This window comes from Paraburkholderia sp. JPY465 (genome assembly GCF_050436725.1).
Taxonomy (GTDB): Bacteria; Pseudomonadota; Gammaproteobacteria; order Burkholderiales; family Burkholderiaceae; genus Paraburkholderia; species Paraburkholderia youngii.
This window is the reverse complement of record NZ_JBNDMT010000002.1, coordinates 115,344-228,619: the sequence shown is the minus strand read 5'-3', so window position 1 is coordinate 228,619 and position 113,276 is coordinate 115,344. Positions and strand designations below refer to the sequence as shown.

105 protein-coding genes and 4 pseudogenes (2 of these 109 cut by a window edge) are annotated in these 113,276 nt (G+C 65.1%); 72 read left to right on the top strand and 37 right to left on the bottom strand.

Annotated elements, in window-relative coordinates; all coding sequences use genetic code 11:
* The 9 genes and pseudogenes from QFZ94_RS03115 to QFZ94_RS03075 all read left to right on the top strand — a co-directional run.
* On the top strand, positions 1-231 hold the 3' portion of the coding sequence (locus QFZ94_RS03115) for an Lrp/AsnC family transcriptional regulator (protein WP_429455548.1). 282 nt of this gene lie to the left of the window's left edge; the window shows 231 of its 513 coding nt (coding positions 283-513); its start codon lies beyond the left edge, outside the window; its stop codon occupies positions 229-231.
* 154 nt (positions 232-385) lie between these two features.
* Positions 386-1,144, top strand: a complete 759-nt coding sequence (gene msrA, locus QFZ94_RS03110; protein ID WP_368583788.1) for a peptide-methionine (S)-S-oxide reductase MsrA — start codon at positions 386-388, stop codon at positions 1,142-1,144.
* A 307-nt stretch (positions 1,145-1,451) separates the two neighbouring features.
* The gene (locus QFZ94_RS03105; RefSeq protein WP_429455547.1) at positions 1,452-2,351 is read left to right on the top strand and encodes a MipA/OmpV family protein; all 900 of its coding nucleotides are present in this window, start codon (positions 1,452-1,454) and stop codon (positions 2,349-2,351) included.
* Between the two features lie 104 nt (positions 2,352-2,455).
* Positions 2,456-4,591, top strand: a pseudogene (gene katE, locus QFZ94_RS03100) (catalase HPII); the annotation flags it as partial.
* Between the two features lie 321 nt (positions 4,592-4,912).
* Positions 4,913-8,470 carry a response regulator gene (locus QFZ94_RS03095; RefSeq protein ID WP_429455546.1) on the top strand — a complete coding sequence of 1,186 codons (3,558 nt, stop codon included), beginning with the start codon at positions 4,913-4,915 and terminating at the stop codon, positions 8,468-8,470.
* A 34-nt stretch (positions 8,471-8,504) separates the two neighbouring features.
* A complete protein-coding gene (locus QFZ94_RS03090; protein WP_410849307.1) occupies positions 8,505-9,350 on the top strand; it encodes a CheR family methyltransferase in 846 nt (281 codons plus the stop codon).
* A gap of 37 nt (positions 9,351-9,387) precedes the next feature.
* A complete protein-coding gene (locus QFZ94_RS03085; RefSeq protein WP_429455545.1) occupies positions 9,388-10,005 on the top strand; it encodes a chemotaxis protein CheB in 618 nt (205 codons plus the stop codon).
* A gap of 9 nt (positions 10,006-10,014) precedes the next feature.
* Positions 10,015-11,142 carry a hybrid sensor histidine kinase/response regulator gene (locus QFZ94_RS03080; protein WP_429455544.1) on the top strand — a complete coding sequence of 376 codons (1,128 nt, stop codon included), beginning with the start codon at positions 10,015-10,017 and terminating at the stop codon, positions 11,140-11,142.
* Positions 11,143-11,245: 103 nt separating this feature from the next.
* Positions 11,246-12,070 carry a helix-turn-helix transcriptional regulator gene (locus QFZ94_RS03075; RefSeq protein ID WP_429455543.1) on the top strand — a complete coding sequence of 275 codons (825 nt, stop codon included), beginning with the start codon at positions 11,246-11,248 and terminating at the stop codon, positions 12,068-12,070.
* A 24-nt stretch (positions 12,071-12,094) separates the two neighbouring features.
* On the opposite strand, the gene QFZ94_RS03070 is transcribed toward QFZ94_RS03075, so the two are convergent.
* On the bottom strand, positions 12,095-13,036 hold the full coding sequence (locus tag QFZ94_RS03070; protein WP_368583795.1) for a LysR family transcriptional regulator: 942 nt from the start codon (positions 13,034-13,036) through the stop codon (positions 12,095-12,097).
* 192 nt (positions 13,037-13,228) lie between these two features.
* On the opposite strand from QFZ94_RS03070, the gene QFZ94_RS03065 reads away from it, so the two are divergent.
* The 5 genes from QFZ94_RS03065 to QFZ94_RS03045 all read left to right on the top strand — a co-directional run bounded on the left by QFZ94_RS03065 (position 13,229) and on the right by QFZ94_RS03045 (position 17,139).
* Positions 13,229-14,428: an aromatic amino acid transaminase gene (locus tag QFZ94_RS03065; protein ID WP_368583796.1), complete on the top strand. Its 1,200-nt coding sequence runs from the start codon at positions 13,229-13,231 to the stop codon at positions 14,426-14,428.
* Between the two features lie 97 nt (positions 14,429-14,525).
* Entirely contained in the window at positions 14,526-15,320 is a 795-nt protein-coding gene (locus QFZ94_RS03060) for a class II aldolase/adducin family protein (protein WP_410849301.1), read from the top strand.
* Between the two features lie 71 nt (positions 15,321-15,391).
* On the top strand, positions 15,392-16,375 hold the full coding sequence (locus tag QFZ94_RS03055; RefSeq protein ID WP_429455542.1) for a 2-dehydropantoate 2-reductase: 984 nt from the start codon (positions 15,392-15,394) through the stop codon (positions 16,373-16,375).
* Positions 16,376-16,576: 201 nt separating this feature from the next.
* Positions 16,577-16,858, top strand: a complete 282-nt coding sequence (locus tag QFZ94_RS03050) for a hypothetical protein (RefSeq protein ID WP_429455541.1) — start codon at positions 16,577-16,579, stop codon at positions 16,856-16,858.
* Positions 16,855-17,139 carry a hypothetical protein gene (locus QFZ94_RS03045; RefSeq protein ID WP_429455540.1) on the top strand — a complete coding sequence of 95 codons (285 nt, stop codon included), beginning with the start codon at positions 16,855-16,857 and terminating at the stop codon, positions 17,137-17,139. Before QFZ94_RS03050 ends, QFZ94_RS03045 begins: the two co-directional genes overlap by 4 nt.
* 44 nt (positions 17,140-17,183) lie before the next feature.
* Here QFZ94_RS03045 and QFZ94_RS03040 read toward each other — a convergent pair whose 3' ends face one another.
* The 3 genes from QFZ94_RS03040 to QFZ94_RS03030 form a co-directional block, all read right to left on the bottom strand.
* Positions 17,184-17,369, bottom strand: coding sequence for a hypothetical protein (locus QFZ94_RS03040; RefSeq protein ID WP_368583801.1), 186 nt, complete (start codon positions 17,367-17,369; stop codon positions 17,184-17,186).
* Positions 17,370-17,390: 21 nt separating this feature from the next.
* On the bottom strand, positions 17,391-19,127 hold the full coding sequence (locus QFZ94_RS03035; protein ID WP_429455539.1) for an FAD-dependent oxidoreductase: 1,737 nt from the start codon (positions 19,125-19,127) through the stop codon (positions 17,391-17,393).
* 125 nt (positions 19,128-19,252) lie between these two features.
* Entirely contained in the window at positions 19,253-20,779 is a 1,527-nt protein-coding gene (locus QFZ94_RS03030) for a PLP-dependent aminotransferase family protein (RefSeq protein ID WP_429455538.1), read from the bottom strand.
* Between the two features lie 190 nt (positions 20,780-20,969).
* Between QFZ94_RS03030 and QFZ94_RS03025 the strand changes: the two genes are divergently transcribed.
* Positions 20,970-21,722 (top strand): SDR family oxidoreductase, encoded by a 753-nt coding sequence (locus QFZ94_RS03025; protein WP_429455537.1) that lies wholly within the window; start codon positions 20,970-20,972, stop codon positions 21,720-21,722.
* A gap of 21 nt (positions 21,723-21,743) precedes the next feature.
* Positions 21,744-22,115: pseudogene (locus tag QFZ94_RS03020) on the top strand (SDR family NAD(P)-dependent oxidoreductase); the annotation flags it as partial.
* Between the two features lie 85 nt (positions 22,116-22,200).
* On the opposite strand, the gene QFZ94_RS03015 reads toward QFZ94_RS03020, so the two are convergent.
* The gene (locus tag QFZ94_RS03015; RefSeq protein WP_410842466.1) at positions 22,201-22,902 is read right to left on the bottom strand and encodes a GntR family transcriptional regulator; all 702 of its coding nucleotides are present in this window, start codon (positions 22,900-22,902) and stop codon (positions 22,201-22,203) included.
* A 230-nt stretch (positions 22,903-23,132) separates the two neighbouring features.
* Between QFZ94_RS03015 and QFZ94_RS03010 the strand changes: the two genes are divergently transcribed.
* The 4 genes from QFZ94_RS03010 to QFZ94_RS02995 are packed head-to-tail and all read left to right on the top strand — an operon-like array spanning position 23,133 to position 27,392.
* Entirely contained in the window at positions 23,133-24,428 is a 1,296-nt protein-coding gene (locus tag QFZ94_RS03010) for an MFS transporter (RefSeq protein WP_429455536.1), read from the top strand.
* 43 nt (positions 24,429-24,471) lie between these two features.
* Positions 24,472-25,200: a maleate cis-trans isomerase family protein gene (locus QFZ94_RS03005; RefSeq protein ID WP_429455535.1), complete on the top strand. Its 729-nt coding sequence runs from the start codon at positions 24,472-24,474 to the stop codon at positions 25,198-25,200.
* A 10-nt stretch (positions 25,201-25,210) separates the two neighbouring features.
* The gene (gene hydA / locus QFZ94_RS03000; protein ID WP_429455534.1) at positions 25,211-26,626 is read left to right on the top strand and encodes a dihydropyrimidinase; all 1,416 of its coding nucleotides are present in this window, start codon (positions 25,211-25,213) and stop codon (positions 26,624-26,626) included.
* Between the two features lie 13 nt (positions 26,627-26,639).
* Complete coding sequence (locus QFZ94_RS02995; protein WP_429455533.1) at positions 26,640-27,392, top strand: aspartate/glutamate racemase family protein; 753 nt, start codon at positions 26,640-26,642, stop codon at positions 27,390-27,392.
* Between the two features lie 12 nt (positions 27,393-27,404).
* On the opposite strand, the gene QFZ94_RS02990 is transcribed toward QFZ94_RS02995, so the two are convergent.
* Both QFZ94_RS02990 and QFZ94_RS02985 read right to left on the bottom strand, forming a co-directional pair.
* Positions 27,405-29,378, bottom strand: a complete 1,974-nt coding sequence (locus tag QFZ94_RS02990; RefSeq protein ID WP_429455532.1) for an AI-2E family transporter — start codon at positions 29,376-29,378, stop codon at positions 27,405-27,407.
* 143 nt (positions 29,379-29,521) lie between these two features.
* Complete coding sequence (locus tag QFZ94_RS02985) at positions 29,522-30,802, bottom strand: DUF445 domain-containing protein (protein ID WP_429455531.1); 1,281 nt, start codon at positions 30,800-30,802, stop codon at positions 29,522-29,524.
* Positions 30,803-31,012: 210 nt separating this feature from the next.
* Between QFZ94_RS02985 and QFZ94_RS02980 the strand changes: the two genes are divergently transcribed.
* The gene (locus tag QFZ94_RS02980) at positions 31,013-32,215 is read left to right on the top strand and encodes a metallophosphoesterase family protein (protein ID WP_368624037.1); all 1,203 of its coding nucleotides are present in this window, start codon (positions 31,013-31,015) and stop codon (positions 32,213-32,215) included.
* Positions 32,212-34,833: an AAA family ATPase gene (locus tag QFZ94_RS02975; protein WP_429455530.1), complete on the top strand. Its 2,622-nt coding sequence runs from the start codon at positions 32,212-32,214 to the stop codon at positions 34,831-34,833. Before QFZ94_RS02980 ends, QFZ94_RS02975 begins: the two co-directional genes overlap by 4 nt.
* Positions 34,834-34,867: 34 nt before the next feature.
* On the opposite strand, the gene cobJ is transcribed toward QFZ94_RS02975, so the two are convergent.
* The 4 genes from cobJ to cobG are packed head-to-tail and all read right to left on the bottom strand — an operon-like array spanning position 34,868 to position 39,454.
* Positions 34,868-36,622, bottom strand: a complete 1,755-nt coding sequence (gene cobJ / locus QFZ94_RS02970; RefSeq protein WP_429457689.1) for a precorrin-3B C(17)-methyltransferase — start codon at positions 36,620-36,622, stop codon at positions 34,868-34,870.
* Complete coding sequence (locus tag QFZ94_RS02965; RefSeq protein ID WP_368583669.1) at positions 36,619-37,362, bottom strand: precorrin-2 C(20)-methyltransferase; 744 nt, start codon at positions 37,360-37,362, stop codon at positions 36,619-36,621. The genes cobJ and QFZ94_RS02965 overlap by 4 nt, the downstream gene beginning before the upstream one ends.
* Positions 37,363-37,989, bottom strand: a complete 627-nt coding sequence (locus QFZ94_RS02960) for a precorrin-8X methylmutase (protein ID WP_429455529.1) — start codon at positions 37,987-37,989, stop codon at positions 37,363-37,365.
* Positions 37,982-39,454 carry a precorrin-3B synthase gene (gene cobG / locus QFZ94_RS02955; RefSeq protein ID WP_429457687.1) on the bottom strand — a complete coding sequence of 491 codons (1,473 nt, stop codon included), beginning with the start codon at positions 39,452-39,454 and terminating at the stop codon, positions 37,982-37,984. The genes QFZ94_RS02960 and cobG overlap by 8 nt, the downstream gene beginning before the upstream one ends.
* A 311-nt stretch (positions 39,455-39,765) precedes the next feature.
* On the opposite strand from cobG, the gene cbiE reads away from it, so the two are divergent.
* From cbiE to QFZ94_RS02925, 6 genes are all read left to right on the top strand, one after another.
* A complete protein-coding gene (gene cbiE / locus QFZ94_RS02950) occupies positions 39,766-40,989 on the top strand; it encodes a precorrin-6y C5,15-methyltransferase (decarboxylating) subunit CbiE (RefSeq protein WP_429455528.1) in 1,224 nt (407 codons plus the stop codon).
* On the top strand, positions 40,989-42,089 hold the full coding sequence (locus QFZ94_RS02945) for a cobalt-precorrin-5B (C(1))-methyltransferase (protein ID WP_429455527.1): 1,101 nt from the start codon (positions 40,989-40,991) through the stop codon (positions 42,087-42,089). Before cbiE ends, QFZ94_RS02945 begins: the two co-directional genes overlap by 1 nt.
* A complete protein-coding gene (locus QFZ94_RS02940) occupies positions 42,086-42,826 on the top strand; it encodes a cobalt-precorrin-6A reductase (RefSeq protein WP_429455526.1) in 741 nt (246 codons plus the stop codon). The genes QFZ94_RS02945 and QFZ94_RS02940 overlap by 4 nt, the downstream gene beginning before the upstream one ends.
* 20 nt (positions 42,827-42,846) lie before the next feature.
* Positions 42,847-43,575, top strand: a complete 729-nt coding sequence (gene cobM, locus QFZ94_RS02935) for a precorrin-4 C(11)-methyltransferase (protein ID WP_429455525.1) — start codon at positions 42,847-42,849, stop codon at positions 43,573-43,575.
* Between the two features lie 169 nt (positions 43,576-43,744).
* Positions 43,745-44,752, top strand: coding sequence for an AraC family transcriptional regulator (locus QFZ94_RS02930; RefSeq protein ID WP_410842465.1), 1,008 nt, complete (start codon positions 43,745-43,747; stop codon positions 44,750-44,752).
* 2 nt (positions 44,753-44,754) lie between these two features.
* Complete coding sequence (locus QFZ94_RS02925) at positions 44,755-45,930, top strand: alpha/beta hydrolase family protein (RefSeq protein ID WP_429455524.1); 1,176 nt, start codon at positions 44,755-44,757, stop codon at positions 45,928-45,930.
* Positions 45,931-45,967: 37 nt separating this feature from the next.
* On the opposite strand, the gene QFZ94_RS02920 is transcribed toward QFZ94_RS02925, so the two are convergent.
* Positions 45,968-47,461, bottom strand: coding sequence for an MDR family MFS transporter (locus tag QFZ94_RS02920; protein WP_429455523.1), 1,494 nt, complete (start codon positions 47,459-47,461; stop codon positions 45,968-45,970).
* 205 nt (positions 47,462-47,666) lie between these two features.
* Here QFZ94_RS02920 and QFZ94_RS02915 point away from each other — a divergent pair, with 205 nt between their 5' ends.
* Complete coding sequence (locus QFZ94_RS02915) at positions 47,667-47,942, top strand: DUF1488 domain-containing protein (protein ID WP_013091756.1); 276 nt, start codon at positions 47,667-47,669, stop codon at positions 47,940-47,942.
* A gap of 320 nt (positions 47,943-48,262) precedes the next feature.
* Positions 48,263-48,898 carry a carbonic anhydrase gene (locus QFZ94_RS02910; protein WP_429455522.1) on the top strand — a complete coding sequence of 212 codons (636 nt, stop codon included), beginning with the start codon at positions 48,263-48,265 and terminating at the stop codon, positions 48,896-48,898.
* 177 nt (positions 48,899-49,075) lie between these two features.
* On the opposite strand, the gene QFZ94_RS02905 is transcribed toward QFZ94_RS02910, so the two are convergent.
* Positions 49,076-51,361 (bottom strand): PA14 domain-containing protein, encoded by a 2,286-nt coding sequence (locus QFZ94_RS02905; protein WP_429455521.1) that lies wholly within the window; start codon positions 51,359-51,361, stop codon positions 49,076-49,078.
* A 246-nt stretch (positions 51,362-51,607) separates the two neighbouring features.
* Between QFZ94_RS02905 and QFZ94_RS02900 the strand changes: the two genes are divergently transcribed.
* Positions 51,608-52,507, top strand: coding sequence for a DMT family transporter (locus tag QFZ94_RS02900; protein WP_429457685.1), 900 nt, complete (start codon positions 51,608-51,610; stop codon positions 52,505-52,507).
* Positions 52,508-52,688: 181 nt separating this feature from the next.
* The gene (locus QFZ94_RS02895; RefSeq protein WP_368583657.1) at positions 52,689-53,450 is read left to right on the top strand and encodes a DUF4148 domain-containing protein; all 762 of its coding nucleotides are present in this window, start codon (positions 52,689-52,691) and stop codon (positions 53,448-53,450) included.
* 32 nt (positions 53,451-53,482) lie between these two features.
* Here QFZ94_RS02895 and surE read toward each other — a convergent pair whose 3' ends face one another.
* Entirely contained in the window at positions 53,483-54,259 is a 777-nt protein-coding gene (gene surE / locus QFZ94_RS02890) for a 5'/3'-nucleotidase SurE (protein WP_429455520.1), read from the bottom strand.
* A 116-nt stretch (positions 54,260-54,375) separates the two neighbouring features.
* On the opposite strand from surE, the gene QFZ94_RS02885 reads away from it, so the two are divergent.
* The 5 genes from QFZ94_RS02885 to QFZ94_RS02865 all read left to right on the top strand — a co-directional run bounded on the left by QFZ94_RS02885 (position 54,376) and on the right by QFZ94_RS02865 (position 58,793).
* Complete coding sequence (locus QFZ94_RS02885; protein WP_429455519.1) at positions 54,376-55,551, top strand: epoxide hydrolase family protein; 1,176 nt, start codon at positions 54,376-54,378, stop codon at positions 55,549-55,551.
* Between the two features lie 66 nt (positions 55,552-55,617).
* Positions 55,618-56,232, top strand: coding sequence for an HAD family hydrolase (locus QFZ94_RS02880; RefSeq protein ID WP_429455518.1), 615 nt, complete (start codon positions 55,618-55,620; stop codon positions 56,230-56,232).
* A gap of 48 nt (positions 56,233-56,280) precedes the next feature.
* A complete protein-coding gene (locus QFZ94_RS02875) occupies positions 56,281-57,240 on the top strand; it encodes an aldo/keto reductase (RefSeq protein ID WP_429455517.1) in 960 nt (319 codons plus the stop codon).
* Positions 57,241-57,410: 170 nt separating this feature from the next.
* Positions 57,411-58,355, top strand: coding sequence for a metallophosphoesterase family protein (locus tag QFZ94_RS02870; protein WP_368583652.1), 945 nt, complete (start codon positions 57,411-57,413; stop codon positions 58,353-58,355).
* Positions 58,356-58,391: 36 nt separating this feature from the next.
* On the top strand, positions 58,392-58,793 hold the full coding sequence (locus QFZ94_RS02865; RefSeq protein ID WP_429455516.1) for a cupredoxin domain-containing protein: 402 nt from the start codon (positions 58,392-58,394) through the stop codon (positions 58,791-58,793).
* Positions 58,794-58,819: 26 nt separating this feature from the next.
* Here the strand turns inward: QFZ94_RS02865 and QFZ94_RS02860 are convergent, their stop codons facing one another.
* Complete coding sequence (locus QFZ94_RS02860) at positions 58,820-59,887, bottom strand: aromatic acid exporter family protein (protein WP_429455515.1); 1,068 nt, start codon at positions 59,885-59,887, stop codon at positions 58,820-58,822.
* Positions 59,888-60,466: 579 nt separating this feature from the next.
* Here QFZ94_RS02860 and QFZ94_RS02855 point away from each other — a divergent pair.
* On the top strand, positions 60,467-61,222 hold the full coding sequence (locus QFZ94_RS02855) for a hypothetical protein (protein ID WP_368583649.1): 756 nt from the start codon (positions 60,467-60,469) through the stop codon (positions 61,220-61,222).
* Complete coding sequence (locus QFZ94_RS02850) at positions 61,179-62,375, top strand: diguanylate cyclase domain-containing protein (protein WP_368583648.1); 1,197 nt, start codon at positions 61,179-61,181, stop codon at positions 62,373-62,375. Before QFZ94_RS02855 ends, QFZ94_RS02850 begins: the two co-directional genes overlap by 44 nt.
* Positions 62,376-62,387: 12 nt before the next feature.
* Here QFZ94_RS02850 and QFZ94_RS02845 read toward each other — a convergent pair whose 3' ends face one another.
* From QFZ94_RS02845 to QFZ94_RS02835, 3 genes are all read right to left on the bottom strand, one after another.
* The gene (locus QFZ94_RS02845; RefSeq protein ID WP_429455514.1) at positions 62,388-63,038 is read right to left on the bottom strand and encodes a glutathione S-transferase family protein; all 651 of its coding nucleotides are present in this window, start codon (positions 63,036-63,038) and stop codon (positions 62,388-62,390) included.
* 109 nt (positions 63,039-63,147) lie between these two features.
* A complete protein-coding gene (locus QFZ94_RS02840) occupies positions 63,148-64,623 on the bottom strand; it encodes a sodium:solute symporter family protein (RefSeq protein WP_368583646.1) in 1,476 nt (491 codons plus the stop codon).
* Positions 64,620-64,835: a DUF3311 domain-containing protein gene (locus tag QFZ94_RS02835; RefSeq protein WP_013091742.1), complete on the bottom strand. Its 216-nt coding sequence runs from the start codon at positions 64,833-64,835 to the stop codon at positions 64,620-64,622. Before QFZ94_RS02835 ends, QFZ94_RS02840 begins: the two co-directional genes overlap by 4 nt.
* A 351-nt stretch (positions 64,836-65,186) precedes the next feature.
* Here QFZ94_RS02835 and QFZ94_RS02830 point away from each other — a divergent pair, with 351 nt between their 5' ends.
* Entirely contained in the window at positions 65,187-65,861 is a 675-nt protein-coding gene (locus QFZ94_RS02830) for a MarC family protein (protein ID WP_368583645.1), read from the top strand.
* 108 nt (positions 65,862-65,969) lie between these two features.
* Here QFZ94_RS02830 and QFZ94_RS02825 read toward each other — a convergent pair whose 3' ends face one another.
* A complete protein-coding gene (locus QFZ94_RS02825) occupies positions 65,970-66,269 on the bottom strand; it encodes a hypothetical protein (RefSeq protein ID WP_368583644.1) in 300 nt (99 codons plus the stop codon).
* A 172-nt stretch (positions 66,270-66,441) separates the two neighbouring features.
* Between QFZ94_RS02825 and QFZ94_RS02820 the strand changes: the two genes are divergently transcribed.
* On the top strand, positions 66,442-66,687 hold the full coding sequence (locus tag QFZ94_RS02820) for a DUF6723 family protein (RefSeq protein WP_368583643.1): 246 nt from the start codon (positions 66,442-66,444) through the stop codon (positions 66,685-66,687).
* A gap of 48 nt (positions 66,688-66,735) precedes the next feature.
* Here the strand turns inward: QFZ94_RS02820 and QFZ94_RS02815 are convergent, their stop codons facing one another.
* On the bottom strand, positions 66,736-66,972 hold the full coding sequence (locus tag QFZ94_RS02815) for a hypothetical protein (RefSeq protein ID WP_368583642.1): 237 nt from the start codon (positions 66,970-66,972) through the stop codon (positions 66,736-66,738).
* A 195-nt stretch (positions 66,973-67,167) separates the two neighbouring features.
* On the opposite strand from QFZ94_RS02815, the gene QFZ94_RS02810 reads away from it, so the two are divergent.
* The 5 genes from QFZ94_RS02810 to QFZ94_RS02790 all read left to right on the top strand — a co-directional run bounded on the left by QFZ94_RS02810 (position 67,168) and on the right by QFZ94_RS02790 (position 71,195).
* Positions 67,168-67,494 carry a hypothetical protein gene (locus QFZ94_RS02810; protein ID WP_410849266.1) on the top strand — a complete coding sequence of 109 codons (327 nt, stop codon included), beginning with the start codon at positions 67,168-67,170 and terminating at the stop codon, positions 67,492-67,494.
* Between the two features lie 68 nt (positions 67,495-67,562).
* Positions 67,563-67,739: a hypothetical protein gene (locus QFZ94_RS02805; protein ID WP_176123809.1), complete on the top strand. Its 177-nt coding sequence runs from the start codon at positions 67,563-67,565 to the stop codon at positions 67,737-67,739.
* A gap of 52 nt (positions 67,740-67,791) precedes the next feature.
* Positions 67,792-68,337, top strand: a complete 546-nt coding sequence (locus QFZ94_RS02800; RefSeq protein WP_410849265.1) for a cupin — start codon at positions 67,792-67,794, stop codon at positions 68,335-68,337.
* Positions 68,338-68,603: 266 nt separating this feature from the next.
* Positions 68,604-70,685 (top strand): transketolase, encoded by a 2,082-nt coding sequence (gene tkt / locus QFZ94_RS02795; RefSeq protein ID WP_429455513.1) that lies wholly within the window; start codon positions 68,604-68,606, stop codon positions 70,683-70,685.
* A gap of 36 nt (positions 70,686-70,721) precedes the next feature.
* Positions 70,722-71,195: a ferritin-like domain-containing protein gene (locus QFZ94_RS02790; RefSeq protein ID WP_368583638.1), complete on the top strand. Its 474-nt coding sequence runs from the start codon at positions 70,722-70,724 to the stop codon at positions 71,193-71,195.
* 46 nt (positions 71,196-71,241) lie between these two features.
* Here QFZ94_RS02790 and QFZ94_RS02785 read toward each other — a convergent pair whose 3' ends face one another.
* Complete coding sequence (locus QFZ94_RS02785) at positions 71,242-72,162, bottom strand: hypothetical protein (protein ID WP_429455512.1); 921 nt, start codon at positions 72,160-72,162, stop codon at positions 71,242-71,244.
* 523 nt (positions 72,163-72,685) lie between these two features.
* Here QFZ94_RS02785 and QFZ94_RS02780 point away from each other — a divergent pair.
* Complete coding sequence (locus tag QFZ94_RS02780; protein WP_368583636.1) at positions 72,686-73,648, top strand: universal stress protein; 963 nt, start codon at positions 72,686-72,688, stop codon at positions 73,646-73,648.
* A 25-nt stretch (positions 73,649-73,673) separates the two neighbouring features.
* On the opposite strand, the gene QFZ94_RS02775 is transcribed toward QFZ94_RS02780, so the two are convergent.
* Complete coding sequence (locus tag QFZ94_RS02775; RefSeq protein ID WP_368583635.1) at positions 73,674-74,636, bottom strand: LysR family transcriptional regulator; 963 nt, start codon at positions 74,634-74,636, stop codon at positions 73,674-73,676.
* Positions 74,637-74,724: 88 nt separating this feature from the next.
* Here QFZ94_RS02775 and QFZ94_RS02770 point away from each other — a divergent pair, with 88 nt between their 5' ends.
* The 9 genes from QFZ94_RS02770 to QFZ94_RS02730 all read left to right on the top strand — a co-directional run bounded on the left by QFZ94_RS02770 (position 74,725) and on the right by QFZ94_RS02730 (position 85,354).
* Entirely contained in the window at positions 74,725-76,440 is a 1,716-nt protein-coding gene (locus QFZ94_RS02770) for a dihydroxy-acid dehydratase (RefSeq protein ID WP_429455511.1), read from the top strand.
* Between the two features lies 1 nt (position 76,441).
* Positions 76,442-77,824 carry an MFS transporter gene (locus QFZ94_RS02765; RefSeq protein ID WP_429455510.1) on the top strand — a complete coding sequence of 461 codons (1,383 nt, stop codon included), beginning with the start codon at positions 76,442-76,444 and terminating at the stop codon, positions 77,822-77,824.
* The gene (locus QFZ94_RS02760) at positions 77,814-78,731 is read left to right on the top strand and encodes a TauD/TfdA dioxygenase family protein (RefSeq protein WP_429455509.1); all 918 of its coding nucleotides are present in this window, start codon (positions 77,814-77,816) and stop codon (positions 78,729-78,731) included. Before QFZ94_RS02765 ends, QFZ94_RS02760 begins: the two co-directional genes overlap by 11 nt.
* Positions 78,732-80,018, top strand: a complete 1,287-nt coding sequence (locus QFZ94_RS02755; RefSeq protein ID WP_429455508.1) for an aconitase X — start codon at positions 78,732-78,734, stop codon at positions 80,016-80,018.
* 2 nt (positions 80,019-80,020) lie between these two features.
* The gene (locus QFZ94_RS02750; protein WP_429457683.1) at positions 80,021-80,506 is read left to right on the top strand and encodes an aconitase X swivel domain-containing protein; all 486 of its coding nucleotides are present in this window, start codon (positions 80,021-80,023) and stop codon (positions 80,504-80,506) included.
* 20 nt (positions 80,507-80,526) lie between these two features.
* Positions 80,527-81,852 (top strand): FAD-dependent oxidoreductase, encoded by a 1,326-nt coding sequence (locus QFZ94_RS02745; RefSeq protein WP_429455507.1) that lies wholly within the window; start codon positions 80,527-80,529, stop codon positions 81,850-81,852.
* A 166-nt stretch (positions 81,853-82,018) separates the two neighbouring features.
* The gene (locus QFZ94_RS02740) at positions 82,019-83,425 is read left to right on the top strand and encodes an MFS transporter (RefSeq protein ID WP_429455506.1); all 1,407 of its coding nucleotides are present in this window, start codon (positions 82,019-82,021) and stop codon (positions 83,423-83,425) included.
* A gap of 108 nt (positions 83,426-83,533) precedes the next feature.
* Positions 83,534-84,724, top strand: coding sequence for a porin (locus QFZ94_RS02735; protein ID WP_368583628.1), 1,191 nt, complete (start codon positions 83,534-83,536; stop codon positions 84,722-84,724).
* A 75-nt stretch (positions 84,725-84,799) separates the two neighbouring features.
* Positions 84,800-85,354 (top strand): hypothetical protein, encoded by a 555-nt coding sequence (locus tag QFZ94_RS02730; protein ID WP_410849255.1) that lies wholly within the window; start codon positions 84,800-84,802, stop codon positions 85,352-85,354.
* 85 nt (positions 85,355-85,439) lie between these two features.
* On the opposite strand, the gene QFZ94_RS02725 is transcribed toward QFZ94_RS02730, so the two are convergent.
* On the bottom strand, positions 85,440-85,817 hold the full coding sequence (locus tag QFZ94_RS02725; RefSeq protein WP_429455505.1) for a winged helix-turn-helix transcriptional regulator: 378 nt from the start codon (positions 85,815-85,817) through the stop codon (positions 85,440-85,442).
* Positions 85,818-85,982: 165 nt separating this feature from the next.
* Between QFZ94_RS02725 and QFZ94_RS02720 the strand changes: the two genes are divergently transcribed.
* Positions 85,983-86,867 carry an alpha/beta fold hydrolase gene (locus QFZ94_RS02720; protein WP_429455504.1) on the top strand — a complete coding sequence of 295 codons (885 nt, stop codon included), beginning with the start codon at positions 85,983-85,985 and terminating at the stop codon, positions 86,865-86,867.
* Between the two features lie 127 nt (positions 86,868-86,994).
* On the opposite strand, the gene QFZ94_RS02715 is transcribed toward QFZ94_RS02720, so the two are convergent.
* Entirely contained in the window at positions 86,995-88,056 is a 1,062-nt protein-coding gene (locus QFZ94_RS02715) for a DMT family transporter (protein ID WP_429457681.1), read from the bottom strand.
* A 128-nt stretch (positions 88,057-88,184) separates the two neighbouring features.
* Here QFZ94_RS02715 and QFZ94_RS02710 point away from each other — a divergent pair, with 128 nt between their 5' ends.
* From QFZ94_RS02710 to QFZ94_RS02680, 7 genes and pseudogenes are all read left to right on the top strand, one after another.
* Positions 88,185-89,165, top strand: a complete 981-nt coding sequence (locus QFZ94_RS02710; RefSeq protein ID WP_429455503.1) for a chromate resistance protein ChrB domain-containing protein — start codon at positions 88,185-88,187, stop codon at positions 89,163-89,165.
* Positions 89,162-90,343 (top strand): chromate transporter, encoded by a 1,182-nt coding sequence (locus QFZ94_RS02705; RefSeq protein WP_429455502.1) that lies wholly within the window; start codon positions 89,162-89,164, stop codon positions 90,341-90,343. The genes QFZ94_RS02710 and QFZ94_RS02705 overlap by 4 nt, the downstream gene beginning before the upstream one ends.
* Positions 90,344-90,512: 169 nt before the next feature.
* Complete coding sequence (locus tag QFZ94_RS02700) at positions 90,513-90,944, top strand: chromate resistance protein ChrB domain-containing protein (protein ID WP_429455501.1); 432 nt, start codon at positions 90,513-90,515, stop codon at positions 90,942-90,944.
* The gene (locus tag QFZ94_RS02695; protein ID WP_429455500.1) at positions 90,931-92,187 is read left to right on the top strand and encodes an MFS transporter; all 1,257 of its coding nucleotides are present in this window, start codon (positions 90,931-90,933) and stop codon (positions 92,185-92,187) included. The genes QFZ94_RS02700 and QFZ94_RS02695 overlap by 14 nt, the downstream gene beginning before the upstream one ends.
* Positions 92,188-92,398: 211 nt before the next feature.
* Complete coding sequence (locus tag QFZ94_RS02690; protein WP_429457679.1) at positions 92,399-93,229, top strand: DUF1259 domain-containing protein; 831 nt, start codon at positions 92,399-92,401, stop codon at positions 93,227-93,229.
* Between the two features lie 82 nt (positions 93,230-93,311).
* On the top strand, positions 93,312-94,355 hold the full coding sequence (locus tag QFZ94_RS02685) for a hypothetical protein (protein ID WP_429455499.1): 1,044 nt from the start codon (positions 93,312-93,314) through the stop codon (positions 94,353-94,355).
* A gap of 148 nt (positions 94,356-94,503) precedes the next feature.
* Positions 94,504-94,815: pseudogene (locus tag QFZ94_RS02680) on the top strand (ATP-binding cassette domain-containing protein); the annotation flags it as partial.
* 28 nt (positions 94,816-94,843) lie between these two features.
* Here the strand turns inward: QFZ94_RS02680 and QFZ94_RS02675 are convergent.
* The 3 genes from QFZ94_RS02675 to QFZ94_RS02665 all read right to left on the bottom strand — a co-directional run bounded on the left by QFZ94_RS02675 (position 94,844) and on the right by QFZ94_RS02665 (position 96,375).
* The gene (locus tag QFZ94_RS02675; RefSeq protein WP_410849248.1) at positions 94,844-95,482 is read right to left on the bottom strand and encodes an alkyl hydroperoxide reductase; all 639 of its coding nucleotides are present in this window, start codon (positions 95,480-95,482) and stop codon (positions 94,844-94,846) included.
* A 273-nt stretch (positions 95,483-95,755) separates the two neighbouring features.
* Complete coding sequence (locus QFZ94_RS02670) at positions 95,756-96,127, bottom strand: cupin domain-containing protein (RefSeq protein ID WP_429455498.1); 372 nt, start codon at positions 96,125-96,127, stop codon at positions 95,756-95,758.
* Positions 96,124-96,375: a hypothetical protein gene (locus tag QFZ94_RS02665; RefSeq protein WP_429455497.1), complete on the bottom strand. Its 252-nt coding sequence runs from the start codon at positions 96,373-96,375 to the stop codon at positions 96,124-96,126. The genes QFZ94_RS02670 and QFZ94_RS02665 overlap by 4 nt, the downstream gene beginning before the upstream one ends.
* A gap of 105 nt (positions 96,376-96,480) precedes the next feature.
* On the opposite strand from QFZ94_RS02665, the gene QFZ94_RS02660 reads away from it, so the two are divergent.
* Complete coding sequence (locus tag QFZ94_RS02660) at positions 96,481-96,828, top strand: GNAT family N-acetyltransferase (RefSeq protein WP_429455496.1); 348 nt, start codon at positions 96,481-96,483, stop codon at positions 96,826-96,828.
* A gap of 1 nt (position 96,829) precedes the next feature.
* On the opposite strand, the gene QFZ94_RS02655 is transcribed toward QFZ94_RS02660, so the two are convergent.
* The 3 genes and pseudogenes from QFZ94_RS02655 to QFZ94_RS02645 all read right to left on the bottom strand — a co-directional run bounded on the left by QFZ94_RS02655 (position 96,830) and on the right by QFZ94_RS02645 (position 99,270).
* Positions 96,830-97,483: a cysteine hydrolase family protein gene (locus QFZ94_RS02655; RefSeq protein WP_368583615.1), complete on the bottom strand. Its 654-nt coding sequence runs from the start codon at positions 97,481-97,483 to the stop codon at positions 96,830-96,832.
* Positions 97,484-97,764: 281 nt separating this feature from the next.
* Positions 97,765-98,190: pseudogene (locus QFZ94_RS02650) on the bottom strand (alpha/beta fold hydrolase); the annotation flags it as partial.
* Between the two features lie 246 nt (positions 98,191-98,436).
* Positions 98,437-99,270: an oxidoreductase gene (locus tag QFZ94_RS02645; protein WP_429455495.1), complete on the bottom strand. Its 834-nt coding sequence runs from the start codon at positions 99,268-99,270 to the stop codon at positions 98,437-98,439.
* 94 nt (positions 99,271-99,364) lie between these two features.
* Here QFZ94_RS02645 and QFZ94_RS02640 point away from each other — a divergent pair, with 94 nt between their 5' ends.
* Positions 99,365-100,336, top strand: a complete 972-nt coding sequence (locus QFZ94_RS02640) for an AraC family transcriptional regulator (RefSeq protein ID WP_429455494.1) — start codon at positions 99,365-99,367, stop codon at positions 100,334-100,336.
* 40 nt (positions 100,337-100,376) lie between these two features.
* Here the strand turns inward: QFZ94_RS02640 and QFZ94_RS02635 are convergent, their stop codons facing one another.
* The 7 genes from QFZ94_RS02635 to QFZ94_RS02605 form a co-directional block, all read right to left on the bottom strand.
* The gene (locus QFZ94_RS02635; RefSeq protein WP_368583611.1) at positions 100,377-100,850 is read right to left on the bottom strand and encodes a YbhB/YbcL family Raf kinase inhibitor-like protein; all 474 of its coding nucleotides are present in this window, start codon (positions 100,848-100,850) and stop codon (positions 100,377-100,379) included.
* 159 nt (positions 100,851-101,009) lie between these two features.
* Positions 101,010-101,306 carry a hypothetical protein gene (locus QFZ94_RS02630; protein WP_368583610.1) on the bottom strand — a complete coding sequence of 99 codons (297 nt, stop codon included), beginning with the start codon at positions 101,304-101,306 and terminating at the stop codon, positions 101,010-101,012.
* A gap of 201 nt (positions 101,307-101,507) precedes the next feature.
* The gene (locus tag QFZ94_RS02625) at positions 101,508-101,936 is read right to left on the bottom strand and encodes a VOC family protein (RefSeq protein WP_368583609.1); all 429 of its coding nucleotides are present in this window, start codon (positions 101,934-101,936) and stop codon (positions 101,508-101,510) included.
* Between the two features lie 68 nt (positions 101,937-102,004).
* Complete coding sequence (locus QFZ94_RS02620) at positions 102,005-103,111, bottom strand: hypothetical protein (protein ID WP_410849240.1); 1,107 nt, start codon at positions 103,109-103,111, stop codon at positions 102,005-102,007.
* 224 nt (positions 103,112-103,335) lie between these two features.
* Positions 103,336-104,436 carry a cell division protein ZapE gene (gene zapE / locus QFZ94_RS02615; RefSeq protein ID WP_429455493.1) on the bottom strand — a complete coding sequence of 367 codons (1,101 nt, stop codon included), beginning with the start codon at positions 104,434-104,436 and terminating at the stop codon, positions 103,336-103,338.
* A 230-nt stretch (positions 104,437-104,666) separates the two neighbouring features.
* Complete coding sequence (locus QFZ94_RS02610) at positions 104,667-106,502, bottom strand: thiamine pyrophosphate-requiring protein (protein ID WP_368583606.1); 1,836 nt, start codon at positions 106,500-106,502, stop codon at positions 104,667-104,669.
* Between the two features lie 99 nt (positions 106,503-106,601).
* Positions 106,602-107,504, bottom strand: a complete 903-nt coding sequence (locus tag QFZ94_RS02605; protein WP_410849238.1) for a YihY/virulence factor BrkB family protein — start codon at positions 107,502-107,504, stop codon at positions 106,602-106,604.
* A gap of 159 nt (positions 107,505-107,663) precedes the next feature.
* On the opposite strand from QFZ94_RS02605, the gene QFZ94_RS02600 reads away from it, so the two are divergent.
* The 6 genes from QFZ94_RS02600 to QFZ94_RS02575 all read left to right on the top strand — a co-directional run.
* Positions 107,664-108,746, top strand: a complete 1,083-nt coding sequence (locus QFZ94_RS02600) for a ligase-associated DNA damage response exonuclease (RefSeq protein ID WP_429455492.1) — start codon at positions 107,664-107,666, stop codon at positions 108,744-108,746.
* A gap of 10 nt (positions 108,747-108,756) precedes the next feature.
* Positions 108,757-110,430, top strand: coding sequence for an ATP-dependent DNA ligase (locus QFZ94_RS02595; protein WP_368583603.1), 1,674 nt, complete (start codon positions 108,757-108,759; stop codon positions 110,428-110,430).
* A gap of 443 nt (positions 110,431-110,873) precedes the next feature.
* Positions 110,874-111,350, top strand: coding sequence for a response regulator (locus QFZ94_RS02590; RefSeq protein WP_410849236.1), 477 nt, complete (start codon positions 110,874-110,876; stop codon positions 111,348-111,350).
* A 226-nt stretch (positions 111,351-111,576) separates the two neighbouring features.
* Complete coding sequence (locus tag QFZ94_RS02585) at positions 111,577-112,443, top strand: glucose 1-dehydrogenase (protein ID WP_429455491.1); 867 nt, start codon at positions 111,577-111,579, stop codon at positions 112,441-112,443.
* 86 nt (positions 112,444-112,529) lie between these two features.
* The gene (locus tag QFZ94_RS02580; RefSeq protein WP_368583600.1) at positions 112,530-112,844 is read left to right on the top strand and encodes a hypothetical protein; all 315 of its coding nucleotides are present in this window, start codon (positions 112,530-112,532) and stop codon (positions 112,842-112,844) included.
* 155 nt (positions 112,845-112,999) lie between these two features.
* Positions 113,000-113,276, top strand: partial view of a (2Fe-2S)-binding protein gene (locus QFZ94_RS02575; protein WP_429455490.1) — the 5' portion only. Its footprint extends 284 nt past the window's final position; 277 of the gene's 561 nt are visible here — the first part of the coding sequence; its start codon is at positions 113,000-113,002; its stop codon lies beyond the right edge, outside the window.

The following is a 113,276-nucleotide window of genomic DNA, read 5'->3' as shown; positions in this document are numbered from 1 at the left end:
ACGCCAGAGTCGTTCGCCGAATTCGAAAAGGCCGCGCAGAAGGTGGCCGGCTGCATGGAGTGCCACGTGGTGACCGGCGAGTTCGACTATTTCATGGTGATCCGCACGCACGACAGCGACAGCTTCAATCGCCTGCACGCGGAGCAGTTGCTGTATCTGCCCGGCGTGCGGCAGATCCGCTCGTTCATGGTGCCGAAGGAAATCCTCTCGACCACGAAATTTCCGCTGTAATCCGCTCGGTCACCACGCCGCGCAGCCGGCCGCAAAAACGCGCATGCTGTCATAAACGCCGCGCCCGCGCGACCAAGCTTCGGCGCACCCGCGTGCGGCCTGGCAGCACGGTGGCAAGGCGGGCGCGCGTCGGCACTTTTTCGGAGCGACCACCATGACTGGCAACAGACCGCAATCCCTTACATCGCTCGGCGGCAACTCGAAACGCTCACGTGCGGCCGCGTTGTCGTTGCTGCTCGGCGCCGCCGCCTTTGCGTCGCCGCTCGCGCAGCGCGTCGCGTTCCCGGCCGAGAACGCCGTCGTGATCGCACCGCCCGCGCTCGACGAACCGCTCCCGGCCAGCACCGCGCACGAGGAAACCGCGGTGCTCGCGGGTGGCTGCTTCTGGGGCGTCCAGGGCGTGTTCCAGCACGTGCGTGGTGTGACGAGGGCGGTGTCCGGCTACTCGGGCGGCTCACGCGACACCGCGCAGTACGAGACCGTCAGCGGCGGCGACACCGGGCACGCCGAATCGGTGCAGGTCACCTTCGACCCCGGCAAGGTCACCTACGGCCAGTTGCTGCAGGTGTATTTCTCGGTGGTTCAGGACCCGACCGAGCTGAATCGTCAGGGGCCCGACAGCGGCACGCAATACCGCTCCGCGATCTTTCCGCTGAACGATGCGCAGCGGCGCGTCGCGCAAAGCTACATCGCGCAGCTCGACAAGTCGCACGTGTTCCCCGCGCCGATCGTCACGAAGACGGAGCCGTACAAAGGCTTCTATCCGGCCGAGTCGTATCACCAGAACTATCTGACCTTGCATCCCGATTCGGCCTATATCGTGTTCAATGACATGCCGAAAATCGCCAACCTGAAGCGCCTGTTCCCCAGCCTGTATCGCGACAAGCCGGTGCTCGTTCAAGCAGGGCAATGACCCGGCCGAACGGTTGCGCCGCGCTCGTCATCAATCTTCCACAGACTTGGCGCATATCTTGCGAAGCCATGTTCCGTGGGCCATTGTCCGGGTCAGCGCGGCGCGCAAGGATCATGCGCAGTGGCCACACGACCGCGTGGGTCACGCGGGCTCGCCACGCCTCGTGCGCATCGCGCCGCCCGCGTCATCGATTGGAAAAATTACACGCCGTAAGTAGCGGTGCGGCGGTCGTCCGTGCTTTTTGGGTCCGCGCTGGACCCCGGGCGAAAACCTAACCTCATCGCGACGAGCGGATCGGAGGCTTCCGGTGGTGAACAGCCGCAGAAAGAAGCGGGGCGCCTCGCCCCGCCATAAACAAACCGGCATCGCGGCGAGCTTCTTCGTCGCCGCGACCTTGAGTGCGATGGCCTGCGGGCCGGGTGTGGCCTTCGCGCAGACGCCGTCGCCGCTCGGCGAATGGCAATACTCGGTGGGCGTTCCGCTGCAGAAGATGTGGCAGCCGAACATTCCCGACTGGCAACTGCGCTTCGGCGTGGCTACGTCGTTCCAGCCGCGCTTCGAGGGATCGGACCGCTATCACCTGGTGGCCGGTCCGAGCATCGACGTGCGTTACAAGGATCTGCTCTTTCTGTCGAGCGGCGAAGGCTTCGGCGTGAATTTCGCGCAGGGCGAGAACTGGCGCATGAGTCTCGCCGCAGTCTACGATCTCGGCCGGCGCGCCCAGGACGATCCGCAGGAACTCAACGGGCTCGGCAACATCAACCCGGCGGTGGGTCTGAAGCTCTCGGGCGAGTACGTCATTTCGAAGGATTTTCCGCTCGTGCTGCGCGCCGATATCCGCCGCTATTTCGGCGGATCGAACGGCTGGATCGGCGATCTCGGTGCCTATATGCCGATGCCCGGCAGCACCAGGCAGTTCTTCTGGTTCGCCGGCCCGAACGTGGTGCTCGCGGACTCCAAGTACATGAACAGCTGGTTCGGCGTCAATCAGGAGCAGGCCGCTCACTCGCAGTATCCGCAGTATCACGCGAGCGCGGGCTTCAAGTCGGTGGGTTTCGGTGTCAGCGCGATCTGGCTGTTCAGCAAGCACTGGTTCGCGACCGCCGACGGCGCGTTCGAGCAGCTCGTCGGCAGCGCGGGCAACAGTCCGATCACGCGCAGCCGCGCGACGGGCGTCGCCGACGTATCGATCAACTACCGGTTCTGATCTTGCGCCGCCGCGCCGCCATTGCGCTGCGACTTCGTAGGTATGGCCCTTGCTGACTCCGTAATCGCGCGCCGCGACGCCTTCGTCGCCGCGCGCCCGAACACAAGGAGTCGATTCCCATGGCAGGTAAAGCGAATACCCAGAAGCCCGCGGCCCACGCAAACGGGGCGGCGCAGTCGAACGACGCGAAATCGAACGATCTCGAACGCAATCGCGTGAAGCCGCAAGGCGAGGCGCTGCGAACCAATCAGGGCGTCAAGATCGCCGACAACCAGAACACGTTGCGCGCGGGGCCACGCGGTCCGTCGCTGCTTGAAGACTTCATCATGCGCGAGAAGATCACGCATTTCGATCACGAGCGCATTCCAGAGCGGATCGTACACGCGCGCGGCTCGGCCGCGCATGGCGTCTTCAAGGTCTACGAATCGATGCGCGAGTACACCAAGGCCGCGTTTCTGCAGGACCCGGCCGCCGAAACGCCGGTCTATGTGCGTTTCTCGACCGTGCAAGGACCGCGCGGCTCGGCCGACACGGTGCGCGACGTGCGCGGCTTCGCGACGAAGTTCTACACGCAGGAAGGCAATTTCGATCTGGTCGGCAACAACATGCCGGTGTTCTTCATCCAGGACGCGATCAAGTTTCCCGATTTCGTGCACGCGGTGAAGCCGGAAGCACCGAACGAAATGCCGACCGGCGGCTCCGCGCACGACACCTTCTGGGACTTCGTTTCGCTCGTGCCCGAATCGGCGCACATGGTGCTGTGGACGATGTCGGACCGCGCGATCCCGCGCAGCTTGAGGACGATGGAAGGCTTTGGCGTCCACACGTTCCGCTTCGTCAATGCAGAGGGCAAGGCGCGCTTCGTCAAGTTCCACTGGCGTCCGGTATTAGGCTCGTATTCGCTGCTGTGGGACGAAGCGCAGAAGCTCGCCGGCAAGGACCCGGACTTTCACCGGCGCGACCTGTGGGAAGCGATCGAGCGCGGCGATTATCCCGAGTACGAACTGGGCGTGCAGATCGTCGAGGAAGCCGACGAGCACAAGTTCGATTTCGATCTGCTCGACCCGACCAAGCTGATTCCTGAAGAGCTGGTGCCGGTGCAGATCATCGGCAAGATGACGCTCAATCGCAATCCGGACAACTTCTTCGCGGAGACCGAACAGGCCGCGTTCCATCCGGGGCATATCGTGCCGGGCATCGATTTCACCAACGACCCGCTGCTGCAAGGACGTCTGTTCTCCTACACGGACACGCAGATCAGCCGTCTCGGCGGCCCGAACTTTCACGAGATTCCGATCAACCGGCCGGTCTGTCCGTCCGTCAACAATCAGCGCGATGCGATGCATCGGCAGGCGATTCACGTCGGCCAGGCGTCGTACGAGCCGAACTCGCTGAACGACGGCTGGCCGAAGGAAACCGATCCGGCCGCCGAAGATGGCGGCTTCGACAGCTATCAGGAACGCGTCGAGAGCACGAAGATTCGCGTGCGCAGCGAGTCGTTCGCCGATCATTTCTCGCAGGCCGCGCTGTTCTACAACAGCATGTCGCAGCCGGAGAAAGACCATATCGCGGCGGCCTATCAGTTCGAACTCGGTAAGGTGACGAAGCCCGAGATTCGCGCGCGCCAGGTCAACGAGATCCTCGCGAACTTCGACGCCGGTCTCGCCGCGAAGGTGGCCGAAGGACTCGGTCTGCCGGCGCCGAAGCAGGGCACGGCGAAGCCGGTGGGGCCGAAGGCGTCGCCGGCGTTGAGTCTGCTCAATCGCGTGAAGCCGGGCATCAAGACCCGCAAGATCGCGCTGCTCGCTGCGCCCGGCTCAGATGGGGCTGCGATCAAACAGATGCAGCAGGCGCTCAAGAGTGAAGGCGCGACGCCGATGCTGATCGCGCCGACGCTCGCCGGGATCGATGGCCTCACACCCGACGCGACGATCGCCGGGCTTCCGTCGGTGATGTTCGACGCGGTGATCGTCGTCGGCGGCGAGAAGGGGGCGAAGGCGCTGTCGCAGTCGGGCGATGCGCGGCACTTCGTGCTCGAAGCGTTCAAGCATCTGAAGGCGATCGCGGCGCTCGGCGCGGGCCGCGATCTGCTCACGGCCGCGCAGTTGCCCGCGCAGTCGGACGGCGTCGCGACCGGTGAGGATTCGCAATCGGCCGATGTGTTGAAGGCGTTCATCAAGGCTGCCGGGCAGCATCGCGTCTGGTCGCGCGCGGCGCAGGCGGAATTGGTGCCGGCCTGAGCGGGCCGGGGAGGTTGCGCTGCCGCGTGAGCCGCTAAAGACGCTGGGCGTAGCCGCAATGCGGCGTGTCGATGACGTGTGTTCGATGCAGGGACCTGGCCGGTGCGAGCCGGCCAGGTTTCTTTTTGCATTGCTCGCCGCACGCGACCGACCGCGCGAGCGAACCGCGTCCTGCCAGCAAGGCTCGACCTGCCGCCTTCCGATACAGGATGAGTGTCGTCCTTGTATGATGACGGCGGTCGTTTCGCGGTACTCACCACCGTGCACAGACCCGCAAAATATTCCGCATCGACCCGATTCGCCATGCCACCTACAGAAAAAATGACCGCATCGCAGGCCGTCGATCAACTCCGTTTCCGCCGCATCCTTCGCCGCAATATCGCGCTGCCTTTGGGCGTCGGCCTCGTCACGATGGCGCTGTTCGTCGGCCTGATCGTTTATCTCGTGTCGACGATGAGTTGGGCCGAGCACTCCGAGCGCGTGATCGGCGACGCCAACGAAATGCTGCGGCTCGCGGTCGATCGCGAATCGTCGATGCGCGGCTTTCTGATCACCGGTGACGAGAGCTTCCTCACGCCGTATGAAAACGGCGGCCCGAAATTCAAGGCGCAGCTCGAAAGCTTGCAAAAGCAGCTCGCCGACAACCCGCTGCAGATCGCGCGGCTCAAGCAGATCGAGGCGTTGCAGCAGCGTTGGACGCGCTTCGCCGAAGAGACCATCGACGCGCGCCGCCGCAACCTGGACTATGAGAGCGCGATCGCAGCGGGGCGCGGCAAGGTCGAATTCGACGAAATACGCCGCGAATTCGGCGATTTTCTCGATGTCGAATTGCGCCTGCGCCAGCAGCGCGCCGAAGCGACGCGCAATGTGACGGGGACGCTGGTCGGCCTGTTCCTGCTGTTCAGCCTCGTCGTCAGCGGCCTGCTCGCATGGCGGGGGCGTCGTGAACTGCTGGACCTGTCGGAGACCTACGACAACGTGCTGCGTCAGCAGGCCGAGCAGACCACGCTGCTCGAGCAGCAGGTCTGGTTGCGCTCGGGCCAGCGCCTGCTCGCGGACAAGGTGGTCGGTCAGACCAGCGCGCCGCTCGTCGGCCGCGCAATGCTCGAGTTTCTCGCCCAATATCTCGATGCGGTCGTCGCCGCGCTCTACGTGCGCGACCGGCAAAGCGGCACGCTGCGCCGCATCGCCGCGTATGGATACAGCCGCGACAGCGAACAGACCGCCGCACCGAGTTTCGAGGAAGGCGAAACGCTGGTTGGCCAGGCCGCGCGCTCGCACCGCACACTGGTTTTGCGCGACGTGCCCGCCGATTATGTGCGGGTCATGTCGGCGACGGGCAGCGGCGCGCCGCGCAATCTGCTGATCCTGCCGATCGACAACGACGGCCAGGTCAACGGCGTCATCGAAATGGGCTTCCTGCGCGAAGTGAGGCCGCGCGACGAAGAGTTCATGGAGCTGATCCGCCACAGCATGGGCGATTTTCTCGAAGCGGCGCTGTATCGCGAGCGCCTGCAGGATGCGCTCGCCGAGACGCAGCAGCTGAACGAGGAGTTGCAGGTCCAGCAGGAGGAGTTGCGGGTCTCCAACGAAGGTCTCGAGGAACGCGGCCGCGCGCTGATGGACTCGCAACGGCGCCTCGAAGCGCAGCAGTCCGAACTCGAACAGACCAACGTGCAACTCGAGGAATATGCGCAGCGGCTGGAGCGCCAGAAATCGGATCTGCTGCGCGCGCAGAACGATCTGGCGGCCAACGCGGAGCGCCTCGAACAGTCGAGCCGCTACAAGTCCGAATTCCTCGCGAATATGTCGCACGAATTGCGCACGCCGCTGAACAGCTCGCTGATTCTCGCGAAGCTGCTGCAGCAAAATCGCAGCGGCAATCTGACCGAAGAGCAGGTGCGCTACGCGGAGACGATCCACGCGTCGAACAGCGATCTGCTCGTGCTGATCAACGATATTCTCGACCTGTCGAAGGTCGAGGCGGGGCAGTTGACGGTCGAACCCGAAACGGTGTCGATCGACGCGACGCTGCAATCGCTCGACGAAATGTTCCGGCCGATCGCGGCGACCAAGCACTTGCGGGTCGCCTTCGACAAATTGCCGGGTACCCCGGATACGTTCGTCACCGACGGTCAGCGGCTCACGCAGATTCTGCGCAACCTGCTGTCGAACGCGGTTAAGTTCACCGAGCGCGGCGAGGTCACGCTCGATGTCGCCAAGGTCGAGGACAACGTGCTGCGCTTCGACGTGCGCGATTCGGGCATCGGCATTCCGGCCGACAAGCTCGACATGATCTTCGAGGCATTCCAGCAGGCCGATGGTTCGACGAGCCGTCAATACGGCGGCAGCGGCCTCGGGCTGTCGATTTCGCGTGAATTCTCGCGGCTGCTGGGCGGGCGCATCACGGTCGCGAGCGAAGTGGGCAAGGGCAGCGTGTTTTCGCTGTGGCTGCCGCTCGATGCGCGCGAGGCCGCGGGCAGCGCGATCAACGCCGGCACGGGCATTGGCGCGCAGGCGACGGCGGAAGCGCCGTTGCTGCATACGCCGCTCGACGCCGCGCCCGCCGCGGTGATCTCGCCGGCGAATGGCCTAGCAAACCGGGCGTCGCCGATCGCGTTGCGCGACGCGTTGCTGCCCGGCACGGCCGCGCCCGCCGCCGCCGCGCCGATCGCGGACGATCGCGACAACCGCACGCGCGCCGGCCGTCTGATCGTCGCGGTCGAAGACGATCCGCCGTTCGCGGCGATTTTGCGCGATCGCGTGCACGAACTCGACTTCGACTTCGTGCACGCGAGCGACGCCGCCAGCGGTCTCGCGCTGGTGCGCGACATGCGGCCGGCGGCGGTGCTGCTCGACGTGGGTCTGCCGGACCGCTCGGGCCTCACGGTGCTCGAATGGCTGAAAAACGATCCGCTGACGCGCCACATTCCGATTCATATCGTGTCGGCTACCGATCACGCCGATAAGGCTCTGCACCTCGGCGCGATCGGCTACACGCTGAAGCCGACTGCGCGCTCGACGATGGAGGCTGCGATCCGCCGCCTCGAAGCGCGGCTGCAACAGCGCCTGAAGCGCGTGCTGGTGATCGAGGACGACGCGCCGATGCGCGAAAGCATCCGCGCGCTGCTGCAAAGTGAGAACACCGAGATCGTCGCGGTCGCGACACTCGCCGAGGCGTTCGAGCAATTGGGGGCGCTGGCGTTCGACTGCGTCGTCACCGATCTCGCGCTGCCCGACGGCACCGGCTACGATCTGCTCGAACGCCTCGCCGCCAACACCGCACACCCATCGCTGCCGGTGATCGTCTACACGGGCCGCATGCTGTCCGACGAAGAGGAACACCGGCTGCGCCGCTATTCGAAGTCGATCATCATCAAGGGCGCGAAATCGCCGGAGCGTCTGCTCGACGAAGTCACGCTGTTCCTGCACAGCGTCGAGTCGTCGCTCGCGCCGGAGCAGCAGCGCATGCTGCGCACCGTGCGGCAACGTGACAATGCGTTCGAGGGCCGCACGATCCTGCTCGCCGAAGACGACGTGCGCAACATCTTTGCGCTGTCGCACGTGCTCGAACCGCTCGGCGCGAAGCTGCTGATCGCGCGCAATGGCCGCGAGGCGCTCGACGAACTGGAGAACGGACCGGAAGTGCATCTGGTGCTGATGGACGTCATGATGCCCGAGATGGACGGCCTGACCGCGATGGGCGAGATTCGCCGCAATCCGCGCTTCGCGCATCTGCCGATTATCGCGCTGACCGCCAAGGCGATGGCGAACGATCGCACGCGCTGCCTCGAAGCCGGCGCCGACGACTACGTGTCGAAACCGATCGACGTCGACAAGCTCGTCGCGCTGTGCCGCGTGTGGCTGCGGCAGCGCTGAGAGCGCGAGCGCAAGCACGCAAACGAGAAACGCGATGAAACCGTCCGCATCTGACGTACCGCAGCGTCTCAGCGATTTCGACATCGAGCTGAAGCTGCTGCTCGAGGCGATCTATCTGAAGTATCAGCACGACTTTCGCCACTACGCGATGTCGTCGCTGCGCCGCCGCCTCGCGCAGGCGCTCGATGAATTCAACGTGGAGACGCTGTCGCAGCTGCAGGACCGCATCATGCGCGACGGCAACGAGTTTTCGCGGCTGTTCCGGTACCTGACCGTGCAGGTCAGCGACATGTTTCGCGATCCGTCGTATTTCCTCGCGCTGCGCCAACATGTGCTGCCGCGTCTGCGCACCTATCCGTCGGTCAAGGTGTGGGTCGCGGGATGCAGCACCGGCGAGGAGCTGTGGTCGCTGAAGATCCTGTTCGACGAGGAAGGCCTCACCGAGCGCACGCTGTTCTATGCGACCGACATCAACCCCGACGCGCTCGCGCGCGCGGAGGCGGGCATCTATGCGCTCGAACGCATCCAGGGCTTCACGCAGAACTATCTGGCGGCGGGCGGCACGCGTTCGCTGTCGGACTACTATCATGCAGCGTATGGCGGCGCGCGCTTTGCCGGCTCGCTGAAAGAGCGGGTCGTGTTCGCCGATCACAGCCTGTCCACCGACGAAGTGTTCCTCGAAGCGCATCTGGTGTCGTGCCGCAACGTGCTGATCTATTTTGATCGCGGCCTGCAGGATCGCGCGTTGGGGCTGTTCGAGAACGCGCTGGTGCGGCGCGGCTTTCTCGGCCTGGGCAGCAAGGAAAGCCTGCGGTTTTCGCGTCACTATCCGGCGTTCGACGAGTTCCGCGCGGCCGAGCGCATTTATCAGAAGCGTTAGCGAGGTCGCGATGCCATCTTCGAACGTGGAACCTGCCATGACTCATACCGCCGATGCTGGTGGCGCCGCGCGCGCGCGCGAGCCGCGCGGTTACGAGCTTGTCGTGATCGGCGGGTCGGCGGGCGGCATCGAGGTGCTCAACGTGCTGCTCGCCGCGTTGCCCGCGCGCTTCGCGGCGGCCGTGATGGTCGTCATGCATCTGCCGCCCGATTCGCCGAGCTATCTGGTGCCGGCGCTCGCGCATCGCTGCGCGCTGCCGGTGCTCGAACCCGATGCCGGCGAGCTGATCCTGCCGGGCCGCGTGCACGTCGCGCCGCCCGGTTACCACATGCTCGTCGAAGTGGACCGCACGGTCGCGCTGTCGACCGATGCGGCGGTGCGCTTCTCGCGGCCGTCGATCGACGTGCTGTTCGAATCGGCCGCCGCGGTGTACGGCGAGCGGCTGCTCGCGATCCTGCTGTCCGGCGCCAACGACGACGGCGCGCTCGGCCTCGAACGCGTGCGCGCGCTCGACGGCACCGCATGGGTGCAGGACCCCGCCAGCGCCGGTTCGGCGGAAATGCCGCGCGCGGCGATCGCGCGTGGCGCCGCCGATGCGATTTTCAATCCCGAAACCCTGGCCAGGCGCCTTGCCGCGCTGCCGACTTCCCTTTGATCCGATGCCATGACGAACTCACCTGTGAACATCCTGATCGTCGACGACATCGCCCACAACATCACCGCGCTCGAAGCATTGCTCGCGCGGCCCGACGTCGCGGTGCTGGTCGCCGACTCCGGCACCGCCGCGCTCGATCTGCTGCTCAAGCACGAAGTCGCGCTGGCGATTCTCGACGTCAACATGCCCGGCATGAACGGCTTCGAGCTGGCCGCGCTGATGCGCGGCAGCCCGCGCACCTCGCACGTTCCGATCATCTTTCTGACCGCGACCGCGCAGGACGCGTCGCGCACGTTCCGCGGCTACGAGGCGGGCGCGGTCGACTTCCTGTACAAGCCGTTCGATCCGCGCATCCTGCAGTCGAAGGTCGACGTGTTCGTGCAGCTGGAGCAGCAGAAGCGCCAGCTCGCCGCGCAACTGGTGACGACGCGCCAGATGCTCGAAGCGAACGAAATGCTGATGGCGGTGCTCAGTCACGATCTGCGCACGCCGCTCGGCGCGGTGCTCGCGTCCGCGGAATACCTGATGCGCACGGCCGCCGACGAGCAGGCCGCGACCGTCGCCGCGCGCGTGAAGAACAGCTCGCTGCGCATGGCGCGGATGGTCGATCAGCTGCTGAACCTCGCGCGCCTGCAAGGCGGACGTCTGCCGTTGCAGCCGCGCTCGATCGAACTGGCGACGCTGTGCCGCGCGGTGATCGACGAATTCGCGTCGCAGGACAGCGGCAAGCAGATCGTGTTCACCTGCACCGGCAATACGGCCGGCGCGTGGGATACCGATCTCGTGTGGCAGGCGGTGTCGAATCTCGTCAGCAATGCGCTGCATCATGGCGCGCCGGAGGGGGATATCGGCGTCGAGGTCGATGGCGACGCCGAGGATTGCGTGCGGCTGAAGGTGTCCAATCGCGGCACGATTCCGGCCGAGGTGTTTCCGCATCTGTTCAAGGCGTTCGGGTCGAACGGCAACGGCGCGCGCTCGCGCGAAGGGCTCGGGCTCGGTCTGCACATCGTGCAGGAGATCGCGCGGATGCATGGCGGCGACGTCAGCGTCGTATCCAGCGACGAGGCCGGCACGACCTTTACGATTGAATTGCCGAGGGTGGTGGCGTTGCAGCGGGGGTCGTTTACCGGGCGATAAGGCATCGCTGACGACTGGATCACGCCGGCGGACCTGCGCCGCGCACCGGCTGTGCTACGCTTGCCGCAACCCAATCCACGCAGCGCAAGCACCAATCCCCATCATGCGTTCCTGGCGCCTCGCATCACCGCAGCGCAGCGGTCAGATCAGCACCGCGCGCGCCACCGACCTCGTCATCGCGATCTCCCACCCGGATGCCGACGCGCTCGCCGCGAGCATTCTGCAGACGGTTGGGGAATCGTTGTCGCTGTCCGTCTCGCAGTGCACGATCTTCGCGTATGAGTTCGATGCGCGGCCGCGTACGGTGTCGGCGGCCGATCATCGCGGCGGGCATTTTCTGCGCGACGTCGCCGAACGCTACGCCGCGCATTTTTATGCGCTCGACGGCAATCGCGCGATCATCGGCCAGACCCATGACAGGCGGCGCAGTGCTTCACGGGATGGGCTGGTGCTGCATCAGCAGCGCGGCGACGAAATCGAAAACGAAGCGTATCGCGCGGCCTGCTACGCGCAGCCGAACGTATCGGACCGGCTGTCGTTGTTGGTTCAGCCCGCGGATAGCGTATGGCTGTCGATCAACCTGTATCGCGACCGCGCGTACGGCGTGTTCACGCCGGGCGATCTGGAGCGGGTCGAAAGCGTCGCGCCGCTGTTCGCGCATGCGGCGAAGGGCCATTACGCGCTGAACGGGCAGCATCAGCAGGGCACCGGAGCGGCGATGCTCGCGCGCGTGCGGCGCGCATGTCCGACGCTGACGCCGCGCGAGCTCGACGCGTTGCGTGGCACGCTCGAAGGCGCGAGCGCCGCCGAGATTGCCGGCAAGATGGGTGTGAAGCCGGCGAGCGTCGTCACGTATCAGAAGCGCGCGTATGCGCGGCTGGGGATTTCGAATCAGCGGCAACTGTTCGCGCTGTGTATGCAGCCCTAGATGCGCGACGCGTCGCATCGCGCATCAACTCCGCTTACCCCGCGCCTCGGCCTGCGTCTCCCGATCCCAGCGTTTCAACCACGGCATCACGAAATCCGCGAAACCATCGGCCGATGGCGACAGCGCCCGTTCGGTCGAGCGATACACGCACACCTCGCGAATCGTTTCCGGATCGACGATGCGCTTCATCACGAGCCCGAACGTGCGCGCGAGCGGCGCCACATAGGCCGGCGCGAGCGTGACCGCCAGCCCTTGCGCGGCGAGGCCGAACGCGGTAGTCACGTTATCGACGACATCGACCGGAATGATGCGCGCCTCGACCGGCAGATTGGCGCGCATCTGATCGACCGCGCGCTCATGGTCGCGGCCGGTCGCGACGATCGGCACGTCGCGCAGATGCTGCCACTGCACGCGGCGGCGAGCGGCGAGCGGATGCGCGGCCGCGCACCACATGACCCACGGACTCGCGAACGCGGCCTCGGCGCGCACGCGCGGCCCGCTTTGCCGGTCGGGGCCGATCGCGAGATCGATATCGCCGCTCTCCACCCGCTCCACCAGTTGCTCAACCACGGTATCGCAGACCCGCACGACCACCTTCGGCTTGTCGCGCGCGTACTCGGCGATCGCCGCGGGCAGCGCCGTCGATGCGATCACGAGCGGCGCGCCGACCCGCACGATGCCGGCCGCGCGATTGCGGATGTCGTCGGCGGACTGGGCGGCCGCGCGCACGTGGCGCAGCACCGATTCGGCCGACGCCAGAAAGTCCTGCCCCGCGCTGGACAGCGTGACACGCCGCGTGGTGCGATCGAACAGCCGGAAGCCGAGCTCCGTTTCGAGCTCGGCAAGCAATTGGCTGACCGCCGACGAAGTCAGCCCGAGCCGCTCTGCCGCCGCGCCGATGCTGTGCAGATCGACGATGGCGAGGAACGCTTCGAATTGGCGGATCGTGACGCGGGTAAGAGGCATACGATCGATTCTAAAGAAAAACTTACGAATCGTGAAAAAACGATTGATTGTGCGCGGCGCGCCGGCGACCGACACTCGTGCGGGTCGACTTAGCCCGGCAAACCCGCTTAGACTTAAGGTTTGCCCTGTCATCGCGCGGCGCGCGGACGACCGCTACAACAGGCCTGCACAGGCCGCCTTCAAGGACCCGTCATGTTCGACCATATTCCCGCCTATCCGGGCGACCCGATTCTGAGCCTGAACGAAGACTTTCAGCTGGACCCCCGGCCGAACAAGGTCAACCTCAGCATCGGCATCTACTTCGACGACGCCGGCAAGCTGCCGGTGATCGACGCGGTGCGCCGCGCCGAAACCGCGCTGCTCGACGCGATCGGCCCGCGCTCGTATCTGCCGATGGCGGGTCTGCCGCTCTATCGCGACACCGCGCAGGCGCTGGTGTTCGGCACCGACAGCGCGGCGCGCGCCGAAGGCCGGATCGCGACGCTGCAAACGCTCGGCGGCTCGGGCGCGCTGAAGGTAGGCGCCGATTTCCTGAAGCGCTATTTCGCCGGCTCGCAGGTGTGGATCAGCGACCCGAGCTGGGAAAACCATCGCGTGATATTCGAAGGCGCGGGCCTGACGGTCAACACCTACCCGTACTACGACCCGCAAACGGGTGGCCTGCGTTTCGCCGAGATGCTCGCCGCGATCGACGCATTGCCGGAAAAGAGCGTCGTGCTGCTGCACGCGTGCTGCCATAACCCGACCGGCGTGGATCTGAGCCCGGCGCAATGGGCGGAACTGGCGCCGGTTTTGCAGCGCCGCAAGCTGATCGCGTTCGTCGACATGGCCTACCAGGGTTTCGGCGCGGGCCTCGAAGAAGACGCCGCACCCGTGCGCCTGCTAGCCGACGCGAACGTGCCGCTGATCGTCGCGAACTCGTTCTCGAAGAATTTCTCGCTGTACGGCGAGCGTGTCGGCGCGTTGAGCGTGGTCTGCAAGAGCGCCGACGAAGCGGCGCGCGTGGCGGGCCAACTGATGTCGGCGGTGCGCGCGAACTACAGCAATCCGCCGACGCACGGCGCGCGCCTCGTCGCCAACGTGCTCGCCGATGCGACGCTGCGCGCGTCGTGGGAAGCCGAGCTCGGCACGATGCGCGAGCGCATTCTGGCGATGCGCAACGTGATCCACGCGGGGCTCGACGGACGCGTCGACGAAGTGATGCGCGCGCGCTATGTCGCGCAGCGCGGCATGTTCACGTACACGGGCCTGTCCGAAAGCCAGGTCGAGCGTCTGCGCAACGAATACGCGGTGTACGTGCTGCGCTCGGGCCGCATGTGCGTCGCCGGGCTGAACGCGCGTAACGCGGACTATGTCGCGTCGTCGATCGCGGCGGTGGTGTCGGGCGCCTGAAGCCGTCCGGCGGTTCAGCCGCCGTTGCAGCACGAGTGAATAGGGTGGCGGCGCGCATGGCCGCGCCGTCACAACCGCAATCATGGAGACACTGACGATGGCCACGACCCTCGAAGCGCAACCGGCGAGCTCGTCCAGACCCGCCGCGATGCATCCGGACGAATGGCAGGCGCGCGTGCAGCTCGCCGCGTGCTACCGGATCTTCGATCTGCTCGGCTGGACCGAGATGATCTACAACCACATCACGCTGCGCGTGCCCGAAACCGTCAGCGGCGCCGAGCGCCACTTCCTGATCAACCCGTTCGGGCTCCACTACAGCGAAGTCACCGCGAGCAATCTGGTGAAGATCGATGCACACGGGCGGGTGCTCGACGGCTCGCCGTATCCGGTGAATCCGGCCGGCTTCGTCGTGCATGCGGCGATTCACGAGGGCTTGCCCGACGCGCACTGCGTGATGCACACGCACACCACAGCGGGCGTCGCGGTGGCCTGTCTCGAAGAGGGCCTGCAGCAAACCAACTTCTATAGCGCGCAGTTGCACGACCGGATCGCGTATCACGACTTCGAAGGCATCACGATTCATGCGGAAGAGGGCCCGCGGCTGCTCGCGCATATCGGCGACAAACAGGCGGTGATCCTGCGCAACCACGGTCTGCTATCGTGGGGCCGGACGTTGCCGCAGACCTTCGCGATTCTGTGGACGCTGAATCGCGCGTGCGAAATCCAGATGGCGACGTTTTCGATGGGCCGCGCGCGGCCGGTGCCGGAGGAGGTCGCGATGCGCTGTTCGCGCGACGCGCTGCAGTTCGACCCGCGCCACGGCGCCGGGCAAGACGTGTTCGATGCGCTGGTGCGGCGGGTCGACCGGATCGATGCGAGCTACCGGCAATGATTGAAGCCACCCGTAAAAGAGCGCGACAATCAACGCTGCGATAAACACAGTAACAGGCAAGGATTCAGGCGATGAAAGTAGCGATCTACGGCGCCGGCGCGATCGGCGGCTGGATGGGAGTGAAGCTCGCGCAGGCGGGGCATCAGGTCAGCGTGGTCGCGCGCGGCGCGACGCTCGACGCGGTGCGCCAGCACGGTCTGCGGCTGATCGAAGGCGGCGTGATCTACGCCGAGCAGGTGAAGGCGAGCGACAAGCCGGCCGACCTCGGCGTGCAGGAGCTCGTCGTGATCGCGGTCAAGGGCCCGGCGATGGCGGCGGTGGCCGCGCATATCAAACCGCTGCTCGGCCCCGAGACGATCGTGCTGACGGCGATGAACGGCGTGCCGTGGTGGTTCTGCGACGGCCTCGGCGGCGAGCTCGCCGGCCAGCGCCTGAAGACGATCGACCCCGACGGCGCGATCGCCGCCGCGATCCCGACCGCGCAGACGGTCGGCTGTGTCGTGCATGCCAGTTGCCTGATCGACGCACCCGGCGTGATCCGGCATCACCAGGGCAATGGGCTGATCGTTGGCGAGGCGTCGGGCAAGCCGAGCGAGCGTATCGAACTGCTCGCCGCGCTGTTGCAGGCGGCGGGCTTCCATGCCACGGCCTCCGCGCAGATCCAGCGCGACGTCTGGTTCAAGCTATGGGGCAACATGACGATGAACCCGGTCAGCGCGATCACCGGCGCAACGACCGACCGGATTCTCGGCGACGAACTCGTGCGCGGCTTCGTCACACACATCATGCTGGAGGCGAAGGAAATCGGCGCGCGCTTCGGCATCCCGATCGACCAGGCGCCCGATGACCGTCACGCGGACACGCTTAAGCTCGGCGCGATGAAGACGTCGATGCTGCAGGACGTGCAGGCCGGCAAGGCGGTCGAACTCGATGCGCTGGTCGGCGCGGTGCGCGAGCTTGGGCAGCTGACGCACGTGCCGACGCCTTATACGGACGCGTTGCTCGGGATCGCGCGGCTGCATGCGAGTACGTTGGGCTTGTATCCGAAGCAGTGAGGTTGTCGTCGTAGCGCCTTCGGGTCTGGGAAGGAAGAAAAGCCGCGCGTTGATCGCGCGGTTTTTTTTGGCACTCGCGGAATACCGGACTTCGTTCAAAACGCATCCAACGTTGCCGTCCTCTAGTCAGCGGTGTAACGACCGCCACGGGCACACGGGCAATTACGCGTCGCTGTGGCCGTTTGCAACTGGGAGACAGCGATGGGTATCAATGTGAATGGCCAATTGGTCGGCAGCGGAGTCGATCTGAATGCGGGCGACTCCGCGTTCTGGTGGGTGGGTCCGATGAACTACGGCGAAATCCTGTGGGCGGCAGCCATCCCCCTGTCGGGACTGCCGTGGGACAAGAACATCGAAGTCCGCAGCCTTTCCAACGATTGCGATGCCGAGGGCAATCGTGTCGTGCTGCTGGAGGTGCATAACACGAGCGCAACCGACTTTGCTTCCTACGGACTCTTCATTGCATGGACCGACGCAATTTGAACCTGGCCGCTGTGCATTCGCTCAATTCCATCGAACATGACGAGGAGTCCCCCATGAAGGTCCATATCGAATACGATCAGCAAGGCAATATCAAAGCAGTCGCCGTGCTGGCCAGCGGCGGCCAAAAGCGTGGGATGCTCAAGGCGAGCGCTGGCCACAGCATCGCCGAAGTCGATTTTCCCGACGGCAAGCATCCCGGCGATCTCGATCATTTGAAGGAGATTCGCCAGCGCTATCGCATTGAGCCGCATGGCGGCAGTCATCGGCTCGCGGAAAAATAATCGGCTCGCCACCGCCTCCGGGGAGGCGGTTTCTTTTTCCGACGCTAGGCCGCGGCGGCGGCCGGCAGTTTCGCCGCTTCGATCAACGACAACGCCCGCCGCGGGTCGTCGAGTTCGGTCAGGCACAACAGCGCGAGGCGCGCCAGATACAGCGACGCCTGCGCTTCGCCTTCGTGCGTCAGCGTGTTGCACAGCGTCGTATAGACGAGGTCGAGATCGGAATCGGTCATGGTGTCGAAGGTCCTTGCGCGTTAGTTCTGCAGCGTCAGCGTGGCATCGAGCGCGTGCCGCACGGCGGCCGGGCTGCCGTTGCGCCAGCGCGCCAGCACGTGGCCGTCGGGGCGGATCAGATAGACAGTGCCGGGCTGTGCGCCGAGCATGTCGTGCAGGCGGCCGGTCGGGTCGATCGCTCGAGGATCGTTCGTCGATCGCGCTTCGGCGGTGACGATGTCGATCAGGTTGAACGGAATGCCCTGGCTGGCGAGCGTGCTTTGCAGTTGCTGCCACGACTCAGCGTCGTTCGCGTGGTCTGCGTCGAAGCGCAGCGCGGTGAAGCACGGCCCGAGCAGGTCGGTTAGATGAATGCCGATCCGTGCGCCATCCTGCGATTGTTTGACCAGCCTGCACTCGGGCAGCACGGTGCCGGGCGCGGGACCGCGATCGAATGCATCGGCCTTGTCGCCCACGAAGTTCAGCGGCGATTGCCGGTACGCGATCGCATGCGTCTGGCGCGGATTGATCAGCGGCCGCACCGCCGCATGATGCTCGGCGAGTCCGAGCACGGCCGTGCGCAGCAGATCGAACGCGAAGGTCGGCGGCGCCATGAATTCGGTGCTTTTCATGCCGTAGCTAAGATTCTCGCGCGCCGCGTACACACGTTCGTCGCTATAGCTATCGAGCAGCGCTGGCGACGCGTTCCCATTGATCACGCAGCCGAGCTTCCAGCCGAGATTGTCGGCGTCGTCGATGCCGGAGTTCGCGCCGCGCACGCCGAAGATCGGCACCAGATGCGCGGCGTCGCCCGCGAACAGCACGCTGCCGTGCCGGTAGCGTTCGAGCGTTAGCGCATTGGCCTTGTAGATCGTGATCCAGATCGGCGACCACGCGCCGGTTTCGCCCATCGAATCGAGCAGGTTTTGCACGCGCGGCATCACGTTCTCGGGCAGCACGGCGGCGTCGGGGTCTTCGTCGTCGCGCAACTGATAGTCGATGCGCCACACGTTGTCGGGCTGCTTGTGCACCAGCACCGTCGAGCCCGGATTCGACGGCGGATCGAAATAAGTGAGACGTTCGGTCGCGCGCGTGCTGTCGAGTTCGATATCGACGATCACGTAGCGGCCTTCGTAGGTCGTGCCGGTGAGCTTCAGCCCGAGCAGGTCGCGGATCGTGCTGCGTCCGCCGTCGCAGGCGACGACCCACGCGGCGTCCATCTGCCAGCTCGTGCCTTTCGAATCGGCAGATTCGGCGCTGCGCAGCGTCAACGTCGCGCCGCCTTGCGGCCGTTGCACGAGGCCCGTCACACGCGTTTGCCAACGCACGTCGATCAGATCGCCGTGCCGTTCGATCTGGTCGAGCAGCAGCTGTTCGATCTGATACTGCGCGATATTGATCATCGGCGGCAGCGACTGCTCGTCGTCCTGATGCATCGCGAAGCGGAACACCTCGGTGTCGCGATAGAAGCTGCGCCCGCCGGTCCACGCCAGCCCCTTTTGCAGAAACCCATCGACGACGCCGAGCCGCTTGAAGATTTCGAGGCTGCGTCGCGAGATGCAGATCGCGCGGCTGCCGGTGCAGACGCTGTCGTCGGCCTCGATCAGCACCGAGCGCACGCCCTGGCGCGCGAGCGCAAGCGCGAGCGTCATGCCGACGGGACCACCGCCGACGATCGCGACGGCGCGCGTTTGTGGATCGCGTCCGTCGACGAGCGGCGGCAGCGCGGCCGGATAACGGCGCGGCGCGAACGGATAGGGCTTGAACGGACGGGTCATGCGTGTCTCCAGTTTGCTTGCGTTATCGGTGCAGTATGCGGCAGCGTGCGTGCGCGGCTGTCCTCATTTTGGGTACGACGGCGCGACGTGTGACGACTGATAAAGACCCGAACCTTCGCCCGTCGTCAGCGGTCCAGACACGCGCGCAAGGTCCGCGCGAGGCGGCCCGCTTCGGCTGCATTGGCGATGTTTGCGAAGCCCATCACCAGGCCACGCGGCGTGCGAGGTGTGCGGCCATTCGCGTACCAAATCGAAAGCGGCAGTACGGCCAAGCCGGCTTCGCGGGCGCGCGCCGCAAACGCGACGTCGTCGACCGGGCCATCAGGGCCCTCGGCGAACTGTGCGGCGAACTGGATTCCCCCTGGCGGCAATTCGACGATCAGCCTTTCGCCGAACGCCTGCTCCAGCGCGCGCACGATCAACACGCGCCGCTCCGCGTATAGCGCACGCATGCGCTTCAGATGTCGCGCAAAATGCCCCCGTTCGAGAAAGTCGGCCAAAGCGGCCTGCAACAGGGTTGGCGATCCGGCGTTCATGCTGCGCGCGACCCGCCCGACACGCTCGACGGCCCGCTCCGGCACCACCGCATACGCGAGCCGCAGGCCGGGAAACATCACCTTGCTGAAGGTGCCGCAATAGATCACGTGATCGTGACGGTCGAGGCTCTTCAATGCCGGCAACGGCCGGCCCAGATAGCGGAACTCGCTGTCGTAATCGTCTTCGACGATCCAGCTGGACGCTTGCTCTGCCCAGTCCAGCAACGCGATGCGCCGGGAGAGCGATAACGTGTGCCCGAGCGGGCTCTGATGCGACGGCGTGACCAGCGCGAAGCGCGCCTGCGCATCCAGCCGTGTGCCGTGTTCCACGTCGATCCCTTCATCGTCCACCGGCACTGCGATGAGCTTTACGCCGGTTTCGGCGAGAAAACCGCGCGCGAGCAGATAGCCCGGATCTTCGTACCACACGCTGTCGTTCGGGCGGGCGAGACTGCGCAATACGAGTTCGAGCGTCGCACGGTAGCCGCCCGTCACGAACACCTGGTCCGGCAGGCAGGTCACGCCGCGCGACAGCCCAAGATACGTGGCGATGTGCTCGCGCAGCGGCCGGTAGCCGGCAGGGTCCGGGTACGCGAGCATTGCGCGCTCGCCGCTGCGTGCGCGATGCGAAACGAGGCGATTCCAAACCTTGACCGGAAATGCGTCGAGCGCGGGCAGGCCGGGTTGCAACGGCCGGGGCTCGCCGCTCATGGCGGCCGCGATGGCAAGCTGGCGCGGCGCCGGTTGCGCGCCGTGGGATTCGCCCGGCGTCCGAGGCGCGGTAGCCGTTTTAGCGCTTGGCTTGCCGTTCGAATCTTTTGTGCTTTGCGTACGCGTGCGCGTCACGGTAGCTGGCAGCGAAGGCGACACGAACGTGCCAGCCGCACCGCGCATCTGCAGATAACCTTCGTCGACGAGGATCGTATAGGCCAGTTCAACCGTTCCGCGCGCCGTGTTCAGTTGCGTAGCGAGGCTGCGCAGCGCGGGCACACGATCGCCCGAACGCAGATGCCCTGCGGCGATCGCGGTTCTGAAGCGCGCGCAGATCTGCTGGTAGATCGGTAACTCGAGTTGCCGATCGATATCGACGGTGAATGCAGTAGGCGGCACGGTCATGACTGTCTGGTCAGCAAGTGGACCAGAATCTGGATGTCCTGGTCCATTCGACAATTCTTGGCACTTTTCGATGGTTCATGATCTTCCCACAATAGCCTCACACGATGCGACGGCGGCGAGCGCTTTCCCTCGATGAAACAGCCGCCAGCCGTCTGCCCGTGCCAACTGACTCATATCTGGAGGATGTCCCATGAAAATCGTCGTAATCGGTGGTTCCGGGCTGATCGGCTCGCGCGTCGTCACGCTGCTCGGCGAGGCGGGTCACGAGGCAATTGCTGCGTCGCCGCGTACCGGTGTGAACGCGGTAACGGGCGAAGGGCTGAGCAACGCGCTCGCGGGCGCGGACGTCGTAGTGGATGTGGCGAACGCGCCTTCCTGGGAGCCTCAGGCGGTGCTCGACTTTTTCCGCACCTCGACGCGCAACCTCGGCAAAGCCGAAGTCGCGGCAGGGGTACGCCATCACGTCGCGCTTTCGATCGTCGGCTGCGAGCGCACGCCGGAAAACGCCTATTTCGTTGCCAAGGTCGCGCAGGAAGAGGCGATCGAGGCGGCGGGCGTGCCCTACACGATCGTGCGCGCGACCCAGTTCATGGAATTCATCGGCGCGATTGCCGATGCCGGCACCGAAGGCGGGACGGTGCGCGTTGGGGACGGACTCTTCCAGCCGATAGCCGCGGATGACGTCGCAGCGATCCTCGCGCAGGTCGCTCTAGCCACGCCACTGAACGGCACCGTGGATATCGCGGGCCCGGACCGTGAACCGTTTGCCGCGATCGTCAGCCCTTATTTGAAGTCTGTCGGCGACCCGCGCGCTGTTGTGACGGATCAGGATGCGCGCTACTTCGGCGGCCACGTCGAGGAACAGTCGCTGGTGCCGCTCGGCGATGCGCGGATTGGCCGCGTGAGTCTGGACCAGTGGCTGGCGCAATCCAAAAAGGGGTGATGTCAGGTTTATGTGAAACCGCAACTCGCGATCGCCGAAATGGAAAGGTATTCGAGCGGCCACGTGATGAGCGTCACCAGTGCCGTCGACGCTGCGAGCAGTGGTGTGTATTCGACACTCGCGGCCCTGACGAAGTGCGGTCTGAACGCTGTCACGAAGTCGCTGGCGATCGAGTACGCGAGCCAAGGGATTCGCGTGAATGCCGTCGCGCCGGGGATCATCAAGTCACCCATGCACGGGCCGGAAACCCATCAGGCGCTGGGCGCCTTTCACCCGCTGGGACGCATGGGCGAGATGAGCGATATCGCCGACGCGATTCTCTTCCTTGATTCCGCACCGTTCATCACGGGAGAAATTCTGCACGTCGACGGCGGTCAGAGCGCCGGTCGCTAGCCTTGCGCGGGCACCGTGAGGCGGTGCCCACGTCCAATGTCTGCACCCACGGCGTTCAAGCCAATGCGGGTTTCACAGACCTTCATTACTCGTTCCCTTTTGCGGTTTCGAGCACTTTCATCACTTCCGCGGCGGTGTGTTCCGAATGCTCGCGCAGTAAGCGGGCGAGGCATGCTCCATCGCGTCTGGATAGCGCGTCCAGTATTTCACTGTGTTCGCCGAGGGACTCGGCCCAACGCAGCACATCGGCATTAGCCGCACCTCTCGCGCGGTGAATCTTGCTCATCAACGATGCGTACATGTCAGATAACACCGGATTGCCGGCGACGTCGACGATGTGCTGATGCACTTTCTGGTTCGCGCGGTAGTAGGCCGTACGCTTGCCTTCGCGGTGGTACGTCTCCATGGTGCGATGGCGCTCCATCAGCACCTTCATCTGCTTGTCGTCGATGCGCTGCGCCGCGAGCCGTCCGGCCGTTTCCTCCAGTCCATGCAGCACTTCGAAGATGGCGGCAATCTCGGCCTTGTTGATCGGTGCGACCTGAAAGCCCATGTGCTGCCGGTGGGTCACATACCCCTCGGTCACGAGCGTTTTGAGCGCCTCGCGTACCGGCGTTCTCGAGATGTCGAACCGCTCGCACAGCGCTTTCTCGTCGATATGCTCGCCGGGCGCCAATTCACCTTCGAGAATCATCTCGCGCAACCGCTCGGCGATTGCCGCGTACATACCCGTGCCGCGCAGGCTGACGCGCTTGCGTGTATCAGCCGGTAGTGAATTCATGTCCATGTCGCCTGTTTCCGTTTTTGCATCTTCGGTCTTCGCTTAATTGTCTTACAGCTTCGGCCGACTATCTACAGAAAATAAAAAAAGTATTGAAATCAAAGAAATACAGCGCTTGTAATCCATAATTAGGCATCATATACTGCGCTTGCGCATGCAGCGCACTGGTCCCGGAGCGATCCCGGACACAGACATGAGACCCCAAAGCCATGATCAGGCGAACGGAGGAGACACAGATGCAAACCGTAAATGCGGCCGTGCAGGCCGAGGTCAGGACCGGCGTACGCTGGAAAATCTTCCTGATCATGCTGATGCTGATTTCGATCAACTATGTGGACCGGGCCTCGCTGTCCGTCGCGATGCCCCTCATCGCCAAGGAGTTTCATATCGCCCCGGCAGTGCAGGGACTGATCCTCAGTTCGTTCTTCTGGACCTACGCGTTCATGCAGATTCCAGGGGGCATGCTGGCTGACCGTTTCAAACCGCGCATCGTGATCGCCTGTGCGACGTTGTTCTGGGGCTTCTTCCAGGGCATTGCCGCGGTCTGCACGTCGGCGACCGCGCTGATCTTCACGCGGCTGGGGCTGGGCGCTGCCGAAGCACCGATCTATCCGGCGGGCGGCAAGCTCAACGCGATGTGGATGACGCGGCACGAACGCGGCCGCGGGGCGACGCTGCTCGACGGCGGCGCGCCGTTGGGAGCGGCACTCGGCGCGGTGATCATCTCCGGGCTGATCAGCGAATTCGGATCGTGGCGCACTTCCTTCGTGGTGGCCGGTATCGGAACCATGCTCGCCGGCCTGTTTGCCTGGTACTACATCCGCAACAACCCGCGTGAGCATCCGGCCGTGAATCAGGCCGAAGCCGAGTATCTCGAAGCGGCGCTGCAGGAAGAGCACCTCAGCGAGCCGGTTCATGCCAGCGGCCGCAGCCTGGATTTTTTCCGGTATCGCTCGGTGTGGGGTATGTTCTTTGGCTGGATGTGCTTCAACTCGCTGTTTTACGGCCTGCTCACCTGGATGCCGAACTATCTGAACAAGGTTCACGGCTTCAACATCCAGCAGATGGGCGGAGCCAGTTTCGCGATCTTCTTCAGCGGCTTCGTCGGCGAACTGATCGGCGGCTGGATCGCCGACAAGTGGAAGGCGGCGGGCGGTTCGCCCAACCGCGTGATGCGCACGCTGTTCGGAATCGCCGCGGTGGCGGCAACCGTGTCGATCTTCTCGGTCGCCTATGTCGGGAATGCCGCGGCGGTGGTGGTATTGCTGGCGTCCACGTTGTTCTTCCTGCGCTGGTGCGGTCTTTACTGGTGCCTGCCGTCCATCCTCGGGACACGCGACAAGGTCGGCTTTCTCGGCGGTTTCATGAACCTGGGCGGCAATATCGGCGGCGTTCTGGTTCCGATCATCGTCGGCCTGATCGTGCAGGCCACCGGTTCGTATTTTCTGGCGCTGATGTTTTTCGCCGCAGCAGGCGGAGGGCTCCTCGTCTGTTCGACGCTGATCGACTACGAACGCAAATTGCCCGTCTAAGCCGGACTTTCTTCACCCTTAACACTTGATTGCTGACTTCATCATGAGCAAACGCGTCATGCTCGGCATGCTTACCCCGTCGTCCAACACCGCGCTCGAACCGATCACAAGCGCGATGATGGCCCAGTTGCCAGGTGTCAGTGCCCATTTTTCCCGCTTCAAGGTCACCGAAATCTCGCTATCCGGGCAGGCGCTCGGGCAGTTCGACACCACCAACATCATTCAGGCCGCGCGGCTGCTGGCCGACGCCAAGGTCGACGTGATCGCATGGAACGGCACCTCGTCCGGCTGGCTCGGTTTCGAGACCGACCGCCGCCTGTGCCGCGAAATCCAGGAAGCGACCGGCATTCCCGCAACCACGTCGGTACTGGCGCTGAACGAGATTCTGGACAAGACCGGCGTGAAGAAATTCGGCCTGGTCAGTCCGTATCTGAAGGATGTCCAGCAGAAGATCGTCGCCAATTACCGCGACAGCGGCATCGACTGCTCATCCGAAAACCACCTCGGCCTGAAGGTGAACTTCGAGTTCTCCGAGGTAAGCGAAGAGACGCTGCGCGCACAGATCCGCGATGTCGCCGAGCACCGGCCGGAAGCGATCGTCACTTTCTGCACCAACCTGCACGCAGCGCATCTGGCCTCGGAAGTGGAGCGGCACCACGGTGTCCCGCTCTACGACACGATCTCCACCGTGGTGTGGAAATCGTTGAAGCTCGCTGGCTACGATACGACCCGGCTTGCAAGCTGGGGCCGCCTGTTCTCCGAAGTCCTTTGAGAGGACCGTCATGACAACCATGTACGACCTGGTAATCCGCAACGCTGACGTGGTAACCGCGTCCGAGCGCTTCAATTGCGATATTGGCGTGAAGGACGGCATCGTCGTCGCGCTGGGCCGTAATCTCGACGCGGGCAGGCGCGAGATCGACGCGACCGGCCTGCTGGCGTTGCCCGGCGGCATCGACGCGCACTGCCATCTCGATCAACCCATGCCGGACGGGCTGAAGATGGCGGACGACTTCAACAGCGGCACCCGTGCTGCCGTGTGCGGCGGGACCACGACCGTGATCCCGTTCGCCGCGCAGGCAAAAGGGCAATCGCTGAAAGCCGCGGTGGCCGACTACCATCGCCGCGCCGAAGGCCGCGCGGTCACCGACTACGCGTTCCACCTGATCGTCTCCGATCCGACGCCCGAGGTGCTGGAACGCGAGCTCCCGGAATTGATCGCCGCTGGTTACACGTCGTTCAAGATCTATATGACCTACGACGATCTCAAGCTCAGCGACCGCGAGATCCTCGAGGTGATGGATGTGGCGCGCCGCAACCAGGCGCTGGTCATGGTGCATGCCGAGAATTCGGATTGCATCGCGTGGCTGACCGACCGGCTCACCGAAGCCGGCAAGCACGCGCCGAAGTATCACGCGCTGTCGCGCCCGGCGGTGGTCGAGCGGGAAGCGACGCATCGGGCGATCGCGTTCTCCGAACTGGTCGTCGTGCCGATTCTGATCGTGCATGTGTCGGGCCAGGACGCGATCGAACAGATCGAATGGGCGCAGCAGCGCGGCCTGAACATCTACGCCGAGACCTGCCCGCAATACCTTTACCTGACGGCCGAAGATCTCGGCCACGAGGACGGCTATCACGGCGCCAGGTGCGTTTGCAGTCCGCCGCCACGCGACTCGTCCAGCCAGAAGGCCGTGTGGAGCGCATTAAAGCGCGGCGTATTCAGCGTCTTCTCGTCCGACCACGCGCCGTTCTCATACGACGATCCGCAGGGCAAAAAGCCCGGTGGCGAGGAAGTGTCGTTCGAGCACATCCCGAACGGCATCCCCGGCATCGAGACCCGCCTGGCGCTACTGTTCGATGGCGTGAACCGCGGGAAGCTGTCGTTGCACAAGTTCGTCGAACTGACGTCGCTGAATCCCGCGAAGCTGTACGGCCTCTATCCGCGCAAGGGGACGATCGCCGTCGGCGCCGACGCCGACATCGTGCTTTGGGACCCGCTCAAGCAGATCACCATTGCGAACGACGCGCTGCATCACAACGTCGACTACACGCCGTACGAGGGACGCACCGTCCAGGGTTGGCCGAAGCACTGTCTGTCACGCGGCGAACTGCTGGTCGAGAGCGGGCGCTATCTCGAGCCGGAAGCGGGCCGGGGCCGCTTTCTGGCCGCTGGCAAGCCCCAGTACGTCGACCTCTGAAGTGGAGAGCAGTATGAAGATCCTGGTGATCAATCCGAATATCTCCGAAAGTGTATCGGCGCTGATCCGGACGGAGGCGCAACGCAGTGCTTCACCTGATACCGAGATCGAGGTTGCGACCGCGCCGTTCGGCGTTGCCTACATCGAGACCCGCTTCGAAGCGCTGGTCGGCGCGTACGCGAGCGCGTGCGTGGCGGCCGAACGCCATGGCAGCTACGATGGTGTGGTGGTCGCGGCGTTCGGCGATCCGGGCCTGCAGGGCATCAAGGAACTGCTCGACGTGCCGGTAGTCGGGCTGACCGAGTCGGCATTGCTGACTGCGGCAGCGCTCGGGCAGCGCTTCTCGATCATCGCGATCTCGCCGCGAATCAAGGCGTGGTACCGCGAGACTGTCGAGCGCAGTCATCTGGCGAGCCGGCTCGCCAGCATCCGCGCGCTCGACGAGCCGTTGCGCGATATCGGCAGCGTGCAGCAGGATCACGCAGCGAGACTGAAGGCGCTGTGCAATCAGGTCGTCGACGATGACGGCGCCGACGTCATCATCATCGCTGGGGCGCCGCTAGCGGGTCTCGCACGTGAGATACGTGACGAATTGCCGGTGCCGGTGGTCGATGGTGTGTCGAGTTCGATTACGCAGCTCGAGGGCCTTATCCGGTTAGGTCCGAAAAAGGCGACGAAGGGCAGTTTCGCCCAGCCGCCAGTCAAGCCGAATCGGGGTCTGCCCGAGCCGCTGGAGCGATTGCTGAGCAGCGAGCAGACGCGTTGATCCAGCGCGGCCTCAGCCCGCGCTGGCCGCCTGCGATTGCTGTCGCATGGGCTGCCCGCTCGTCGCCGCGTGACATGCCTGGATCATCGCGCGGAACGTCGGCGACGCATGCAGCTCGCCGCCCGCATCGAGTTCGGCGCTGTCGTCCGGCGCGTCGCCGACGCCGACCACCAGCGTCGCGCGCGGCCGCCATTCGCGCGTGCGCCGCAGCATGTTGCGCAGATACGGCGGCGACTCGGGCGCGTCGAGCGACACGATGCAGATGATCGAGGTGTCCTTGAAGCTCGGCTCATCGGCGCGCGCGCTGCGATAGCCCGAGTGCGTCGCCATCAGCGGCGCGAAACCCTGGCGGTTCAAGAGTTGCACGGCGATGGCCGTCGTCACTTCGTCGAATGCGCCGCGGCCGGGCACGCACAACACTGCGACCTTGCTCGCTTCGTCCGACTGTGGCGAGCGCGACCGCAGATCGCTGCCGTAGCGCTCCGAGGCGCCCGCGCCCGGCGACGCGAGGTCCGGCGCCCCGGCAAGCAGCGCATTGCCCGTGTCAGCCGGTTCGACTGGTGACAGCGTGTCGCGCAGCCCGTCGGCGATTTCGAGGTTCTCGACGATATCGGCGAGCGCGTCATTGATCCGCTGCAACTGCTCGGGCATCAGCACGCCGCGCTGCGCGTCGTTGCGCGCGAGCCGCAGGCCTTCGAGCGCGACCTTGTCGTAGTAGTCGATCAGCGACATCTCGCGCAGCAGCCGTTCGGCCTGCACGATCGCCTCGTGCGGATCGTCGGCGAGCAGGCGCTGATAGAAGTTCTGCGCGGGCGTCAGCGCGGGCTGATCGCCGAGCAGCACGGTCAGGAAGTTCAAGCGGTCCGCGTAGCGCCCGAGCGTGACGACGCACAGCGTGAGCGGGGTCGACAGCACGAGGCCGATCGGCCCCCATAGCCAGCTCCAGAAAATCGCCGCGACCACCACCGCGAGCGGCGACAGGCCCGAGCGATGACCGTACAGCAGCGGCTCGGCGATCTGCCCGGCGACCACGTCGACGACGATGAACAGGATCAGCGTGAGGACCGCCATCGTCCATTGCGGCTGGATCGCGGCCGCGAGAAACACCGCGAGGATCGCCGCGATCCAGATGCCGATGTATGGCACGAAGCGCAGCAAAGCGGCGATCACGCCGAACAGCAGCGCACCCGGTACGCCGATGATCGCGAGCCCGATCGCGATGATGCCGCCCGCGCTCAGATTCACGCCGAGCTGCGCGACGAAATAGCGTGACAGGCGCCCGGCGGCGTCGTTGATCGCGGTGGTCGTGCGGTGCAGATCGCGAGAGCCGAACAGGCTGATCAGACGGTCGCGCAAATCCTCGCGCTGCAACAGGATGAAGATCGTCACGACGAGCACGATGAAGGTCGTCTCGATCGGCGCGATGGCCGGGGTCAGCGCGCGCTGCGCGAGCTGCACCGGCGTCGGCGCGGGCTCGTGCACCTCAACCTGTTGCGGCACCTGCGGCGCGTTGCGCGCGGCGCGGCCGGTCGGGCGCGGCGGCGCGGGACGCGACGGCGCCATGCGCTGCAGCGCGCTGGCGGCGCTGCTCATCAGCGAATCGGCGCGGCCCACGGTTTTTTCCTGCACCGTTTCGATCTTCTGCTCGATCGCTTCCTGGTACTGCGGCAGCGCGTTCGCGAGCTGCACCAGCTGCGCGCCGATCAGCGCACCGACCGCGAGCAGCGACGCGAGAGCGAACAGCACCGCGATGAAGATGGACGGCAACTGGCCCATGTGCAGACGCCGCAGCATCTGCACGAGCGGCGCGAGCAGGAAGCTCAGCAGCACCGACAACGTGATCGGAATCAGCACCTCCCGGCCGAAGTACAGCGCGCACACCACCACCACGCCGGTGATCAGCGACACGAGGCCATGCAGGCCCGGCGTGCCCGGCGGATAAACGCGATTGGGGCGCCCATGCGGCGGCGGCAGCGATATTTTCATGTAAACACAATTCCGGTTGGGACGCGTTGACGACCGAGCGGAGCACTGGTCGTCCGCAAGACATATGCCCGAATTGTAGGCGGTTTGGTGCGAGCAGGGCTCACGCGCGGCTACGTGTCGGGTGGCTCGATGAGCGCGAATCGTCAGCCTACATGCACCCGCAACATCTCCAGCAACTGCGAGCTCACGTACAGCAGCAAGCCGATAAATCCTCCGACGATCGTCCCATTGATGCGGATGTACTGCAGATCCTTGCCGATATTCATCTCGACCTGGCGTGACATCTCATGGGCGTCCCAGTTCTTCACGGTATCGCTGATATGGCGCGTGAGGAACTGCGCGAAGTCGGGCGCCATCGCGCGCGCGGCTTCTTCGAGGTGATCGTTCAGCGATTGCCGCAGCGCTGGATCGCGCGCGAGTTCGCGACCGACCCACGCGCCCATCGCGGCGACACGCGCATGCAGTGCCGAGTCGGTGCTTTGCAGGTCGCGCTTGAGCCACGCGCGCAGTTCGCCCCACATGTCCTTCACGTAGCTGCTGAAAGCCTCCCCTTCGACCAGATAGCGCTTCAGCGCTTCGCCCTGTTGCAGGAAAACCGGATCGGTCTTCAGCCGCACGATCAGCTTCTGCACCACCCGGTCGAACCTGTCGCGCAACTCGTGCGTGGGGTTCTCGGCGATCTGTTCGAGCATACGGTTCGCGGCGCTCGCGATCGCTTCGGCGCCCTTGTCGCCGATCCACGCCGACGGCAGAAACTTCTCGACCGTCGGATACTCGCTTTTCACCCAATCGACGATGCGCGCGGCAATGAACTCGCGCGCCGGCGCCTCGCGCAGCACCGCGATCACCTGATCGATCGCGGTGTCGAGCAGTTCCTGATGACGGCCGTCGCGCGTCAGCGTGTCGAGGACCGCGCCGAGCGACTGCGACAGATCGACCTTCGCGAGAACGTCGCGCAGGCCGTCCTTGATGAAGTTCTGGATGCGCGCGTCGTCGGCCACCTCGAGGATGCCGCCGGTGAGGCGCACCACGTAGTCGCCGAGACGCGCGGTGTTGGCCGATTCGCCGAGCCACGTGGTGATGGTCTGCGCCGGATCGTGCCGGCGGATCAGACCGACCAGCGACGGCACGTCGAGAAACTTGTCCTGCACGAAGTGCGCGAGGTTGTCGGCGATCTTGTGCTTGTTGCGCGGGATGATCGCGGTGTGCGCGGACACGACCGGAATCGGCACGCGCCGAAACAGCGCCGCGACCGCGAACCAGTCGGCGAGCGCGCCGACCATCGCGGCCTCGGCGACGGCCTTGATGCCGTCGACCCACAGGCCGCGCGGCAGGAACGCGGTGACGACGAAAACGCAGGCGGCCGCAAGCAGCAGCAGTAAAGGCGTGCGCTTGGCCTTCTTCAGTTCGGTGGTCTTGTCCATCGGGCGCGGTTGATCGTGTCGGGCGGCGGGCGGCTGAAAGGTGGGCGGGGCAGCCGGTTCGGTTGCAATGATGCGGTACGGCCCGCGCACGCGTCCAGCCTGGATACGCGCATGCAATACGCGCCGGGGCTTCGGCAAGGTAACATTCGCGGTTGGGCTCGTCGTCGAACCTCACGCAAGACGGCGCAACGCAATCGCAATGGAGGCACAGTGATCAGGTTTCTGCACACCGCGGATTGGCAGATCGGCACGCAGTTCGGTCAGTTCGAACCGGACGAGGCCGCGCATCTCGCTCAAGCTCGCTTCGACACCGTGCGCCGCATCGCCGAAGAAGCGGCCGCGCGCAACGTCGACGCGGTGCTCGTCGCGGGCGACGTGTTCGACCTGCAGACGGTGTCGGACACCGTGATCCGTCGTTTGTTCGGCGCACTGCAAGCGTTTTCCGGAACCTGGATCATGCTGCCGGGCAATCACGACGCGGCGCTCGTCGAAAGCGTTTGGACCCGCGCGCAGCGGCTCAATTGCGTGCCGCCGAACGTGCGCGTCGTGCTCGAAACCGGCGTCGTGCTGCTCGATGCGTGCCGTTGCGCGCTGCTGTGCGCGCCGCTCACGCAGCGCATCACCTACGACGACACCACCGCATTCTTCGATTCCACCGAGACGCCGCCCGGCTATCACCGCGTGGGGCTTGCGCATGGCAGCGTCGGCGGCATCCTGCAGGAGGGCATCGATTCGTCGAACCCGATCGCGCCGACGCGCGCCGTGAGCGCGCGGCTCGACTATCTGGCGCTCGGCGACTGGCACGGCCATCTGCGCGTCGACGAACGCACCTGGTACGCGGGCACGCACGAACAGGACCGTTTCCGCTCGAACGAACCGGGCTTCGTGCTCGACGTCACGATAAGCGAGCCGGGAGCGTCGCCGCAGGTCGAGGCGGTGCGAGTCGGGCAATACCGCTGGCATCGCTGGGATGAGACGATTTCGGTGCCGACCGACATCGACGCACTGAAAGCCCGCCTCGCCGAACTCGGCGCGAATGACGTGCTGCGCATCGAGGTCGGCGGCACCGCGGCGCTTGCCGATGCCGAGGCGCTGCATGTCGCGGTCGAAGAGGCTCGCGCGTGCGTGCGCGCGTTGCGTGCCGATCTGAGCAGCCTGCACGTGCTGCCCACCGCCGACGATCTCGCCGAACTCGGCGCGCAAAGCGGCTATCTCGCGAAGGTGGTCGCGCGGCTGCGCGCCTTGCAGGAAGACGCACAGGCCGATCCGCAACAGGCGCGGCGCGCGGCGGAAGCGTTGCTGCTGCTGGCGCGCTTTCAGCGCGAACAGTGGCACCGCGATTCCCATGCCGCACCACCCGCGCAGGCGCGCGATCGGCAACCTGAAGCGCCGCGTGAAGGAGCCTGTGCATGAAGCTGCAACGTATCGCGATTCAGGAATTCAGGCAGTTCGGCGGGCAGCTCGTGATCGACGATCTGCAGCCCGGTCTCAACCTGTTCGTCGGCCCGAACGAGGCCGGCAAAAGCACGATTGCCGAAGCGGTGCGCACGGTGTTCCTCGAACGCTACAAGGCCTCGCATCTGAAGGACCTGTTGCCGTGGGGACTCGCGAACGGGCAGCCGTCGGTCGAGGTCAGCTTCGAGCTCGATGGGGTAGCGTGCCGTCTGTCGAAGCAGTTCGTGTCGCGTCAGCGCTGCGAGCTGAGGATCGGTCAGGCCGTGTATAGCGAGGACGAAGCCGAAGACAAGCTCGCCGCGCTGCTCGGCTTCTCGCGCGCGGCGCGCGGTCCGATGAAAGCCGAGAACGCCGGCGTGCCGGGTCTGTTGTGGGTGCAGCAAGGCGGCACGCAGGAGATGCGCGATTCGACCGGGCACGCGGCGCAGTATCTGCGCGACGCGCTCACGCAACTGTCGGGCGGCCGCGAAGCGGGCGGCGAGGACGCGCTGATCGCGGCCGTGCAGCGCGAGCTGCGGCAACTGCTGACCGCGCGCACGCAGAAGTCCACCGGGCCGCTCGCCGAGGCGGAGCAGAAGCTCGCCGCGCTGATCGCGAGCCGCGACGAGTTGCGACAGCAGCGCCAGCAGTTCGACGACAACATCGCGCGGCTCGCCTCACAACAGCAGGCGTTCGACGACGCCGAGCGCCGGCGTCCGTGGGAGCTTCACGAGCAGAAGGCCGCGCTCGCGCAGCAACGCGCCGTGGCGGTCGAGCAACTCGAACGCGGTCTCGAAGGGCTCGCGCAGTCGCTGAAGATCGGCGAGGCCGAGCTCGCGTTGTCGGTGCAGCAGGAGCGGGGCGCGCTCGAACTCGAAGCGGCCATCGCGCGCGAACGAGAGCAACTCGACGCGGCGCGCGCCGAGGTCGCGGCCGCGCAAACCGCGCATGCGCAGGCGCAAAGCCGCGTTGCGCAATTCGAGCAGGCAGCCGCCGAGGCGAACCGTGCGCTCGAACTCTCGAACGCGGCCGTGACCGCCGCCGATCTGCGCAGCCAGGTCGATTTCTATCGGGCGGAGAGCCAGCGGCTCGAAGCGTCGATCGGCGAGGCGGACAAGGCAAACATGGCGGTGCTGCAGGCCGCGCGCGACGCGGCAGCGCTCGAACTCGACGACGCGCAGTTCAAGCGCCTCGTCGCGCTCGATGGCGAGTTGACCGTGCTGCGCGCGCGGACCGAGGCGGCGATGACGCGCATCGAATACAGCTTGAACGGCGAGTTGCGCGTCGGCGGTGAGACGATCAGCGGCACGGGCGTGCTGCGTGTCGATGAAGAAAAGCGCATCGGCCTCGGCGAGCTTGGCGAATTGCGCGTGATTCCGGGTGTGTCCGATCTGTCCGCGCGATTGTCGGAACTGGCATCGCTCGAAGCGAAGCACGCGCAGTTGCTGCTCACGCTCGGCGTTGCGTCGGTGGCCGATGCGCAGGCGCGTCACGAGCAATGGAAAACGCTGGTCGCGCAACAGAAGAGCCAGGCGAGGATACTCGAGGTCCATGCGCCGCAAGGCATCGATGCGTTGCGCGCGGCGCTGGCATCGACGGCGGCGCGCTTGCAGGCGTCGAGCGAGCGCCTGGCCGGTCTGCCCGACGTGTCGGCGGCGCCGCCGCTCGAGGACGCGCGCCGCAATGCCGACATCGCGCGCGACGCGTTGGAGGCCGCGCGCAAGGTGCTCAAGCAAGCGGCGGGCGCGCAATCCACCGGCGTCGCGAAGGCCGATTCGCTGACGGCGCAACTGCAGCGCAAAGAAGCGCAGCTGAACGACGAAGCGTTCCGGCGCAATCGCGCGCAGTGGCAGGCGCATATCGTCGAGCAGCGCGTGAAGGTCGATGCGCTGAAGAACCAGCGCGGCGAGCGCGAACGCGAACTCGATGCGGCGCGTCTGGACGACCCCGTGGCGGAGGCGAAGCGCTATCGCGCATCGGCGGAACTCGCGCGCAACGAGCAGCATGAGCGTCAACTGCGCATCGCGGAACTGCGTAGCCAGCTCGAAACGATGGGCGCATCGGGCCTTGGCGAACGGCTTGCCGCGCTCGAAGCGCAGGTCGAGCAGGCCACGCGCCGCAAGGACGAACTGAGCCTGCGCGCGAGCGCGCTGAGTCTGCTCGACGAGGTGCTGGTCGACGAACGCGACGCCGCGCTGGCACAACTGCGCGCGCCGTTGACCGAGCGGCTCGGTCATTATCTGAAGCGGATTTTTCCGCAGTCGAGCCTCGCGCTCGGCGACGATCTGATTCCGGCGATGCTCGATCGCGACGGCCGCGCGGAACTGCTCGACGCGCTGAGCTTCGGCACGCGCGAGCAGCTCGGCATCCTGACGCGGCTCGCGTACGCGGACCTGTTGCAGGCCTCAGGCCGGCCCACTCTGCTGATGCTCGACGATGCCGCGGTCCACACCGATGCGGCGCGCCGCGACGCGCTCAAGCGCGTATTGATCGACGCGGCGACGCGGCATCAGATTCTGGTGTTCACGTGTCATCCGGAGTTGTGGGACGACCTGGGCGTCAGGCAGCGGGCGGTGCAGGATTTGAAGGTGGCGTGAGCGGGACGGGCCGGCACCACCCGGTACGGCCCGCTTACTCGTACCACCGCGGCGTGTACACCCACTGCGCGCCGTTATCGCCACAAGCGAATTTTCTCGTCAGCGACGACCCGACGATCACCATCGTGCGCATATCCACGTCGGCCGAGCGAAGCTCGCCGAGCGTCACTGTGCGCAACGTGCCGCCAGGCCGGCCGATATCGCGTCCGAGCACCACCTGCGTCGATGGCGCGCGATATTCCCGCACGATATCGAGCGCCTTGTCGAGTTGCCACGGACGCGCGCGCGAAATCGGGTTGTAGAACGCCATCACCAGATCGGCTTGCGCCGCATGGCGCAGGCGGGTTTCGATGATCGTCCACGGCTTCAGGTTGTCCGACAGCGACAGCATGCAGAAGTCGTGGCCGAGCGGGGCGCCGGCCTGCGCCGCGGTCGCGAGCGCGGCCGACACGCCCGGCACGATCGATAGTTCGACGGCCGCCCATGCGTCGTTGCCAGAAGCTTCGAGCGCTTCGAGCACGGCGGCCGCCATCGCGAACACGCCGGGGTCGCCCGACGACACCATCACGACCGAGCGGCCTTCGCTCGCGAGCTCGAACGCGTGTCGCGCGCGCTGCATTTCCTCGCGATTGTCGGTGCCGTGCACGCGCTGATCGGCGCGCAGCGGGCCGGCCATTTTCACGTAGGTGTCGTAGCCGAGGATGTCGGTCGCTTCGTTCAACGCGGTGCGCGCGGCCGGGACCATCAGTTCGGCGCAACCGGGGCCGAGGCCGATCACGGTCAGGCGGCCGCGGGCACGGCCGAGCGTCACTGGGTCGATGGCGAGCGGGGAGAGAGCGAGCGCGACGTTCGGATGAGCGTCGTCGTGCAGCGTTTCGTGGGGGACACGTAGCGCGGTCTGCAGCAAGCGTGCGGCACTCGATTCGCCCGGTTCGGCGCTGGTATCGGAGAAGCGTGGCGGCACATCGAGAAGCCGTGCCGCTTGCGCAAGCGCCGGGTCGGCCATGCCCGTCGATGGCGCGAGCAAGGCCGCGAGCGAAAGCATCGCGAGACCGTGCCCTTTCAGTGCCGCGCGCACGCGTGCGACGATCGCATCGGCGGACTCGGCATCGTCGCTGACGACAGCCGCCACCACGCTGCGCGGATGAATCACGAGCTCGTCTTCGCGCCCCTCCCACGCGCGCGGCGTCACGCGAATCGCGAGACGTGCCGACTCCGAGCGCGGCAGTTGCGCGTCGTCGAGCCACGGCGCGTCGCCTTCGATGCGCGTGCTTTCGCCCGCCAGCAGATCCGACACGAAGCGCTTGCCCTGGCCGAGATCGGCGAGCGCATAGCCATCGGGCGGATTGAGCACGCAGGTGCCGAAACGCAATTCACCGCTCGTCGTGATCGCGGGCTGCACCGCCAACGCGGCGGCGATGTCGCGCGCCATCAGGTTGACGCCCGCGAGGCCGCCGAGCAGCGGCACGACCGCGCTGCCGTCCTCGGCGAGCGCGAGCACCGGCGGCTCGGCGCCTTTGTTCGACAGCAGCGGCGCGAGGCAGCGAATTACGATGCCGGCCGCGCACAACGCGACGATCGGCGTGCCGCGCGCATACAGCTCGCGCAGATGCGTGCCGAGTTCGCTGTACGAGACGTCGGCCTCGACGCGGCCTTGCAGCGCGTGGACCTGGCAATCAGGAGCAACGCCCGCTGCGATATGCGCGCCACGCTCGACATACAGCGCCTGAATCCGCCGCGCCGTCGCGAGCGCGCCCGTACCGAGAATCACGATCGCGGGCGCGTTCATCCTTGCCATTTCTGCCCCGGCACGACCAGCAGCGAAAAATACGGCGATGCCATCGGATCGACTTCGGCGAGCGGCACGATGCGCTGATTGCGCATCGTCGCGCGCTCGACGTACAGCGCGCGCTGCGCGAGTCCGAGTTCGTCGAGCACGCGCCGCACCTTGTCGAAATTGCGGCCTAGTTTCATGATGACCGCCGCGTCGGCATCGGCCAGACGGCGGCGCAATTCGTCTTCGGGCAACACGCCCGACAGCACCGACAAGCTCTGATTGCGATACACGAGCGGCGCGCCGAGCACCGCCGCACCGCCGAGCATCGAGCACACGCCGGGCACTACTTCACTGTCGTAGCGCGCCGCGAGCCGGTCGTGCAGATACATGTACGAGCCGTAGAAGAACGGATCGCCTTCGCAGACCACGGCGACGTCACGGCCCGCGTCGAGATGGCCGGCGACGACTTCGGCGGCGGTGTCGTAGAAGTCCGCGATGATCGCTTCGTACGACAGCGGCGGCTCGAGCGCTTCGGTCGTGACCGGATAGACGAGCGGCAGATGCTGCTGCGCGTCGTGCAGATGCGCCTCGATGATGCCGAACGCGTTGCCCTTCTTGCCCTTCGCGACGAAATACGCGACCACCGGCGCCGCTTTAAGCAGCCGCAGCGCCTTCAAGGTCAGCAATTCCGGGTCACCGGGACCGACGCCGATGCCGTATAGCCTTCCGCGGCTCGTTAGCTGGCTCGTCATTTATTCGACCTCCGTCGCAAGCGCGTTGACCGCGGCGGCGGCCATCGCGCTGCCGCCGCGCCGTCCATGCACCACCACATAGGGGACGCCGCGGCTGTTTTGCGCGAGTGCCGCTTTCGATTCCGCCGCGCCGACGAAGCCGACCGGAAAGCCGAGAATCAGCGCGGGCTTCGGCGCGCCGGCATCGAGCATGTCGAGCAGATGAAACAGCGCGGTCGGCGCATTGCCGATCACGACGACGCTGCCCGCCAGATGCGGACGCCACAATTCGAGCGCGGCGGCCGAGCGCGTGTTGCCGATCTCGCGCGCCATCGCTGGCACATCCGGGTGCGTCAGCGTGCAGATCACTTCGTTGTTCGCGGCGAGCCGCGCGCGCGTAATGCCTTGCGCGACCATGCCCGCGTCGCACAGGATCGGCGCGCCTTGCGCGAGCGCACGGCGGCCCGCGCTGCCGGCGCCGTCGGAGAACGCGAGGTCGTCGATCACGTCGACCATGCCGCACGCGTGGATCACGCGCACCGCGAGTTTTTCGAGGTCGGCGGGGATGCGCGCGAGGTCGGCCTCCGCGCGGATCGTCGCGAACGATTGGCGATAGATCTCCTGACCGTCGCGAATGTAATCAAGCATGGGAAGTACTCCGGGCGAGGCGCGCGAGCAGCGCGGCGGCCTCGTCGATCGTCAGTTGGGGCGCGACACATTGGCCGAATCCGGGGTGATGGTCGTCGCGTCGATAAAGGTCGTAGCGGCCGGGCGCGGCGGCGAGCAGCGTGTACGGCGCGCGATGCGCGGCCGCGCACGAGCGCGGGCAGCCGGTCAGATGCACGTCGACGCCGGCGGGCAAGCGTTCGGCGAGTTGCAGCGCGTCGGTCTTGGTGTCGGCGAGGCCCTTCGCGCAACCGGCCGAACCGGCGCAGGCGATCACATGTGTGATGGCCTGCGCGGGATCGCAGGCGAGGCCGAGTGCGCTCAGCTTCGCGAGTACGGCGGGCACGGCGTTGGTCGCGATGTCGGGCAGCAGCACGCTTTGCCATGGCGTTGCGTGCAGCATGCCGTTGCCGTGTTGTTGCGCGAGCGCGGCGACGTCGCGCAGCGTGGCCGCGTCGATCCGGCCGAGCGGCGGTTGGCCGCCGACGTGCCACATGCCGCCGCCGTGCTGTGCGTGCGCGCCGAGCCGCAATGACGCGTCGGCGGGAATGTGGCGTTGCCAGTCGCGCAGCGATGCGTCGCGCGCGAGCGGGAAGTCGACGTAGCGTTGCGCGTGCTGCAGAAGCGCATCGGCGGAGTGCGTGGCGAGCAGGTCGCGCATGCGGGTCGCGTCGGCTGAGGCGAGGTCGAGGAACGTGTGCAGCAACGCGCGCACGAGCACTGGCACGCGCGACGGTGGTGCGGCCGCGAGCGCACTCGTGCCGTTGGCATCGGGATGGTCGCCGGCGTTCGCGTTGTCGCCTGTCGAGCCGGGGCACCCCGCGAGGCCGAACACGAAGCGCACGCCTTCTTCGTCAGCCGACGCCGCGAGCCACACGTCATGCGGATGATCGATTCGCGCGAGTCGTTCGCCGCCGTCGAGCAGCAGCGCGAATTTCGGCGACAACGCGGCGAAGCGCACATCGCTTTGCAGCAGCGTGAGCAGTTCCGCGCACAACGGCGTCGTGTCGATCAGCGCGTGCGGATCGCGGCCGGCGGCGGGGCTGATCATCACGTTGCGGACGTCGTCGGCGTAGCTGAGCGCGTTGGGGGTGGCGATGTGCGGGTCGTTCGCGGCGGCCGGTCCAAGTCCCGCGCCAATCAGCGCTGCGCTCAACGCAGCTTCGTGTCCGCGACGCACGCCGCGCAGTTGCAGATTCGCGCGATTGGTCAACTCGGCGACGCCGTTCGCGTGCCGTGTGCTCGCATCGGCGATCGCGTGTGCCTGCGCCGCGCTCAGCACGCCGCCGGGCAGTTTGATGCGGCAGATGCCGCCGTCGCGCGCGGAGACGATGCGCAGCAACCCCGGACATGCCGAGGACCGCGGTGACGTGACCGCGTGGGACGAAACGGGGGGAGGCGAAGCTCGATTCAATGGGGCACCGGGTTTAGCGTCGCGCGACGGCATGGTGGCGGCCTCGCTGCATGCTGCCCGATGAAGGCCGGCGTGAACCATGCGGCCGAAAAGCGCTTCGGGCTGACCGTGGGCGATGAAAGCGGCCATTATATCTTTACGCAATGGCCGCAGCGCCTGTTTGCCGGCCATCGCGCGATGCCGCCGGTCGCGACGCATGGCGCCTTGCCGCGGACCCGCGGGCCGCATGGCGGCGGTATCATGCGGACTTTCCAAACCCGCCGTCCGAGCCTGCGCGCAGCCGCATGCACGACGCGGCGCGGTGCAATCGCTCAGGAATCGACGCAACTGATGAGGATGGATGCATGCCGGCATGGCTGACCGTAGTGGGCATTGGCGACGACGGCTTCGCCGGTTTGGGGCGGCCCGCGCGGCGTGCGTTGCTGGGCGCGTCGGTCGTGTACGGCGGCGAGCGCCATCTGGCGATGCTGCCCGCGCGGATCGCCGCCCGCCGCGCCGCGTGGCCGCGTCCGTTCGATCTCGCGCCGTTGCTAGCCGAGCGTCCGCACGCGGTGTGCGTGCTCGCGAGCGGCGACCCGATGCTGTTCGGCGTCGGCGCGACGCTCGCGCGGCAGTTGCCGGCCGGGGAATTGCGCGTGCTGCCCGCGCCGTCGTCGCTGTCGCTCGCGGCCGCGCGGCTCGGCTGGCCGTTGCAGGATGTCGCGACCGTGTCGCTGGTCGGCCGGCCGCTTGCCACGCTGAATGCGCATCTGCACGACGGCGCGCGCCTGTTCGTGCTGAGCGCGGACGGCCACACCCCGGCGGCGCTGGCGGCCTCGCTCGATGCGCGCGGTTACGGCGCAACTCAGATGACCGTGCTCGAACATCTGGGCGGTGAACGCGAACGGCGTGTCGATGGCCGCGCCGATCAATGGCCGGGCGGCGAGATGGCCGCGCTCAATCTGATCGCGCTCGACTGCCGCGCGTCCGCGCAAGCAGCGCGTCTGCCGCTGACCTGCGGCTTACCCGACGACGCCTTTATCCACGACGGCCAGTTGACCAAGCGCGACGTGCGCGCCATCACGCTCGCGCGCCTCGCGCCCGCGCCTGGTGAGTTGCTGTGGGACGTCGGCGCGGGCAGCGGTTCGATCGGTATCGAATGGATGCGCGCGCATCCCACCTGTCGTGCGATCGCGATCGAGGCGAACGACGCGCGGCAGCGCTTCATCGAACAGAATCGCGATACGCTGGGTGTGCCTGGTCTGCAACTGGTGGCCGGCCGCGCGCCGGACGTGTTGCGGGGGCTACCCGCGCCGCACGCGGTGTTTATCGGCGGAGGGGTGACGGTGCCGGACGTGCTGGACACCTGCTGGGCGCAACTGCGCGACGGCGGCCGGCTCGTCGCGAACGCGGTCACGCTGCAAGGCGAGGCGGTGCTCGCCGCGTGGCGCGAGCAGCATGGCGGCACGCTGACACGCATCGCGCTCGCGCACGCGCAACCGCTCGGCGGCTTCGATACATGGCGCCAGGCGTTGCCGATCACGCTGCTCGACGTGACCAAGCCCGCCAATCCGTCAGCCGATTCGTGATGCGCGACGAAACCCCCGAACAGCCGGCGCCGCTGCGCAGCGGCTATACGACCGGCAGCTGCGCGACCGCGACGTCGCTGGCGGCCGCGCGTTTGCTGCTGGCGGGCGAGGTCAGCGAGGTCGCCGAGATCGTGTTGCCGAAGGGCCAGCATGTGCCGATGCGGCTCACGTTCTGCCGTCTCGTGGAGATGGACGGCGAGCGGATCGCCGAAGCCGGCACGATCAAGGATGCCGGTGACGATCCCGACGTGACGCACGGCGCGCTGGTGTTCGCGCGCGTGCGCCTCGTGCCCGAGCCCGGTGTGATTTTTCGCGCGGGGCCGGGCGTCGGCACGGTCACGCGCGCGGGGCTCACGCTGGCGGTTGGCGAACCGGCGATCAATCCGGTCCCGCGCCAGATGATCACGCAGCACCTCGACGAACTCGCCTCGCATCATGCGTATCAAGGCGGCTTCGAAGTGACGCTCTGCGTGGAAAACGGCGAAGCGCTCGCGCTGAAAACGATGAACCCGCGTCTCGGTATCGTCGGTGGACTGTCGATACTCGGCACTACCGGTATCGTGCGGCCGTTTTCGTGTTCCGCCTATATCGCGTCGATCCATCAGGGCATCGACGTTGCGCGCGCGAACGGCTATATGCATGTGGCCGCCTGCACCGGCAACGCGAGCGAGGACGCGATGCGCGCGCACTACGGCCTGCCCGATATCGCGCTGATCGAAATGGGCGATTTTGTCGGCGCGGTGCTCAAGCATGTGAAGCGCGCGCCGGTCGAGCGTCTGAGCATTTGCGGCGGCTTCGGCAAGCTCAGCAAGCTCGCGGCCGGCCATCTCGATCTGCATAGCCGCAACTCCAGCATCGATCTCGAACAACTCGCCGGCTGGGCCGCCGGGCATGGCGCCGACGCCGCGCTGCAAGCGGCGATGCGCGCGGCCAACACGAGCCAGCAGGCGCTCGCGCTCGCGCACGCGCAACAGGTGCCGCTCGGCGATATCGTCTGTCAGCACGCGTTGGCCGTTGCACGCGATATCGTGCCGCCGCAGGTCAGCGTCGAAATCTTCGCGATCGACCGGCAGGGCAAGTTCGTCGGAGTCGCCCGATGACGCGCATCCTGTTGCTCGGCGGCACCGGCGATGCGCTGAAGATCGCGCGCCAACTCGGTCCCGCGCATGTGTACAGTCTCGCGGGGCTCGGCAAGGTGCCCGACGACCTGAAGTGCGCGGTGCGCGTCGGCGGCTTCGGCGGCAGCGAGGGGCTGGCGCGTTATCTCGCGAGCGAAGCGATCGGCCTCGTGATCGACGCGACGCATCCGTACGCGGCGCGGATCAGCGCGAATGCCGTAGCGGCGTGTCGCGTCGCGAAGGTGCCGTGCTGGGCGCTGCGGCGTCCGGCGTGGCAGCCGCAAGCCGGCGATGACTGGCGCATCGTCGATGACTGGAACGCACTGATCGACGCGCTCGCGCCTTTCAGAAGGCCGCTATTCACGCTCGGACGCGAACCGCTCGCGCATCTCGACGAGATTCCGCCGTATCAATTCTGGACCGTGCGCGTGCTCGATTCGCATCCGGACACCGCGCGCTCGCGCATCCTCGCCGCGCGCGGACCGTTCACGCTCGACGGCGAACGCGCGCTGTTCGCGCTGCAGGCGTTCGACGTCGTCGTCAGCAAGAACAGCGGCGGCGGCGCGACCGAGGCCAAGCTCGAAGTTGCGCGCGAACGCGGCTTGCCGGTGATCATGCTGCGACGGCCGGTGTTGCCCGACGTCGATCGCGAGTTCGCCACCATTGCCGATCTTCTCGATGCGTTGCCCGCGCACGCGCAAGCGGCTTCGGATCAGTGAGCAAATAACTGGAGTACTGAATGACAGTGTTTTTTATCGGCGCGGGTCCGGGCGACCCGGAACTGATCACGGTGAAAGGGCAGCGTCTCGTGCGCAGTTGTCCGGTGATCCTGTATGCGGGGTCGCTGGTGCCGGCGGCGGTGCTCGAAGGTCACAGCGCCGAACAGGTCGTCAACACCGCGGAACTCGATCTCGACCAGATCGTCGCGCTGCTCGCGGCGGCGCACGCGAAGGGCCAGCATGTCGCGCGCGTGCATTCGGGCGATCCGTCGCTGTACGGTGCGATCGGCGAGCAGATCCGCCGCTTGCGCGAGTTGGACATTCCTTACGAAATCGTACCCGGCGTGACCGCGACGGCCGCATGCGCGGCGGCGCTCGGCTGCGAGCTGACGCTGCCCGGCGTGTCGCAGACACTGATCCTCACGCGCTATGCGAGCAAAACATCGATGCCCGAAGGCGAGCAGTTGGCCGATCTCGCGCGGCATCGCGCGACGCTGGCGATTCACCTCGGCGTGCGGCATCTCGCGCGCATCGTCGATGAATTGCGGCCGCATTACGGCGGCGCGTGTCCGATCGCGGTGATCTATCGCGCGAGCTGGCCCGACGAAGAAAAGATCACCGGCACGCTCGACGATATCGTCGCGAAAGTGCAGGGCAGCGCGATCGAGCGGACCGCGCTGATTCTGGTCGGGCAGGTGCTGGCCGCCGAAGGCTTCGCCGATTCGACGCTGTATGGGAGCGGCAATTGATGGCGCCGTGAGAGCCTGTCTGGTGTCGGAAAGCGGCGTGCGTTGTCGATCATAATGTGACGCAGCGCGAGAGCCTGACCCGTTTCCTGGCAAAACGCCAAAACGCGAAAGCGCGAAAATCCGCAAGTTCTGCACCGCCACCCGGCGCGCAGACCGCTATCGTGGCGCCATGATGAAGCCCAGCACCGAACGTGATTACCGTCGACGGATCGCTCGCGTGGTCGAGGCCATTCTGGTCGAGCCCGGCGCGCGGCACACGCTCAGCAGCCTCGCGGCCGTCGCGCATATGTCGCCATATCACTTCCATCGGATTTATCGCGCGTTGATGGGCGAGAGCGTCGCCGATACCGTCAAGCGTCTGCGGCTCGCCGAGGCAGCGCAACGGCTGACCGACGCCGCGCAGGTCACCGCGGTCGCGCACGACGCTGGCTACGACAGTCCCCAAGCGTTCGCACGTGCGTTTCGCGATTTCACTGGTGTATCGCCGAGCGAGTTCAGGACGCGGCAGCGGCATCTGGTGGCGAATCCGGCGGCTTCGGCGGCATCCGCGCGGACACGGCGAACGGGGCATGCGCGCATCGAGCCGCGCGGCGACGGCGATGGCATAGGCGCTGACGGCCGCCGCGACGAGTACGCTGAAAACCAGAACACCCCCGCATCACCATCCGTCGAAGTGATCGAGATCGCACCGCTCGACGTGCTATGCCTTCGCCATGACGGCCCGGTCGCGACGATCGGCCAGACCTTCCACACGCTGATGACGACGTTGCGCTGCGACGAGAACCCGCTGTTGCAGCAGCGCGTCGGCATCTGCGCGCGCGATCCGTCGATCGCTGGCGGGTTTTGCTATCACGCGGGAGTCGTCGCGGGGTCGCAGGCGGCGTTCAGCGATGCGATGCAGCGGCTCGACGAAGCCGCGCAACGCTCGCGTGTGGCCAAGCCGCCGCCGGGCATCGAGCCGCTGCGGCTCGAAGGCGGGCTATACGCGGTGCACCGCCTCATCGGTCCTTATGCGCTGATCTCGCCCACTTTCAGGGCACTGTACAGCGGCTGGTTGCCGCGCAGTGGCTACCGGCGCGATCAACGGCCCGGGCTCGAACTGTATCGAAGCGCGCCCGATCGCGGCGCGCTGGACCCCTGCATCACCGATCTGCTGATCCCCATTCGCGAGGACTAACCATGATGCGTCGAGGCTGTGCCGCGCTGTCGAGCGCGGTGGTGGTGTCGTTGAGCGTGGCATTGTCGGGGGCGCTGTGCGGCGCGCTGTGGGCTGCGTCGCCGGCGCACGCCAACGCGCAAACCGCTTCCGCCGACTGGCATGTCGGCGAGACGAGCCGCGTGTTTCATCCCGCCGTGGCCCGCAACTGGCGTGGCGCGCAAACACAGGCGTTGATCACGCGCATCTGGTATCCGGCCGATGCGACGCAAGCCGAGACGCGTCACGATATCGGCGCGCCAGGCCATCCGATGTTCATCGGCCACGCCGCCGCCGACGATGCGCCGCTGTCCGACGCGCAGCGCAAATACCCGTTGCTGCTGTTGTCGCACGGCACCGGCGGCAGCGCGGACAGTCTCGACTGGCTCGCGGCGTCGCTGGCCGCGCAGGGCTATATCGTCGCGGGCGTCAATCATCCGGGCAACAACGCGCTGGAGCCGCGCACGCGCGACGGCTTCATCCTCTGGTGGGAGCGCGCGACCGACTTGAGCGAAGTGCTCGACGGCGTGCTCGCGGACCCGCGTTTCGGTCCGCGCGTCGACACGACGAGGATCGGCGCGCTGGGCTTTTCGCTCGGCGGATACACGGTGCTCGAAGTCGCGGGCGCACGTACCGACAGCGCGGCGTTCGAGCGCTTTTGCACGTCGCCCGAAGCCGATGCGATCTGCACGCCGCCCGAAGCCGCGAGTCTCGCGCACGCGCCGGGCGCGCCGGCGTTGACGGTCGACGGGCTATCGGCCGAAACGAATGCATCGCGCGCGCGTTCGGGCGACTCGTATCGCGATCCGCGCGTCAAGGCGGCATTCGCGATCGCACCCGCGCTCGGCGAGGCGTTCGACAGTTCGTCGTTCAAGGAAGTGACGATTCCGGTCGCGCTGCTCGCGGGCGAGGCGGATACGACCGCGCCCGTCAACACCAATATTCACCGCATCGCGGGCTTCATGCCGCAAGCGACGGTGACGATGCTCCCGGGCGCCTCGCACTATACCTTCATGGATGTGTGCGAGCCCGAGGTGATGGAGCGTCTGGCGCCCATCTGCAAGGACGGACCGGGTGTCGACCGCGCCGTGATTCATGCGCGAACCGCGGCACAGGTGCGTGATTTCTTCGCGGCGACGCTGCCGGCGCGCGGCTCGTAGCGCTCGCGAACGCAAGTGATTCGCGCCGCCGCGCGACTCAATCCTCGAGCGGCGCCAGGGTCTTGAGCGGTGCCGGCTTGTCCTCGCCGAATCGGATCATCGGCACCAGCGAAAGCAGCGCAACCACGAACAGCCCGATCACGAACATCGACACGAAGGTCAGATGCAGCGACTGGTGCAGCACCAGCCTGACCAGATCGCTGTCGCCGAGATCGGCGGCGCGGTTCTGCAGCAGCGCCTTCAGCTGGTCCGACGTGACCGTCGCGGTGCCTTGCGAATGACGGAGCCCGAAGTTCAGCACCGCGCCGAACAGCGTCGCGCCGAGCGTGCTGCCGAGATTGCGCGAGAACAGGTTCGACGCGGTCGCGCTGCCGCGTTCGTCCATCCGGACGATCTCCTGGATCAGCACGAGCGAACTGACGCTCGACGTCCCCATGCCGAAGCCCATGATCAGCGACGCGAATCCGGCGACGAGCGGCGACGCGCCCGGCGACAGGAACAGCAGCAGCACCGCGCCGAGCGGCACGAACGCGCTGCCGCAGATCAGGATGCGCCGCAAGCCGAGCCGGTGAAACGACTTCGCCGCGAAGGTCGCGCCGGTGGGCCAGCCCACCATCATCATCGTCAGCGCGAGGCCGGCCACCACGGGCGAACGATGCAGCACGCCCTGCACGTACATCGGCAGGAACGTGGTCGCGCCCATCAGGATCATGCCGGCCAGCACCGTCGCGCTGTTGCATGCGGCGATCGGGCGGCGGCTCCATAGCGCGAACGAGATCATCGGTTCGGCCGCGCGACGCTCCTGCAGCACGAATAGCAGCACGCACAGCACGAACACGCCGCCCGCGAGCGAGGCGGGCGCGAATGCATCGTCGCCGGCGTAGGTCAGCGTCATCATCAGCGCGGCGATCGCGGCCATGAACAGCGCCGCGCCGGCGAGATCGATGGACGGCCGCGCGTGCCGCTCCGATTCGCGCAGGAACGCGATGAAGCCCGCCGCCGACGCCAGCCCGATCGGCACATTCATCCAGAAGATCCACGCCCACGACAGGTTGTGAATGATGAAGCCGCCGACCATCGGACCCACGACCGCCGAGATCGCCCACACGCTCGCCAGATAGCCCTGCACCTTGCCGCGTTCGCGCGCCGGGTACAGATCGGCGACGATGGTCAGCGTGACCGGCTGGATCGCTCCCGCGCCGATGCCCTGGATCAGCCGGAACACGATCATCGCCGGCATCGACCATGCGAAGCCGGCGAGCACCGAGCCGACGAGGAAGATCGCGATGCCCGCGAGGATCACCGGCTTGCGTCCGTAGAGATCGGCGAGCTTGCCGAACACCACGGTCATCGCGGTCTGCGTGAGCAGGAACGACGAGAACACCAAGCTGTATAAATGCAGGTCACCGAGTTGCGAGACGATCTGCGGCATCGCGGTCGACACGATGGTCGCTTCGATCGCGACCATCGCCATCGAGGCCATCACGGCGGCGATCACGAGCGGGCGTGAAGATTGAGTGTTGCGGGACATGAAGGGCGTAGTATCGGTATGTTGAGTGCGTCGACGGCCCGGAGGAGGCCTTGCTGCGGCGCATCGGCGCGGCCGCGCATGACGGCCGCTCAGGAGTATGCACCTTGCGCAGAATGCGTGCTCGCGCCAGGGCAGCCGGGCAGCCGGCCGGTTTGGGCATGAGCGTTGCGTATTCGGATTTCCCTTTGACACACGGAGGACAATCATGAGGATCGAATTCACCGGACGGCGGGAAGTGGTGGCTGCTGCGCGCGTCGCCTACGAGGCCAATGTGGACGGGAAGGACGTATGGTGCAGCGTGTCGCTCGACGCGCTCAACGACCATTTCGGCAACGGCAGCCTCGGCAACGGCGCCCCGTCCGCTCACGATCTGGTGGGGACGTTCGAGGCGAACCGCGCCCGCATTGAAAATGCTACGCGGCGGGTGCTCGAACGCAACGGGGGACGGTCCGTGGAACTCGAGACGCGCGATTTCGACTGAGCGACCCGCTTAGCGCGTAGCGGGTCAATTGATTCGCGCCGCGGTGGAAAGGACTCTTCCACCGCGGCGGCTATATCCGCGACGCCGGCGCGGCTACAGTATCGACGCACACATTGCTTCATGCGTGTGAGCGAGAGAGTTGGACCCGGCTGCCGGCAGCCGGGTCTTTTTTTTGGCGCGTCCAGGCACACCATTATTTCGCTGGCAATTTTCCGCTGGAGCGTCCGACGATTAGCACGGTGATTCGCGCGACGAGTGAAAGGCTGCGGTATAGTCGCGGCAAACTTTAAATCCGTCTCTTCGATTCTCTGGAGAAAATCGTGCAGGAAATCATCGAAGGTCTGATCCGCTTTCAACGCGAGGTCTTTCCACAGCAAAGCGCGCTCTTCAAGCGTTTATCGACTGCGCAGAATCCCAGCACGCTCTTCGTGACCTGTTCGGACAGCCGCGTGGTGCCGGAGCTGCTGACGCAGACCGAGCCGGGGTCGCTGTTCGTGATCCGCAACGCGGGCAACATCGTGCCGTCGTACGGCCCGGAGCCGGGCGGCGTGTCGGCGACCGTCGAATATGCGATCGCCGTGCTCGGCGTGACCGACATCGTGATCTGCGGCCATTCGAACTGCGGCGCGATGACGGCGATCTCGTCCTGCACGAATCTGGAGCACATGCCGGCGGTCGCGAGCTGGCTGCGTCACGCGGATACGGCGAAAGCGATCAACGCGTCGCGTCACTATCACTCGGATGCGGAGCGTCTCGCGGCGCTGGTCAAGGACAACGTGATCGCGCAACTCGCCAATATCCGCACGCATCCGTCGGTGGCGGTCGGGCTCGTGAACAAGACGCTGCGGCTCCATGGCTGGATCTTCAATATCGAAAGCGGCGAAATGCTCGCACTCGATGGGAATACCGGTAACTTTTTGTCGCTTGCGGATAATCCGGAAATTTATGCAGTTTGAAGTGGCATTTGGAACGGGCTTTTGCTTTGAGAAATTAACTGATCGAGCTTGCTAAAAGCATTGCCTAAAAAGAACGCGGCGCAGCGGATTTTTCCGGTGCGCCGCGTTGTTTTTTGGGTTGGCCGGCGCGGTGGCGCGGCGTCGATGCCACCGCGCCGCCCGGCACAACCATCTCTATCAGCTCGACGTCACCAGCGAATCCGATGGCACGATCTTCAACACATCAGGGCTCTTCGCAGCCGGGTTCGACCACAGCAGATGCATGCTTGCCGCCCCGCTGCCGTGCACGTACTCGACCTTGATCGACGCACTCTGGTTCGCGGCGAAATGGACTTTGCCCGAAGCGCTGCCCGGCGTCGTGCCCGTTTTGTCGATCACCTTCACGCCGTTGATCCACAGACGCGCGACGTTGTCGCTGTTGATCGTGAACGTGTATTCGCCGTCCTGCGCCGCCTTGAGCGCGCCGGTCCAGCGCACGCCGTAGTTGGTCGCGTTGACGCCGGCCGATGCATCAGGCGAATCGGTGCCGCGCTCGGTGTTCAGATCGAAGTCGATCAGCGGCGTGATCGACGTCTTCACCGGCGCCGCGCTGAAGGTCGGATCGTTGTAGTACGCGACCTGCAGCACCGGCAGCTTGACGTCGAACCCACCCGTCAGCGCCTGCGTTTCCGACGTCTGCCACGGATGGCCGTCCGGGTAGAAGGTCCCCTGGAACGGCGTCGCCGGTTCGACTGTCGCGGGTGCGCTCGGCGTCTGGCCCCAGTGAAAGCGCGTATTGGTGCGGCCGATCATCAGCTCCCACACGATGAAGCCGGTGGTGCCGCCGTAGTTCGCGACGATACCCGGCATCGTCTGACCGGTCGTGCCCGTGAAGCCGCGTTGCAGCGTCTCCGAGTTCATCGCGTTGATGTTGCTGCCATTCACCGGACCCGTGTACGGGTTGTTGTACGGATGGAACCCGTAGAAATCCGAGAAGTAGGTGCCTTCGTCTTCCTGCACCTGCGGCGAGTTGATCGGCTGCGTTGCGCCTGCGTTCAGGATCGCGATGCGCGCATCGTTCATCATCACCGCGCGCGTGTTCCGCAATGAACCATTGCCGCTGCAGCCCGGCTCGTTCATCGGCTCCCAGAAGATGATGCGCGGGTCGTTGCGATGCGGCGCGACGAAGTCGGTGATGTAGTTCGCGAGGCTCTGCTTGTACGTAATCGCCGGGTTCGACGCGCTTGCCTGGAAATACGCCTGCTCGACCGGCGTGCCCGGCGACTGCACCCACTGGCTGTTATGCACGCCCCACACCGGCGCGGGCTGCGGGCCGTATTGCGGGTTGGGGTTCCAGCAGTCGTCGTAGAAGATCGGCGAGACCTTGATGCCGTGCCGCGCGGCGATCGTCAGCAGGTTTTCGAACTTGCTCAGGAAGGCCACGCGATCGTTGGCCCACACCAGATAGTGCAAATACACGGCGACCGTGTTCATGCCGTAGGTCTGCGCATAGGTGAGCTCGCGGTTGACGATCTCGGGGTCGTAGTTCTCCCAGAAGTCGATCGCGTTGACCGCATTGGACGGCGTGTAGACCGCGCCGACCACCTTCGAGAAATCGTAGACGGGCGAGGTCACGGCCGGATACGTATGGATCGTGATGTTGCTGAACGACACGCCGACACCGAAGCGCCGCACGCCGAAGCTGCCCGACTGGAAGACCGCCGGCAGCGCGTTGGTCGCGTCGTTGGCGCTCACCACGCGCTGGCCGTCGAGGTCGACGAGGATCGCGTTGCCGCTCGTCGTCACCTTCAGGTGATGCGTGCTGCCGCCGACGATCGAGGCGACCGGATACTGGATGAAATTGGTCCAGTTGTTGTTCTCGCGACCCACTACGAGCGCATGCGAGCCGGTGTCGAGACCGATGAAATAGCCGGTCAGGCTGTCCGGGCCGCCCGCGGTCGGCTTCGTCGTGCGCACGACGAAACCGGCGTTCGCGGGGCCCGTGCCGACCGGCGCGGTGACGGTCACGTCCGCTTCGTACGAAGCGCTCGCGTAGGTCGTGCCGAGCGCGACCGCCTTGTCGCCGGCGCCGGTGCCGTTGGCGGGCGGCGCGTCGATCGCGAGCGTCGACGCACTCGCGCCTGGGTGCCAGGCGCTCGCCGAACCGGGTGCGAGGTAGCTCGTGAAATCGCCGAACGACAACGTCGTCGTCGCGGTCGGGGCGGGCGGCGCCGGGGGCGTGTACGGCGCCAGATTCAGCGTCGGGTCGGCGATCACGAGCGGCGGGGTGGTCGTTTTCATGCCCACCGGGATGGCTTTGGCAGCCTTGAACTCGTTCTGCACGTCGGCTGTGGCGGCCGCAGCCGCTGTCGCATCGATTGCTTTCACCTGCTTGTCCGCCGTAGCGGACACGTTGGGCGATCCGTCATTACCGCCGCAGGCGCTCAGCATCGCGAGCGCGGCCAGTACATAGAAATTGCGCACCTGTATCTCCAGAGGTCCCCGCTTGATCGATGGTCATAATTATTATTAAAAATGCATACGACGAAGGCACTTGAAGCGTCGGTGTAACGGCGCAAAAATCGCTATGAATAATATTATTAGTTCGTCTGACCAGTATCGGTGGATTCCCTGATTTGCCAAAGCGGGTGCGCGGCGTACGCGCGAGGGCGCGCGCGAGCGCGGGCATAATCCTGTTTCCCCATGACCCACGTTCAACCCGAACCGTCCATGCCGCCCGTCGTCGCCGTCCGCCCGAGCGCCGTACCGTTGCGCAGCGTCGCGCTGATCCTCGTGTCGATGCTTTGCTTCGCGCTCGTCGACGCGTTGGCGAAATCGCTCGCGCTCGCCTATCCGGCCAACGAGGTCACGTTCTTCCGCATGCTGTTCGGTCTGTTCCCGGCCGTCGCGATGTGTCTGCGCGGCAAGCCGCTCGTCACGCGCTTGCGGCAACTCGACGTGCGCGGGCAGACCCTGCGCGCGCTGACGCTGCTCGGATCATCGGGCCTGTTCTTTGCGGGGTTGCCGTACATGCCGCTCAGCGAGGCGGTCGCGATCGTCTATTCGGAGACCTTGCTCGTGATCGTGCTGGCGCCGCTGCTGTTGCACGAAACGCTGAAGCCGCGCGACGCGCTGGCCGCGGCGGTCGGTTTCGCCGGCATGCTGCTGGTGGTGCGTCCGGACGGCTCGCATTCGAGTTGGCTCGGCCCGGCGCTGCTGATCGCGAGCGCGTTGTGCGGTGCGCTGTCGATCATCCAGATCAAGCGCATCAACGCGAGCGACGATTCGGGCACGACCGTGCTGTACTTCACGCTGGTCGGCACCGCGGTGATGGGCGCGTCGCTGATCTTCGCGTGGCGCACACCGTCGTTCGATGCGCTCGCGATCATGGCGCTGCTCGGCGCGCTCGCGACGGCGGGACAGTTGCTGATGACGATGGCGTTCCGCGATGCCGACGCCGGCGCGCTCGCGCCGTACAACTACACGAGCATCGTGTGGGCCGCGCTGTTCGGCTATCTGGTGTGGGGCGAGACGATCGGCGGGATCTCGATGCTGGGTATCGCGTTGATCGTCGGCAGTTCGGTTGCCGTCGCGATGCGCGGCAAGACCGAGGAAGGACCGCTCGTTTGAGCCCTCCTGGCACTCCGGTTAAAGGGCCCGTTTGGACAGAAGAATGCCCGTCGGTTTCGGACACATCCACGACCAGATCCGCCGATTCGTCAGTTGTTGGGTCTAAAAGCGAAACACTGTTCTTCGGATCGCCGACACTTTGACTAATGGGTCGTCGTTCTGTCGAAAGGGGGAGCGTGCCTTGTATAGCGAACCGAGAATGATCGTGTTGACGGGTCTCGTCTTCGGCGCGGTGACGATTGGGGCCTACGTGTCGCAGCTGGACAACGACTGGTCGTCCGGCCGGGACGTGAGCCTCGTCGCCGATGGCGAACGGAGTGTCGGCGCGACGGGCGCGGCGGCGGCGCGGCACCATGCGCTGCCCGACGACGTGACTGCGTTGCGGTCTCAGCCGGCGCCATCGATCGGAGCGCAGGCAGGCGACGCACTGGCCATCGCGGCGCTCCAGTTCGCGCGGGAGTCGAACAAGCCGCAACCGCAGGTGCAACCACAGCCGCAGCCGGCGAATCTGCCGCCACAGCCCGCGGTCAGTTCGAACCGGACCCAGGCGCCGCCTGCGGCAAAGACGGTGCGCTCACACCATAGCCAGGTTGCATCGGGCACCACGACGAAACCGCGTTCAGCGCAAAGCGCTGCGACGACATCGGGTAATCATGCGCGGGGCAGCAGCCACCGGAAAAGTTCTACTGCGGAGCGCTCCGGGAAGAAAGCGGCTGGCGTCGCGCCGGAGGTACGGCAGTCGCCGCAACATGCAACGCAAGGCGTCGAATCGGCATGGTCGATGCCGCGCTCGGGGCAAAGCAGCCAGGCCACGACTGAAGCGATTGTCAACAGCGGCCCCAAAACCCGCGCCGAGGTACAGGCCGAACTCGCGCGCGCGAGAGAGAACGGCACGATGCCCGCGTTCGGCAGACCCGCACCGTCGGGACCTGGAGCGCACTGAAGCGGGGTATTGCGCCGCGTTCCGTGCAACCGTCAGATCAACGACGCGGCGAGCCGCGCGAAGGTGGCTTCGTCGGTGCGATCGAACGCGAGCGGTGTGACCGAGACGCGACCCGCCGCGACCGTCGCCGTTTCGCTGTCGGCCTCGTTCTCGCGCGGGCCGCGATCGAAGCGCAGCCAGTGATACGCGATGCCGCGCGGATCGACTTCCGGCAATACCTCGATGTCCCTGACGAGCCCGACGCCCTGGCGAGTCGGCGTCAGAGGACCCGCATCGGCGGCATCGACGTCCGGGAAGTTGATGTTCAGGCAGGTCGGCGCCGCATGCTCGATCGCGAGCAACTGGCGGATCACGCCGGGCGCGAGCGTGCGCGCGGTGTCCCAGCGCACGCGCTCGCGATCGGTGAATACCTGGCTCAGCGCGAACGACGGCAGCCCGAGCAGCAGACCCGTCATCGCCGCGCCGACCGTGCCGGAGAACATCGTTTCGATGCCGAGGTTGCCGCCGCGATTGACGCCGGACAGCACCAGCGACGGCGCCTCGCGCATCAGATGACGCACCCCCATCACGACGCAATCGCCGGGCGTGCCGGTCACGCCGAAACGGCGTTCGCCCTGGCGGCTCACGCGCAGCGGCGAATGCAGGCTGATCGAATGCGAGGTACCGCTCTGGTCGTGCTCGGGCGCGACCACCCAGACTTCGTGCGCGAGCTCGGCGGCCACCGCTTCGAGCACGGCGAGGCCGGGCGCGTCGATCCCGTCGTCGTTCGTCAGCAGCACTCGCGGCACCTTGGATTCGTAAGCGGACATCGCGTCAATCTCCTGTGGGTCGGTCAATGAATCGTACGGAAGGGACGCCCATTATCCGGCTTTCATTCGACGCGCGTACGATGACGTTGAGCCGCCAACCGACCCAGGACGACCCCATGCAGATCGACCCGTTTGAGATTGCGATCGCCGATCAGGACATCGACGATCTGCGCCACCGCATCCGCGCGACCCGCTGGGCGCCCGCGACGCCCGCGCCCGCATGGCAGCAGGGCGCCGACCCAGCCTGGCTGCGCGAACTCGCGAGCTATTGGGCTGGGCAATTCGACTGGCGCGCGGCCGAACGCAAGTTGAACCGGCTGCCGCAATTTCTCGCCGACGTGAACGGCCAGACCGTGCACTTCGCGCATCGGCGTGCCGCGAGTGTGACGCCGGGCTTCCAGGCTTATCCGCTCGTGATCACGCACGGCTGGCCCGGTTCGTTCTTCGAGTTTCACGCGCTGCTCGATCAGTTGTGCGACCCGGCCGCGTTCGGCGCCGATCCCGCCGACGCGTTCGACGTGGTCACGCCGTCGCTGCCGGGGTTCGCGTTTTCGCCTGCGCCCGCGCAAGCCGGCATGTCCGCGTTCCAGGTCGCGGACCTGTGGGTGTCGCTGATGCGCGGGCTCGGCTACGAGCGCTTCGGCGCGCAGGGCGGCGATCTTGGCGCGGGCGTGTCGATCGCGTTGGCCGCGCATCATCCGCGGGTGGTCGACGGCATTCACCTGAACTTCCTGCCGAGTTCCTATGAGCCCGCGATCGGCGCGGCGCAGCGGGAGCTGACGCCGGCCGAGCAGGACTATCTGCGCGAGAAGAACGACTGGGCCGCACTCGAAGGCGGCTATGCGCATCAGCACAGCACCAAGCCGCTGACCGTCGCCGCATCGCTGAACGACTCGCCGGTGGGACTCGCCGCATGGATCGGCGAGAAGTTTCGCGCGTGGAGCGATTGCGGCGGCGACGTCGAAAGCGTGTTCTCGATCGACGAGCTGCTGACCAATATCTCGCTGTACTGGTTCACGCAGTGCATCGGTCCGGCGATGCAGATGTATTGGGAAAACCGCCTGCAGCCGATGCGTTTCTCCGACGGCGAGCGCATCGACACGCCAGTCGGCTTCGCGCTGTTTCCGAAGGAGATCAATCATCCGCCGCGCAGCTGGCTCGAACGGACCTTCAACGTCGTGCAGTGGAGCGAAATGCCTGCCGGCGGGCACTTCGCGGCGATGGAAAAGCCCGAGTTGCTGGCGGCCGAGCTTCGCAAGTTCTTCAGGCCGTTGCGGCAGAAAACACGTTAGGCCGCAGCGCAGCGCGCAAAAAGCGCATCGCGCACCGCGCAAACTTCAACCCGGGAGATCGACGGCATGAGCGCAGCCGTCACGCTGCTTCTGTTCGACCTGGAAGGTGTGCTGTCGCACTACGACCGCGCCGCGCGTGTCGAGCGTCTCGCGGCGATCGCGGGCTGCAGGGAAGAGACCGTGCGTCATGCGATCTGGGGCTCGGGACTCGAGGCGCGCGCCGACGGCGGCGAAATCAGCGACGACGAATATCTGCGCGAACTCGGCGCGCTGCTCGGTTATCCGGTGAGCCGCGCCGAATGGCTCGACGCGCGACTCGCGTCCATCAGGCCAAACGAAGCGGTGCTCGCGCTGGCGTCGCGCGCGGCGCAGCGTTGCCGCATCGCGATACTGACGAATAACTGCCGCCTGCTGACCGATCACATCGCTTATCTGAATCCGCCCGTGGCGCGGCTCTTTGGACCGCACGTCTATTCGTCGGCGGCGTTCGGCGCGGCGAAGCCCGCCACGCAAACCTATCTGCGCTGCGTTGAACGGCTCGGCGCGGCCGCAACGCAGACGCTCTTCATCGACGACAGCGAGGCCAACGTGGACGGCGCGCTCGCGGCTGGTTTGCAGGGCTACCGGTTCGTCGACGCGGATGGCCTCGCGGTCGAATTCGCGCGGCGGGGTGTGCTTTAGCCGCTGCGATGACGGTCGAACTTCCATGCACGAGGGCAGCTACCCGCTATGGCACTTTCGTCGAACCACGCTCGCCGCCGCCGCTTTCTGCGCGCGGCGCTCGGGTTACCGGCAACACTCGCGTTATCGCGCGTCACCTCCGCGCAGACTGAAACACCCGCGCAAGCCGATACCACCTTACCGCGCATGAACCGCCGCGCGATCCCGTCCACCGGCGAAGCGCTGCCCGTGATCGGCTGCGGCACGTGGCGCACCTTCGACGTCGGCGACGATGCCGCCGCGCGCGCCCAACTCGCCGAGGTGCTGCGCATCCTGTTCGAAGCGGGCGGCTCGGTGATCGATTCTTCGCCGATGTACGGTTCGTCGGAAGCGGTCGCGGGCGCGCTGCTCACTCAGCTCGACGCGCATCGCAAGGCCTTCGTCGCCACCAAGGTCTGGACCGAGGGACGCGCAGCCGGCATCGCGCAGATGGAGGAATCGCTGCGGCGTTTTCAGCAGCCGCATGTCGATCTGATGCAGATCCACAATCTGCTCGACTGGCGCACACAGCTCGCGACCTTGCGCGACTGGAAAGCGCGCGGCCGGATTCGCTATCTCGGCATCACGCATTACACGTCGAGCGCGTTCGACGACGTCGCGGCGGTGATGCGAAGCGAGAAGCCCGACTTCGTGCAGATCAACTACGCCGCCGACGATCGCGCGGCTGAGCAACGCATCCTGCCGCTCGCGGCCGAACTCGGCATCGGCGTCGTGATCAATCAGCCGTTCGGCGGTGGTGGTCTGCTCGCGCGCGTGATAAAAACGCCGCTGCCCGCATGGGCCGCCGAAATCGGCTGCACGAGCTGGGCGCAGATTCTGTTGAAGTTCGTGCTCGCGCAGCCGGCGGTGACCGTCGTGATTCCGGGCACCGGGCGGCCGCAATACATGGCGGACAACGTGCGCGCGGGATCGGGTCCGCTGCCCGACGCCGCGATGCGCGCGCGGATCGTCGCGGCGGTCAGCGGCTGACGCGATGCGCAATCCAGTGTGCAATCCGTCACGGCGTTTACTGGCTGCTTTCCATTTGCATACACTCGCCGCGTCCCGCAAACGCCACACAACACGGGAATAAAACCCGCGACACGACAGTCATGCCTCACGAACCGGGTGGTTCGGCGAATCCCTATCGTGAGGTCATCATGTCGTCACAACATTCATTCGATCCGGCGCGTCGCGGCGCGCTGAAGTGTCTTGCGTTCGGTGGTCTGGGCACGGTGTTCATGCTGTCGGGCGGCGTGCTGACGCCGGTCGAACTCGCGCTCGCGGCCGACGCCAAAACCGCGACGCCAGCAGCGGGCACGCCGCTTTTCCTGCAGATCAGCGACACGCATATCGGCTTCAACAAGGAAGCGAATCCCGACGTCGCGGGCACGCTGAAACAGACGATCGATTACGTCAACGCGATGCCGTCGCGGCCGCCGCTCGCGATTCACACCGGCGACATCACGCACCTGTCGAAGCCCTCTGAATTCGATCTGGCCGCGCAGCTGATGTCGGGCCTGAAGATCACCGAGCTGCACACGGTCCCCGGCGAGCATGACGTCACCGACGGCCCCGGCACCGAGTACTTCAGCCGTTTCGGCAAGGCGTCGGATAACCGCGGCTATTACAGCTTCGATCACCAGGGCGTGCATTTCGTCGGTCTCGTCAACGTGATGCATTTCAAGCCGAACGGCCTCGGCGGTCTCGGCAGCGAGCAGCTCGAATGGCTCGAAAACGATCTGAAAGGCCGCTCGTCGAGCACCCCGGTGGTCGTGTTCGCGCACATGCCGATGTGGACGATCTACGAGCCGTGGGGCTGGGGCACCGGTGACGCCGGACAGGCGATGGACTATCTGAAGCGCTTCGGTTCGGTGACGGTGCTGAACGGTCACATTCACCAGATCGTGACGAAGGTCGAAGGCAATGTGACGTTCCATACCGCGCGCTCGACCGCCTATCCGCAACCGACCGCCGGCCAGGGCGATGGCCCGGGGCCGCTGAAGGTCGCGAGCGACCAGTTGCCGAAGATGCTCGGCGTGACGAGCGTCAGTATCGCGCGTCATCCGCTGAAGGCGACGCTCGACGACACGACGCTCGCCTGACCGCACCCGCTACTTTTACGCTCGAGGAGATCAATGATGCCTACCAAGCTGATGGGCCGAGTACTCGCAGTTGCGCTCGGCAGTGCCGCGCTCCTGGCGATGTCGCCGGGGCTCGGCTTCGCGCAAACCACCATGCCGATGCAGATGCCGATGCCGATGAAGGCGGCGCAGCAGCAGACCGTCGCATCGACGCCTAACGCGATGTTCATGAAAAACTTTAATTTCACGCCGACGGATTTGACCGTCAAGGCGGGCACGACGGTCACATGGAAAAATCTCGACGGCGAGCCGCACACCGTGGTCAACGACGCGGGGCTGTTCCGCTCGGCCGCGCTCGATCAGGACGACACCTATCAATTCAAATTCGATAAACCGGGCGTGTACAAGATCTTCTGCGGCATCCATCCGAACATGAGGGCGACCATCACCGTGCAATGAGCGGTGAACCGGACGACCCGCGCCGCTCACGCGGTATGCAGCTCGCTCAACCGGCACAGCAGAATCCCGTAGCCGGTCAGATGCCCGAGGTACACGCTCGTAAACACGTTCGACGCGGGCAGGTCCTCGGTCAGCTGACGCAGGTCCTCCATATGCAGAGGCGGCGCGTCGAGCGGCGCAGGCTCGACGCGCAGGTCCGCCGCCTCGGCCAGTTGCCGGTGGGCGCTGACGAGCCGCGCGAGCCGCGCGAGAAACATTTCGCGCCAGCCGGCGTCGAGCGCGGCGAACTGATCGTGAAACGTGTCCATCGTTTCGAGAAAGTTGACCAGCGAATCGAAAGTCTCCTGATAGCACGCGAACACCGGCAGCCGCGCCGCGTTGCGCTTCAGATGCGGCGACACCCACGCCTGCTCGAGGTCGGTCTTCAGCAGCAGGTGCGCCTGCTTCAGGTTCGTGCTCAGCGTGCGCAGCTTCGAGGCTGCCGGCTTGATCTGCGCTTTGTCGAGCTGACCCGCGGCTAGTTGCGCGACGACATCGGTGGCCAGTTCGTTGCCGTCGTTGACGAGCGTGTTCGCCCAATAGCCGTGATCGGGCGGAAACGCGATCTGCTGGATCACGAAGCCGAGGAACATGCCGAGTACCACGCCAATCAGGCGCTGTTCGAGCAGCGGCAGATGTTCGCCGGTATAGAGCACCAGCGTGATCGGCACCGTGATGCTGGTCATCTGGAACAGCGACGGCCGCAGCGCGACGATGCTGAAGATCACCAGCGGCAGCAGCGCCGCAGCCATCCACAGGTGCGGCGCGGTCAGCCAGATCAGCAGCGTGCCGATCGGCATCGCCACCACGTTGGACAACACCCGTTTGTAGAAGTAGCTTCGCGCCGCCGAAATCGAGCTACCGAGCGCCAGCGTCAGCATCGTCGAACCGGCGAGCGGCACGGCCGCGTCGGGAAAGCCGAGCAGGTACGGGATGCCGAAACCGATCCACAGGCCGAGCGTCAGCTTCGTGTACTTGGCGGTTTCTGAAAGAGAAAAGCGCGCGAGCGCGCGGCGCAACGGCGTGAGTGGTTTGTGCTGATACCTGTTCGACATGATTCTCATGCTGACCGATGAGGTGGGCCGGGGCCGCGTCAGGCCGGGCCGGGTGAGGCATGGCGCGCGTTCGCGACATGCGGCAGGTGACCTTACCACCGGGCGCGAACGGCTTTGGGAATTCGCACGGTAGCAGGTTCGCGCGATGCTGCTTAAGGGCGCGCGGCGCTCTGTCTCACGAGGGTTTCAAGCGGCGCTATCGGGGTCGCGCATGAGTGCGCCTTCAGGCCCGCTTGTTGCATGCGAAACGGCGACCGCGATGGCGCGTTTCGCGGAACCCGCGTCGCATCGGGCGTCGCGGTGACGGCGGGCGGGGGGCTGGCTGTCGAGCGATTAGCGGAGTTGGAGTTTTTACCAGCTTTGCGCACTTTTTTGCCAACTCACGCGGTGTCTGACGGCGTCGTTTGAAGCACCTGGAAGCGAGGCGGAAACGCAACGCTGCTGTGTTGTCGGCCGTTCGCGACAGGGTTACATTCATTGAGCATTGCGTGCGGCGGCAGCCCGCGAGCGCGGCTTACGCGGCGGCTCGCCAGTGCGCCAGCTTGTCAGCAGGAAGTGGCATACCCGGAGCGTATTGCGATGGCTACCGATCCCGACGATACCGACTTGCGTCATTCCACCACGGACAGCCGTTCCTCTTTCGAACCCGACGGCACGGACGAATCGGGCGTACCGCCGCCGCGCTTCGGCCGCCTCGCGCTGTGCCTCGCGGCAGCCGGCGCGCTGACCTTCGGCGTGATGGGCACCGTCGCCTACGGTGTCTGGTTCAACCAGGATCAGCAGACCTACGCGGATGCCATCGCGGGCGCACGCCAGGCGCTCGGTTCGTCGGCGCCCGCGGTGCCGACGGTGGCCGTCGCGCACGCGCCGCAGGAGGCCGCCACGCCCGCCACCGCGCAATCAGCCGCGCAGCCCACCGCGTCGGATGTCGCGCTCGCAACGGCCGGCGCGAACGGCGGCTTCGAGGACACCAACCCGGCCGTGTGGTCCGGTCAGATCCACCCGAGTACGCCTGACCCGAATCTCACCGCCGCGCTGGCCGATACGCCGGTCGATGCCTCGGCGGATCTGTCGGCCGGTCTGTCGGACGACCCGCCCACCGCCCCGATTGTTCCGACGCCACCGCCGCGCTCCGTGCGGCACGTCGCGAATTCGACCGCGAAGCCCGCGGGCGGTCAACATGCGAAAGAAACGCGCGTCGCGCAGCAGGAGCGGCGCGCGTCGTCGCAGCACAACGGCGGTCTGTTTGCGCGGATCGGACAGTTCTTTCGACGCGTGAGCTATCGTCAACATGACAACGGCCGACAGCAACGAGATCCCTACTCCCACCCCTGAGCACGCGCTCGCCGGGTCAGCGGGGCAAGCGGGGCTGCGCGGCGCCGCGCGCGCGCGCGCGCCGGTGTGGCGCTTCCGGCCGGGGCCCGCGAGCGTCGCCGTGGCCGCGCTGTTGTGTCTGCTGTTCGGCCTGCTGTATGTGGCGACGCAGATGCGCACGGTGTTTTCCGATCAGCTGAAGCAGGAGTACGCGGGCCTCGTGCTCGAAGCCGTCGAGCGCGTCGACAGCGCGCGCGAACAGTTGGCCGCGTGGAAGCGCATGGCCGACACTCCGGCGAGCCACGACGCGTCGTTCGTGCCGGCCTATGACGCGGCGCGCGCGGAACTCGCGCGGCGTTTCGCGTCGCTCGCGGCGCTCGTCAACGCGAGTCCGTCGCCGGCGCCGCCCATTCCGTCGATGTCACCGACCCAGGCGACGCCCGAAGCCGTCGCGGCGGTGCTCGGCAGCGTCTCGGCCTACTGGCGCGCGCAACGCGATGCGTCGAGCGCCGACGTGCGGCTGCGCGTCGCGCACGTCGCGCGCACGCTGATCGCGCTCGCCGCGTTACTGTTCTGCATGCTGATCACCGCGCTCGGCATGTACGCGAAGCGCAACCGCCAGCTCGCGGGGCAGTCGCACGAGTTCGAACTGGCGTCGCTGCACGATTCGCTGACCGGCCTGTCGAACCGCCGCAAGCTGCTGGGCGCGCTCGACGCCGCCGCCAGGAATGCGCGGACCGCGGCCGTCGAGCCGCGCCTCGCCGTGCTGTATATCGACCTCGACGGCTTCAAGCAGGTCAACGATTCGTTCGGGCATCGCACCGGCGACGAGTTCCTCGCCGCGGTGTCCGAGCGGTTTCGCGCGTCGGTGCGCAAAGGCGATCTGGTCGCGCGCATCGGCGGCGACGAGTTCGCGGTGCTGGTGCGCACCTTCGCCGGCGATGACGAGCTCGCCGAGATCGCGCGCCGGCTGATGGCCTGCGTGGTCGAGACCGACGAGCAGATGGGAATCGGCCGCGTGCGCGCGAGCGTGGGCATCGCGAGCTACCCCGACGACGTCGACGATCACCGCCGTCTGATCGCCGCCGCCGATGCCGCGATGTATCAGGTCAAGCGCGACGGCAAGAACGGCTTCGCGTTCGCGGCGCAGACGGGCAGGGAAGCGACGATGTGAAGCTGCCGGGCGTTACTGAGCTTCGTTGCGCCACTCGGTCAGCTTCTCGCGCTCATTGAGTTCGATGAACGCCGGCCGTGCGCGCAGCCTGCGGATATAGCCCGCGAGATGCGGCCAGCCCACCGTCGCCGGGTGCGGCATGTTGCGGGTCCAGCGCATCAGTACGAGCGCGAGCAGATCGGCGGTGCTGAGCATATCGCCCGCGAGGTACGCGTGGCCGCTCGCGAAATGCGCGTCGAGCCGCTCGCACGCTGTTTCGATGCGGCGTTGCGCGAGCGCGCGCACCGCGTCGGCGCCGGCCGGGTCGCCGTCGCTGCCGGCGTAGAACCAGTCGCGCATTGCGGGCAGCAGCGTGTTCGCGAGGTAGATCATCCACTCGAACCATTCGCCGCGCGCGGCCGAACCGGGCGCGGGCGCGAGCCCGGCGTCGGCGTGGCGCTCGGCGAGCAGCATCAGCAGCGCGGCCGATTCATGCCGGGGCACGCCATCGACGACCAGCGTCGGCACGCGTCCGGCCGGATTCAAACGCAGATAGTCGGGATCATGCTGCTGGCCCGCGTCGATATCGACGAGGCGCGCTTCGAACGGCACGCCCATTTCGAGCAGCATCCAGTGCACGGGCATGCTGGCCGCGCCGGGCGAGTAGTAGAGAACGTAGGACATGTCGGGGCTCCGTGGATCGAGGGATGAGCGGTCGAACCGTGAACCGGAAGAATAAGGGGCTGTCGCCGAAGCGAACAGCCCCTTCAGATGCATCAGCCGTAGCTGTCTTTCAATGCACCGACGCGTGCTTCTCCTGCTCGGCCGCGCTCGGCTGCGTCACCGCGCTGACGATCACGAACACGATCACGTTCACCGCGAGCGCGAGAAAGCCGATGTTGACGTCCTTCAGCGCCTCGGGCAGGAACGGCATCAGTTGACCGACGCTCCAGTGCAGCGTCGTGGTCAGCGTGACCACCGCGACACCCGCGATGATCCCGCAGAACGCGCCTTGCTTCGTCGCGCGGTTGTGCGGGAACAGGCTGCAGATCACGGCCGGGAACAGTTGCGTGACGAAGCTGTAGCCCATCAGCAGCAGCGCGACGATGGTTTCGCCGCCGTTCAGCGTGAAGAAGACCGCGACCAGCGCCACGATAGGCACGAGGACGCGCGCGATCATCGCGACCGATGCATCCGACGCTTTGCGGTTCACCATGCCGCGATAGACGTCGTTGGCGAGCAGCGTCGAGGCCGAGGTCAGAATCATCGATCCCGGCACCAGCGCGGTCAGGATACCGGCCGCGCCGATCACGCCGACGAACCACGGATCGAACGTCTGCAGCGACAGGCGGAACAGCGACAGGTCGATGTCGGCGCCCTTCAGGCCCGGCACGCGCAGCGTCGCCGCGAAGCCGACGAAGAACACGAACAGCAGGATCAGCTGATAGAGCGGCAGGATCGCGGCGTTGCGGCGGAAGATCCGCTCGTCCTTCGCCGTGAAGATCGAACCGAACGTATGCGGCCACATGAAGAAGCCGAGCGCGGTCAGCAGCACCGTCGACTGGAACCACACGACGCTCGAACCGTGCGCCGGGAAGGTCAGGAAGCCGGGACGGGCGGCGTCGATGGTGCGGAACATCGCGCCGAAGCCGCCGTAGTAATGCAGCGGCAGATAGATGCCGAGGAACAGCACGATCGCGAGAATCAGCAGGTCCTTGACCACCGAGTTCCATGCGGAGCCGCGCACGCCCGACACGATCACGTAAGAGGTCACGACGATCGCGCCGATCCAGATCGCCGCCGTCGACGAGATCACGCCATACGACGCGGTCGCGACGATGATGCCGAGGCCCTTCAATTGCAGCACCAGATATGGAATCAGCGCGGCAACGCCGACCAGCGCGACCAGCGTGCCGAGCGCCGGGCTTTCGTATTTGCGCGAGAAGAAGTGCGGCTGCGACACGAGGCGGTGCGCTTTCGCGTAGCGCCAGATCGGCGGCAGCATCCAGTACGACAGGATGTACGCGAGCGTGCCGTACGCGAGGATGTAGTAGACCGGTGCGCCCTTGCCGTACGCAAAGCCGCTGCCGCCGAGGAACGTGAAGGTCGTATAGATTTCGCCGGCCATCAGCAGGAACACGAACGCGGTGCCGAAGCTGCGGCCGCCCACGCTCCATTGCTCGAGGCTCATGTCGTGGCCGCGCCTCGCGCGCACGCCGAGGAACAGCGCGAACAGCGTAACGGCAGCGATGATGACGAGTGCGCTCATGGGCGAACCTCCTCGCCATTGGCGGCGACGCGCCGGTTGGACGGATCGAGGTTGTAGACGATCGCCATGATGATCGCGCTCAACACCACCCACATGACGATCCAGGCCAGCACGAACGGCATGCCGAGCACGATGGGCTCGACCCGATTGACAAACGTAACGCCGACCAGAATGCCGATGAACGGCAACGCGGCAAGTACACGAAGAAGCATGCGGGCAACTCCTCGAACCAGTAGTTATGTGTCGTTGAAATTCCGGCTTCGCTGATGACTGTATGCCGGATGCTTCGCTCCCGTAAAGTCGGTCAAAATAAATGTGAGGTTGCGACCGTTGCAATTGCATCTTTCCCGCGCGGAATGCTGCGGTGCAAAGCGGGACGCGACGTGACGCGCCAGGTATCGCGCGGCTTTTTTACTGGGGCGACTGGCGCGCCGCGATAGGATCTGCGAGCATTGCAGCATTTTCCGGACCGCGCGAGGCGGGCTGGATTCATGACCGGCGCCGCGCCCAGGCGCGAACCCGCGCGAGAACATGCAGGCACACGTAGACACACGGACAAGCACATGGTCGAAAGTCTGATCTCGGACATTATGTTCGGTTTCATTGGCATGATCAGCATCATCAATCCGTTCGGAGGCGCGTTCGTTTTTTTGGATCGGACCGCATCGTTGACGCTCGACGAGCGCGACGCGCTTGCCCGCAAGGTCGCGATCAACGCCGCCTGCGTGCTGCTGGTGGCGTTCTTCATCGGCACGCCGATCCTGCATTTCTTCGGTATTTCGATGGAGGCGTTGCGCATCGGCGGGGGGCTCGCGCTCGCCGTGGGCGGCTGGCAGATGCTCAATGCACCGGACACGCCGGCCGAGCAGACGGACGTCAAGCGCGTCGATGCCGAGACCGCGAAGGCCCGTGCGTTCTTTCCGCTCACCGTGCCGCTGACCACTGGGCCCGGCTCGATCGCGACCGCGATCGCGCTGTCCGCGAATCGCACGCACAAGCTGTCGGCGTTCGTGATCTCGGGCATCGCGTCGGTCGCGATCACGTTCGCGGTGGCCGTCTGCGTCTATCTGATCTATAGCCGCGCGACCGTGTTGGCGCGCTATCTCGGCGTCGAGGGCACCAAGGTCGCATTGCGGGTGTCGGCGTTCCTGCTGCTGTGCATCGGCGTGCAGATCATCCTGACCGGCGTGTCCGAATTCCTGACTCCGATCGCGACGATGCGGGCGGCCACCCCGTAACGCCGCGTCGCGCGAAGATTCTTCGCATCGTCACGCGCCACCATTCGGTGGTCCCGCTCTGTGTCGCGCGCCGATAGACAGTGAGGTTGTCGTCCAGGTCGGGCGCGCTCATGGCAAGCTTCGATCTCCGTGCAGACGCCGGCGCCATGCGTGCAACGGCGGCGGTGCCGCGGGCGGGTCGCCTTCCGGTGGTTCGTGGGGGTCGCCGAGCGGGTCGTCCGGGACCGGATCGGGGTCGATGTTCGGCGGCGGCGTCTTAGGCGGGATCTCGGGGTCGACCTCGGGCGGCGTCGGCACATGCAGATGCAGATGCGGCGACTGCATCGAAATCCGCGTCAGGGGTCGTGCGTCCAGGTCGAATGTCCCGATTGCACGGGGCGCTTGCCGGCTCGTGTCAGGTAAATCCATCAGGGTCTCCACAAAGTCTTCGTTCAGACGCGCAATGCTCGTGCCGCATGGCGACGGGTGCCGTTATGTGGAACACCACTTGCTGAAACTTCGCACACGCCGCATCGCGATGACCGCGCGCGCCCGGCTCGCATCGGACATCCCCCCGCAAAACACAGGCAGAGGAACGCACATGGCGCGACACAAGGCCGACGTTGCTGACGACGAGTTCGAGATTTTCGCCAGCTATCACGGAACAGGCGACGGCCGATACATAGGTGGACTGAGGGTCGTGAGGAAAGCGGACAGGCGAATTCTGTTTCCGTTCGACGGCGCACCGCAGATCGGCCCCTATGCGACCGCCGACGAAGCTCGCCGCGCCGCGATTGCGTATGGCCGCGAGATCGTCGCGGCCGATCGCGCCGCACCCGAAGGCTGAGCGCGCGCAGCCGGTGTGGTGCTTGTCCCGCAACACGCGCAGACGCGATCAAGGCATCCCGCCGAGCGACGGCGAAATCGTGCTGCCACGCGCGGGATCGTCCGGATGTTCGTCGGGCACGGTGGGGCGCGTCGACAGCGGCGGATGATCGCGATAGCAGGTGTCGACCGGACCCTCGACGAGGCAGTTCTGGAACGCATCGGCGTCGCTCTTTTGCGCGAACGTGTACAGCGTGCGCTCGACTTGCACCTCGGTGTCGGATACGCGAATAGTCGTGATGCTCATGGGGTTCTCCTTTGGGTTCTACTTTTTACAAAGCGAACGTGCCGCGCTACCGCCATCGAAATCGCAATGGCCGTGCCTGTCGCGCTGCACTCGGACTTCGGCGGCAAGGCTCGAATGTTGCTGCATTAACCAGGTGCCCGTTCGAGATGCCGCGTCACAACGCGAATCGACGGCAGAACCCACGAGGAGGGCGTGATGCCAGATCCCCAATCGACCAACACCGACACCCAGCAGCCGGGCGCGACACCAGGCGGCGAGCAGTCCGCGCGGCCAGATCAGCGCGCCGCGCCCGCGGTGTCCGACGAAGTCAAGGCCCGCAACAAACCGAGCGGCACCCACTACGTCGAGCCGAGTCCGCTCGGCATCGAACCGGTCGTGCAGACCGGCGTGGATAAAGCGACCAATCCGCCACGCTCGAGCGAGAGCCCGCGGCACGGCGCCGAAGTGCCGCTCGGCACCGGCGAGCACGCCGAACCGCCGGGCGGCGGCGGGCGCGAATCGCATCGCAAGCAGCCGGGTTGAGCAATGACGCGGTGCGTTGCGAGCCAGCCCGAGCATCCAATCCTTCAACCTTCAACCGGAGAAAGCGCATGCAACCGGACAATTCAACCGAATCGATGAACCCCGGCGACGAAGCGCCGCCCAACACACCAGGCGCGGGCGAAGACATTTGCCGCGCCTGCCACGGCACCGGCAAGGTCGACGGTGCTCGCTGCACCGTGTGCGGCGGCACGGGCAAGGTGCTGCAGGGGATCGGCGGCGGCTAGCCGACGCTGGACCGCCGGTTCGCGGCAACCGCATCACAAGCCAGGAGCAAACATGTTCAACGAGTCAAAGCACGGCTTCGACGCCGCGCAGACCGAATACGAAGCTTTCATGCTGGAACCGCACGACTGGGTGCCGAACAACAGCAAGCTGCCGGTCGTGCTGTACCGGCGCGCGCTGTCGCCCGGCAGCGGCAATCTGCCCGCCGCGTTCGAAATCCTGTTCGAGCGCAATGCATGGCCCGCGCAGTGGCGCAACAGCATCTTCGACTTCCATCACTTTCACGCGACCGCGCACGAGGTGCTCGGCGTGACCGACGCGAGCGCCGAAGTGATCGTCGGCGGACCGGGCGGACGGGTGGTGAGGCTGCATGCGGGCGACGTGCTGCTGCTGCCGGCTGGCACCGGTCATTGTCTGCAATCGTTCGAGCCGCATTTTCAGGTGGTGGCGGGCTATCCGTTGGGGCAGCAGTGGGACATCCGCCGCGAAGCGCTGACGCCGCAGGAACTCACCGACATGCTGGCGCTGCCGTTTCCGCCGCTCGATCCGATCGACGGCAAGCATGGTCCGGTGGTCGAGCTTTGGCTGCAGGCGGCGTGAACTTCGTCGTTCGCGAAGCAGCCGGTCTGTTGCGGGGTGGCGTGCAGAGTTGCGCGGTTAGGCGCATCATCTGTGGGCTTCGCCGCGATTTTCCCGCGCGCTTTCGGCAGTAACTTCGGCACGTGTGCGGTTCCACGTGCGGCTTCGCGTCCCTGGGGACACGCCCGGACGCGCGCGTTTTCCATGTCGACACGATGCGCCGATCCGTCCGCGCGCTCAGCGGTGTGCGTCGGCCGTCTCCCGAATTGCCGAACAAGGAGCGTCCCATGCAAAACGATCCCTCCCTCGACCAGTTGTGCATCAACACGATCCGCACGCTGTCGATGGACGCCGTGCAGAAGGCCAATTCCGGCCACCCCGGCACGCCGATGGCGCTCGCGCCGATCGCCTATCACCTGTGGCAACACCATCTGCGTTACGACCCTGACGAGCCGCTGTGGCCGAATCGCGACCGCTTCGTGCTGTCGGTCGGGCATGCATCGATGCTGCTGTATTCGCTGCTGCATCTGGCCAACGTGAAAGCCGTCGACGAGCACGGCAAGCCGACCGGCGCGCCGGCCGTGTCGCTCGACGACATCCAGCATTTCCGCCAGATCGACAGCAATACGCCGGGCCACCCCGAGTACCGGATGACAACCGGCGTCGAGACCACCACGGGACCGCTTGGCCAGGGGCTCGGCAATAGCGTCGGCATGGCGATGGCCGCGCGCTGGTACGAGAACCACTTCAACCGCGCGGACGCGCCGCTGTTCGATTACCGCGTGTACGCGCTGTGCGGCGACGGCGACATGATGGAAGGCATCTCGCACGAGGCGGCCTCGCTGGCGGGGCATCTGAAGCTGTCGAACCTGATCTGGATTTACGACAGCAACCGCGTGACGATCGAAGGCCATACCGACCTCGCGTACAGCGACGACGTAGCGAGCCGCTTTCACGGCTATAACTGGCACACACTGAACGTCGGCGACGCGAACGACACCGCCGCGTTCGAAAAGGCGCTGATCGAGGCGAAGAGCGTGACAGACCGGCCGACTTTGATCGTGGTCCACAGCATCATCGGCTGGGGCGCGCCGCACAAGCAGGACACCGCGTCCGCGCACGGCGAAGCGCTCGGGGTCGACGAAGTCGCGCTGGCCAAGAAGTTCTACGGCTGGCCCGAGGACAAGTTCTTCTACGTGCCCGAGGGCGTGCACGAACGTTTCGCGCAAGGCATCGGCGCGCGCGGCAAGGCGGCGCGCGAACAATGGCAGGCGAAGTTCGACAGCTACAAGAAGCAGTACGCGGATCTCGCGCGCGAATTCGCGCAGATGCAGGCGCACGAATTGCCGCAGGGCTGGGACAACGACATCCCGAGCTTCGACGCGGACCCGAAGGGCATCGCGACGCGCGAATCGTCGGGCAAGGTGCTCAATGCGATTGCCGCGCGCGTGCCGTGGATGATCGGCGGCGCGGCGGACCTGTCGCCGTCGACGAAAACCAACCTGAAATTCGAAGGCGCCGGCAGCTTCCAGGCGGATAGCTATGGCGGCCGCAATCTGCACTTCGGCATTCGCGAACATGTGATGGGCGCGGTGGTCAACGGGCTTGCGCTTTCGAATCTGCGCGCGTACGGCTCGACGTTCCTGATCTTCAGCGACTACATGAAGCCGCCGATCCGCCTGTCCGCGATCATGGAAGTGCCGGCCATCTATGTGTTCACGCACGATTCGATCGGCGTCGGCGAAGACGGTCCGACGCATCAGCCGATCGAGCAGCTCGCATCGTTGCGCGGCGTGCCCGGCCTCACGGTGCTGCGTCCCGGCGATGCGAACGAAGCGGCCGAAGCATGGCGGGTCGCGCTGACGCAGCCGCATCGGCCGGCGTGCATCGTCGTGTCGCGCCAGCCGCTGCCGACGCTCGACCGCAGCCGCTATGCGTCAGCGAGCGGCGTCAAGCGCGGCGCGTACGTGCTTGCCGATGCGCCCGATGGCAAGAAGCCCGAGGTGATCCTGATGGCGACCGGCAGCGAGCTGTCGATCTGCGCCGACGTGTACGAGAAGCTGAAGAGCGAGGGCATCGCGGCGCGCGTCGTGTCGATGCCGTCGTGGGACATCTTCGAGCGCCAGGACGGCGCGTATCAGGAGTCGGTGCTGCCGGCGGACGTCGAGGCGCGCGTCGCGGTCGAGCAGGCTGCGTCGCTCGGTTGGGATCGGTATACGGGGCGGCTCGGCGCGCAGGTCGTCATGCATACGTTCGGCGCGTCGGCGCCGATTGCGGATCTGAAGAAGAAGTTCGGTTTCACGCCTGATGCGGTGTATCAGGCGGCGAAGCAGCAGATCGAGCGGGTGAAGAAGGGGAAGGGTGCTTGAGCGTGCGGCGACGGTTTGAGTGAAAGGAGAGTTCAAATGGCCGAGATCAATAAGGAGGACGTGGTTGCGGTGCTGAACCGGATTCTCGAATCCGAGTTGGCCGGCGTCGTCCGATATACGCACTATTCGTTCCTTGTTTTCGGATTCGGACGTATCCCGATCAGGGAGTGGTTGCGCGCTCAGGCGGATGAATCGTTGCTGCACGCGCAGCAGGCGGGCGAATGGATCACCACGCTGGGCGCCTATCCGTCGCTGGCGATCGGTCCTCTGCTCGACTCGCATACCTTCGATATCGCTTCGATCCTTCGCGAGTCGTTGCAAGCCGAGAATGTCGCGTTGCAGTTGTATCGCGACCTGCTGGCGCTGGTGGAAGACCGCTCGGTGGCACTCGAGGAGTTCGCCCGTCAGATGATCCACGTAGAAGAGATGCACGCGGGCGAGGTCGACAAGATGCTGCGCCGCCCGGGGGAAATGATGACGTCGGAGGAACGGCAAGCGCCCCGGGCTTGATCGTGGACGGCCCTGTGCGATGAGCGGGGCATCGCAGAGGGGCCGCTCAGGCGTCGCGTTTCGCGTAGATCTCGTAGTCGACGCCATTCGTCACCACTACGCCGGGCTCCGGGTAAGCGGTGCCGAACAGGTAACTCAGCGCCGAGCCGACCGACTTCGCGCCGGCGAGCCGTTCGTAGATGAACATGCCGTAGTTCGGGTCCAGCAGGATGAAGAAGTCACCCGGATGCCAGTAGAGGGCGACTGCGTGTCCAGAGTCTTCGTTGCCATTCTGCATGCCGAACCCGAGCGTCATTGCGCGGCCGATCGACAAGTCCGTCGGCGCGGGGTTCGTCACATCCTCGATCGCCGCTAGCAGTGAACCATACTGCTTCATCGGGCTCTTCTGCAGCAGCGCGATGCCGCCGAACTTCCTTTTCTTCGGAAATTTCGCGTCGATGTTTTTCGTGAAGGCGGCGAAGCTACTCTTGTGAGTGTCCGAGAGTGACGGCGCTGTTGCCTGCACCGGTGCCTCCAGTGCATTGTGTCTCTCCAGGACCCTCTCCGAAAGCTGATCGAGCTGAAGCACTGTGAGCACCGCCGGCGGTGTTTTCAACTGCGGAAAAATCTTCTGCAGCTTGGCGCCGTAGCCGATCTGCACCTGGTGTGCCTCACCGAGGTACATGTGGTCGTTGTAATCGCTAATCAGTTGCTGGTACACGTCAGACATCAATTGATAGTCATTGACGTACTTGTCGTAGGCCTGATCGTAGGCAGCCTTGTTGCTCTGCTTCTGCACATTCGCGAGATCGATGTAGTGGTTGCTGATCTTGTCGAAGCTGGCCCAGGCGTACCCCTGCCGCTTCGCCTGCCCCTGCCGCCGCGTATGGTAGTCGTAGCTTGCCTTGGCGTTGTTCTCCGGGTTGGGGCCGAAGCGCGGCCGCGCCGCCCTGCAACACGCGCCGGATCCAGTCCACGCAAACGCCATGACAGTAGCCATTGTCGGGCGAGTAGCCCGCGACTGGCAACGCACCGGTTTTCGCGTTCGCCTTGCGCTGCGGCTCGGACATATTGAAGTTCTCGAGCTGGCCGCGGCCGAGCTCCTTGAGCTGCGTGATGATTGTTTGCCGGTCGGGCATGGTCGGAGTTCCTGAAGAGATAACAGCAGACGAGCTGTGCTCGTGGGTGGTCGGAACGCACCTCAGAGCAGTACATTCAATCCCGAACGGCTAGCTTTAGAAGGGTAATTTGCCAGGACCGGAATGCAAGGTCGACGGCATTGGGGATTTCAGCGGGCTAAATGACGTGTGTTGTGTGGGATCTCGCGCAGACAGAAACGTCCTCGTGGCCAGGTCCAACCCTGTCGCATCTGCAGGAACTGGCCGCCTGGAATCGACGCCGCGCCTAATCGACCATCGACCCGCAGCCGTTGATCCTGATCAACCAACCACGAGTCTTCGGCAGTAGGATGGTGATCGGAACGCTGCAAACCTGCGAGTACGGAGCCAACCATGAATTCTCTCCATTCACGCGACGCCATCTCGACGCTGCCGCGCAGAGTGTTGATCGCAGTCGATTCATCGGAAGCCTCTCGACAGGCGCTCGACTACGCGCGAAACCTCCTTCCCGCCGGATGCGACGTCCGCCTCGTGAGCGTGGCCGAGAATCCCCATACGCTTTTTCCGACGGGCCGGCGCGTCGGCCACATGCTGGATCTGGCGCGCGACGAATTGCTCCGCGATGCGGTCGAGGCGCTCGAACGAGCGACACGATCGCTAGCCGCGTGTGATGCACGTATCGACTCAGAAGTCATCGACCTCGCGAAACGGGGTAACGACGTCGTGGATGCCCTGATCGATGCGGCCGACACATGGAGAGCCGACCTGATGGTGGTGGGCGCGCGTCAACATCAAGGCTTGCAGCGTTGGGCCGAGGGTACGGTGTCCGAACGGCTGACGAGACGTCTGCGCTGTCCGATGCTGGTCGTTCCGCAGAGCTACAGCACGACGCATAGCGAGCTGCCCGAACGCATCCTGTTCGCGGTCGATGGAAGTTCTCAGTCGATGTCCGCGTTGCAGTACGGCATACGGTTCGCTACGTCCGGCACCGAATTGCGAGCGGTTTATGTGATCGATCGCGCGGTGCGACTCTCCGATTGGATCCCCATCGATTCGCTCGAGGACTCGTTCGTCGGCGAAGGCAACGAGGCAATAGCCGCTGCGGAGCCGATTCTGGCGCGCGTGTCGGCGCGGGTCTCGACGGCGCTCGTCAGGACGAACCGAACCGACGATGACGTTGCGCATGCGATCGTGCGCGAGGCGGGCGGCTGGGAGGCGCAACTGATCGTGATGGGTACGCATGGCAGGCGCGGCATCACACGCTGGATACTTGGCAGCGTCGCTGGGCGGGTCCTGCAAATCACGCAAACGCCAATTCTGCTGATCCACGCGAGCGACGCCACTGCCGCATCGTGAGCGCGTAGCGCCGTAACGGCGTGCGCTACAGCGCCGCGTTCAAGCGCGTCCGTTTCGTATTCGGCAACGGCTCGTGCTGCATCGGCCCCTTGATCAGCTCGCTCATCGCATCGCGGATCCAGCGGTTGGCCGGCTCGTGATGAAAGCGCGGATGCCAGTGCAGATAAAAGTCGTACTTGGGCGCGGGGAAGGGTAGCGGCAGCAGCTTGACGTTCACGAACTCCGCGAAGCGCCGCCCGACCGCCTGAGGCACCGCTGCAATCATGTCCGAGCCGGCGACGACGAACGGCACGCCGATAAAACGCGGCACGCTGAAGCGCACGTTGATGCGAATCCCGAGGCGTTCGTGCGTACGAGCGAGCACGTCCTGCTCGCGGCCTTCGGGATGCACCATCACGTGCGCGGCCGCGCGGTACTGATCGAGCGACAACGTGTCGCCGATTTCCGGATGATCTTCGCGCGCGATACACACATACGAATGCCGGTACAGCGCTTTGCGCTTCAGCGACTCGCTGTTCAAACCCGGAAAGTAGCCGATCGCGAGATCGACGTCGCCGCTCGCCAGACCTTCTTCCAACTCCGGCATGCTGAGCGCGACCGTCTTGATGCTCACGTGCGGCGCGGTCTTGTCGAGAAAGTTCTGCAGGCGCGGCAGGAACACCATTTCGCCGATGTCCGACATACACAGCACGAAGCTGCGCGACGACTCGGCCGGACGGAATTCGGGCATCGGCAGGATTTCGGTCTGCACGAGATCCAGCAGCCGCGCAACCGGATCGCCGAGCGCCTGCGCGCGCGGCGTCGGCTCCATACCCCGGCCCGTGCGCACGAACAGCGGGTCCTCGAACAGCTCACGCAGCTTCGATAGCGCATAGCTCATTGCCGGCTGGCTGAGCCCGATGCTCACGCCCGCCTGCGTCACATGCCGCTTTTTCAGCAGCGCATCGAACACTTTCAACAGATTCAGGTCGACCTGACGAATATCCATGGTTTGGATGATGCCTATCGATGTCACATAATTGACGGATTTTATCGTGCTTCCTAACATCGTTTCCACAACAAAGGAGTGAGACGCCATGTCCGATGGACGCAAGCCGCAACGCCCGTTGCGCAGCAATTTCCCGCGCGGTTCCTATCTCGGCGCGGTGCGCGCCGCCCAATGGCGCAATCTTGGCATCAGCGAGGAAGACCTCGACAAGCCCAAGATCGCCATCGTCAATTCCTCGTCCGAACTCGCTACCTGTTTTAGCCACCTCGACGGCATCGCCGCGCAACTAAAGCAGGCGATCCGCGCGGCGGGCGCGCTGCCGTTCGAAATCCGCACCGCGGCGCCGAGCGACTTCATCACCGGCGCGGGCGCGCGCGGCGCGTACATGCTGGCCGGGCGCGACCTCGTCACGAACGACATCGAAGTGGCCGTCGAAGGCGCGCAGCTCGACGGCATGGTGTGCCTCGCGTCGTGCGACAAGACCGTGCCGGGCCAGTTGATGGCCGCCGCGCGGCTGAACATCCCGAGCATCGTCGTCGCGTGCGGCTATCAGCCGAGCGGCGAATTCCGCGGCGAGCATGTCGACATCGAGGACGTGTTCGTCGGCGCGATGCATACGCTGACCGGCAAGCTGCCCGTCGAAGACCTGATCGGCATGAGCCAGAACGCGGTTCGCGGGCCGGGCGTGTGCTCCGGTCTCGGCACCGCGAACTCGATGCATATGGTCAGCGAGGCGCTCGGCATGTCGTTGCCCGGCAGCACGCCGGTCGCCGCCAATAGCGACAGGATGTTCGCGTTCGTCCGCGAAGCCGGCGCGCGTATCGTCGAGATGGTGCGCGACGACCTGAAGCCGCGCGACATCCTCACGCGCGGCGCGTTCGCGAATGCGGTGAAGACGGTGCTCGCGGTCGGCGGCTCGATCAACACGGTCAAGCACTTGCAGGCGGTCGCGGCCGAAGGCCAGCTCGATGTCGACGTGTACGCGCTGTTCGAGGAATTCGCCGCGCAGATTCCGGTGCTGACCGGCGTGCGTCCGGTCGGCTCGCACACGATCGAGCAACTGGAGGCGGCGGGCGGCGGGCGCGGCGTGATGAAGCGGCTCGAAGCGTGGCTCGACACCGGCGCGCTGACGGTGACCGGCCGCACGGTGAAGGACAACCTGGCCGATGTCCGGATCGCCGACGACGACGTTATCCGCCCGCTGGAGCGCGCGTTCGCGAACCATCCCGCCATCGTGCTGGTGCGCGGCAACCTGGCGCCGCAAGCCGGCATCGTGAAATTCGGCATCTCGCCGACCAAGCAGCGCCACTTCACGGGCGAGGCGATCTGCTTCTCCACCTCCGACGATGCGATCGCGGCGATCAAGGATGGCCGCGTGCAACCGGGCAAGGTCGTCGTGATGCGCGGCGCGGGCGTGTGCGGCGGCCCGGCGATGGGCGGCGGTGCGTCGCGCGTGGTGTTCGCGATCGACGGCGCGGGCCTGTCCGAGCAGGTCGCGATGCTGACCGACGGGCATCTGTCCGGCCTCGTCTGCAAGGGGCTGGTGGTCGCGGAAGTGTCGCCGGAGGCGGCGACCGGCGGACCGCTCGCGTTCGTCGAGGACGGCGACACGATCGAGATCGACCTCGAGCGGCGCGTCTGCGATCTGAAGGTGGGCGAAGCCGAGCTGGCGCGGCGCCGCGCCGCGTGGCAGCGTCCCGCGCCGGTCAACGACACCGGCTGGCTGAAGATCTATCGCGCGACGGTCGGCACGATGCCGCAAGGCGCGGTGCTCGGCGCGGACCGCCCGGCGCGGGAGCGTTGAGATGGGCGACCAGACCGTAATCGACATCGGCACGGTGATCGAGCGTCAGCAGACGAACCGCTTCGGCATGCTGCTGATCGTCGCGATGGGCGTGATGATGATGACCGAGGGCTACGACCTTGCTGCGATGGCCTTCGCGGCCCCGGCGCTGAGCCGCGCGTGGCATCTCGAGCACGGCGTGCTCGGCCCGGTGTTCGGCGCATTCGTGTTCGGCACGATGATCGGCGCGTTCGTGCTCGGCTATCTCGGCGACGTGCTCGGCCGCAAGCGCATGATCGTGATCGGCAGCGTCGTGCTTGCGGGGTTCACGCTCGCGGCGTCGCGCGCCACCGCGCTCGACCAGCTGCTCGTGCTGCGTTTCCTCGCGGGCATCGGCATCGGCGGCGTGGTGCCGAACGCGATCGCGTACACGACGGAGTTCGCGCCGAAGCGCTGGCGCGCGACGTGGGTCACGCTGATGTACACCGGCTACACGATCGGCAGCAGCGTCGGCGGCCTCGTGTCCGCTTGGCTCGTGCCCAAGTTCGGCTGGCAGGTGGTGTTCGTGATCGGCGGCATCGCGCCGCTCGTGTCGAGCGCGATGTTGTGGTTCGCGGTGCCCGAGTCGATCCGCTTTCTGACGCTCAAGGGGCGTCACGCCGAAGTGGCGCGAATCGTCGCGCGGATCGCGCCGGGTTTCCACGTCGCGCCGGGGGCGCGCTTCGTGACCGGCGGCGCTTCGGGCGGTGACGCACATGGCGACGGCCGCGACGGCTCGCTGCGGCTGCTGTTCGCGGGACGGCTGCGCGCGCTGACGCCGGTGCTGTGGGCCGTGTACATCGCGAACTCGATGGCGCTGTTTTTCCTCAGCAGCTGGCTGCCGGTGCTGATCGAAAGCGTCGGCCTTGCACCGCGCGAGGCGGCGCTCGTATCGACGATGTTCCAGCTTGGCGGCACGCTCGGCGGCCTCGCGCTGATGCGCTTCGTCGACACACGTGGCGCCATCATCATCACTGCGCTGCCGCTCGTCGGCACGCCCCTCGTCGCGCTGCTCGGCACCGGGCTGCCGGGTCCGATGCTGGTCGCGGCGGTGTTCCTGACCGGCTTCACGGTGGTCGGCACCCAGTTCGGCCTGAACGCGGTCGCGGCGCTCGTTTATCCGACCGCGCTGCGCGCGAAAGGCACGGGCGCGGCGGTCGGCATCCAGAAGATCGGCGCGATCGCCGGGCCGGTGATCGGCGGGATGCTGATGTCCGCGCATCTGCCGGTCGAGCAACTGTTCTTCCTCGGCGCGGTGCCGGTCGCGTTCGTCGCGGTGCTCGCGTTCGCTCTCGGCCGTCTGCATCGTCGCCGCGACGATGCCGCGCCGGACAACTCTCAAACAGGAGCAGCCCATGTCGCTTGAAGTCGTGCCCATTGACGCCGCGCATCCGGATTTCGTTGGCCTCGCCAGCGGCATCGATCTGACGGCGCCGGTTTCCGAACAGCTCGCGTGCGCGATCGACGCCGCGATGAACCGCTACGCGGTGCTGGTGTTCCGCGCTCAGCCGCTCACGCAGGACCAGCAGCTCGCGTTCGCGCGCTCGCTCGGGCCGCTCGATCTCGGTTTCAAGCGCGTCGCGCGTCCGCATGCGCGGCTCGCGTACCAGGAGCTCGCGGATATTTCGAACGTCGACGAGTCCGGACAGATCGCGGACCGCGCGCACCGGCGCATCGTCGGCAATCTGGCGAACCAGTTGTGGCATAGCGACAGCTCGTTTCAGCAGCCGGCCGCGCGCTATTCGATGCTGCACGCGGTGGTCGTGCCGGAGTCGGGCGGCGAGACCGAATACGCGGACATGCGCGCCGCGTGGGATGCGCTCGAGCCGCGCGAGCAGCGCGAACTCGAAGGGCTCGAAGCGGAGCACTACGCGCTGCACTCGCGCTTCCTGCTCGGCGACACCGACTACAGCGAAGAGCAGCGCAACGCGCTGCCGCCGGTGCGCTGGCCGCTCGTGCGCGAGCACGCCGGTTCGGGACGCCGGCATCTGTTCATCGGCGCGCACGCGACGCATATCGCCGATCGCACGCTTGCCGAAGGACGCGTGCTGCTGATGGACCTGCTCGAACACGCGACCGCGCGCCGCTTCGTGTATTCGCATCGCTGGCAGCCCGGCGACCTCGTGATCTGGGACAACCGCTGCACGCTGCACCGGGGCCGCCGTCACGATCTGTCGGTGCGCCGCGAGCTGCGGCGCGCGACGACGGTGGACATCGACCGGCACGCGGCGCCGCAAGCGGAGCAACTCGAACCTGCCCACGGAGTGAGCTAAATGCAGCTGAACGACGACGAACGGGCGATGCTCGACGGCCGCGACGGCGCGGCCGTGCAGCGCGCGATGGATCTGCTGGTGCGCTACGGCGAGGCGCTCGGCGCGCCGAGGCTGGTGGACACGAACAACGTGTGCGGCACGGTCGGCGCGACGATGCCGTTCCTGCGCGATTACGCGGCGAAGCACGGCGGTCTCGACGCGGTGTTTTCCGAATTCAACCTCGATAGTCCGGAGGTGGTCGAGGTGCCGAAGGCCAGGGTGTTCAGCAGCCATCTGCAGCAGGGGCTCGACCCGCAGCATGCGCAGCGTCAGGGCATCGACAGCGAGGTCGTGAAGCTGTACCGCCAGGGCGAGGCGTTCACGGGGCGGCTCGGCATCCAGCCGCTGAACACCTGTGCGCCGTACCTGACCGGCAACGTGCCGGTGCGCGGCGAGCATTGCGCGTGGATGGAATCGTCGGCCGTCATTTACATCAACGCGGTGCTCGGCGCGCGCACCAACGCGGAAGGGCGCGAGAGCACCGGCGCCGCGATGCTGACCGGCAAGATTCCGTACTGGGGTCTGCACCTCGACGAAAACCGCGGCGGCACGCATCTGATCGAGCTCGACATCGACGTGAAAACGGTGCAGGACTGGGGGCTGCTCGGCTACTACGTCGGCGAGCTCGTGCAGGACCGCATTCCGGTGATCGACGGGCTGCGCGACGTGCCGAACCTGCCGAAGCTCAAGCACTTCGGCGCGGCCGCGGCGTCCTCGGGCGGTGTCGAGATGTATCACATCGTCGGCCAGACACCGGAGGCGCGCACGCGCGTCGAAGCGTTCCGCGGCCGCAAGCCGCTCGAGACGATTCGCTACGGCGCGGCCGAGCGGCGCCTCGCGTACGAGCGCGTGAACACCACCGCGAAAGACGCGCAGGTCGACTTCGTGATGCTCGGTTGTCCGCACTATTCGATCGAGCAGATCTGGGAGGTCTGCCAGCTACTCGAAGGCCGCCGCATCGGCGCGAATACCGAACTGTGGATCTTCACCGCGCGCGCGACCCGTCAGCTCGCGGACCAGGCCGGCTATACGAAGCTGATCGAGGACGCGGGCGGCGTGCTGATGACCGACACCTGCTCGGCGATCGGCCGCGTGATGCCGAAGGGCACGCGCGTCGTCGCGCTCGACTCGGCGAAGCAGGCGCACTACCTGCCCGCGATCATGGGCGTGCAGGCCTGGTTCGGCACCACGGCCGATTGCATCGAGGCCGCGGTGAGCGGCCGCTGGACTGGAGGGCTGGCTGCATGAGCATGAACAACGAGAAGCCGGCCGCGCCTGAGCTGGCCATACCTGAGCCGGCCGCACCTAAGCCGGCCGCACCGATCGTGCTGCGCGGCCGCAAGGTGGTCGGCGGCTATGTCGAGGGCGAGGCGCTCGTCACGCGCGACCGCATCTCCGGCTGGGGCGGCATCGACCCGCGCACCGGCACGATCATCGAGACCCGTCACGAACTGCGCGGCCAGAGCTTCGCGAACAAGGTGCTGGTGTTTCCCGGCGCGAAGGGCTCGTCGGGCTGGTCGAGCCAGTTCCATATCGCGCGGATCGCCGGCACCGCGCCGGCCGCGATGCTGTTCAACGAGATGACCACGAAGATCGCGCTCGGCGCGGTGGTGAGCCATGCGCCGTCGCTGACCGACTTCGACATCGATCCGCTCGACGTGATCGAAACCGGCGACTGGGTGCGCGTCGATGCCGAGCGTGGCGTCGTCGAAGTGCTCAAACGCAGCCGCGCCTGATCTCGCCGCGCGCAACCGCGATGGTTTTTCAAGGAGGAAATGTTTTGAAGACTGGTACTCGTATCGTCCGCCGCGGCGGCCAACCGACGGGCTGGAAACTCGACGCTGACGTGTGCATCGTCGGCGCGGGCATCGCAGGCACCTCGGCTGCGCTCGAAGCGGCCGCGCTTGGCCGCAAGGTCGTGCTGGTGGACAGCCTGCCCGCGCTCGGCGGCCAGGCGGTCAACTCGATCATCGGCACGTTCTGCGGGCTGTTCTCGAATGGGCCGCAGCGCTTCCAGGTGACGCACGGCATCGCGGACGGCATCCTGCGCGATCTCGGCGAGAAGGGCGCGCTGCACTACAAGGAAGGGCCGCTGACGACCGTCGTGCTGTACGACGAAGTCGCGCTCGCGCGCTGGATCGAGCAGAAGATCCTCGACGCCGGCATCACGGTCGTGCTCGGCGCGGTGTTGCGCGACGTCGTGCGCGAAGGGCGGCGGGTGCGCGAGCTCGAAGTCGCGACGCGCTACGGCGACGTGCGCATCGCGGCGAACGGCTTCGTCGATGCGAGCGGCGACGCGGCGCTCACGTGGCTGGCCGGCTTCGACTGCCAGGAGCCGGAAACGCCGATTCGCGGCACGCAGATGATCGTGCTCGAGAACCTCGACGAAACCGATCTGCCGACGCCGCCCGCGTTTCGCGAGCGCGTCGAGGAAAAGGCGCACGCGTACGGGCTGGAGCGCAAGGACGGGCTCGTGTTCTATTTCCGTGGCCGCAATATCGGCATCGCGAACATGACGCACATCGAGACGCCGCTCGAACCGATGGCGGCGTCGCATACGGCGCTAGTCGGCCGCGACCAGGCGGACCGCGCGTTCGAGTTTCTGCGCGGCGAGTATCCGCATATCTATCGCAACGCGCACATCCGCAGCTACGGTCTGCCGGGCATCCGGCAGACGCGCTGGATCGTCGGCGCGCAGCAGTTGAGTTCCGAAGACGTGATCGCCGCCCGGCAGTTTCCCGACGCGGTCGCGCGCACGTCGTGGCCGATCGAATTGCACGATCGCGCCGAAGGCTATGAATGGAAGCCGTTCGGCGACGACCATCTGCATACCGTGCCGTTCGGCAGCCTCGTCGTGAAGGACGCGGACAACCTGATCGCCGCCGGGCGCTGCATCGACGCGGATGCGACCGCGCTGTCGAGCGTGCGGGTGATGGGTCCGTGCATCGCGATGGGCGCGGCGGCCGCGCACGCGTTCGATCTCGCCGACGGCGGCAGTGTCCACGACATCGATCGCGGCAGGCTGCGCGAGCGGCTCGCGGACAACGTCGATCGCATCGATCCGCCGCATCTGAAGAACTGACGCACGACCCGCCGGCGGCGCGGCAATACCAAAGAGGTGCAGCGCGAGCTCCGCTAGGAGGCTCGTGACGAGCACCCACTGCCGCGCCGGCTAGAGACGATATGACGGAACCGCGCGACGCGCCGGGAGTTGCCCGGCCGCCGACGCGGCACCTCTGGAGGAGACGATGATTCAAACCCTGCCCGATGCGCGCACGGTGGACGTGTCGCGCCTGATCGACGAACAGAGGATCGGCCGCTTCGCGATCCTGCTGATCGCGTCCACATGGCTCGTGATGCTGACCGACGGCTACGAGCTCAGTGCGCTGGCGTTCGCCGCGCCTTCGCTGATTCGAGCGTGGCACATCGAGCGCAGCGTGCTCGGTCCGGTGTTCGGCGCCAACATCTTCGGCATCATGGTCGGCTCGATCCTGTTCGGCTATATCGGCGACCGGATCGGGCGCAAGCGCGCGATCCTGCTCGGCGCGTGCTGGTACGGGCTCATCACGCTCGCGACCGCATGGGCCGCGAGTGTCGACCAGCTGCTGTGGCTGCGCTTCGCGGCGGGCATCGGCATCGGCGGCGCGGTGCCGAACGCGTTCGTGCTGGTGTCGGAATTCGCGCCGAAGCGGCTGCGCGCGACCTGGGTCACGCTGATGTTCACCGGCTACACGCTCGGCGCGGGCTTCGGCGGCGGCGTCGCCGTGTGGCTCGTGCCGCACTATGGCTGGCCCGCGGTATTCGTGGTCGGCGGGCTCGCGCCGCTCGTGGTGGCGGCCGGGCTGTCGTTCGTGATGCCGGAGTCGCTGCGCTATCAGGTGCTCAAAGGCTGGCCCCGCGACGGCATCGCGGCGACCGCCGCGCGCGTGCGGCCAGAACTCGCGTTGCCGCCCGGCGCGCAGTTCGTCGTCACCGACGAGCGCCGCGTCGCCAGGTTCTCGCCACGCATGCTGTTCGCCGGCCGCCTGCGCTATGTGACGACCGCGCTGTGGCTCGCGTACATCGCGAATTCGATGGCGCTGTTCTTCCTGCAGAACTGGCTGCCCGTGCTGATCGAGGCGACCGGCGTCGCCGCGCATCGCGCCGCGCTGATGACCACGCTGTTCTCGGTCGGCGGCACGCTCGGCGGCCTCGTGCTGATGCGCTTCATCGATCGCCACGGCGTGCGGCTCGTCACCTGTTTGCCGCTGGTTGGCTTTCCGCTCGTCGCGGCGCTCGGCATGGACCTGAATACGGCTTTGCTGACCGCAGCCGTGTTCGGCGTCGGCTTCTGCGTGGCCGGCACCCAGGCGGGTCTCAATGCGGTCGCATCGATCGTCTATCCGACCAGCTTCCGCTCGAAAGGCACCGGCACCGCGATCGGCGTCGCGAAGATCGGCTCGATCTCGGGCCCGATGATCGGCGGGATGCTGCTCGCCGGACATCTGCCGGTGCGCGAGCTATTTCAGGTCGCGGCGCTGCCGGTCGTCACCGTCGCGGCGCTGATGTTCGTGCTCGGTCGCATGTACCGGCCCGGCGATGCGCACGACGACGGCCTCGCCGAGCACGATCTGGCGGGCGGCGCCGAGCCGCCGCTGTCCGCGGCAGAGCGGTAGGACTCGCAGCGGCGGCAGGGCCGGCTGTGCGCGGCGCACCGTCGCGCACTCGGCTCGCTGGCGCCTTTCATCCGCATCACCCGATTAAATCGAAACCGGAGAAGCACAATGAAAACAGCAGTCTGCACTGCTGCGGTGGTTTGCGCCTTCGCGGCGCCGCTCACGGCCGACGCGCAAAGCTCGGTCACGCTGTACGGCATCATCGATACGGGCATTGCCTGGACGAATACGGTCGCGTCGTCGATCAAGGCGCAAGGGGCCTCGCGCTGGTCGATGGCGACCGGCTGGGGCAGCGGCGACCGCTTCGGCTTCCTCGGACGCGAGGACCTCGGCGGCGGTCTGTCCGCCGTGTTCCAGCTCGAAGCCGGCTTCAGCGGACTGAACGGCACGTCGTCGCAGGGCGGCCGGCTGTTCGGGCGGCAGGCGTACGTCGGGTTGGCGAGCACGCAGTACGGCAAGCTGACGCTCGGCCGCCAGTACGACTACACGTTCGACTACGTCGCGCCGCTGATGTCCTGGCTGATGTTCGGCAGCATCTACGGCGCGCACATCGGCGACGTCGACGACAGCTTCCAGACGTTTCGCCTGAACAACAGCGTCAAGTACGAGGTGAGTCCGCTTACGGGTCTGAAGCTCGGCGCGCTCTACGCGTTCAGCAACCAGGCGGGCGGCGACGCCGGCCAGGGCTTCGCCAACAACCGCGCGTACGGCTTCGGGGTCGACTACCTGCGCGGGCCGCTGCACGTGGTTGCGAGCTACCTGCAACTGAACAATCCGTCGGCGGGGCTCGCGTCGGGGAACAATCCGACCGGCGCGATCGGCGACGAGTACAGCGGCTCGACCAGCATCTTCTATAACGCGGGCTTCGTCGAGCGTCAGCGGATCTCGGCGCTCGGCGCCGGCTATACGTTCGGCGCTGCAAACGTGAACTTCATCTTCACCAACACGCTGCTCGACTATCGCGGCGGCCACAGCCTGCGTGTCAACAACTACGAGATCAACGGGCGCTACTACTTCACGCCGGCGCTGATGGCGGGGCTCGGCTACATCTTCACCGATGGCGGTGGCTATACCGGCACCGGCGCGACGTCGTTCGCAACCGGCGACCGGCCGAAATGGCACCAGGTGGACGCGGGCATCAGTTACCTGCTGTCGAAGCGCACCGATCTGCATATGTCGATGGTCTATCAGCGTCTGGCCGGCGATGCGAGCACCGTCGCAATCAACTTCTTCGGACCGGCTGGGGCGGGGCGCAATAGTCAGATCGCGGTGCTGGCGGGGTTGCGGCATCGGTTTTGAGCGAGGCGGCGGCGGTGGAGGCTCGCGCCTCCCCGCAATGGAACCAGCGACCTAGAATGATTGGTAGGAGGGGCCATGAAACGTGGTCAGGTCGTTGGGCTCATTTGCGGTGCGGTGCTGGCCGGATGCGTGTCGGCCGGTGTCGATGTGAGCCCGGAACAGATGTCGAACTTCAAGCCGGGCGTGACTACGCTGCAAGAAGTCGTGGCCGCGCTCGGTCCCGCTTCGGTAGAGAGTGCGCTGGACGACGGCTCGACGTTACTCGTCTACACCTACGTGACCTCGCGGCCTCACCCGGAAAGCTTTCTTCCGTTCATCGGGTCGCTGGTTGGCGGCTCCGACACACATAGCTCCGCAGCCGTGTTCATGTTCGGCCCGCAGGGCATTCTCAAGAGCGCGAGTACCACGACCTCGACCGTCGGCACGGGCCTTAGCAGCGTTTCGAGCGATCTGCAGCGCAAGGCGCCGGCGGCAAGTGCCAGTCCGCCCGTCGTGGTCGAACGCGTGCAGCCGCCTGCCGTGCAGAGTATCGGGTCGTTTCCGGAAGAAAACGTGCAGTCGGCGCCTGACGATGGCGTCGAAACGTCGCCGGAAGATAGCGTTCAGCCGGACTCGCGGGGGCAGCGGTAAACCGTGCTGTTCGGCACGCGTGGACACCGCCGTCCCGCTCATTGCGAGTGACCGATGTCGAGTCTGGCCGAATGATCTGACAAGCCTATCGCTTCCCCAATGCATGTTGGTCATAATCTCTTTGCGCCTGCTCGATCACATGCAGGTGCTTGATCGACCAGTCATACACTGCGCCAAACGGGACCTGGAGCGTCCGCCCGAGGTCCGTGATCGAATACTCGACCGCCACGGGCGAAGTGTTGAGCACCTCCCGAGCGATCAGGCCATTGCGTTCGAGACGCCTCAACGCCTGGGTGAGTGCCTTGTGAGTGATCCCTTCCAGCCGACGCTTGATCTCATTGAAACGCGTTGGCTTCTGCGTCAGTAGCGTAAGAATCATCACCGACCATTTGTTCGCCACCTGATCGAAAAAGGATCGCGCCGCGCAGTCCGCAAAGAACACCTGGTCCACCTCGCAAGTCATGCCGGTATCCTCCTGTATATCTGCGCACCCGAAGGTGCGTAATTGACTATAGATATCCGCTGTATAACATGGCGCCAAGGTAATCGCTTCGTGCGTGGCGCTCATTAAAATCACACAGCCGCCCGCGTTCGTTCATGTTTTTTTATGCGTAGGTTAGGACGACACATGGAAATCAAACTGCGCGAACTTTCGCGTCGTGACATGCTGAAGGTCGCCGGTGCGGCAGCGATTGCGGCCACTCTCGGCAACCATGAAGCCTTTGCTGCAACGAAACCACTGGCCACATTGTTCGCGACCGAGGCAGGCACGGGCAGGAGCGTCATGTTCATCCACGGCTGGACCTGCGATTCCCACGACTGGAGCTGGCAACTGCCGTTCTTCGAAAGCAGGTTCCGTGTCGTCGCTGTCGATCTGCGCGGGCATGGCAGGTCGGAACTGATGCCGTCCGGGAGTTATGCGCCCGCCGACTACGTCGCGGACATCGAGGCGCTTATCGAAACACAGCATCCCGGACAGAAATTCATTCTCGTCGGACATTCGATGGGCGGCCAGATCGCCGCCCGACTCGCCGCAAAGCGCGCCGATCTGGTCAGCGCGGTCGTGTCCGTCGATGGCGCGCTCGGCTTTTCCGGCGCTGCTGCCGAGCTCTTTGCGAAAACCACGCATGACCTGAATGCGAGCGATCCCGGCATCGTTGTTCGAGCGTTGTTTGAGCATGTTTACGACCGCAACACCGACCCGGCATTCAAACGTTGGCACGCGAGGCGCGTGCAGGGCATGCCGGCGCATGTCGTGCGCGAATCCTTCGGTCCGCTGTTCTTCGGCAGCGATCAGGTCGGCATCGGAGAAGCGAGCGCAACGTTCTGCAGAAGCCTTACCGTTCCCATCTATCACTTGTGTCGCGACCCCGAGCAGGCGCATCGCATGCGCCCCTGGCTCTCGCATCCAAAGTCGAAAGTGGAGGTATGGACCGATACGGGTCATTGGATCATGCAGGACCGAAGTGGCGACGCTAACGCCGCGATTAGCGCATGGATAGACGCGTTATAGCCGGCGGCCTTCGCAACTCGACCCCGGAAAACCTCGTGCCTGAACTCGACGTTCTGCTCGATGAAATCGCAGACTTCACGCCAGACGCATTCTCGACTTTGGACCAGTTCGATCCTCGTGCGCACAACTAGTGCTGATGCCGATGATGAATATCGGGGAAATGCGCGTGCGAATGGGTGATAGGCAGATGCACGTGAGGGTGCGTGTGCGGCTCGTCACCGGCATAAGGAAAATCATGCTCGTGCTGATGATGCTCGTCATGGCGATGCCGGTGCGTGTGTTCGAGAAACTCATGACGGTGCTCATGCTCATGCCGTTCGCGCACATGTAGCCAGATACCGAGCGCCATCAGGACCGCGGCGCTCCAGAAAGACGGGTTGGGCAGGGCGGGCCAGATGATCAGCGAAAGGATCACACCGAACAGCGGCGCAACGGAAAAGTACGCACCTGTACGCGCGGTACCAAGATGGCGAAGCGCAACAACGAACAGCACGAGGCTGATGCCGTAACCGCCGAGCCCGGTCAGCATCGCTGCGGTCATGGTTCCTGCTGACGGCAGCGCAGCGCCAGCCGCGATCGCGATGCCGAGATTCACGGGACCGGCCACCAACCCTTTGAGACACGCGATCACCATCGCATCGTTCGCCGAGACCTTGCGCGTCAGGTTGTTGTCGATTGCCCAGCACAGACACGCGCCGACGATCAGTAACGCACCTACCGGCACGCCTGTCTGTCCCGGATGCCACGACAGAAGCACGCCGCCCGCAACGATCGCCACCATCCCGAGAAAAACCTGAAGGTCGACGTTTTCCCGGAAGACCACCCAGGCAATCACTGCGGTCAACACGCCTTCGAGGTTGAGCAATAACGAGCTGGTTGCCGCTGGAGTGGTGGACAGGCCCAGCATCAGCAGTGCGGGCCCGGCGACGCCGCCCATCGCTATCGCCCCGATCAGCCAGGGCAGCTCGCCTTTGGTGATGCGATGGTGCGAGCCGGACTGACGCCCGCGCGATCGGAAGGCGCGCCACGCGATGCCGACGCCAAGCCCCAGGCCGCTACCGAGATAAAACAAGCCTGCGAGCATGAATGGGCTGACCGAGCCGAGCAGCGCCTTGGCCAGCGGTGTCGCGGCGCCGAACAGCGCCGCAGCGGCCAACGCGGTGAATATCGCGCCATATCCTGATCTCACAACTTCAACCTCATGTTCGCGGCAGAAGGGACAGTTTACCGACCATTGCTGGGGTGACGGATGCAATTCGTCGTACGCAGCAAAAAGTTAACTTGTAGGGAGCGTTACTGCAATGTAACGTAATCTACATGACTACACTTTCAACCTGGTCGCTACTGGTGCTGACTCTCCCGACAGAGAACGCTACCGCGCGGATGCGTTACTGGCGTGCGCTGAAGGCCCGTGGCTGCGCTGTGCTTCGGGACGGCATTTATCTGCTGCCTCACACGGAAGAGCGCGAGCAGGTGCTGCGCGAACTCGCAGGAGCCATCGCTGATAGTGGCGGCACCGCGCACCTGCTACGCGCGGCGAGCCTCGACGCCGCGCAGGAAGCGGAATTCCGGGCACTTTTCGATCGCAGTGACGACCATGCTGAGTTCATGCGCACGCTGAAGGACGCACGCAAGACAGTTTCCGGCCATTCAGCGGCGGACCTTACGAAGCTGCTTCGGCGTCTGCGAAAGGATTACGAAAGCATCGTCGCGATCGATTTCTTTCCGGGCGACTCCGCAACTCGCGCCGAGGCGGCGTGGCAGGACTTCATCGGTTTGGTCGATACCGTGCTTTCGCCGGGTGAACCCCATTCCGCCGAGCGGCCCATCCGAAGCCTGTCAGTAAGCGACTACAAGGGGCGCACGTGGGCCACGCGGCAACACATGTGGGTCGACCGCGTAGCAAGCGCCTGGTTGATCCGGCGCTTCATCGATCGCGATGCGCACTTCATCTGGCTCACATCGCCCAGTGCCTGCCCACCCAATGTGCTTGGTTTCGACTTCGACGGCGCCGCGTTCACCCACGTCGGCGAACGCGTGACGTTCGAAGTGCTGGTCGTCAGCTTCGGTCTCGACAAGGATCCCGCGCTGCTGCGGCTCGGCGAGATGGTTCACGCGCTCGACGTGGGTGGCGCCCCCGTGCCCGAAGCCACTGGGTTCGAAGCCGTGATGGCAGGGGCGAGGGAACGCGCGCCGAATGATGACCAGTTGCTTGATGAAATGGGCCGCGTGCTGGATTCGCTTTACACGCACTTTGCGTCGGCCGCGAAAGGCAGGGACGCTGGAGGACGATCGTGAACACCGCGACGGTGACGGCTCCAGGTTACACGCTCAGCCAACTGGTCCTGTACATGCTGCAGCTTGGCACGTTCGGATTCGGCGGACCTGTGGCGCTCGTCGGCTACATGCACCGCGACCTCGTTGAACGGCGCGGCTGGATCAGCGAGTCGGACTACCGTGAGGGACTGGCGCTCGCGCAGATGATGCCGGGACCACTCGCGGCACAGCTCGGCATCTATATGGGCCACGTGCACTATCACATCCTCGGCGCAACGCTCGCCGGTATCGCCTTCGTGCTGCCGTCGTTCCTGATGGTGGTTGGCCTAGGCTGGGCCTACGCTCATTTTGGCGGTCTCTCATGGATGCAGGCTGCCTTCTACGGGGTCGGTGCCGCAGTCGTGGGGATCATCGCGATGAGCGCGTACAAGCTCACCACGAAGACCATCGGCAGCAACAGGCTCCTGTGGGCGATCTACCTGACGCTCGCGGCGGTGACCGTCATCACCGAATCGGAGATCGTGTGGCTGTTCATTGCGGGCGGCCTCATCAACTGGTTCATCGTTGCCCCACCGAAATGGTTGAGCAGGGGCGGACTGAACGCAGCCGCAGCCGCCCAGCTGCCGGCTGCGAGCGGCATGCTCAGTGGTCTTGACTGGCCGCTGCTCGGCCAGATCGGACTGTTCTTTATGAAGGCGGGCGCTTTCGTGTTCGGCTCCGGACTGGCAATCGTCCCGTTCCTTTACGGCGGGGTGGTCACCGAGCATCACTGGCTCAACGACAAGCAGTTTGTCGATGCTGTGGCCGTCGCGATGATTACGCCGGGACCGGTCGTGATCACGGTTGGTTTCATCGGCTATCTGGTCGCAGGACTCGCGGGCGCTTGCGTGGCGGCTCTCGGCACCTTCCTGCCTTGTTATCTCTTCACGGTGCTGCCGGCACCGTACTTCAAGAAGTACGGCAAGCTGCCCGCCGTCAAGGCGTTCGTCGACGGTATCACTGCCGCTGCTGTTGGCGCCATTACCGGCTCGGTGATCGTGATTGCACGGCGCTCAATCGTCGACGTGCCGACTGTTCTGCTCGCGCTCGCAACCGTGCTCTTGCTGTGGCGTTTCAAGAAGCTGCAGGAGCCAATCATCGTCATCGCCGCGGCCCTAATCGGTCTTGCTGTGTACCCGCTCATCCATGCGCACGGCTAATGGAAGCGGACGCGATGTTGATTCCCAAAGGACGATATTTGATCGCCAGTCCGTTGCTTGCCTGCATGCTTGCGCCCGCCGGCTGCAAGCAGCGGCCTGGCGAAAGAACCGAGGAAGACGACGACTGATCAAGCGTTTTGCACAGCTGTGTTCAAGGAGGAGCAGCGTTATGAAATGGATTACGCGCGAACGACCCAAAGTCGACCGTATCGCCTGCCCGTGGCTGATTGCCCGTTTCATCGACAAGGAACCGGAGTTCCTCTACGTGCCTCGCGACGAGGTCATGCGCCTCGCTCAGCAAACAGGGGCGATTCCCTTCGATGTGCCGGACGTCGAACTCGGTCATCACGGCGAACTCTGCAGTTTCGATGCCTTCCTGCAGAAATATCAACTGGACGAACCCGCGCTGATCAGGCTCGCGCGCATCGTGCGAGGCGCCGACACCAGCCGGCTCGATCTGGCTCCTGAGGCGACCGGGCTCTATGCCATCTCTATTGGCCTGTCACGCAATTTCACAGACGATCATGAGCAGTTGCGACAAGGCATGATCGTCTACGACGCGCTGTATGCCTGGTGCAAGAGCAGCAATGAACACACGTGAGGAAGGTCACACTGTTTCGCTGGCAGCGCGGATGTCAAGACGGGTGTTGCCAGCAGGAGCCGACCGCGCGGCGCAACTGCTGCTGGTAAGCCGTGGACTGCGGGGCCTCTGTGACGGTTTCATCGCGGTGCTGTTACCCGCATATCTGCTTGCGCTTGGGTTCGCCAAGGTCGACGTCGGGCTGATCAGCACCGCGACGCTGGTCGGTTCCGCAGTGGCCACGATCGCGGTCGGTGTGCTTGCCAATCGCTTTGCGGCACGCCGGATGTTTATTTTCGCCGCTCTACTGATGGTCGCGACTGGCCTTGGCTTTGCGGGGCTATCGTCGTTGCTGCCTCTGCTCATCGTCGCCTTTGTCGGTACGCTCAACCCGAGCTCTGGCGACGTCAGCCTTTTTCTCCCCCTCGAACAATCCCAGCTTGCCGGGATGGCGACGGGCGATGCACGAACGGCGCTATTCGCCCGCTACAGCCTGGTCGGTGCCGTTTCAGCCGCAGTCGGTTCGCTCGCAGCGGGCGTGCCCGCGTGGCTGGTAGCACATGCACACATGGCGGAACTCACGGCCATGCGCACGATGTTCATCGTGTATGCGGCGACGGGCGGTGCGATCTGGTTGCTCTATCGTCGCTTGCCGCCTGCTGGCGCACACACTTCTGGCCTGAGCGCACCGCTCGGCAAGTCACGGCGCATCGTGACACGTCTGGCGTTGCTGTTCAGTGTCGATGCCTTTGCCGGCGGTCTGGTCGTCAATTCACTGATGTCGCTGTGGCTCATGCAACGCTTCGGCCTGTCCGCGGGCGCGGCGGGCCAGTTCTTTTTCTGGGCAGGGCTGCTTACCGCTCTCTCCCAGCTTGCTGCACCGCGACTCGCCAGCAAGATCGGGCTGCTCAATACGATGGTGTTCACGCACATCCCAGCAAGCCTGTGCCTCATCGCCGCGGCCTTTACTGCTTCGTTGCCAGTGACTTTGGCGCTGCTGCTCGCGCGCAGCGCGTTGTCCCAGATGGATGTTCCCACGCGCACCGCCTACGTGATGGCCGTCGTTACGCCGGCCGAGCGGTCCGCCGCGGCAAGCTTCACTTCGGTACCACGGAGCCTCGCTGCATCGCTCGCACCGTCTCTGGCGGGCGGCCTGATTGGCATCGGGTGGCTTGGCGCGCCGCTTGTCGCCTGCGGCGCGCTCAAGATCGCGTATGACCTTTCGCTACTTTTCGTCTTCCGTCACGTCAAACCGGATCGCTGAACGAAACGGCCCGGACTAGTTCCACCACGCAGGCGGGAGGAAACCAGACAGAGCGCAGTTCCCGAAGAGCAAAAAAATGCTGCGTACTGGATGCACCCAGTTCAAGGAGGAATTTCTGATGTCATCGTTAAGACGCCTCTCGCATGCATTGATGATCGCCACCAGTGTCTGTGCGTTTACCAGCTCAGCCAATGCAAGGCAGCCTGCGTCAATGGACACGGCTCGCATTGAACAGATCACCGGCCTGAAGGGCACACTTTCCAAACAGGAGGGCGTGTTCAAGATCACGAAACCGCGCAACGATGTAAAGGTCCAGTTAGACGGCTGGACAATGCCACCGTTCATGGGACTCACGTCCTATGCAGCATTCAAGCCGGCACACGGTTCGCAGGTCATGATGATGGGCGACACCGTATTGTTCGAAGATGAAGTCGGTCCAGCCATGAGTGCAGCGCTCGACGCCGGCCTGGAAGTGACGGCGCTTCACAATCATTTCTTCTTTGACCAGCCCAAGGTGTACTTCATGCATATCGGCGGCACGGGCGATGCTGGAAAGCTCGCGGAGGGCGTCAAGGAGGTCTACGACAGAATCGCTGAAGTCCGGGCCGCCCACACCGACCCAGAAAATGCCTTTGCTGGCCACATTGCGGAGCAGAGCAACATCACCCCTGCACCGCTGGAAGCGGTGTTCGGCGCGAAGGGCCAGACGAACAACGGCATGTTCAAGGTGGTCGTCGGCAGGACAGCCACCATGCATGGCGTCACCGTTGGCAACGAGATGGGCGTCAACACGTGGGCCGCCTTCGCCGGCACAGACGACGAAGCGGTTGTCGATGGCGATTTCGCGATGCGTGAAAGCGAGCTGCAGGCGGTACTCAAGAGCATGCGCGCATCGGGGATCAATATCGTGGCCATCCATCAGCATATGACGGGCGAGTCGCCCCGCATCATGTTCCTGCATTACTGGGGCAAGGGTAAGGCCGCCGACCTGGCCAGGGGTGTCAAGGCGGCTCTGGATGCGCAGGCCGCAATCACGCGCTAACGCTGCGCGGCCATATTCTGCGCGATGCCACCGCAGCCGCCATTCGCGCGCAGCGGTGGCCGTCGTGCCGCAGGAGGGTTTGATGAAAATCTTTCAACCTTGGCGTTTGCGCCCGGCGGTGCTCCTGTACCTCGTCCTACTCGGACTGTGTACAGCCTTGGGTGTGCTGGTGCATATGATTCCGCCCGCTGCCGGGCAGGAGGTCAACAATCTCCCACTGACACACGTCGCTGATATCCCGCTGCCGGGTCGCGCCACGCGGCTTGACTACGAAAGCTACGATCCCGAGCGCCATCTGCTGTTCATCGCGCACCTCGGCGACGCAGAGGTGATTGTCGTTGATGTGAATGCTTCGCGCGTGGTCGCACGGATTCCTGATGTTTCATCGGTGCATGGCGTGCTCGCCATTCCCGGGATGTCGCGCGTGTATGCCTCGGCGACGGGAACGGACGAGATTGTGGCCATCGATGAAGCAACACTCAAGATCGTCGCGCGCATGCCGGGCGGACATTACCCGGACGGGATGGCTTATGCGCCGGATGTGCATAAGCTTTACGCGTCAGACGAGACCGGGAGCACGGAGACAGTCGTTGACGTCCGGACCAACCAGCGCGTCACGACCATTCCGCTTGGTGGAGAGGTTGGCAACACGCAATACGATGCGCAATCGCATCACATCTTTGTCAACGTGCAGACGCGCAATGAACTGGTTGAAATTGACCCGACAGTCGACAGGATCGTCGCCCGGTTTGCCCTCCCGGGGGCCGATCACAACCATGGACTGTTGATCGATTCGATAGACCGGCTTGCTTTTGTCGCCTGTCAGGGCAATGACAAACTGCTCGTCTTCGATATGGAAGCACGGCGCGTCGTCCAGTCATTCCCCGTCGGCAAGGACCCCGACGTGCTCGCGTTCGATCCCGGCCTGGGGAGGGTCTATGTCGCTGGCGAAGATGGCGTTGTCTCGATCTTCAATGTCAAAGGCCCTAACGTTGCCAAAATCGCTGAGGGTCGGGTCGGTCCAAACGCGCATGTAGTCGCAATCGACCCTGCCACCCATCACTCGTATTTCCCGCTGAAGAACGTAGACGGACACCCGGTGCTGCGCGTAATGGCATCCGGGTGATGCGGTGATGTCCTCTACAGCAGGGGAAGTCAGGCGTGGCTGAGTTTGGGGCAGCTAAGGGCCGTTGCATCGACAGTGGGGCGGCGCCAAATAGGTGTTTGCCCGCATTCTTACCGGAAACGCTTGAAGCGAGACCAGCCGGGCTTTGTCCCTGTGTCCGCACATGAGCGTTCTCGAGAACGTGACGCTCGCGCCGATTCGCGTTCTGAAACAGAGGAAAGACGAAGCAGACGAACGCGCGATGACGCTGCTCAAGCGTGTTGGCCTCGCTCACAAGGCGAAGGAATATCCGGATCGCTTGTCGGGTGGTCAGCAGCAACGCTTGGCGATCGTGCGCGCGTTGGCGATGGACCCGATGGTGCTGTTGTTCGATGAAATTACTTCGGCACTGGACCCCGAGCTGGTCTCCGAGGTACTCAATATCGTGCGCGATCTGGCGAGCGAAGGCATGACGATGCTGGTGTCGTTCGCGGGTTGCAGGGGCGGCGTTACGACTTGCTCGCCGCACGCAGTGCCGCTCGCATGCTCATTTCTATGTCGAGAAGTCGTGCGCCGAGCTCCACGAAGCTGCTGCGCCCCTCGCCGAAAACTTCGCCGTTCATGTAGATCGTCGGCACGACGCTGATATCACGCGCGGACAGCTCACTCTGAAAAATTCCGCCGTCGATCGTAACGTTGTGAATCCGTGGATTGATCACCGCCATCATGTTCAGCGCTTGCACGACGTCCACACAGCTGCCGCACGATAACGAAATATAGGTTTCGAAATAGTAGTCACGTTCCAGTGTTCGAATCCGTTCGATGGTCGTATGGTCTGCGACGACCGGATGCCCGCCAACGTGGAGGATTGCAAGGACAAGGGACGAAAATTCAGGCCCTGTTGGGGTGGCGGCAAACTGAATGCAGGCATCTGCTCCCACCTGCCTGATTGAAAAGGAGGGCTTGCGCTCGTCGCCGTGCTGCTCCTCGACGACCGTGACCAGGTCGGTCAACGACGCAATTTCGTTCAGCATCGCCAGCATTAAGTGCGATGTTTGACTACCGCCCGGCGACACGATCAATTCGACGGGTCTGCGAAGGTTTCGCAGATACGTCTGCAGTTGTGACCTCAGATCGATGTTCAGCATTTGAATTTCGATTCCGTAGCAACCTGCACAGGGTGATGTGAGGAGCCTAACGCCACAACAACACGCGGGTACCCACAACCGGCAGCGCCGGTTGGTGGGTAGGGAGTGCCTCGCAATGCTCCCCCAACATCGGGACGATTTGGTGCGCTATCGCACACATTCAAAGCGGTCGCGAATTACCTCCAATGCTTGTCACCGTGCCTGCTTCAGCGGCAACTTCGGCCAGCGTCGAGGGTGACAATGCCACCGAAGCGTCCGCAGCGCAACTGATCTTCAAAGCTCGATGACGTATGACTGGCCGGGTTCCAGTGCACAAATTGTCAGAAAGCGAAGTGGGCGTTCCGGGTCGCAGTTGCGAAAAAGCGTATGCGGCACGTCCGTCCTGTCCTGCAAAGACGCGCCGGCCGAGTATCGTCGGGGAGCGTCGCTGCCGTATGCAGACTCGGCTACGCCTTCCAGTATGTAGACGATTCCACCAACCGGATGCGCGTGCAGCGGGGCCACGCCACCGGGTGGGTAAGTCACCTCGGTCAGAACGAGTTCCTGACCACTTCCCGGCATCGGCATACGTTCGAGCACGCGTCGCGTGACACCCTGAAACCCGCTTGCTCCGGTATCGGCAGCGGGATCGACAGGTTCAGTCATGGCAAAACTCCTCCCAGCGCAGGCACGATGACCCGATCGAACCCGTCGGCTGCGCTCGGCGCCTCGACCGACATCCGCATTTCGAGCGCCGTGCGCACCTGACGCTTCATTTCCACCACACGAAGGTCGACGGGCCGTGAGTGCGGGTCCTGCTGCGCCGCCAGATCGTTTGCGGTGTTGATGGCATTCAGTACCGCAGTGAGGCCGGTATCGAACACGTCGTCGAGGGCGCGGACGCCCAGCTTCATGGCGTAAACGCTATCAAAGTTGACATTTACCGCAATGGTACAGCGGGAACGGCGCACCTACATTACTCGTCACCGAAACCCGTTTGACGAGCACAAGGAGTCGATATGAATCAGCCGTCCCAACATATTCTGGGCACCCCCATCCGGTCTGCGTTGACGACCCGACAGGGGCATCTGCGGCAAGGTGGTTCGATGGCGGGTGAGCGCATGCAGGTCGATGGTTATGTCGAGATCAGCGCGGTCTGCGTGCATAACGACTATCGCGGCAAGGGCCTCGCAGGCCGACTCGTGAATGTCTTGCGCAGGAACATCGAGGCACGCGGGGACACGGCGTTCCTGCATGTTCGCAATGACAATCATGCCGCGATCGGCTTGTATGAACGCCTGGGGTTCAAATTGAGGCGGCCCTTTCACCTGATCAGCATCGAGCGTGTTCCTGCGCCGGTCTGCTGATCTATCGTTGAGTCATTGCGTCAACCACGTCCCGGGTCTTGACGACGGCGTGCGCAAGAAACGCAAAGTTGGTCAACGCAGCCTTATAACCGTCGCCCCAAACCGGATGCCGCGGTCCCGCTGTGGCATCGGCGACGACGGATACTTCGAAGCCCTGTTCGAGCAGGTCGCGCAGGTGAGCCTCGACACACATATTGGCGAGCATGCCGCCCAGTACGACCTTCTGTACGTTGCGCTTGCGAAGCTGCAGCGTCAGGTCGTTCGTTTGCGGACCAAAAACCTTGTGCGGGCTCACGACGATGGTTTCCCCATCGTCGATGAACGGCTTGAACTCCTCCAGCCAGTCAGCGCCCGATTTCTCGAATCCGCTCAGATTCAGTGCGCCTGTGCGAGCAAAAGTGCCGGTTGCAAACTCGTCCGTCTCCAGCGGGCCATTGAATTTCCACGTGCGATCGGTCGGATAGAAGTAATGCGGCGAGATGAAAACGCTGAATTTCGCCGCTTTTGCCGCCTTGAATATCTGCAGCATGTTTTCGACGGTCCGGTTTTCCGTCACGCTGGCTCCAACAGCGCCCCAGTTCTTCCCCAAAGGGCTGAGCACATCGATTTGGGGATCGATAAACACAACGGCGGTGTCCGTGGGATCGTATTTCATGATTCGAGCTCCAGAGGGTGAAGACTGCGCGTGCCGATTTGCGAAGAACAGCTTCTATCTACATCACTCGAGCGAGTGAGACGAAGTGTAGGCAAAGTCGCGCGTCGCACACCAAGGAAACTTTCCACGCGTTGTGCAGGTTTGCACGTTTATCGCCGATCACGCACGACTATGCGACAGCTTGCGCGAAAGAAATTCGTCGATATACGCGGCGATTTCCGCGCCGTGCGTTTCGAGCGCAAAGTGTCCGGCATCCAGCAAATGGACTTCCGCCGATGGAATATCGCGTCCACATAGGCATTGCCATTCTGGCTGATGATCGCCGTCACACGTTCGGGATGTGCAACAGCGAGCCGGTAACCGGTCGGCGCACCGTCGTCGAATGCGTAGATCGCGTAGCGACTGAGTTGCAGCATCTCGGTGAAAGCGTCGATGACCTTGGCGAGATTGTCGAACGTGTAGTCGAATTCGCCGCGCGGCGGCGCCTTGGTCTGACCGAAGCCAGGAAGATCCGGTGCGACGAGCCGGTAGCGGTCGGCCAGCAGCGGCATCAGATCGCGGAACATATGGCTCGACGTGGGAAAACCATGCAGCAGCAGGATGACGGGCGCGTCTGCCGGACCGGCTTCCCGGTAGAACACTTCGACATCACCGACCTGTCGAGTCTTGTACTGGACGGGATGGGCGGGCAGATTGCGAACGTTCATGGTGCTGCCTCCGTGTGTCGACGATGCCGTCATCAGGCGGCCTGGTTTGCTAACGTTGAAAACCCATTGCAGTTGGGCTAGCGGATGAAGGCTCCCACTGTCGATATCTACTCCAGCAGCATGTTGTCAGATGTTCCGCCGCCGTGGCCGGCGCGGGCATCGTCATGCGGTCTGCGTTTGCAAGAGCGGAACGCTTCGGCTGCCTGACAGTGAGGCCGCCCGACAGCGTCAACAAGACTTCGGTCATTAGCCATCCGTTGAAACGGTGGTGGCCTCCCACGCGCCGATTTCCGCGTTCAACGCCGACAGCTTGTCTCGAACGAGCCCGAGTGCGTCGCTACCGAGCAAAAGATGCGCGGGCGGATGTTCCGCTGCGATGGCGGCCAGCATTGCCCGCGCCGCTTTCCCAGGATTTCCCAATTGCTTACCGCTTTTTTCCTCGCGGGCCTGGCGGATGGGATTGAAGATCTCGTCGTAATCCGGAATCGAGCGGGGCGTCCGAGTCATCGAGCGACCCGCCCAGTCAGTGCGAAACGAGCCCGGCGCCACCGCCGTCACGGCAATACCGAACGGCTTGACCTCTTTGCCGAGCGCCTCGGAGATGCCTTCCAACGCAAACTTGCTGCCGCAGTAATAAGTGATTCCGGGCATCGTGATGTAGCCGCCCATCGATGTGATATTCACAATGTGACCGCGGCGGCGCGCACGCATGAATGGCAGGACGGCCTTCATCATGGCGACCGCACCGAAAACGTTGACATCGAACTGTCGGCGCATCTCCGACAGAGGCGATTCCTCCATGATGCCCTCGTGACCGTAGCCGGCATTGTTGACCAGCACGTCGATGGGTCCGACGCTGGCCTCGATTTCCGCCACGACGCCGTCGATCGCGTCGAAGTCGGTCACGTCGAGCACGCGTGCGCAAGCGGCGTTCGTGGCCAGGGACTCGAATTCGCGCTTTGCCTGGGCACTTCTCACCGTACCGACGACCTTGTGACCCATCGCCAGCGCTTCCTGTGCGAGCGCGCGGCCAAAGCCGCTGCTGACGCCGGTGATGAGCAGAGTTTTGCTGGATGCCATTGAAGCTTCTCCCGAATGTCGATTGGAGAGTGCATACTAATCTGGCAAACGAGGCAAAATAAGCCGAATTCCGCTGAGTTTCTTGCACAAAACTATGAGCACAATCCGCGCTTCGACCCAGCACCCAGCTTTATCCTCGCGAAGCCAGAAACGCATGGTTGCGTTGCTGCGCGCGTTGGCGCCCGACGAGGGCTACAACCTGACGGCACTGCCGAGCGTCCGCATCTTGCGGTCGAACCGGGCGCTATCGCGCACGCCCGTTCTGTACGACCCCGGTATCGTGATCGTCTGCCAGGGCCGCAAGCGTGGTTATTTCGGCGACCAGCTGTACCTGTATGACGAGAGCCACTATCTGGCCGTATCCGTGCCTGTGCCATTCAGCATGGAGACCGACGCAACCGAGGAGCATCCACTGCTCGCGCTGTATCTGCACCTCGATTTCGCATTGGCCGCCGAACTCGCGGAGCGCATCGACCGCGAAGGCGTGGCTGAGCGCCCACCAGCACCTCAGAGCATGATGTCGACGCCGATGGATGATGCGATGCAAGCGTCCGTGCTGCGATTTCTCGAGGCGATGCATCGGCCACTCGAAGCGGCTGTGTTGGGTGCCGGGCTGCTGCGTGAACTGTATTTCCGCGTGCTCACCGGAGCCCAGGGAAGCTCGTTGCGCGAGGCTTTGGCGATGCGAGGACAGTTCGGCCAGATAGGCCGCTCACTGCGCGTGATTCATGCAAGCTATGCGCAGCCCCTCGACGTAAGGCAACTGGCCGACGAAGCGGGTATGAGCATTCCGAGCTTCCACAGCCACTTCAAGGCCATTACACAGGTATCCCCGATGCAATACGTGAAGTCGACGCGCCTTCATCAGGCCCGCCTGTTGATGGTGCGCCACGACCTGACGGCGGAGGCGGCGGGACACGCTGTGGGTTACGCGAGCCCGTCCCAGTTCAGCAGGGAATTCAGGCGTCTGTTTGGCTTGACGCCGGCCGCGGAGGCGAGGCGGATGCGCGAGAGCTTCGCGATCCCGGCGGCATTCGCTGATACGGCTTACGTGTCGTCGCACTGATTCTGGGGCACCGGCACTGCTGGATTCTCTTCGTCAGCGCTCATCGCTTCTGATAGGTGCCGATCAGTTCGGCGTGCGTGAGTACGTGCCCTTGCATGGCCTTCTCGAGCGCAGCCTTGCTGGGGCTTTTCAAATCGGGCAATACGGTGTCGAGCGCGTACAGCTTGTGGAAATAGCGGTGACGTCCAACGGGCGGACACGGGCCGCCGTAAGCGGCACGCTTGAAGTCATTGGTGCCTTCGAGCGTGCCGCCCGGCAAAGGCTGTGCATCAGCGCCATCGGCTAACCCGGTGGCTGTCGGCGGGATGTTGTAGAGCACCCAATGCACCCAGGTCATTCTCGGCGCGGCGGGGTCCGGCGCGTCGGGGTCGTCGACGATCAGCGCCAGGCTTTTTGCGTTCGCGGGTACGCCGGACCACGCGAGCGGCGGGGATACATTGGCGCCCTCGCAGGTATGCTGCACCGGAATCTCGCCGCTCTGTCGGAAGGCTTGCGACGTTAGCGTGAGTGTCATGGCAGCCTCCTCGTTGGGTCGCGACCATGCTTTTATTCTAGGTCAGCGCCCACGGAGGTCGCGCGCGGCGAGTTCACGTATACGCGGATCGAACGACCGTATGCCCGCGGCAGAGGCGACGTCCGATTTACCGCGCGGTGTTGCCAGCCAAGCTTGCGCTTATTGGCCGACTGGCGACTTCGTGGATGGGGTCGCCAGTGAGTTGTTGACCCCGTAAGCGGGCTGGCGGGACGTCGAGCTACCGTCCGTGCTCATCGTGTTCATCGGCTGGCCCGAGGTCGGCGACGCCGCGCCGCTGTCCGTGCCGGTGGCGCCAGGCGTGCCATAGCCACTCGTTGGAGCGGCCGGCGACTTCGTGGACGGAGTCGCCAGCGTGTTGTTGCTTTGTGCATATACGCCGCCCGACAGCATCAGCGCGGCGACGGCCGCGATCAATGTGCTGGTTGCCTTGTTCATGAAGCGCTTCTCCTTTGATGGATTGCGATTTCGACGCAAACGCGATGCTCTCGTACGTTTCCGTCAGGGTCGCGAAACTCCAAGTTTAGGAAAGCGAAGGCTGATAGTTATGCGCATTATTCACAATGGTGAATATCGATTTTCGGAATTAACCGGGCAATCTGATGCGCGCTCGTTCCTAATCGGCACGGCGGCCGGCGATCATTTCTTGTCACGCATCCATGGCGTAAACGTGATGCCGGTCAGCAATCCTTCCGGCCCGATAAAGCGGCTGACAGTCTGGCCCCACGGCTCAGTGCGGTTCCTGACCAGCATTCGATACCCTTGCGATTCAAGTTCTGCCGTTGCCGCTTCGACGTCGTCGACGTCGAACTCGATCCAGGCTTGCGGAATGGGTACGTCGGCAGGCCACGATTGCGTGCCGAAGCACGACTGAGAGGCGTGAGAGAGCGGCCACAACGCGAAAGAGTTTGCGCCGTTCAAACTCTCCGTATGCAGATAGCCGCCGTTCTCTTCCTTGAAGGGGATACCGAAGGCGCGGCGGTAGAGATCGCGGCTTGGCTGGGCGTCGGTCACGATCGGGCCAAAGCCTGCGATGAACAAGGCCGTGGTAACGGGGATCTTTTGCATGGCTTCTCCTTTGCCGCGAAAGGGCGGCGGGTGAGCGGCGGGGCGGGTGAGAGGTTTTCATTCACTCGTCAATTCGCCGGAATGGTCACCACCGGCGCCTTACTGCTCGTATCCGATTCCGCGAGCGCCATCAGATTCTGCACGACTGTAAACGCGTATTTCGAATCGAAGTCATTGCGCTCGACCCAATATACCGAAGGCCCATATGCGATCGACACATAAGCATCGGCCGGCGCGGCGTTGCCCGAGTGCACGATAATCGTCGGCCTGGTTTCACCGCCGACCAATCCGACCGTCGGCTTCGTCGAACCGTCGCTGATGCGCTCCTGCGGCACCTGCACCTGCGCGCCGAGATCGCTGAGGATGCCGAGCACCGAGCGCGTGACCATGGTAATGCGCTCGCCCTTCGCGGAAGTCGACGACGGCCCATACACGACCTCATAGCTACGTGTCTTCGTAGACAGATGCAGCAGCCTGCGCACGCGCGCGACATCGGCGGCCGTGCCCGGCGACTCGCCGCTGCTGGTCGCGCCGATCGACAGAAACACCGCCAATGCGGGGCTCTGGCCGCCTTTGAGATCGGCCTTTACATCGAGCTGACGCGTCTCCACGTTCAGCTCGCCCGCCAGTTGCAGACGGCGCAACGCCTGCAGCAATTCGAAGAAGCCCGGCGCGCCCGCACTGTTGTTGCCGCCGAGCACGTCGCCGTTGCGCAGACCGCCGATCGACTGCGCGGTGATGCGCAACAGCAGATCGATCGGCACGCCGCCCTCGGCGAGCGGCAACACGAGCGCCGGCGCGAGCGGCCGGATATAGGCGGACGCGAACGCTTCACCGGTGGTCGGCGTGAACGTGAAGGTCGGCCGGTTCGAGTACGACACGCTGCCGGTTGCCTGCGCGTAGTTCGGCATGGTGCCCGAGCCCGCGTTGAGCGTCGCGCCGCCGGTGGTGTCGAACGTGTAGGCGGCGATGATGCTGCTCACGGTCAGGAACGCGGGCGCATCGCCGTAGCGCAAACCGATCACGGCGGCGAGGATCGCGCGCTTCTTCGCGTCGCCGAGCGCGCGTGCATAGTCGACCTGATCGGCCTTCAGACGCGAGGGGCCGATATGCACGCAGGCGGACGTGAGGCAGGCCGCGCACAATGCGGCGGCTACGGAAGCGGTTCTGAGCATGGGCGGGCGCGAGCGGCGGTAATCCGCTGAACAATGGAGTCTGCGCTCGGCGTTAGCAGAACCCATTCCCGCGCAAGCGGCGGGCCGGCTCCGGGGCCGCTTCGTTGTCGCTGCGGCGCAGCGCGCGCCGCTGGAGCGCGTGTGTCGACGCGAGAGGGCGCTGGCACGCTTTACCGCTGCCTTGCAAGAATTCCAGAAATGGGCGCGGGTCAGATGCCCGGCTTTCAAGCTTCGGCGTCGATGCCGTCTTGCGCTTCGTCCGCGCCGCCTCGCTCGAGCGCGCCGCGATACGCGCGCGATTGCATCTCGGCGAGCCGGCTCAGCGTACGCGACAGATCATGCGCGCCTTCGAGACCGATCAACGCGGTCTCGATCGGCTGATCGGACGCGATGAAGAGGGCGCGCTTGCGGTCGTAGAAGATGTCGATCAGCCACACGAGGCGCTGCAGCGTATGCGACTGTCTCAGTGCTTGCGTATGCAGACGATCGACGATCAAGCCTTGCCATTGCTCGGCGAGATCGAGGTAGTCGAGGTGCGAGCGGTTGGCGACGCATAGCTGGTCGAAGTCCGCCCACAGCAGCGCGCTGCCGGCAGCGCGCGCTTCGAGCGGGCGGCCCGCCGCGCTCAGCTTGACCGGTTCGATCGCAGCGCCGCTTTCATGGCTCGCGAAGATATCGCGCAACGCGGCCGCGCTCGACGCATCGAGCGGCGAGAAAAAGCGCGGCACTTCGGCCGCTTCGCCGCCGAAGCGGTAATCGCGCGCGCCGTCGAAATGGATCACCGTGAAGGCACGTTTGATCTGCGCGATGGTCGGCATAAAGCGCTCGTGGAACTCGGGGTCGGGCAGCAGATCGTCCGGTGCGTAGTTCGACGTCAGCACGATGCGCGTGCCGAGGTTGATCGCGGTATCGAGAAAGCGCCCCATCAGGAACGCGTCGGCGATATCGTGCACATGGAATTCGTCGAAGCACAGCAGCTCGATACCGTCGAGCCATTGCCGCGAGACGTCGCCGAGTCGGTCGTCGCCACGCGGCGCCTGGACGAGCCGGCGGTTCATCTCGCGCAGGAACTCGTGGAAATGCAGGCGCCGTTTGCGGCACGGCGCGAGCTCGAACAGCGTATCGACGACGAGGCTCTTGCCGCGCCCCGGCAAGCCGTGACAGTAGACGCCTTGCGGCCCGAACGCGGCGGTGGACCATGCATGCCGTGCGCGCTGCTGCGCGCCGAGCAACCCGGCGAGCGCGCTGATGGCCTCACGCTGGCGCGGATCGGGCGTGATGCCGCGCGCGGTCAGTGCGCGTGCGATGCGGGTTTCGTCAAGCATGGGCGAGGGCGTCCATGCCAGGTGATGCAAACGATGCGACCTGCGCGAATGACGCAGTCTGGGCCGCCGCGAAAACGGCGAGGACGTGTGTGAGCATGAGATAAGGGGCGACGTGATGGCCTGCGTTGAAGCAGGCCCAATGAGCGCGTGCACGAAGCGCGCGCCATTTTAACAGTCACGTCCTCTGTCGAACCGTTGGTGCGCGCACACGTCGTCGAGCCGCTACCGCATCATTTGTCGTGATGTCCCGGCAGCACCGCACCGAGCACCTGCCTGGCCGTCTCTACCACCACGTTGCCCTGATCGGGATCGCCCTTCAGCAAAGTCTCGGCAAACGCTTTGGCCTGCGCGAGCGTAACGTGGGGCGGCAACGGCGGCACGTTCGGATCGGACTTCACCTCGATCACGACCGGACGATTCGACGCGAGCGCGTCGTCCCAGGCGGTTGCCATCTGCTCGGGATTGTCGACATAGATGCCCTTCAAACCGATCAGCTCCGCGAAGCGGTGATACGGCACGGAAGGAATGTCCTGCGACACCTCGAACTTCGGATCGCCTTCCATCACGCGTTGCTCCCACGTGACCTGGTTCAGATCGCCATTGTTGAGCACCATGCAGATCCAGCGCGGATCGCTCCAGCCTTGCCAGTACTTCGCGACCGTGATCAGCTCGGCCATGTTGTTCATCTGCATCGCGCCGTCGCCGACCAGCGCGATCACGGGCCGCTCGGGATACGCGAACTTCGCGGCGATCGCATACGGCACGGCCGCGCCCATCGACGCGAGCCCGCCCGACAGCGAGCACATCATGCCGCGCTGCACCTGCAGATCACGCGCGTACCAGTTCGCGACCGAACCCGAATCGCTGGTGACGATCGCGTTCGACGGAATGCGCTTCGACAGCTCCCATACCGACAGCTGCGGATTCAGGCCAGCCTTCGCGGGTTCGTGCGCGCGTTTTTCCAGCGTCTTCCACCAGTCCGACACCCAGCCTTCGATGCGCTCCCGCCACAGCCGATCCTCCTTCTGCTCGATGAGCGGCAGCAGCGCGCGCAGCGTCTCGACGCTATCGCCGACGAGGTTCACTTCCATCGGATAACGCAGGCTCAGCATGTCGGCCTTGATGTCGATCTGCACGCCGCGCGCGTCGCCTTCCTTCGGCAGAAACTCCGAGTATGGGAAGCCGGAGCCGATCATCAGCAACGTATCGCAATGGGTCATCATGTCGTAGCTCGGCTTCGTGCCGAGCAGGCCGATCGAGCCGGTCACCCACGGCAGATCGTCGGGCAGCGCCGCCTTGCCGAGCAGCGCTTTGGCGACGCCGGCGCCGAGTTTCTCGGCGACCGCGATCACTTCGTCGGTCGCGTGCAGCGCGCCCGCGCCGACCAGGATCGCGACCTTGCGGCCGGCGTTCAGCACGTCGGCGGCCTCGCGCAACTGCTGGTCGCTCGGCACCACGCGCGGGCGCGCGTAACCGATGCCCGAATGCAGCGTGCCGTGCTTGCGCCCCGGCGGTTCATACGGAATGTCCTGCAGATCGTTCGGCAGTATCAGCGCGGTCACCGCGCGCTCGGCAAGCGCGATACGCACCGCCCGATCGACCAGATGACGCACCTGCGCGGGCATCGTCGCAAAGCCGACGAACGAGCCGGCCACGTCCTTGAACATCGCCGGCAGATCCAGCTCCTGCTGATAGTGTCCGCCGATCGCCGCGCGCGCCTGCTGACCGGCGATCGCCAGCACCGGCATGTGATCCATGCGCGCGTCGTAGAGGCCCGTCAGCAGATGCGAAGCGCCGGGCCCCGAGGTGGCGATGCACACGCCGAGTTCGCCGGTGAACTTGGCATGCGCGGCGGCCATGAACGCGGCCATTTCTTCGTGGCGGACCTGGATGAATTCGATCGGGCCCGGCTGATCCGTGCCTTTATGGCGTTTCTTCGCTTCGCTCTGCGCGCGGTTCAACGCGCCGAAGACGCCGTTGATGCCGTCGCCCGGATAGCCGTAGATACGCCGCACGCCCCATGCATGCAGCCGCTCGATGATGAAATCGCCAACCGTCTCAGCCATGATCCTTGCTCCCTCGATATCCAGTCGAAGCCGCCGTGTGGCATGGGCGGCTTGGGTCGGTATCGAACGAGCAAGGGCTGTACCTTGCGACTGGCTTGCTTAGCCGGTCTTGATCTTCGGCTGCGGCGCGTCGAGCGCTTCGGTGCCGAAGCGCTCGTACTGCGATATCACCTGCGCGCCGAACAGCAGCAGAGTGGCGAGCCATTCGAAGCTCAGCAGGATCACGATCGCCATCGTCAGCGAACCATAGACGAGGCTGACCTGCGACAGCGTGGCGAAATACCAGACCAGCACGTGCCGCGTAACCTCCCACAACACGCCGGCCACCACGCCACCGATCAGCGCATGTTTGAGCGACGGACGTCCGACCGGCATCACCAGATACACCGAAGTCAGCACGAAGATTTCGCCGGCGAGCCCGAGCAGATACAGCAGCACTCGCGTGAAGCCCTGCAACGACACATGCAGGCCGAACAGTTGCAGACCTTCGGCGCCGATCGTGTCGAGCGCGCTCGATACGAACGTGACGATCAAGAGGCCCACGCCGAGAAACATGATGTAGCAGTAGGGCAGCAACGCCGAGACCAGGAAGTGGCGCCGCTTCACGACGACGCGGTGCACGAAGATCAGCGACATCGCGTTTTCGAGCACGGTGAAAGCGAGCGAACTGAAGAACAGCATCGTCAGCAGCAGCACCCAGCCGATCACCGCGCGATGCTGCAAAAAGTTCGACAGCTCACGCACGAGCGCGGCCGATTGCCCGGGCACGAGCCAGCGCAGCAAATGCGACAGCGCCTCTAGCACCAACTGCTGCGGCACCACGCGCGACAGCACGATGACGACCAGAATCAGCAGCGGCACGATGGACAGCAACGCGTAATACGCGACCGCGCCCGCGAGCAGCAGCCCCTGGTTCGCGCGAAACGCCTTCAGCGTTTGCAGCAGGAAGCGCCCGGGATGCCTGGCGATAAACAGCGCATGCTGGTCGAGCAGGATCGGCATGAGGCCTCGCGGTGCGCGCCGGGCGCTGCCGGATGGCAACCGCTCTCGACACGCCTGTGTGCTTTATATACCGTAAGCAGAAACGGGGCCATCAATGGCGCGGCATACAGTTTGCTTGGCCGCGTTCGGAAGATCGCCCGCCAATCCCGAGGACAGCCGATGGATCAGCCGCCCCGTCAGACCAACGCCGCGCAGCAAGCCAATGATCTGGTGGTCGCGCGGCCCGAGGGACTGTATTGCCCGGCCGGCGATTTTTACATCGATCCATGGCGGCCGGTGGAGCGGGCGGTGATCACGCATGCGCATTCCGACCATGCGCGCTTCGGCCATCAGCGCTATCTGGCGACGCGCGCAGGCGCGAGCGTGCTGCTGTCGCGGCTGCCCGGCATCGCGCTGCACACGCTCGACTATGGCGAGCCGCTCATGGTCGGCGCGGCGCGCGTGTCGCTGCATCCGGCCGGGCATGTGCTCGGTTCGGCGCAGGTGCGCATCGAGCACGGGGGCCGCGTATGGGTCGCATCGGGCGACTACAAGCTCGAAGCCGATCCGACCTGCGCCGCGTTCGAACCGGTGCGCTGCGATACCTTCATCACTGAATCGACTTTTGGTCTGCCGATCTATCGCTGGGATACGCCGCAAAGCGTGTTCGATTCGATCGATTCATGGTGGCGTCACAACGCGTCCGAAGGGCGCGCGTCGGTGGTGTTCTGCTATTCGTTCGGCAAGGCGCAACGCGTGCTCGCGAGCGTCGATGCCGCGATCGGACCGATCTTCTGTCACGGCGCGGTCGAGCCGCTCAATCGCGCGTATCGCGACGCGGGCGTGCGCCTGCCGCCAGTCAATCTCGTCAGCGAGATCGCCGCGAAAGACAAGGCCGTGTTCAGACAGGCGCTGATCGTCGCGCCGCCGTCCGCGCAGAACAGCGCGTGGCTCAAGCGCTTCGGCGATTACAGCGATGCGTTCGCGTCGGGCTGGATGCGCCTGCGCGGTGCGCGCCGCCGGCGCGGCGTCGATCGCGGCTTCGTGCTGTCCGATCACGCCGACTGGCCGGGTTTGCAAACGGCGATCCGCGAGAGCGGCGCCTCGCGTGTGATCGTCACGCATGGCTCGATCGAACCGATGGTGCGCTGGCTCAACGAGCAAGGCCTGCAGGCGAGCGCGTTCGACACGCAATACGGCGACGATACCGTCGAAGCCGATGCGGCCGGCGCCGACGAAGCGCCCGCGGCGAGCGAAACATGACGGACACCGTATGAAACGCTTCGCGGCCCTCTACACCGCGCTCGATGCGACCACGTCAACGCACGACAAACTCGCGGCGCTGACCAGTTATTTCTCGGTGGCCGAGCCTGAAGACGCGGCATGGGCGTCGTATTTCCTCGCGGGCGGCAAACCGCGTCAACTGGTGCCGACGCGTTTGCTGACCGACATCGCGCGTGAGCGCGCCGGCTTGCCCGAGTGGCTGTTCGAAGAGTCGTATCACGCGGTGGGCGATCTGGCCGAAACCATCGCGCATATTCTGCCGCCCGCGTCGCGCGACTCCGAACTGGGTCTTACGCAATGGATCGAGCAACGCATGCTGCCATTGCGCGGCCTGCCGCCCGACGAGTTGCGCACGCGTCTACTCAGTTACTGGGACGAACTCGACTGGGGCGGCCGCTTCCTGCTGACCAAGCTGATCGGCGGCGGCTTTCGTGTCGGCGTCGCACGGCAACTGGTGGTGCGCGCGCTCGCCGAAGTGGCCGGCGTCGATCACAAGCGGATCGCGCAACGAATGGTCGGCTGGACCGATTCGCGACAGAAGCCGGATGCGGCGCGCTATCTGCGTCTGATCGCGCCGCAGACCGACGACGATACGCAAGCGCATGCCCCTCAACACGATAGTGACCTGGGCCTGCCGTACCCGTTCTTTCTCGCGCATCCGTTGCAGAGCGATCCGGCGACGCTCGGCGATCCCGCGCACTGGCTGATCGAATGGAAGTGGGACGGCATCCGCGCGCAACTCGTCAAACGCGGCGGCCGCGTGTGGTTGTGGTCGCGTGGCGAGGATCTGATTACCGATCGTTTTCCGGAGGTCGCGGCATTGGGCGAGTCCTTACCCGATGGCTATGTGATAGATGGCGAGATTCTCGCGTGGGAACCCGGTGCGGCTGCGCCGTTGCCGTTCGCGCGGCTGCAACCGCGCATCGCGCGCAAGACGCTGACGCGCAAGATCCTTGCGGATTCGCCCGCAGCGCTGCTCGCCTACGACCTGCTCGAAGCGAACGGCCAGGACCTGCGCATGAGCCCGCTCGTCGATCGGCGCGCGCGGCTCGATGCGTTGAGCGCGTCGGTCGATGGCACGCTCGCGCGCGGTCTGTTGCGCGTATCGCCGCTCGTCCGTGGCGCGGACTGGCATGCGCTGGCGGCCTTGCGTGAGGAGAGCCGCGCGCGCGGCGTCGAAGGCTTGATGCTGAAGGAGCGTGAATCGATGTATGGCGTCGGCCGTACCAAGGCATCGGGCACGTGGTGGAAATGGAAGATCGAACCGTATGCGGTAGACGCTGTACTTGTTTACGCGCAGCGCGGTCATGGCCGGCGCGCGAGTCTTTACACCGACTACACGTTCGCGGTATGGGACGAAGCCGACGGCGTGCGCACGCTCGTGCCTTTCGCGAAGGCCTATTCAGGGCTCACCGACGAAGAGATGCATCGCGTCGATGCGATCGTGCGCAAGACCACAGTCGATAAATTCGGCCCGGTGCGCAGCGTAACGCCGACGCTCGTGTTCGAGATCGGCTTCGAAGGGATACAAGCGAGTTCGCGCCATAAGTCAGGCGTGGCCGTGCGTTTTCCACGCATGTTGCGCTGGCGTACCGACAAACATATCGACGACGCCGACACGCTCGCGATGCTGAAAGGCTTTATCGATAATCGTGCGGGATAACCCGCAGAGCACAAACCCCTAACACGTCGAGCATTTTTTTATCGGCAGCGTCGCTTATCCTTTGTTTATGACCGCGTCATCGATTCGCGCCATGAGAGCGCTCGCGGCATGCATTGCGTGGACCCTCGATCCGTTGGAATACCGATGTCGTGCGACGCCCCTTAGCGAGGCGGATCGCACAAAGACAGAGCGTCAAACGATGTTGCGCAGCACGCACATCGTCGTCGCCGTCATTCAAACGCCGTGATGTATGGGCACGCTGAATCCCGCATACCAGGTGATTGCAACGCTGGAATGCGGGATGACGCATGTTGGCCGCGGCATCGTCCGAATGAAGCGGAAATAACAAAAACCTGGCCGCAGTCCGGCAGACGCAATGGGATCGAATCTTGCGCGCCTGGCGCGGGATGCCCTTCAGGGCGAATGTAAAAGGGCGAGAAAAAATGACTGTGTTCAACGACAACGTGGACAGCAGCGACGACGTGCTCGTATGGCGGCAGATCCGCTATGCGATGGCCGCGCATCGTCGCGTGCTGGTAGTCGACGATTACCGGGAAGCAGCCGACGCGCTGCAAATGCTACTGACGGCCGACGGCTTCGAGTGCCGTGCGCTCGACGATCCGTATGCGGTGTGCGAGACCGCGTGCGAGTGGCAGCCGTTTGCGGTACTGCTCGACATCAAGATGCCGGGACTCGACGGGCTCGAACTCGCGCGGCGTCTGCGCGCGCATCCGCAGACTGCGCATATGCTGCTGGTTGCGTGCACCGCGTTCGCGTCGCGAGAGGATCGCGCGCTCGCCAAGGCGGCGGGCTTCGACGCGCATTGCGCGAAACCATTGACGCCCGAGCGGCTGCTGCGGGTGCTCGAATCGGCGGCCGCGTTGCACGCGGCGGAGCCATCATCTGAATCAGGCTGTTAGCGAAAACTTGCTGACCGTTCTGTCATTTATGCAGGGTCGTGGCCGGAAATCGCACCTGGCGCGATGCGAACCGATTTGTCATTTGTCTGCCATCTTTCTGCCAGCGTTCTATCCGCCGCAGCTTCTTTAGCGGTGCGGGCCCACTCGTTGCTCAAAGACCGATGACGCGGCGCGCTCATGCGCGCCGTCCATGGTCATTTGTGATTTGCAACGAGGGAGATCAGACATGAGCGACACGCAACGCCCGGCACCGCCGTTTCCCAAACAGCAGCAGGACCAGACGCCCGGCCGCACGGCCGGCATGAACCCGCAACCGGATCACGGCGAGAAAACCTACGAAGGTTCGGGGCGTCTCGCCGGCAAGGCAGCAATCGTGACCGGCGGCGACAGCGGCATTGGCCGTGCGGTCGCGATCGCGTTCGCGCGTGAAGGCGCCGATGTGCTGATCGCCTATCTCGACGAAGAAGACGATGCGCGCGAGACCGCGCGCTGGGTCGAGGACGCCGGTCGCAAAGCGGTGCTGGTCGGCGGCGATATCCGCGATCGCGAGCATTGCGATGCGATCGTCGACAAGGCGATCGAGGCTTTCGGCCGGCTCGACGTGGTGGTCAACAACGCCGCGTATCAGATGAGCTATCCGTCGCTCGACGCGATCAGCGACGAAGAATGGGACAAGACCTTCGATACCAACATCGGCGCGATGTTCAGGATCACGCGCGCGGCGGTCCGCCATATGAAACCGGGCGGCGCGATCATCAATACGTCGTCGATCAATGCCGATCATCCGAACCCCGGCCTGATCGCCTATGCGAGCACAAAGGGCGCGATTCAGAACTTCACCGGCGGCCTCGCGCAATTGCTCGCGGAAAAGGGTATTCGCGCGAACTGCGTGGCGCCGGGACCGATCTGGACGCCGTTGATCCCATCGACGATGCCGCCCGACAAGGTCGAGCAGTTCGGCAAGCAGGTGCCGATGAAGCGCCCCGGACAACCGGCGGAGCTTGCGGCCGCGTATGTGATGCTCGCGTCGGACGAAGCCAGCTATATCTCGGGCGCGACGATTGCGGTGACAGGCGGCGCGCCGATTATTTAGGTTGTCGAACCGAAGGCGGCGAGGCTGCCATGGACCGCGCGGCAGCTTCTCGCAGTGGTTTCCATAACGTCATAAGGGAGAGTGACATGAAGATCGATGTATCCGTCAAACTGGGTGCCGCGCTCGTGTCGGGCTGCCTTGCGCTAGGGTTTGCGCAGGCGGGCTTCGCGCAGACCGGTTCCAATCCGTCTACGCAACACGGCAAGTCCGCCGCAAAACCGGGCGCAAGTCTGGAAGAATCGCGCACGCCGGATACGACCAGCACGAACGACGCGAACGGCAATGTGGGCGAGTCGGGGGGCGCGACCAATGGTGTCGCCGGCGGCGGCAATGGCCGAGCCACCAACAAGCGCTTCAAAGGCGCGACGCCGCCGCGCGCGGGTAGCGCGGCGGGGCAATAAGCGTTCAGCCGCGCGCGTCGGGCTGCGTCGCGACGCGCCGGAGGCCGCGGCGGCATCGCGCTCGCGCGCTGCCGCCGTTTTGCATGGGTTCGAGTTGCATGGAGTTTCGTCGCGCGCCGCGTTGCTTGCGCGACGCCTTGTGAGGAGGAAATCCGATGGCTACCCCCGATGCTGAAGCCGCGCAGGCCGACGCGCCCGCGTCGCATGCATTGACGTTCGATATCAACGGCGAGACGCGGCACTTCGACGTTCAAGCGTGGACCTCGCTGCTCGATCTGCTGCGCGAGCATGCGCACCTCACCGGCACCAAGAAGGGCTGCGATCACGGCCAATGCGGCGCGTGCACCGCGCTCGTCAATGGTCAGCGGATCAATACCTGCCTCGCGCTCGCGGTCGTGTACGACGGTGCATCGATCACGACGATCGAAGGTC

Excerpts from the sequence above, each read along its gene's own strand:
- msrA (WP_368583788.1), top strand. The coding sequence starts at position 386 with ATGACTGGCAACAGACCGCAATCCCTTACATCGCTCGGCGGCAACTCG.
- QFZ94_RS03095 (WP_429455546.1), top strand. The coding sequence starts at position 4,913 with ATGACCGCATCGCAGGCCGTCGATCAACTCCGTTTCCGCCGCATCCTT.
- QFZ94_RS03090 (WP_410849307.1), top strand. The coding sequence starts at position 8,505 with ATGAAACCGTCCGCATCTGACGTACCGCAGCGTCTCAGCGATTTCGAC.
- QFZ94_RS03085 (WP_429455545.1), top strand. The coding sequence starts at position 9,388 with ATGACTCATACCGCCGATGCTGGTGGCGCCGCGCGCGCGCGCGAGCCG.
- QFZ94_RS03080 (WP_429455544.1), top strand. The coding sequence starts at position 10,015 with ATGACGAACTCACCTGTGAACATCCTGATCGTCGACGACATCGCCCAC.
- QFZ94_RS03075 (WP_429455543.1), top strand. The coding sequence starts at position 11,246 with ATGCGTTCCTGGCGCCTCGCATCACCGCAGCGCAGCGGTCAGATCAGC.
- QFZ94_RS03070 (WP_368583795.1), bottom strand. The coding sequence starts at position 13,036 with ATGCCTCTTACCCGCGTCACGATCCGCCAATTCGAAGCGTTCCTCGCC.
- QFZ94_RS03065 (WP_368583796.1), top strand. The coding sequence starts at position 13,229 with ATGTTCGACCATATTCCCGCCTATCCGGGCGACCCGATTCTGAGCCTG.
- QFZ94_RS03060 (WP_410849301.1), top strand. The coding sequence starts at position 14,526 with ATGGCCACGACCCTCGAAGCGCAACCGGCGAGCTCGTCCAGACCCGCC.
- QFZ94_RS03055 (WP_429455542.1), top strand. The coding sequence starts at position 15,392 with ATGAAAGTAGCGATCTACGGCGCCGGCGCGATCGGCGGCTGGATGGGA.
- QFZ94_RS03050 (WP_429455541.1), top strand. The coding sequence starts at position 16,577 with ATGGGTATCAATGTGAATGGCCAATTGGTCGGCAGCGGAGTCGATCTG.
- QFZ94_RS03040 (WP_368583801.1), bottom strand. The coding sequence starts at position 17,369 with ATGACCGATTCCGATCTCGACCTCGTCTATACGACGCTGTGCAACACG.
- QFZ94_RS03035 (WP_429455539.1), bottom strand. The coding sequence starts at position 19,127 with ATGACCCGTCCGTTCAAGCCCTATCCGTTCGCGCCGCGCCGTTATCCG.
- QFZ94_RS03030 (WP_429455538.1), bottom strand. The coding sequence starts at position 20,779 with ATGACCGTGCCGCCTACTGCATTCACCGTCGATATCGATCGGCAACTC.
- QFZ94_RS03025 (WP_429455537.1), top strand. The coding sequence starts at position 20,970 with ATGAAAATCGTCGTAATCGGTGGTTCCGGGCTGATCGGCTCGCGCGTC.
- QFZ94_RS03015 (WP_410842466.1), bottom strand. The coding sequence starts at position 22,902 with ATGGACATGAATTCACTACCGGCTGATACACGCAAGCGCGTCAGCCTG.
- QFZ94_RS03010 (WP_429455536.1), top strand. The coding sequence starts at position 23,133 with ATGCAAACCGTAAATGCGGCCGTGCAGGCCGAGGTCAGGACCGGCGTA.
- QFZ94_RS03005 (WP_429455535.1), top strand. The coding sequence starts at position 24,472 with ATGAGCAAACGCGTCATGCTCGGCATGCTTACCCCGTCGTCCAACACC.
- hydA (WP_429455534.1), top strand. The coding sequence starts at position 25,211 with ATGACAACCATGTACGACCTGGTAATCCGCAACGCTGACGTGGTAACC.
- QFZ94_RS02995 (WP_429455533.1), top strand. The coding sequence starts at position 26,640 with ATGAAGATCCTGGTGATCAATCCGAATATCTCCGAAAGTGTATCGGCG.
- QFZ94_RS02990 (WP_429455532.1), bottom strand. The coding sequence starts at position 29,378 with ATGAAAATATCGCTGCCGCCGCCGCATGGGCGCCCCAATCGCGTTTAT.
- QFZ94_RS02985 (WP_429455531.1), bottom strand. The coding sequence starts at position 30,802 with ATGGACAAGACCACCGAACTGAAGAAGGCCAAGCGCACGCCTTTACTG.
- QFZ94_RS02975 (WP_429455530.1), top strand. The coding sequence starts at position 32,212 with ATGAAGCTGCAACGTATCGCGATTCAGGAATTCAGGCAGTTCGGCGGG.
- cobJ (WP_429457689.1), bottom strand. The coding sequence starts at position 36,622 with ATGAACGCGCCCGCGATCGTGATTCTCGGTACGGGCGCGCTCGCGACG.
- QFZ94_RS02965 (WP_368583669.1), bottom strand. The coding sequence starts at position 37,362 with ATGACGAGCCAGCTAACGAGCCGCGGAAGGCTATACGGCATCGGCGTC.
- QFZ94_RS02960 (WP_429455529.1), bottom strand. The coding sequence starts at position 37,989 with ATGCTTGATTACATTCGCGACGGTCAGGAGATCTATCGCCAATCGTTC.
- cobG (WP_429457687.1), bottom strand. The coding sequence starts at position 39,454 with ATGCCGTCGCGCGACGCTAAACCCGGTGCCCCATTGAATCGAGCTTCG.
- cbiE (WP_429455528.1), top strand. The coding sequence starts at position 39,766 with ATGCCGGCATGGCTGACCGTAGTGGGCATTGGCGACGACGGCTTCGCC.
- QFZ94_RS02945 (WP_429455527.1), top strand. The coding sequence starts at position 40,989 with ATGCGCGACGAAACCCCCGAACAGCCGGCGCCGCTGCGCAGCGGCTAT.
- QFZ94_RS02940 (WP_429455526.1), top strand. The coding sequence starts at position 42,086 with ATGACGCGCATCCTGTTGCTCGGCGGCACCGGCGATGCGCTGAAGATC.
- cobM (WP_429455525.1), top strand. The coding sequence starts at position 42,847 with ATGACAGTGTTTTTTATCGGCGCGGGTCCGGGCGACCCGGAACTGATC.
- QFZ94_RS02930 (WP_410842465.1), top strand. The coding sequence starts at position 43,745 with ATGATGAAGCCCAGCACCGAACGTGATTACCGTCGACGGATCGCTCGC.
- QFZ94_RS02925 (WP_429455524.1), top strand. The coding sequence starts at position 44,755 with ATGATGCGTCGAGGCTGTGCCGCGCTGTCGAGCGCGGTGGTGGTGTCG.
- QFZ94_RS02920 (WP_429455523.1), bottom strand. The coding sequence starts at position 47,461 with ATGTCCCGCAACACTCAATCTTCACGCCCGCTCGTGATCGCCGCCGTG.
- QFZ94_RS02915 (WP_013091756.1), top strand. The coding sequence starts at position 47,667 with ATGAGGATCGAATTCACCGGACGGCGGGAAGTGGTGGCTGCTGCGCGC.
- QFZ94_RS02900 (WP_429457685.1), top strand. The coding sequence starts at position 51,608 with ATGCCGCCCGTCGTCGCCGTCCGCCCGAGCGCCGTACCGTTGCGCAGC.
- surE (WP_429455520.1), bottom strand. The coding sequence starts at position 54,259 with ATGTCCGCTTACGAATCCAAGGTGCCGCGAGTGCTGCTGACGAACGAC.
- QFZ94_RS02885 (WP_429455519.1), top strand. The coding sequence starts at position 54,376 with ATGCAGATCGACCCGTTTGAGATTGCGATCGCCGATCAGGACATCGAC.
- QFZ94_RS02880 (WP_429455518.1), top strand. The coding sequence starts at position 55,618 with ATGAGCGCAGCCGTCACGCTGCTTCTGTTCGACCTGGAAGGTGTGCTG.
- QFZ94_RS02875 (WP_429455517.1), top strand. The coding sequence starts at position 56,281 with ATGGCACTTTCGTCGAACCACGCTCGCCGCCGCCGCTTTCTGCGCGCG.
- QFZ94_RS02870 (WP_368583652.1), top strand. The coding sequence starts at position 57,411 with ATGTCGTCACAACATTCATTCGATCCGGCGCGTCGCGGCGCGCTGAAG.
- QFZ94_RS02865 (WP_429455516.1), top strand. The coding sequence starts at position 58,392 with ATGCCTACCAAGCTGATGGGCCGAGTACTCGCAGTTGCGCTCGGCAGT.
- QFZ94_RS02860 (WP_429455515.1), bottom strand. The coding sequence starts at position 59,887 with ATGTCGAACAGGTATCAGCACAAACCACTCACGCCGTTGCGCCGCGCG.
- QFZ94_RS02855 (WP_368583649.1), top strand. The coding sequence starts at position 60,467 with ATGGCTACCGATCCCGACGATACCGACTTGCGTCATTCCACCACGGAC.
- QFZ94_RS02850 (WP_368583648.1), top strand. The coding sequence starts at position 61,179 with ATGACAACGGCCGACAGCAACGAGATCCCTACTCCCACCCCTGAGCAC.
- QFZ94_RS02845 (WP_429455514.1), bottom strand. The coding sequence starts at position 63,038 with ATGTCCTACGTTCTCTACTACTCGCCCGGCGCGGCCAGCATGCCCGTG.
- QFZ94_RS02840 (WP_368583646.1), bottom strand. The coding sequence starts at position 64,623 with ATGAGCGCACTCGTCATCATCGCTGCCGTTACGCTGTTCGCGCTGTTC.
- QFZ94_RS02835 (WP_013091742.1), bottom strand. The coding sequence starts at position 64,835 with ATGCTTCTTCGTGTACTTGCCGCGTTGCCGTTCATCGGCATTCTGGTC.
- QFZ94_RS02830 (WP_368583645.1), top strand. The coding sequence starts at position 65,187 with ATGGTCGAAAGTCTGATCTCGGACATTATGTTCGGTTTCATTGGCATG.
- QFZ94_RS02825 (WP_368583644.1), bottom strand. The coding sequence starts at position 66,269 with ATGGATTTACCTGACACGAGCCGGCAAGCGCCCCGTGCAATCGGGACA.
- QFZ94_RS02820 (WP_368583643.1), top strand. The coding sequence starts at position 66,442 with ATGGCGCGACACAAGGCCGACGTTGCTGACGACGAGTTCGAGATTTTC.
- QFZ94_RS02815 (WP_368583642.1), bottom strand. The coding sequence starts at position 66,972 with ATGAGCATCACGACTATTCGCGTATCCGACACCGAGGTGCAAGTCGAG.
- QFZ94_RS02810 (WP_410849266.1), top strand. The coding sequence starts at position 67,168 with ATGCCAGATCCCCAATCGACCAACACCGACACCCAGCAGCCGGGCGCG.
- QFZ94_RS02805 (WP_176123809.1), top strand. The coding sequence starts at position 67,563 with ATGCAACCGGACAATTCAACCGAATCGATGAACCCCGGCGACGAAGCG.
- QFZ94_RS02800 (WP_410849265.1), top strand. The coding sequence starts at position 67,792 with ATGTTCAACGAGTCAAAGCACGGCTTCGACGCCGCGCAGACCGAATAC.
- tkt (WP_429455513.1), top strand. The coding sequence starts at position 68,604 with ATGCAAAACGATCCCTCCCTCGACCAGTTGTGCATCAACACGATCCGC.
- QFZ94_RS02790 (WP_368583638.1), top strand. The coding sequence starts at position 70,722 with ATGGCCGAGATCAATAAGGAGGACGTGGTTGCGGTGCTGAACCGGATT.
- QFZ94_RS02785 (WP_429455512.1), bottom strand. The coding sequence starts at position 72,162 with ATGGCGTTTGCGTGGACTGGATCCGGCGCGTGTTGCAGGGCGGCGCGG.
- QFZ94_RS02780 (WP_368583636.1), top strand. The coding sequence starts at position 72,686 with ATGAATTCTCTCCATTCACGCGACGCCATCTCGACGCTGCCGCGCAGA.
- QFZ94_RS02775 (WP_368583635.1), bottom strand. The coding sequence starts at position 74,636 with ATGGATATTCGTCAGGTCGACCTGAATCTGTTGAAAGTGTTCGATGCG.
- QFZ94_RS02770 (WP_429455511.1), top strand. The coding sequence starts at position 74,725 with ATGTCCGATGGACGCAAGCCGCAACGCCCGTTGCGCAGCAATTTCCCG.
- QFZ94_RS02765 (WP_429455510.1), top strand. The coding sequence starts at position 76,442 with ATGGGCGACCAGACCGTAATCGACATCGGCACGGTGATCGAGCGTCAG.
- QFZ94_RS02760 (WP_429455509.1), top strand. The coding sequence starts at position 77,814 with ATGTCGCTTGAAGTCGTGCCCATTGACGCCGCGCATCCGGATTTCGTT.
- QFZ94_RS02755 (WP_429455508.1), top strand. The coding sequence starts at position 78,732 with ATGCAGCTGAACGACGACGAACGGGCGATGCTCGACGGCCGCGACGGC.
- QFZ94_RS02750 (WP_429457683.1), top strand. The coding sequence starts at position 80,021 with ATGAACAACGAGAAGCCGGCCGCGCCTGAGCTGGCCATACCTGAGCCG.
- QFZ94_RS02745 (WP_429455507.1), top strand. The coding sequence starts at position 80,527 with ATGGTTTTTCAAGGAGGAAATGTTTTGAAGACTGGTACTCGTATCGTC.
- QFZ94_RS02740 (WP_429455506.1), top strand. The coding sequence starts at position 82,019 with ATGATTCAAACCCTGCCCGATGCGCGCACGGTGGACGTGTCGCGCCTG.
- QFZ94_RS02735 (WP_368583628.1), top strand. The coding sequence starts at position 83,534 with ATGAAAACAGCAGTCTGCACTGCTGCGGTGGTTTGCGCCTTCGCGGCG.
- QFZ94_RS02730 (WP_410849255.1), top strand. The coding sequence starts at position 84,800 with ATGAAACGTGGTCAGGTCGTTGGGCTCATTTGCGGTGCGGTGCTGGCC.
- QFZ94_RS02725 (WP_429455505.1), bottom strand. The coding sequence starts at position 85,817 with ATGACTTGCGAGGTGGACCAGGTGTTCTTTGCGGACTGCGCGGCGCGA.
- QFZ94_RS02720 (WP_429455504.1), top strand. The coding sequence starts at position 85,983 with ATGGAAATCAAACTGCGCGAACTTTCGCGTCGTGACATGCTGAAGGTC.
- QFZ94_RS02710 (WP_429455503.1), top strand. The coding sequence starts at position 88,185 with ATGACTACACTTTCAACCTGGTCGCTACTGGTGCTGACTCTCCCGACA.
- QFZ94_RS02700 (WP_429455501.1), top strand. The coding sequence starts at position 90,513 with ATGAAATGGATTACGCGCGAACGACCCAAAGTCGACCGTATCGCCTGC.
- QFZ94_RS02695 (WP_429455500.1), top strand. The coding sequence starts at position 90,931 with ATGAACACACGTGAGGAAGGTCACACTGTTTCGCTGGCAGCGCGGATG.
- QFZ94_RS02690 (WP_429457679.1), top strand. The coding sequence starts at position 92,399 with ATGGACACGGCTCGCATTGAACAGATCACCGGCCTGAAGGGCACACTT.
- QFZ94_RS02685 (WP_429455499.1), top strand. The coding sequence starts at position 93,312 with ATGAAAATCTTTCAACCTTGGCGTTTGCGCCCGGCGGTGCTCCTGTAC.
- QFZ94_RS02675 (WP_410849248.1), bottom strand. The coding sequence starts at position 95,482 with ATGCTGAACATCGATCTGAGGTCACAACTGCAGACGTATCTGCGAAAC.
- QFZ94_RS02670 (WP_429455498.1), bottom strand. The coding sequence starts at position 96,127 with ATGACTGAACCTGTCGATCCCGCTGCCGATACCGGAGCAAGCGGGTTT.
- QFZ94_RS02665 (WP_429455497.1), bottom strand. The coding sequence starts at position 96,375 with ATGAAGCTGGGCGTCCGCGCCCTCGACGACGTGTTCGATACCGGCCTC.
- QFZ94_RS02660 (WP_429455496.1), top strand. The coding sequence starts at position 96,481 with ATGAATCAGCCGTCCCAACATATTCTGGGCACCCCCATCCGGTCTGCG.
- QFZ94_RS02655 (WP_368583615.1), bottom strand. The coding sequence starts at position 97,483 with ATGAAATACGATCCCACGGACACCGCCGTTGTGTTTATCGATCCCCAA.
- QFZ94_RS02645 (WP_429455495.1), bottom strand. The coding sequence starts at position 99,270 with ATGGCATCCAGCAAAACTCTGCTCATCACCGGCGTCAGCAGCGGCTTT.
- QFZ94_RS02640 (WP_429455494.1), top strand. The coding sequence starts at position 99,365 with ATGAGCACAATCCGCGCTTCGACCCAGCACCCAGCTTTATCCTCGCGA.
- QFZ94_RS02635 (WP_368583611.1), bottom strand. The coding sequence starts at position 100,850 with ATGACACTCACGCTAACGTCGCAAGCCTTCCGACAGAGCGGCGAGATT.
- QFZ94_RS02630 (WP_368583610.1), bottom strand. The coding sequence starts at position 101,306 with ATGAACAAGGCAACCAGCACATTGATCGCGGCCGTCGCCGCGCTGATG.
- QFZ94_RS02625 (WP_368583609.1), bottom strand. The coding sequence starts at position 101,936 with ATGCAAAAGATCCCCGTTACCACGGCCTTGTTCATCGCAGGCTTTGGC.
- QFZ94_RS02620 (WP_410849240.1), bottom strand. The coding sequence starts at position 103,111 with ATGCTCAGAACCGCTTCCGTAGCCGCCGCATTGTGCGCGGCCTGCCTC.
- zapE (WP_429455493.1), bottom strand. The coding sequence starts at position 104,436 with ATGCTTGACGAAACCCGCATCGCACGCGCACTGACCGCGCGCGGCATC.
- QFZ94_RS02610 (WP_368583606.1), bottom strand. The coding sequence starts at position 106,502 with ATGGCTGAGACGGTTGGCGATTTCATCATCGAGCGGCTGCATGCATGG.
- QFZ94_RS02605 (WP_410849238.1), bottom strand. The coding sequence starts at position 107,504 with ATGCCGATCCTGCTCGACCAGCATGCGCTGTTTATCGCCAGGCATCCC.
- QFZ94_RS02600 (WP_429455492.1), top strand. The coding sequence starts at position 107,664 with ATGGATCAGCCGCCCCGTCAGACCAACGCCGCGCAGCAAGCCAATGAT.
- QFZ94_RS02595 (WP_368583603.1), top strand. The coding sequence starts at position 108,757 with ATGAAACGCTTCGCGGCCCTCTACACCGCGCTCGATGCGACCACGTCA.
- QFZ94_RS02590 (WP_410849236.1), top strand. The coding sequence starts at position 110,874 with ATGACTGTGTTCAACGACAACGTGGACAGCAGCGACGACGTGCTCGTA.
- QFZ94_RS02585 (WP_429455491.1), top strand. The coding sequence starts at position 111,577 with ATGAGCGACACGCAACGCCCGGCACCGCCGTTTCCCAAACAGCAGCAG.
- QFZ94_RS02580 (WP_368583600.1), top strand. The coding sequence starts at position 112,530 with ATGAAGATCGATGTATCCGTCAAACTGGGTGCCGCGCTCGTGTCGGGC.